Source organism: Nocardiopsis sp. N85 (assembly GCF_028882275.1).
Taxonomy (GTDB): Bacteria; Actinomycetota; Actinomycetes; order Streptosporangiales; family Streptosporangiaceae; genus Nocardiopsis; species Nocardiopsis lambiniae.
The window spans coordinates 1-115,343 of sequence record NZ_JARBUT010000003.1 but is presented as its reverse complement, the minus strand read 5'-3'; the positions used below and the strand labels follow the sequence as shown (position 1 = coordinate 115,343).

The window sequence follows — 115,343 nt, the reverse complement described above, 5'->3', positions numbered from 1 at the left end:
TTCCCGTGTACCTGGCACCGCGACAGGGGGTAGCGGGCCGGTGTGTGAGGCAGGACCTCATCTCGGGGGAGATCCTGCCGGTTCCAACGGTCGGCCCGACCCTGCCGACCGGCCCCCGCGGGTGAGCGTAGACCACTCTAGAGTCCGCCCCGCGGGGGTTTCTCCCTGTTCGGGAAGACATCGCCCCGGACGGGAATTCACGTGGACCCGATCGCGTTGAACCGGTAGAGTGGCGAACACGCGAGTGGTCCGCCGCTCGTTGCGGGCGACACCGGTCACGGCCGGAGGAGCCTTGACAACTTCACAGGGGGTGATCGGTTTCGACTTCGGTCGGCGTTCCAGGGGAAGCGGGTCGAGGGTTGTGTTTGTGACCTCGTTAATCCTGCATTCACGATAAACACAAGTGCCAATTCCAAGCGCACTGAGTTCGCTCTCGCTGCCTAAGCGATAGCGACTCTGTCGGTCCGGGCTCGTCATCGGCCCGGGGTCCGGCATCAGCCAGATGACTTACCGCTCGGATCAGGCCACGGGGCCCGAGTGGGACATTTTCGTGGCTGGGCCCGTCAGCGATGTGTCTGTACAAGCGCTGGGGCCGAGTAGAGCGATACTACAGACTGCACCCGGAGAAGCTCTGGCCCGTCATCGAAGGACGCGGGTTCGATTCCCGCCACCTCCACTCGACTCGGGGCGACTCTGCTCGGGGGCCTACGGCCGCCTCGCGGGAGTCGCCCTTCGTCATGCCTGCCGGGGGGAGACCCCCCGAACCCCCCGGGGTGACCCCCTGGGGTCGCGGTGGTGGGTATCGGGGCCCTGTGCGGTAGGCGCTGTTGTGTCGCGGTGCGGGCTGTGCCCGTGTGGGGCGATTCTGTTCGGGGGCCTGTGGCCGCCTCGCGGGAGTCGCCCTTCGTCATGCCTGCCGGGGGGAGACCCCCCGAACCCCCCGGGGTGACCCCCTGGGGTCGCGGTGGTGGGTATCGGGGCCCTGTGCGGTAGGCGCTGTTGTGTCGCAGTGCGGGCTGTGCCCGTGTGGGGCGATTCTGTTCGGGGGCCTACGGCCGCCTCGCAGGAGTCGCCCTTCGTCATGCCTGCCGGGGGGAGACCCCCCGAACCCCCCGCATTCGAGGGATCGGAAGCGGACACCCCCTGTCGTTCGGGGGAGCGGGTGGGTACCCTCGGGAGGCTCTCCGCCCCTCACGATGGGACCCCCGCATGACCGCCGCTCCCTTGGACCGCAACCGCGCCTCTCTCCTGCACAAGGTCCGCTACGCGCTGCGCAACCCCGGAAAAGTGGCGCCCTACCTGCGCCGGTCGGCCCGTGACCTGGGATTGCGTCTGCGCCACCGTGATCACGTCTCCTACTACCGCGCGGTGATGGCCGACGACACCGCTCGGGACCCCAAGGCGGCGGTGGGCAGTCGCAACGAGGAACGGTGGCTGGAACTGGGCCGGATGCAGTTCGACTACCTGGTGGGGCACGGGCTGCGACCGGAGCACCGGTTGTTGGAGATCGGCTGTGGCAACCTGCGTGCCGGGTGGCGGTTCATCGATCACCTGAACGCGGGCGGCTACTACGGGATCGACATCTCCCCCGACATCCTCATCGCCGCGAAGGGGACGCTCAGCGAGCGGCGACTCCAGGCCAAACTGCCCCATCTGACGTTGGTCCGGGACCTGACCTTCGACTTCCTGCCGGAGGGGCGCTTCGACGTGGTACACGCCCACAGCGTGTTCTCCCACTCCCCGATCGAGGTCATCGACGAGTGTCTGGCCCACGTGGGAAGGGTGCTGGCCCCTGGTGGGTTCTTCGACTTCACCTTCGACCGGACCGAGGGCGCCGAGCACCACGTGCTGCGGGAGGACTTCTACTACCGCACCGAGACGCTCGTCGCCCTGGCCGAGAAGCACGGGCTGAGCGCCCGTTTCATGGCGGACTGGGAGGAACTGCCGCACGGACAGTCCAAGATCCGCGTCACCGTGCCAGAGCGGCGGTGAGGTGCTCCCTGGCGGTGATCATCGCCGGGCCGTACCAGGTGAGGTCGCGGCCCTCGATACAGATCGACGGTGTTCCGGGGAACGCCTCCGGGCCGTCGTCCGGGCCGAACCGGTAGGGCTCGTCGGGCAGGAGCACCAGGTCGGCGTCGATCTCCTCGGGGGAAGCCCGAGGGTAGCGTGCGTGGTCCGCGCACACGTTGATCGCGCCCAACCGGGTCAGGACGTCGTCGGCGTAGGTGTCGGCGCCCACGAACATCCACGGATCCCGCCAGATCGGCACCGCCACCCGGAGGCCGATCGCGGGCGCGGGGGCCGCCCAGACCCGTTCGGCCTCGGCGAGCCAGCCCGGGTCGGCGAGTGAGCAGGCCCAGAGCAGACGCCGCAGGGAGGCCAGCGCTCCCGGGACGGTGCGCATGTCGGTCACCCACACGGGGACGCCGGCCGCGCGCAGCTCTCGTACGTGCCGTTCCCTGTTCTCCTCCTTGTTGGCGACGACCAGGTCGGGTGCCAGCTCGATGATCCGCCGCAGGTGCGGGTTCTTGGTGCCGCGCAGCCGTTCCACGGCCGGGTCGGCCGGGCACCAGACGGTGACGCCCACCAGGATCCCGGGGTCGGTGGCGGCCAGCGCCTCGGTCAGCGACGGGACGAGGGACACCACCCGGCGCACCCGGTCCGGGAGGGGGACCGGGTGGCCGAGGTCGTCGACGGGGTTCAGGAGCGCCGTCCCGGGTGTTCGGCCGGGCGGCCGGTGCGCCGACGGAACCGCGAGGGGCCCGGGGGCCTCATCTCCGGTCCACCGTTCCACGAAGATCCCCGGTGCGACATCAGTGGCCGGCGATCGGGCGCGGGGTGTAGTGACGCTCCAGCTCCGCGACCTCGTCGTCGGTCAGCTCCAGGGACAGGGCGGCGATCGCGTCCTCCAGGTGGTGGGGTCGGGTGGCCCCGACGATCGGCGAGGTGACCACCGGGTTGTGCGCCACCCAGGCCAGGGCGACCCGGGCCCGGGGCACGTCCCGTTCCTTCGCGATCGCCCCGACCGCGTCGACGATCCGGTGGTCCTCGTCGCGGTAGAGGGTGCCGCCGAAGACGTCGCCTCGGCTGCGGGCGGTCTGGGTGCCCCATTCGCGCGTGAGCAGACCGCGCGCCAGCGGACTCCACGGCAGGACGGCGATGCCCTCGTCCGCGCACAGCGGCAGCATCTCCCGTTCCTCTTCGCGGTAGAGCAGGTTGTAGTGGTTCTGCATGCTGACGAACCGGGTCCAGCCGTTCAGCTCGGCGACCTTCAGGGCCTTGGCGAACTGCCAGGCGTACATCGAGGAGGCGCCCACGTAACGGGCCTTGCCCGCCTTGACCACGTCGTGCAGCGCCTCGACCGTCTCCTCGACGGGCGTCCTCGGGTCCCAGCGGTGGATCTGGTAGAGGTCGACGTGGTCGGTGTCCAGGCGGCGCAGGCTGTGGTCGATCTCGGTCATGATCGCCTTGCGCGAGAGCCCGCCGCCGTTGGGACCCGGGCGCATGCGCCCGAACACTTTGGTGGCCAGGACGATCTCGTCGCGGTTCGCGTACTCCTTGAGCAGACGGCCGACGATCTCCTCGCTGGTGCCGTCGGAGTACACGTTGGCGGTGTCGAAGAAGTTGATGCCGGCCTCGACGGCCCGACGGACGAACGGGCGCGCGGCCTCCTCATCGAGGCTCCAGTCGTGGGCGCCCCGGTCGGGCACCCCGTAGCTCATGCAGCCCAGGGTGATGGGGGAGACCTGTAGTCCGGTCCGGCCGAGCGTGACGTGCTCCATGGGGCTGCCCTTCTCATCGGCGTGGCGTCCGTGCCGCACCCTAGACCGCCGATCGGTGCGAGGGAAGGGGCCGGCGTCACCACGGACCGACTCGCCGACCCCGTTCGGCGTCGGCGGGCCGGAGCCGCGACCCGTCCGGGTACCGCTCGCGACGGATCACCCGCGAACAGCGTCGTCTACCGGGTGACCGAGGACGAGGTGCGGATCGTCCATGCCCGATACCACTACGGGGGACGGTGCCCCCGGACAGGTCGGGCATATGTGGGCGAGTGGTGCAAATCGGAATCTACATCGTAAGGGACCTGCCGGGAAGGCCCGGGAGCACGGTGGGGCGGTGCCGACACGGCACCGCCCCACCGTCGACCCTTCAGGCCTCGGTCGCTCCCACCAGCCAGGCGATCTTGTGGGCCGCGACACCGAGGCTGCCGCTACTGCCCAGGTGGACGCCGAAGGAGGCGATGAAGGCGAAGTCGTGTTCCCGGCGCTCACAGATCACGTCCTCGACCGCGAGGGCGGACGCCGGGTTGCTCACCCGCAGACAGGGGCCGTGTTCGTCCACGACGTCCGCGCGGACGTCGTAACGGGACAGCTCATCGGCTAGTTTGTCCAAGTGCTCGTGCTCTTCGGACGACACACGGGCCGACTCTTCCTGTCTGGGTCGGGTCATGGTGGTGATCCTTTCGTGTCGGGCGCGGAGCCCTTCCCGTCATTCTCACCCAGCGTTGAACAACCAGTTCGAAACGTTGGGGCGACACGCCGTCAGGTCACCCATGAGCCCTGGTACATCACGTCCGCGACCGTGAGGTCGTCGGACAGCACCACGAGATCGGCGGTCCCGCCCACCTCGATCCGACCCGCATCGGTCAGCCCCAGCGACGCCGCCGGCACCGACGACGCGGAACGCACCGCCGCCGGGACGTCCACGCCCAGGCCCTCCACCGCGTTGCGCACCGCCTGCGGCAGCACGATCGTGCTGGAGGCGATGGCGCCCGTCTCCACCAGGCGCGCCTCCCCGGAACTCACCCGCACCCGCAGATCGCCCAGCGTGTACTCGCCGTCGCCCAGTCCCGTCGCGGACATCGCGTCGGTGACCAGCGACACCCGTCCCGCGCCCACCGCCGCGAAGACCAGCCGTGCCGCGCCCGGGTGGACGTGCACGTTGTCCATGATCAGCTCCACGGTCACCCGCTCGTCGCCGAGCAGCGCCGCGATCGGACCCGGGTCGCGGTGTCCCAGCGGGCGCATCGCGTTGTAGAGATGGGTGGCCACCGTCGCGCCGGCGTCCACCGCCGCCAACGTCGTCTCGTAGGAGGCGTCGGTGTGCCCGACCGCCGCCACCACGCCGGAGGAGGCGGCCGCGCGGATCAGGTCCAGCGCGCCCGGCAGCTCCGGCGCCACCGTGATCATGCGGACGTGTCCCCGACCGGCCTTCAACCAGGCGTCGAACTCGGAGGTGTCGGGGTCCCGCAGCAGGTCGGGATCGTGCGCGCCGCACCTGGACCGGGCGATGAAGGGGCCCTCCAGATAGATGCCCGCCAGCTCGCCGGTGTCGCACAGCTCGGCCAGCGCCGACACCTGGCGGACCGTGTCCTCCGGGGTCGCGGCCACCAGGCCGCCCACCATCGCGGTCACCCCGCGGGCCCGGTTGAACCGGATCGTGGCCAGGGCGCCCTCCGGATCGGCGTCGGGGAAGGCGTGTCCCGCGCCGCCGTGCACGTGGACGTCGACCAGGCCCGGGACGACCCAGGCCCCGCCCAGGTCGCGGACCTCACCGGTCGCGGGGGAGGAATCCGGCTCCAGGGCGGCGATCCGGCCGTTCTCGATCCGGATCCGGCCCCGGTGAACGCCGTCGGGCGTCACCACCCGCGCGTCGGTGAGCGTGACGGGGTCGTGCACCATGTTCGTGGCTCTCTCTCGCTTCGTCACCCCGTGCGGAGGGTTCGTGTGTCGCACATTACATTTGCGTGACCGGGCCTTCGGGAGACGGGCGTGCGCGCCCCTCTCCGGCCCGCACACCCCCTGCGGAGCTGGGAAATCCCGATCCTCGGGACGCCTGTCCGAAGGGTGGACCGTCCGATCCGGGGCGGAGCGGATCCAAGGCGGGTCGCCGGTACGCATTGACGATAGCGGCCACGTCGCCCCATCATGGAGGCATGTCCGCCGGTGAGCTGCTTGTCCAGCGCCTGCACGTCGACCTCAGACAGCAGGCGAGCGCGCTCTGTCGTAGCTGCGCCTAGCGGGGCCAGCGCCCCGCGCCACGGGTGTACCCCGTGCCCCGCCCTTCGCAGACACCGGACGCTCATCTTCTCCCAGTTCTGGGTCCCGGACCGTATCCCGGTCCGAGGAGCAGCCTTGCCAGACCCGACACGCCACGTCCTGGACGACGAGGTCCGCGCACCGTGTCGGTAAGAGGAACGACGGTCCTCTCCGGTGTCACCGCATCGCAATCCCCACTGCCGGGGATGGTTTCGATTCCGATGACCACCCCGACGGTTCCTCCGGTCGATCCCGGCTCGCTCTGACCGAACCCAGGAGTCTCGCATGACCCGCTTCACCGTGCTCGTCGCCGCCCCCCGCTCCCGCGCCTCCGTCCGCTCCACCGCACTCGCGGCCGCCGCCGAGGTGGCCGCCCGCGCCGGCGTCACCGAGGCCCCCGAGGTCATCGACCTCGGCGACCTGGGACCCGAACTGCTCTCCGAGACCTCCGCCGCCGTCGAGGGCGCGCTGGACCGTGTGCGTGAGAGCGACGTCCTCCTGGTCGCCTCCCCGCAGGCGCACGGCACCTACACCGGACTGCTCAAGGTCTTCCTCGACCGCCTGCCCGAGCTGGGGCTGGGCCACACCGTCGCGGTGCCCCTCGCGATCGTCGACGACCTGCGCAACAGCCACGGCATCGAGGAGGACCTGCGCATCCTCCTCGCCGACCTGGGCGCCTGGGTCGCCGAGCCCGGTCTGATCCTGTCCGAGGACGAGACCGGCCGTCCCGAGAGCGTCGTGCGCGCCTGGGCCGACGTCGCCGCCCCCGGCCTGCGCCAGGCCGTCTCCGTCGCGGCCTGATCCGCGCACGCGCCGTCGGGGTCCCCTGGTCGGGGCCCCGACGGCGTGCTCCGTGCTCAGTCCCCGGCCAGGGCGGCCGCGCGCTTGCGGCTGGTGTCGGCCTCGGCCCGGGCCACGTTGCCGCGCACCAGGACCACCACGACCAGGGTCAACGCGAAGCCGCCCACCCGCAGTCCCAGCAGTAGCGGGTCCTCGGGCAGGCTCTCCCCGAACACCAGCGTGCCGACCACGACCATGAACACGTTGCCCACGACGTTGGACACCGGTGCGGTGATCGAGGCGCGGGCACGCTGCATCGAGGTCTGGAACAGCACGATCCCCACCGCCCAGCCCAGGGCGTACAGGTAGGGGAACGGGGAGAGCAGCGCGGGGACGATCGCCTCCCACAGCCCGTTGTCGGCGAGCAGGCCGCCGAGCCCCTTGCCCTGGAGTCCGGCGCTGCCCTGGGCCAGGCCCGCGGCGGCGCCCATCGCCGCGGCCGACACGTATCGGCCCCGACCGCCGACGGCGGCCATCACCACGACGCAGGCGACCACGGTGACCAGGCTGACGGTGACCAGGAGCGGAGTGTGCGCGGTCGTTCCGGTCTCGCCTCCGTCGGCGGTGGACAGGCTCAGCAGGCCGAGCGCGACCGGCATCAGCCCCAGGGCGACGTACTCCCCGCGGGTGATGCGCTCGCCCAGGACCAGGGTCATGACGAGCAGGCCGCAGGCCACGCCCGCGGCGAAGGCGGGCTGGACGATCGACACCGGGGCCAGACCCAGGGAGACGATGAGCCCGACGCTGCCCAGGGCGGCGAACACGCAGCCGAGCACCCAGCGGGGGTTGCCGAGCAGGACGCGGGCGAGGTGGAGGGGCCGGTTGATCGAGATCGACTCCGAGCCGTGCAGTGCCCGTTGTTCCACGGTCAGGCCGACGGTGTAGACCACGGCGGACAACAGGGCGACCACGAGTCCGATCACGGGGGCGCCTTTCGGCTCGGGGGACGGCCGCCCGGGACGGTGAGGAGAGGGGCGGGTCGCCGTCCGGTACGGGGTACCGCTAACGTCGTGCTCTACGGCACTCCCATCGCCCCAATGGGGCGTGCGCGGGTTGACGGCTTCCATATAACCAGTTCTAGTCTGGTGTGGCCAGCCGCACTCGCGATGTACGGTGAGCGTCGATGGTGCGGCGTTTGTTGATGTAGAACACGTTCCGATACCGTCTGCGGCGCGACGGTGGGAATGGGGCACGGTGCGGGACCCACGTGAGCCCGAAGAGGACACCTCCGCGTCCTCCTCCGAGGAGGGCGGTGCCGCCCCGCGTGCTGCGCGGGGCCGGTTCCGGACCGTTCCCGCGCGATGGTGGGGCGCCCTGCGCGCGCGGACCGCCGATGCCCTCGCCCCCCTGCGCGACCTCACCTGGCAGGACCTGAGCTGGCGCACCCTCACCTGGCGCTGGCTGGCCTCCTGGCGCCATCGGAGCCGCCCCTCCCGTTTCGAACCCGGACCCCTGGGCCTGCTCGGCATCATGCTCTCGGCCATGGCCGTCACCCTGTTGTTCATCCAGGCCGCTTCCCCGGGGTTCGGCGGGAGCGACGGCGAATCCGTCGGGGAGCCCGTCCCGGTGCCCGGTCCGCCCTCGGGCGAACTGCGGATGATGATCGTCGGGGACGCCCTCACCCAGGGCAGCAGCGGCGACCACACCTGGCGTTACCACCTGTGGCGGCACCTCACCGAGAACCGGGTCGAGTTCGACTTCGTCGGTCCCTACGACGACATGTACGACCTGGAGGAGGAGGGGTTCGGCGACGAGACCTACGCCGATCCCGCGTTCGACCGGGACCACGCCGCCCGCTGGGGGCACTCGGCCGGGGAGCTCTCCGACGAGGTCTCCCGTCAGGCCGCCGAGCACGAGCCCCACTACCTGCTGCTGCTCGCCGGGTTCGAGGGCATCATGGCGGGCGGGAGCGCCGACCACGCGCTCGCGGGGGTCGGCGAGACCGTCTCCACGGTGCGCGTGGTGCGGGGGGAGACACGGTTCGTCGTGGGGGAGCTGCCCCCCGTCGAGGGGAGCCCCGACGACGACCGGATCAACTCCGAGATCGCCCGTTTCAACATGGGCGTGGTCGACCTTGCCGGCCGCCTCACCTCCGCGGCCTCGCCGGTCGTCATCGCCCGGGTCGCCGACGGGTACGCGCCCGCCCATGACAACTGGGACGGGGCGTACCCCAACGGGCGGGGCCAACTGCGCATCGCCGCGGCGTTCGCCGACGCGCTCTCGAACCCTCTCGGGGTGGGCCCGGCCCACCCGCGTCCGTTGCCCGACGCGGAGGTCGGGCCGCGGGTCGCCCCCGAACCGGAGCCTGAGGAGACCGATGAGGGGCTGCTGCTCGCCTGGGAGACGGTGCCGGGAGCGACCGACTACCGGGTGACGCAGCGTCGGGTGACCCCCGACCCGGACGAGGAGACCGTGCTCCCGCTGGAGGTCGTCTCGGACGGCCGGGACCGATCCGCTCTGGTGGAGGGCCTGTTCAGCGGGGCCCGGTACGAGTTCACGGTGATCCCCTTCAAGGGTGGGGACGCCGGGGTCGCCTCCGAGCCGATTCAGCTGGTGTGGTCCGACGATCCGCCGCCGGGGCCCGCGGGGATCCGTCTTGAGGACGACGGGACGACCCTGGCGTGGGACCGGGTGGACGACGCCACCCACTACGAGGTGTGGGTGCGACCGCTGGACTGCGTGATCGCCGACGACCGCCGCCCTCCGTACGAGACGGTCGACGGGGGGTCCCGGGGTCCCGATGACGGGGTGCCGGAACCACCGCCGGGCGGGGGACGCGACCCCGACCCCTCGCCGCCCGTCCCCGAGCCGCCCCCGACGTCCCGGCCGGAACCCGGGCCCGAACCGACGCCGCCGACCGTCCCGCCGGCCTCGGACGGCGTCCTGTGCGAGCGACGCGACGCGCGCGGACCCGAGCACGGGGACGGGTGGCGGACGCTGGGGACCACGGGGGAGGGCCCGCGCTGGTCGCTGACGGTGTCGGGCGATTACGAGGTCGTCGTGCGGTCCTACCGTGATTACGTCGAGGGCGGGTTCTCCGACTCGATCCTGACGACCCGGCCGTAGGGGGACGCGCATGGCCCGATGGCTGCCGTGGGCGGTGGGCGCGGTGACGGCGCTGTTCGCCCTGGGACCCGCGCTGGGGCGCGGATACGTGCTGCGCTACGACATGGTCTTCGTTCCCGACCTCTCGCTGCCCACCGTGCTGCGCGGAGCGGACGGGTTCCCACGGGCGATGCCCAGCGACGCCGTGGTGGCGGCGTTGTCGACGGTGGTGCCGGGGGACCTGGTGCAGTCCCTGGCGCTGGCGGCGGTGTTCGTCGTCGGCGCGGCCGGGGCGGCGCGGCTGATGGCGGACGCCCTGGGCTCGTCCCGGGCGGGGGCGCTGGTCGCCGCGTCCGCCGCGGGTCTGGCGTACGTGTGGAACCCGTTCGTGGCCGAGCGTCTGCTGCTCGGCCAGTGGGCGATGCTGCTGGGGTACGCGGGGTTGCCGTGGGCGGTGGCGGCGACGGCGCGCCGTGCACGCCCCGTCGTGTACTCGGCGGGTGTGCTGCGGGCCCTGGTCCCGGCGGCGGTGGGCGGGTTCTCCTCGGTGCTCCTGACCGCGCTGACGGCCGGTCCGGTCGCCCTCTGGGGCCGCGGCGGAATGCGCCGGGCCGGGTTGTTCGCGGGGGCGCTGGCCGTGGTGTCGCTGCCCTGGCTGGTGCCGTCGTTGGCGGCGGGGGCCGCGGGGGCGGCGACCGACCCCGCCGGTGTCGAGGCGTTCGCGCCCCGGGCCGACACCCCCTTGGGGACCGTGGGGTCGTTGTTCCTCCTGGGCGGTGTGTGGAACGCCAACGCCGTGCCGACGCACCATGGGGACCCGGGGCTCGTCGCGCTGCGCCTGGCCCTGTGCCTGGCCGCCGTGGCGGGCTGGCTGTGGTGGCTGTACCGGGAGCGGCCGTCCTTCGGCGCGGGGCTGTCGGTGGCGGCCGTGCTCGGTTTCGCCGTCGCCCTCCTGGGCGTCACCGCCCCGGGGCGCGAGTTCACGGCGGCGCTCATCGACCTGTGGCCGGGCTTCGGCCCGTTGCGCGACGGCCAGCTCTACGTCGCCCCGCTCGCGCTCCTCCAGGCCCTGGGGCTGGGCGCCGTCGTGCACTGGCTCACCCTTCCCTCCGCCCGGTCCGAGACCGATGGGGGCGGCGGGGGTGCCGGGGCGGCGGTCGGACTCGGGGCGGGCGCCGGGGTGGCGGCGCTGCCGGTGCTGCTGTCCTTCGGCCTGTGGTGGGGGGCGCAGGGCGCGCTGGCACCGGTGGAGTACCCGGACGCGTGGCGGGAGGCGCAGGCGGCGGTGGCCGCCGACGAGCGCCCCGGGGCGGTTCTGGTGCTCCCCTGGAACGCCTACCGGGGGATCGACTGGTCGGGGGAGCCCGGTGTGGTGCTCGATCCCGCCACCAAGCTCTTCGACCGACGCGCCATCTGGAACGACGATCTGGTGGTGGGCACCCCCGACGGCGGGGTCGTGGTGGTGGAGGGCGAGGACGCGCGGGCGCGTGAGGTGGCCCGGGTCCTGGATCCCGATCCCGTGACGGGGATGCCCGAGCGGTTGGACGGGGCGGAGCTGGCGGCTCTGGGCGTGCGCCACGTGGCCGTCTCCGCCCCGGTCGATAACCGGTTCTGGTCTGGGGTGGACGGGTTCTCGGTGGTGGTCGAAGGGGCTGATATGACCCTTTTGGAGGTGCTGGAATCCCCGGTTGACGCCGAAGAATCCGACATTTCGGGGTTGGAAGTTACCGGGGGGTTAGTTACAGTTGGGGCAATCATCTGGTCTATTGCTAGATCAGGTTCTAGTCTCGGTTCCCAGCGCACCGGCTCCGAACGGGGTCCGGGCGCGCGGAAGGAGATCCCCTAGTGATCAAGGTAATCGCCGCCTGCGTGATCGGTGTGGCTCTGGCGGGCGGGTCGGCCATGGTGGTCACCAACATCGCCACCGAGTCCACCGCCACCGCGGAACCGGTGAACGAAACCCTCTACAACTACGGCGACCGCTAGGCCGCCCGCGTTCTACGAGGTCCTTCGGGCGCCTCGCCTCCAGCGGGGCGCCCACCCGTCCCCTCGTTTCCGGCGGTCCCCTGCCCCGACCGCCCCCGTCCCCACCAACGTCCGGCCGATGGGTCCGCTCGGCGTGCGCACCGTTCTTCCCGCACGCCATTGCTCTCCGTGTTCGCTTCGATCCGGAGGGTGTGGGCGCGCCGGGTTCCGGACACCCCGCGGAAGGAGAGCGCGTGGTCTTCTCGAAGGCCCACCACCGAGTGGTGGGCGGCCCGCCCACGGTCCCCGCGAACCCCGCCCCGATCCCGGCGGCCGTCGAGGAGGACCCCATCGACCTCGGTCCCCGACTCGACGGCGTCCGCCTGGTCATGATCAACTGGCGCGACCCCTGGCAGGCCACCGCCGGCGGGGCCGAGGAGTACGCCTGGCGGATCAGCCGTCACCTGGCCGAACGCGGCGCCATCGTCACCTTCCTCACCAGCCGCGAACCCCACCAGGCCCGCGTCGAGACCAAGGACGGCATCGTCATCCGCCGCATGGGCGGCCGGTTCACCGTCTATCCGCGGGTCATGGCCTGGCTGGCCCTGTGGCGTCGCGAGTACCGGCTCGCCTTCGACTGCATGAACGGCATCCCCTTCCTGTCCCGCCTGGTGCTGCGCCGCCGGACCCGGGTGGTCAGCATCGTGCACCACGTCCACGACCTCCAGTTCAACGCCTACTTCTCGGCGCCCCTGGCCTGGCTGGGCCGCTTCATCGAGTCCACCGTCGCCTCGTGGGTCTACCGCGACTGCACCACGGTCACCGTCTCGGAGTCCTCGCGTCGCGCCCTGCGCGAGAAGCTGGGCTGGCGCGCCCCCATCGAGATCATCCACAACGGCGGCGTCCAGGGGCCCCTCAAGCCACTGGACGACGCCCCCGACGACATGGGCGATCCGGCCATCGTCAGCCTGGGGCGCCTCGTGGTGCAGAAACGCGTCTCGCAGGTCGCCGACCTGGCCCGTTCCCTCGCCGACGAGCACCCCCGCCTGCGGGTGCACATCGTCGGCCGCGGCCCCGAGGGCGACCACCTGGCCGAACAGATCTCCCGGGACGGCACCGCCGACCGCGTCCGCCTCCACGGTTTCCTGCCGGAGGAGGACAAGAACAGCGTGCTGGCCTCCTGCCACCTGCACGTCACCGCCTCCGAGTTCGAGGGCTGGGGCCTGACCGTCATCGAGGCCGCACGCATGGGCGTGCCCACCGTGGCCTACGATGTGGACGGACTTCGCGATTCGGTCCGCGACGGCGAGACCGGATGGCTGGTGCGCGAGGGTGAGGACCTGGCCGACGTGGTCTCCCGGGCGTTGAAGGAGCTCTCCGACCCCCACCGCAGGGCCGCCGTCCGTCGAGCCTGCCGGGCCTGGGCCGCACGCTTCACCTGGGAGGCCGGCGGCGCGGAGATGACCCGCCTGGTCGCCCGCGAACTCGATCTCCCCGGCGGCGCGGACGCCCCCGACACGACGGCAGGCAGGAAAACAGAGAAGTGACTTCGGCGGAATCCACCGCCAGGCGCGAACCGGAGGATTCCAGGGCACCGTCCGCCTTCGGCGGAGAGCCGGACGAGAGGCTGCTGCGGCGGCTCAAGGTCCTCGCGGTGTGTCTTCTCCTGGGCGCGCTGGCGGCCAGCATCGATCCCGGTCGGATCGTCAGCGACACCAAACTCGACCTGACGATCAACCCCCTGGGGTTCATGGAGCGCGCCCTGCACCTGTGGGACGCCTCCTATTTCGGGCAGATCCAGAACCAGGCCTACGGGTACCTCTTCCCCAACGGCCCCTTCCACCTGCTGCTCGTACAACTCGGCATGCCCGAGTGGCTCGTCCAGCGGTCGTGGATGGCCGTGCTGCTCATCGCCGCGTTCCTGGGGGTCTACAAGGTCGCCGGCGCATTGGGCATCGGCACCGTCAACACCCGCATCCTGGCCGGTGTCGCCTACGCGCTGGCCCCCCGGGTGCTGACCCTGCTGTCGTACAACTCGGCCGAGCTACAGCCCATGCTGCTCATGCCGTGGGTGCTGCTGCCGCTCATCCTGGGCGCACGGCACGGGTACCCGCCGGCCCGCATGGCCCTGCTGTCGGGGCTGGCGTTCCTCCTGTGCGGCGGCACCAACGCGGCCTCGGAACTGGCCGTCCTCATCGTCCCGGGGCTGTACCTGATCACCCGGGCCGGCGGGCCGCGCAAACGTCGGCTCATGCTCTGGTGGTCGGTGGCCCTGATCGCCGCCACGTTCTGGTACATCGTCCCGCTGCTGCTCATGTCGCGGTACGTGTACTCGTTCATGCCCTACACCGAGGACGCCGCCGTCACCACCGGCGTCACCTCACTGCTCAACGCGCTGCGCGGCACCTCCAACTGGATGGGCTTCCTCCCCGACCAGGGCAACACGGCGCTGCCCTCGGGCGCCGCCCTGTCGCTCACCCCCTGGCTGATCGCGGTCACCGCGCTGGTCGCCGGGTTGGGACTGGCCGGCCTCATCAACCGGCGCACCCCCGAACGCCTCTTCCTCATCACCAGTCTGCTCACCGGCACCGCGATCATCGTCGCGGGCTTCACCGGCGACCTCACCGGCCCCTTCGCCGGGACCATGCGCGAACTCCTCGACGGAGCGCTGTCCCCCTTCCGCAACGTCCACAAGTTCGACGCGCTCATCCGGCTGCCCCTGGTCCTGGGCCTGGCCCACCTGCCCGTCGTCGTGGCCCGGGACCGGGCCGACCGGCGCGGCGAGCCCGTCTCGGGGCGGGTGCGGCGTACCGTCGCCGCCGCCTGCGCGGCCGCGTTCCTCGTCACGCTCGTTCCGATCGCCACCGTGGGCGTGGCCCCGGCGGGCGGGTTCGTCGCCATCCCGGCGTACTGGCGCGAGGCCGTCGACTGGCTCAACGACCGTTCCGACGAACGCGGCATGACCATGGCGCTCCCCGGTTCGGCGCGCGGCGAGTACGAGTGGGGTCGTCCCCTGGACGAACCCCTGCAACCGCTGCTCACGGGCGCCTGGACCAACCACCAGATCATCCCGTGGGGATCGTCGGGCGTCTCGCGCCTCACCCACGAGATCGACCAGCGGGTGTCCTCCGGGCGCGGTTCCGAGGGACTGGCCGACACCCTGGCCCGCATGGGCGTCACGCACCTGCTCGTCCGCAACGATCTGCAACGCGTCGGCAACCACGGCGGCTGGCCCGCCCGTGTGCACCAGGCGTTGCGCTCCTCTCCCGGCATCACCGAGGCCGCCGAGTTCGGTCCCCCCATCGGCTCCCTGGACCACCGGTCCGCCTCCCAGTGGTTCGACCAGCCCTACGCGGCGCTGACGATCTACGAGGTGGAGAACGCCGCGCCGACGGTGGGCGTGGTGCCCGCCGACGAGGTCGTCCGGGTCACCGGCGGCCCCGAGTCCCTGCTCCACCTCGCCGAGCAGGGGTTGGTCACCGACGACCGGCCGGTGCTGCTGGGCGACGACCCCGGGGCCGACCTGGTGCCCGCCGAGGACACGATCGTCACCGACACCGCCCGACGTCGCGAGGTCGTCTACCCCGATGTGCGCCGCAACGTGTCGGCCACCCTCACCGAGGACGAGGAACTCGAACGCGACGTCCCCGCCCCCGACATCGTGGACCCGACCTGGGAGGACTACACCGCCCACGCCGAGGACATCGACATCGTGTCGGTGCGGGCCTCCTCCTCCGAGAGCGGAGCGGGGGCCCGCGCCTCCGACCGCGACCCCGGGCACGCCCCGCACGCCGCGCTCGACGACGACCTGACCACCTCGTGGCGGTCCAGCGCGTTCACCGGCGCGATCGGCGAGTGGATCGAGGTCGAGTTCGCCGAGCCCCAGGACCTCACCGGGCTGACGATCGCGTTCGAGCAGTTCGCCGACGATCCGCCGCCCTCGCGGATCAGCGTCATCACCGACACCGGAGAGGTGGAGGCCCCGGTCGCCCAGACCGACGACCCGCAGGAGGTGATGGCCCCTCCGGGGCTCACCACCGTCCTGCGGCTGCGGGTGGACGAACTCGCGTGGGAACCGGAGTACCGGTTCGGCACCCGGGTGGGCGTCTCCTCCATCTCCGTGCCCGGCCTGGAGCCGGCCCGCACCCTGCGCGTTCCCGGCCCCGCCGACGCCGGGACGCTGCTGTTCACCGGTTCCACGGGCACCGCGCCGGGATGCATGGAGGGCTCCCACGTGTGGGTGTGCAACACCGGCCTCCAGGTCCAGGGCGAGGACGCCCGCCGGCTCGACCGCACCTTCGAACTGTCGGCCGCCTCCGCGTCGGCACCGCACTCGGTGTCGGGCGAGGTCGTCCTGACCGATCCGCGCGAGGCCGAGAACGCCGCCAACCGCGCCGGTTCGTACCCGTACGTCAACGCCTCCTCCACCGCCGTCCAGCACCCGGCGGCGATGGGACGCGGGGCGTTCGACGACGACGAGAGCACGGTCTGGTACCCCGACCCCGAGGAGAAGCGCCCCTGGCTCGACATCGAGCTGGGCAGGCCGGTCGAACTCGGCCACCTGACGGTGGACCTGCCCCGGGCCGACAGCGTCCTGCGCCCCATCAAGGTCATCGTCGAGGGCGGCGGCACCGTACGCGAGGGGTGGCTGGACGGCAGCGGCCGCGTCGACTTCGCGCCGTTCACCGCCGAGACCCTGCGGGTGACGTTCGAACGCCCCGAGGGGCAGGCGCTGGAGATCGGCACGATCGCCCTGCCGGGCGTGGACCCGGTGGACCCGTCGCCCGAGGGCGACGCCTCCACCGCCTGCGGTCTGGGCCCGATCCTGCGGGTCAACGGGCAGCGGGTGGAGACGCGGATCAGCGCGGGGACCCTCGCCGACCAGCTCACCGGACGGCCGTTGCGGTACGAGAGCTGCACCGACCTGGAGCTGGTGGAGGGGGAGAACCGGATCGTGGTCGACCCGGGCAACCGCTACGAGGTCCGCTCCGCCGTGGTGGAGTCGGGCTCCTCGATCGCCGAACGCCCCGAGGTCTCCCTGACCGCCCCCGCCGCCGTGCACGAGTGGGGCCCCGGCGAGCGCCGTTTCGACGTCGACACCGTCTCCACCGACTCCTTCCTGGTGGTCAACGAGAACTTCAACGAGGGCTGGGAGGCCCGTCCTGCGGGCGGTGAGGCCCTGGAACCGATCCGGTTGGAGGGGTGGAAACAGGCCTGGCTGCTGCCCGCGGGCAGCTCGGGCACCGTCACCCTCACCTACACCCCCGACGCCGCCTATCACCGGGCCCTGGCCGTGGGCGCGGGGCTGGTCGCCCTCCTGGCCGTCCTCACCCTGTGGCCGCGCCGGCTGCTGCCGGGCGGCCGTGCCGCCCTCGCCGGGCCGCCGCGAGGGCCGCGCGCCCTGCCCGACGCCGGGTCGGCGTGGCCGTCGCGGTGGATCGTCCTGCCCGCGGGGCTGGCCTACGGGGTGTGGGTCGCCGGTTGGGCGGGCGCCGCACTGGTCGGCGTCATCGTGCTCTGCGTGTGGTGGTTGGGCCGCCGGGCGCCCGGCCGGCTCCGACACGCCAAGCCGGGACGTCCGTCCATGGGCGGACGGGCCCTGCCCCACCTGGCCGGACCGTGGCCGGTGGCGCTGTCCCTGGCCGCGGCCGGTTCGTCGATGGCGGTGGGCACGTACCTGGCGATCCACATGCCCTTCCACGACGTCACCGAGCTGATGGGCGGGCCGCTGCGCGGTTGGGCGGCCCAGCTGCTGTGCCTGCCCGCGCTGGCCCGACTGGTGCTGGCTCTGGGGCAGGACCCGGACCCGACCCCGGCCGACGGGCATCCGCCGTCCGCGGTGTCCGTGGCGCCACCCCTCGCCGAGGTCTCCGAGCGGCCCTCCGACGGTCCGTCCGTCGGGGCACCCCCCGCGACGGTCCCCGCCGAGGACGACGGCACCCGGGAGAGCGACCACGAGGAGGCGCGCACATGAGCGCGAACGACACCGCCGGGCGCGGCTTCCTGCCCCGGGGCACCGTCATCGCCGCGATCGGCGCCTTCCTGTTGACGTTGGCGGCGATGCTGCCGCTCTACGTCCACGAACGGGTGGCCCTGCTGCCCGCCGAGGCGCGGTTCGACGCGACCATGGTCGCCGACGGCGCCGGGTACATGGACACCTCCACGTGGACGTGGGTGAGCGGGGTGCGGATCGTCCGCACCACCTCGGTGGGCTCCCAGGCCCACGGCCCGGACTGGTCGGCGTGGGAGATGTCGGTGGACACCGTCGCCGAGGGCGCGATGATCGACCACTGGAGCCGCCGCGTCATCGTGGACCGCCACACCGGCCGCGCCGTCAACTGCTGCGGCGAACACGTCAACGGCGACCGGGCGGTCCGCCAGGCCGGGCTGGTGTTCTCCTGGCCCCCCGGGGCGGGGGAGGCGGATCACCCCTTCTACGACGCGGAGGTGCGTTCGGCGCCCCTCATGGAGTTCCAGGGGATGGACGAGATCGCCGGGCTGACGGTGCGCCGCTACACCCAGGCGATCGCCGCCACCCAGGTGCCCGAGTCGGCCCGCGAGGTCCCGGCGTGGCTGTTCACCCCGGGCGCGGAGGGCACGGTCACGGCCACCCGCTGGTTGCAGGTGATGCGCACCCACTGGGTGGAACCGACCTCCGGAACGGTGGTCAACACCCACGAGGCGCGGCTGGAGACGTTGCGCCCGCAGAACGCCCCGGGCGAGGTCCGACTGCTGCACGCGGAGCTGGGCCTGCGGGAGAACCAGATCGCCGCCCGCGCCGAGCAGGCCCGGGTCCGCTCGCTCACGTTGAGCGCCATGGACGTGTGGGCGCCCTGGACCCTGGGACCGGCGGGCGGGCTGCTGCTGGTCGCGGGCGGTGTCCTGGCCTGGATCGGTCGGCTCCGCGGCGCGGACCCGTCGGAGCCCGACGGACCGGAGCCGGGCGACCCGGGGGACGGCGACACGGAAGTGCCCACGGATCCGCCGTTCACGGGTGGGGAGCGGGTGCCGACGGCGTAGGATCGGACACATGTGCGGTCGTTATGCCCAGTCCAGGAACGTACAGCAGCTCCGGCTCGACTTCGACCTCCCCGAAGCGGCCCTGCCCGGCGACGACGTCGACACGCGCGCCTGGCCGCCTCTGGAGGAACTGGAGCCCGACTACAACATCTCTCCCGGTCGCCCGGTCTACGCCGTGCTCGGCCCGCCCCCGCAGGGGACCGAGCAGAGCGCGCGGGGGCCGTCCTCCCTGCACACCCTGCGCTGGGGACTGATCCCCTCCTGGGCCAAGGACCGCAACATCGGCTATCGGATGATCAACGCCCGCAGCGAGACGGTGGCCGACAAACCGGCCTTCCGCACGGCGTTCCGCCGCCGCCGCTGCCTGCTCCCCGCCAACGCCTACTACGAGTGGCAGCTCATCGGCAAGGACGGCACGGTGCGGGCCAGCACCTCGCCCGCCACCGACCCCGAGCACAAGAAGCGCAAGGCCAAGGCGGACAAGAAGCCCTACTCCATCCACTACCGCGACGACGAGCCGCTGGCGATGGCCGGGATCTTCGAACGCTGGCGCGATCCCGACGTGGCCGAGGACGACCCGGCCGCCTGGGTGTGGAGCTGTGCCGTCATCACCACCGAGGCCGCCCCCGCCCTCGCCCACATCCACGAACGCATGCCCGTCATCGTGCCCCGGGACGACTGGGACACCTGGCTCGACCCGGACACCGGCGCCGAGGAGCTGACGCACCTGATGGCCGACACCCCCGTGGACCGGTTCGCGGTGGACGAGGTCTCCACCGACGTCAACAGCATCAAGAACAACCGTCCCGACCTGCTCGAACCCCTGGCGGCGGGGGACGAGGGCGGATCGGACACCCTTTTCTGACCGTTCGGGCCCCTGGACGCGACCCGGGGGGCTCTGTGTACAGTGTCCGGGGCCGCCCGGAGTCGCGGGCGGGCCCGGACACGGCACCACCGTGTCCGACAACTGGATCACGCAACGCGGGAGCTCGCGCCATGGCGGGCTGAGAGGGCGACTCAACGGTGTCGCCGACCGCAGAACCTGTTCGGGTAATTCCGACGTAGGGAGGCATGCCATGACGGCTTCGACGAGCCGTGACACCGGTTCCACCATCGGGGATCACCGGGTGACCACCGGTCCCATCATGGGATCATCCAAGGTCTACCGGGAGATCTCGACCCCCGAGGGCCTCACCCTCCGGGTCCCCCGACGCCGGGTGGGACTGACCGACGGCGGCCATTTCGATCTGTACGACACCTCCGGCCCCTACACCGACGACACCGCGCACATCGACGTCCACGCCGGGCTCCCCGGGGTGCGCCTGCCCTGGATCGACGCCCGCGCCCCCATCGGCGGCGCCGACACCCAGCTCGCCCACGCCAAGGCCGGGACCGTCACCCCCGAGATGCGGTTCGTGGCCGAACGCGAGGGCCTCGACCCCGAGTTCGTCCGCGCGGAGGTGGCCATCGGCCGGGCGGTCATCCCCGCCAACCGCCGCCACCCCGAGTCCGAGCCGATGATCATCGGCAAGAACTTCCTGGTCAAGATCAACGCCAACATCGGCAACTCGGCCGTCACCTCCTCGGTGGAGGAGGAGGTCGAGAAGATGGTGTGGGCCACCCGCTGGGGCGCCGACACGATCATGGACCTGTCCACCGGCAAGCGCATCCACGAGACCCGCGAACGCATCCTGCGCAACTCCCCGGTCCCGGTCGGCACGGTGCCGATCTACCAGGCGCTGGAGAAGGTCGACGGCGACCCCGCCGCCCTCACCTGGGAGATCTACCGGGACACGGTGATCGAGCAGTGCGAGCAGGGCGTGGACTACATGACCGTGCACGCGGGCGTCCTGCTGCGGTACGTACCGCTCACCGCCCGCCGGGTCACCGGCATCGTCTCGCGCGGCGGCTCCATCATGGCCGCCTGGTGCCTGGCCCACCACAAGGAGAGCTTCCTGTACACCCACTTCGAGGAGCTGTGCGAGATCCTCCGGGAGTACGACGTGACGTTCTCGCTCGGAGATGGGCTGCGCCCCGGCTCCATCGCCGACGCCAACGACGATGCCCAGTTCGCGGAGCTGCGCACGCTCGGCGAGCTCACCCACATCGCCCGCGCCCACGACGTGCAGGTGATGATCGAGGGCCCGGGGCACGTGCCCATGCACAAGATCGCGGAGAACGTGCGCCTGGAGGAGGAGCTGTGCGGCGAGGCGCCGTTCTACACGCTCGGCCCCCTGGCCACCGACATCGCCCCCGGGTACGACCACATCACCTCGGCGATCGGCGCCGCCCAGATCGGGTGGTACGGCACGGCCATGCTCTGCTACGTCACCCCCAAGGAACATCTGGGGCTGCCCGACAGGGACGACGTCAAGACCGGCGTCATCACCTACAAGCTCGCCGCCCACGCCGCCGACCTGGCCAAGGGGCACCCCCGGGCCCAGGAGTGGGACGACGCCCTGTCCAAGGCCCGGTTCGAGTTCCGCTGGCGGGACCAGTTCCACCTGTCGCTGGACCCCGAGACCGCGACGGCGTTCCACGATGAGACGCTGCCCGCCGAACCCGCCAAGACCGCGCACTTCTGTTCGATGTGCGGGCCCAAGTTCTGTTCCATGAAGATCACGCAGGACGTGCGCCGCTACGCCGAGGAGAACGGGCTGGACACGGTCGAGGCCGTCCAGCGCGGTATGGCCGACAAGTCCGCCGAGTTCGAGGCGCACGGCAACCGGGTCTACCTGCCCCTCACCGAACGTCCCTGACCCGACCCGGACGTTCACCCGCCGACCGTGGGTGAACCGGCGGTATCGCTACCGCCGGTTCACCCTTCCGGGTTTCGTGGGAACCGTTCGACCCCCTCCTCGCGGACGGGACCGTCGCCGATCACCGCCCTGCGCCCGGACGACTTCGGCCACCCGTTCTCCAACGGCGTCCCCTCGCCGGTCACCGTTCGTCTCCGCGCCGGCCGATCGGAACGGCGCTCCGCAGCCGGGCCCTCGCATGGCGGGCCGGCGCTGGAATGTGGAAGTCTGTCCCCGTAGCATCCCCCGATCGATGAGGCCTGATGGACATCCTCTTCCGCGACGCCACCATGACCATGGCGATCTTCGGATTCTTCGCCGCGGCCTGGTTCGGGTGGGCCCGGGAACGCCCTCCCGCCGGGAACGCCAGGTGGTGGCTGGCCGGCGGCTCCGTCCTGGGCCTTCTCCTGGCGGTGGCCGGGGGTGTGCTCTCCTGGCTGCACTGGGACTCCGGGTCGGTGCCGGCCGCCGAGCGCGCCATGACCCTGTGCCTGGTCATCCTCGGCGTCGAGTTCGCGGTGGCCCTGCTCGGCGTCCTGGTGCTGTTGGCGATGGACCGCCGCGAGTACTTCGCCCCGTGGATCTGCCTGGTGGTGGGCGTGCACTTCGTCCCGCTCGCCGGAGTGCTGGACAACGTGCTGCTGTACCCGCTCGCGGTGTGGCTGACCCTGTGGCCGTTCCTCGCGGTGCGCTGGGCGAATCGGCGGGACCTGGCCTACGGCTTCACGACCGGCGTCGGAGCCGGACCGGCCCTGCTGCTGGTCGCCCTGTCGGGCATGCTGATCGCGCTCCTCGCCCGCTGACCGGTCGGGCGGGCCCCGCTATCCCGGTTTGCGGGCACCCGCGATCAGGTGCACCCCCACGTAGTCGTCGGACTCGGTGGCGTGCAGCTCCATCTCGACCAACCGCGCCATCGACCGGGGGTCGCGGGCCAGCATCATCTCCACCGTGGAGGCGGACAGCACCGTGCGCGGCTTGATCCACTCCAGCTCCAGTCCCGCCTCGGTGACGGTGTCGGTGAGCTGTTCGGCGGTGAAGCAGCGGGTGATGGATCCGTCCGGCCAGGGCACCAGGAGCACGTCGGCGCTGGGCGCGTGGCTCAGCTCCGGCCAGCGGTCCTGTTCGGCGAGCAGGGCCATGCCCAGGACCACGGAGTCCACGCACAGCAGGACCCGGCCGCCCGGGCGCAGCACCCGGGCGATCTCCGCGATGGACTCCTCGGTGGCCAACTGGCGGGACAGGACCCGGTCGTCGGCGATGACCCCGTCGAAACTCTCCGCCGCCAGGAAACGCGGGAACGCCGCGTCCCCGACGATCTGGCGCAGTCGTCCGCGCCGGGCCGGGGCGGGCACCATGGCGCGCCCGTTGATCAGGCGCAGGGGGCGGCGCACCGCCATGTCCGGCGAGGGCAACAGGGTCACCACGTCGTGTCCGGCGGCCACGGCGCGAGGGGTACCCGGATAGTCCGGGCTGGACAGATCCAGCAGCCGGGAGGGGGTCTCCGGGAGCCACCGGGCGATCTGCGCCTCGGCGACGGCCCAGTAGAACCGCCAGTAATCGGACAGCCGATCGGGGGTGGCGAACTGTGCCGCCGGTGACCGCGGGCGGTCGGAGGCCGGAGTCGAGGACGGTCGCACGTGCACTCCTCTCCCATCCTTCAAAAGGTCTTACCCGCACTCTGTCATGCCTCACCTCCCATGACGTGCCCGATCGGTGAAGTTCGGGGGTGGAAGGGACCTTCGGCCCATGCCGGCGCGGAATCAGGGCGTCGAGGCGGTTGTTGTCACCGACACCGCGACCGGGGGGATCCCCGGTACCGCGGCCACCAGGGAGTCCCCGAGGAGGGCCACCAGACCATGCCGACCGCCGGTGCGTGCCTCGAACGCGAAGAGGCGTCGACGACGCCACGTGGTGCCGATGCCCGGCTCCGTGCCGTGGAACCGTATCGTGGGGATACGGATTTCCCAGCCGGAACCAGTGCGAGGAGGCCGACGGGCTTGGACCAGGGCCAGGAGACAGCCGAGGAGCGGGAAGAGCGCTTCGAGAGGGACGTGCTCCCCTTTCTCGACCAGCTCTACTCCGCGGCGCTGCGCATGACCCGCAACCCCGCCGACGCGGAGGATCTCGTTCAGGAGACCTTCGCCAAGGCGTTCGGTTCGTTCCATCAGTTCAAAGAGGGAACGAACCTCAAGGCGTGGCTGTACCGCATCCTCACCAACACCTTCATCAACTCCTACCGCAAGAAGCAACGCGAGCCGAAACAGGCCGGGACCGAGGACGTCGAGGACTGGCAGTTGGCTCAGGCCGCCTCGCACACCGCGGCGGGTCTGAAGTCCGCCGAGGCCGAGGCCTTGGAGCACCTCCCCGACAGTGACGTCAAGCGGGCGCTCCAGGAACTGCCCGAGGACTTCCGGATCGCGGTCTACCTCGCCGACGTCGAGGGCTTCGCGTACAAGGAGGTCGCCGAGATCATGGGGACGCCGATCGGGACGGTCATGTCCCGACTGCACCGGGGGCGCCGTCAGCTCCGGTCCCTGTTGGAGGAGTACGCGGTGGATCGCGGTTTCCTCGCCGCCACGCGCGCCACGGCGGGTGCGGCCGCCTCGGGGACGTCCGCGGGCGGGCGGGGTCAGGACGGGTCGGATCGAGGAGATCGACGATGAGCGGCCATGACCGACACGGGGACACCCCGTGCAGTGAGGTACTCGACAAGCTCTACACCTATATCGACGGTGAGCTCGAAGAGAACAACTGCGAGCTGATCAGGCGACATCTGGACGAGTGCGAGCCCTGCCTGGAGGAGTACGGCCTGGACGAGGCGGTGAAGAAGCTCGTCGCCAAGCACTGCGGTTGCGATCCGGTCCCCCTGGACCTGCGGGACAAGGTATTGGGCCGGTTGGCCCTGGCCAGGACCGAACAGTCCGTCCGCGAGGCGGTGGAGCGGGCGCCCGGAACGTTCACCTGATCCGGGGCCGCGGACGCGGTCCCCACGCGGACCCGGTTCTTTTTCCGGGGTCGACCGCTCTCACGGCGGAAGCTGGAATTCCAGCTTCCGCCTTTTTGTCATATTGGGCCGGCTTCTTTTATTCTTGTCATCTTATGTGGCGTTAAGGTGGTTTTCGGGTTATTTGTGTGCGCACGGAGGGCGATTCCCTTTCTCCGTCGGGGTTTTGGTCATCCGGCCACTCGGGTGCCGTCTTCGCTCACTCCTGCGACACGCCCGAAGCCCTTGGGGTGGCACGCCCGTGATCGACTCGGAATGATTTTTCCGGCGACCCTGCGGCGCGCCCATGTCTGGTTACTTTGAGTAGTCGAACCTGGTGGGCTCGGTTCACCGGGTGGCGAAGAGGTCGCTTGAGCATCGGACTTCCGTGAGCACGCCCCTCGCGGCGTCGGTCACTGAGGGTAGTCTCTTGAGATTGCTAATTGAATTAGTAATTCCATACTTCGGAACTTCGTATCATCTTCGGAGTCCGGGGCGGCGGTGGTTCGGGTTGTGGGGAATCCGGGTGCCTTCCGGGCCCGTTAAACTGGACGTCATATCCAACGAATGGGGTAATTTACGCGGCGTGCCCGGGGAAAAGGCGGCATGCCGCTCAGGCGAGAGGGGACAATGATGTTCATGGCATTGCTTCACGTCGCGGCCGCGTCGATCTTGGCGGCTTCCTCCTTCACGGGATGGTCCTGGTGGTAAAACAGAACCGGTGAAACCATGACAGTCCGGTCGTCGTCGGTGGGGGGTGAACGAGGGTGCGGGCTCTTCCCGGGGGCGCGCGTGTCTACGTCGGGATCATCGTTGTCAGTGCTGTCACCATCGTGCTCATGGGGCCCTATGCGGGTATCGATCTGCGAACGCTGGTCCTGGTGGCGCTCCTGTTCGTGGTCGCGGAGTCGATCAGCACGAGCGTCCCGTCGGGCGGCAAGGCGGGGATCTCGCCGAGCTCGGCCGTCTCCCTGGCCGCGGTCGTCCTGGTCGGTCCGGTCGGGGCCGCGGTGGTCGGTTTCGCCTCCTGCTTCGCCGTGCGCAGGCAGAACCTGGTCAAACGGGCCTTCAACGGGGCGCAGTTCGCACTGGCGGCGTACGCCGCGGGACACGTCTACCTTCTGTGCGGCGGCGTGGTCGGGGAACTCGGCCGGGAGGACTTCCCGGCCGTGGTCCTGCCCTACGTCATCGCGGTCCTGACCCACTCCGCGGTCAACTCCCTCCTGATCGCCGTCCTGCTGTGGACGCTCGGCCAGGTGCGCCCCCGCGGGCGCGGCAGGTTCAACTGGCGCCCCCTGGTGGCCGTCGAGCTGTCCTCGATGGGCTACCAGATGCTCGGGCTGGCGATCGCGGCGGTCTGGGGCGGCGTGGGGATCATCGCGCCGCTCCTGGTCCTGCTGCCGCTGTTCATCGCCCGGTGGGCGTTCGCCCAACAGGCCGACGAGGAACGCGCGCACGAGGCCACCCTGGCCACGCTCTGCCAGGCGGTGGAGACCAAGGACTACTACACGCGCGGGCACTGCATGCGCGTCGCCGAGGGCGCCGCCATGATCGCCCGGGAACTGGGCATGACCGCCGAGCGGGTGCAGAAGATCCGCTACGCGGGCATGCTCCACGACATCGGCAAGCTCGGGGTGCCCACCAAGGTGTTGCAGAAGACCGGCAAGCTCACCGACGAGGAGTACGCCGCCATCAAGCTGCACCCGACCAGGGGGTACGAGATCGTCCGGGAGATCGGCTTCCTGGACGAGGCCCTGGCCGGGATCCGGCACCACCACGAACGCCTCGACGGTCGCGGTTACCCGATGGGGCTGGTGGGGATGGAGATCCCCGAGTCCGCCCGCGTCATCAGCGTCGCCGACGTCTTCGACTGCCTCACCTCCACCCGCTCCTACCGCAAGGCGTGGTCGGTGGAGGAGGCCATCACCGAACTGCGCGCCTGTGCCGGCACGCAGTTCGACCCGCGCATGGTGGAGGCCCTGGTCAGGGCGGTCGAGCGCGAAGGCTGGGAGACCCCCGACATCGCCGAGCCGCCCGGTGGCTGCTACGGATCGGTCGCGGCCGACGAGGCGGACGAGGAGGCGAAGGCGTCCGAGGGGACGGACGAGGACGGCGAGGAGACGGTGGCCGTGCCCGCCGAGACCTCCGACCCGACCACGGCGCTGTCCGGCGGGACCGCGGCGGGCGGTCGGGAACGGTGATGACGCAGAGGCAGACGGAGGGGCCCCGCCCCTCCGACGGACGACCGATCGGCCCCGAGGGCGGCGCGCTCAGCCACCAGCGCCCCCGCGGCCCGATCTGGCGGACCTCACGGCCGGTGCGCGCGATCCTGGTCGCGGCCGTGGGCGCCATCTCCCTGGCCGCCCTGGTGTGGACGTCGGCCACCGGGTTCGTCGAACCCTACGTGGCGCTGTCCTTCTGCCTGGTCATCGCGGTCGGCGAGCTGGTCAGGATCACCCTCCCCGGGCACCGGGAGGTCGCGCCGATCGCTTCGGCCGGAGCGGTCGGCTACGCCTTCCTGCTGAGCCTGGGGGAGGGGCCCTCACTCCACTCGCCCTGGCAGGTGGTGGCGGTGGTCGCCTGCGGTGTGGCGGTGGGCGAACTGCCGCACATCGCCGTGGGCCGCGCCCCCCGGGTGGAGGACGTCGCCCGGCGGGTGCTCTCCGCCGGCCTGTTGGCCATCGGGTTCCGCCCCTTGGCCGAACGACTGGACTTCTCGGGCCCGTCGGTGACGGCGACGCTGCTCATGTTCACGCTGGTGCTGGCGGTGTGGGGGATCGACGGGCTGCTGGCCGCGCTACTGCGCGCCGAACGGCTGCGCACCCGGTTGTGGGTGGCCGTCCGCGACGAGATGCGCGCCCAGTTCGCCTCGGGCGTGGCCATCGGTTCCAGCGGTGTGCTCATCGCCCTGTCCTGCACGGTCACGGGCCTGGCCGGACTGCTGGTGTTCAGCGCCCCGCTGCTGGTCGCCCAGGTGGCCTTCCGACGCCACGCCGAGGTACGGCGCACCTACCTGGAGACCGTGCGCGCCCTGTCCCGGGTCACCGAGGTCGGCGGGTACGTGGAGAACGGGCACTCGCGCCGGGTCAGCCGACTGTCCCACCTGATCGCGTGCGAGCTGGGGCTGGCCGAGGCCGACCTGCTGGAGCTGGAGTACGCGGCACTGATGCACGACATCGGACAGCTGTCCCTGCGCGAGCCCATCGCGGGCGGGGCGACGGTGCTGGCCTCGCCCCGGGAACAGCGGCGCATCGCCGAGCTGGGCGCCGGGATCATCCGCGAGACCGGGGTGCTGGACAGCGTCGCCGAGGTGGTGCGCCGTCAGTGCGAACCGGTCGCGGGCGACGGCGACGAGGGCGTCCCGCCGCTGGGCAGCCGGATCATCAAGGTGGCCAACGCCTTCGACGACCTGGTCGGGGAGAACGGCGACGCCGAGCGCCGGTCGGCGGTACTGGAACGGCTGCGCATGGACGCGGGCAGCGAGTACGACCCCGGGGTGGTGGACGCCCTGGCCGCCGTGCTCGAACGCGAGTGAGGTCCCTCCCGCCGGGGTCGGCGGGGCCGGGGCACCGCGCGCCGCGCGGTGCCCCGGTCAGTCGGTCGGCGGCCGCAGCCGGGTGACGAACTTGTAGCGGTCGCCCCGGTACAGCGAACGGACCCATTCGACCGGGTGCCCCTCCCGGTCGAAACTGTGCTGGCAGTGCAGCACCAGCGGCAGTCCCACGTCCACCCCGAGCAGCCGGGCCTCGTTGGGGGTCGCCAGCACCGTCTCGATGGACGCCTCCGCCTCGGAGAGGGAGACGTCGTAGGCGCTCGACAGCGCCTCGTAGAGCGAGGCGTAGCGGTCCAGCTGCCGTCGTAGCCCCGGGAAGCGACGAGCCGCCAGATGGGCGGTCTCCACCGCCATCGGCTCCCCGTTGGCCAGCCGCAGCCGTTCGATGCGCAGCACGCGCCCGCCCGAGCGGATCGCCAGGAGCTCGGCGAGCTGGTCGTCGGCGTTGATGTAGCTCACATCGAGGATGCGCGTGGCGGGGTGCAGGCCGTGTGAGCGCATCTCCTGGGTGTAACTGGTGAGCTGGAGCACCTGGGCGACCTTGGGCTTGGCGACGAACGTCCCCTTGCCCTGGATGCGCAGCAGGCGCCCCTCCACGACCATCTCCGTGAGGGCTTGGCGCACGGTGGTGCGCGAGGTCCCGAACTGGGTGGCCAGAGCCCGTTCCGGAGGCACCGGATTGCCCGCGGGCATCGCCTCGATGAGTTCCAAGAGCTGCTTTTTCACCTGGTAGTACTTCGGCACCCGGGGGTTGCCGTCCAGTGTGCCCTGCCCGGTCATCGGTCTCCTCCGCGTTCGAGCGCGCCCTGAGAATTGGTGTGGACCACTGGTCGAGCGCGTACCTCTTGAGTATGCACGCCTTCATGGGATGATTTGTGAGTGCCTCACCTCAGTGATCTCATCAGGCGTCACACGTCCCTCGAACAGGCGGATCTGGAGTGGATCCACGCCCTGGTCTCCGACTGGCAGTTGCTGGCGGACCTCTCCTTCGCGGATCTGGTCCTGTGGGTACGGTTGCGCGAGGACGACGGTTGGGTGTCCATCGCCCAGATGCGCCCCACGACCGGGCCCACGGCGTTCCAGGACGACCTGGTCGAGGCCGTCCTCTACGACGACATGACGGACGTCACCTCCCGTTCGGCCCCCCGGGTGGTGGGCCGCAGGGCGCTCATCGACCGCGCCTGGCGCGAGGGTCGCATCTGTCGGGACGGGGACCCGGACTGGTCGGGCGGGGTACCGGTGCGGGAGGAGACCATTCCGGTGCGCCGCGAGGGCAACCTCATAGCGGTGATCCAGCGCAGTACCAATCTGAGTTCGGCGCGCACGCCCAGCCGGTTGGAGCTCACCTATCTCCAGAGCGCCGGCGACCTGGCGCAGATGATCGCCGAGGGCGTGTTCCCCTTCATCGACCAGGGGCCGCTCATGGTGCGCTCCCCCCGGGTGGGGGACGGCCTGCTGCGCCTGGACCAGAACGGCGAGGTGGTCTACGCCAGCCCCAACGCCCTGTCCGCCTACCGGCGTCTGGGCCTGACCGCCGACCTGGTGGGGGCCCGGCTGGACCGCATCACCCTGGAGTTGGCGGTGCAGGGTGAGGCCCGCGACGAGAACCTGACCTACACCGCCGGCGGCCGGGCTCCGCAGGAGGCGGAGGTGGACGCCCGCGGGGTCACCGTGCAGTTGCGCGCGATCCCGCTCATCATCGACGAGGTGCGCATCGGCGCGCTGGTGATGGTCCGGGACGTCACCGAACTGCGGCGGCGTGAACGCGAGTTGATGACCAAGGACGCCACCATCCGGGAGATCCACCACCGGGTGAAGAACAACCTCCAGACCGTGGCGGCCCTGCTGCGGTTGCAGGCGCGGCGGCTGGACGTGCCCGAGGCGCGGGCGGCCTTGGACGAGGCGGTGGGCCGGGTCGGCTCCATCGCGATCGTCCACGAGATGCTGTCCCACACCCCCGACGAGGTCGTCGATTTCGACGACATCGCCGACCGGGTCATCCAGATGGCGGCGGAGGTCTCCTCCACCTCATCGGGCAGCACCGTGATCCCGCGCCGGGTGGGTGGGTTCGGCCGGCTCAACGCCCTGGTGGCGACACCGTTGTCGATGGTGCTGGCGGAACTGGTGCAGAACGCGGTGGAGCACGGACTGGGGCAGGGGCCGGGATCGATCGAGGTGCGGGTCCGCCGCTTCGAGGGCGTCCCGGGGTACGTGGGCGCGGGGAGCCTGGAACTGGCGGTGTCCGACGACGGCGGCGGGCTGCCGGAGGACTTCGACCTGGAGGGGACCACGAGCCTGGGGTTGCAGATCGTGCGGACCCTGATCGTGGGAGAACTCGGCGGGACCCTGGCGATCAAGCCCAAGGAGAGCGGTGGGACCGAGGTGGCGATCACCCTGCCGCTGGACCGCGAGGAGGCGTCGCTGCCCTAGGGTGTGCTCTTCGGGTTCGGGCCGAAGGGCCCGGATTCCGTCGAGGGGAGCGAGGGCGTCCACGGGATACGGCCTGGCGGCCGCCCCGGGATCGGGTACGAGGGGCGTCCCCGCTGCGCCGGGCGGGGACCCTCGTGGCCGCACCCCGTCGTTGACAGGGGGGCGGTGCGGGAACGTCGGATCAGCTGCGTACCATCGGACGATGAGGGATGCCGCGCCGCTTCTTGAGCAGCCGGCGTTCGTCCTCGCTGGTGCCTCCCCAGACGCCGCCGTCCTGGCCGCTCTCCAACGCCCAGGTCAGACAGGCGGAGCTGACGGGGCAGCGGCGGCACACGGCCTTGGCCTCTTCGATCTGCAACAGGGCGGGGCCGAAGTTGCCGATGGGAAAGAAGAGTTCGGGGTCTTCGTCACGGCAGGCTGCGTCATGGCGCCAGTCCATGCGGTCCACTCCTCATGTCGAGGTCCGGGGCTTGTGAAGATTTTCACGAACAGTGCGCGGCGGGCGCCCGGTGGATGGGTCCCACCGGAGGGGTCCTGGTCACGGGTTCACCCCGTGGCCACATGGGAAACGCCCGAATTAACTCGCCCGTAACTCGCGGCGATATCTTGAGCGTGGCAGGCTTGAACCTGCCGTGCAAGGGGGCTCGGGGTCAAAGGTCCCGTAAGCCGTGTCGCATGCGTCACAGTGCCGTTGAATGGCGCCTTACCCGACAATTAACAGACGATTCGTAATGCCTTCGGTACGGAATGGAAGTTGACCTCTTCGCGCTCCCCGAGGTACTCCCCATCGATTTGGAACGCCCGCGGATGAGGTGACGTGATCCGTAGCGACTCCTGGTCGTGCCAGGTCAGGTACCCGTCGCCGCGTGCCGGGAGCCCTTTGGGGAAGCACATCTGCGAAAGGATCCAGCCGGTCAGCGGGTGCGAGGCCTGGGTGAGCGCGAAAGCGTCCAAGCCCAGCTCGAAACGCGACGCCGGGGTCGGCTGGATCGGGAGGGCTCCCGCGTAAGTCCACGGTGTGGCGTTGGTGACGAGAGCGAAATACACATCGCGAACGGCGCCTCCGCGGGTCCGCACGCTCAGTGACGGATCGCGGATATCGCCGCCGAAGAACAGCTTGAAGGCGACCTCCGCGTACAGCGCCGGCGTCGCCTTCCGCCCGTTCGCGCGTTCGTGCTCCACCCGCTGGACCACGTCCGCGTCCCAGCCGAAGCCGGCACAGAAGGTGAAGTGGCGGTCGTCCCTGTCACTGGTGATCCGACCCAGGTTGATCTCGCGCTCCCGGCCCGCCCGTAGCGCCTCCATGATGGTCCCGGTGGCCTCCACCGGGTCGCCCGACACCCCCAGGGCGCGGATGAAGACGTTGGCGCTGCCGCCGGGGATCACCGCGTAGCGCGGTCGTTTCAACTCCGGGGGGGCCGCGAGGAGGCCGTTGACGACCTCGTTGACGGTGCCGTCACCGCCCAGACTCACCACCAGCTCGTATCCGTCCGCCGCGGACGCGCGGGCCAGCTCGCTCGCGTGTTCGCGGTACTCGGTCTCGGCGACGGTGACGTCCAGCTCCGACGACAGGGCGCCCATGATCACCTCGCGGGTCCGCGATGTGGTCGTGGTCGCCTGGGGGTTCACGATGAAAAGGGCGCGCACACGGTCAGTCTAGGGGTAAGGATCCGGCTCGGCGCCGTGAGAGGGCGGGGCGGGACACGGGGGAGTCGGTGCGGGGATAACCTCGTGAGGTGTCTTCCGAGGTCTCTTCCCGCCCGTACACCGTCGTCATCGCCGCAGCGCTGGAGGCGCTGATCGGGGTGGCCGCGGTCGTCGGCGGCGTCTACAGCATGTTCATCGCGATCACCGGCCGCACCGGCGAGCTGAGCAGCGCGATCCCCCTCACCGCGATCGGCCTGGGCGTGGGCGCGCTGCTGATCTTCGTCGCCCGCGGCCTGTGGCGGCTGAACGACTGGGCGCGCACACCGGTCTTCGTGACGCAGATCTTCCTCGGCGTGGTGGCGTACTACATGTTCACCAGCGGCCAGGTCGTCATCGGTGCCGGGCTCGCCGCCGTGGCCGTGGCCGCCTCGGCGGCGGTGCTCTCGCCGCCGACGACCGCGGCGCTCTTCCCAGGTGAGTGGGGGGAGCGGAACCGTTAGTCCGCGGTCGTCGGCGGGGCGTCAATCGTCGGTGGTCAGGGCCTGACGCAGTTGGGCCAGGGTCCGCGCCAGCAGACGGGACACGTGCATCTGGGAGATGCCGAGTTCCTGGGCGATCTGTGACTGGGTCATGTTCCCGAAGAACCTCAGGAGCAGGATCCGCTTCTCGCGGGGCGGCAACTGCTCCAAGAGCGGTTTGAGGGACTCCCGGTACTCCACGCCCTCCAGGGACTCGTCCACGATCCCCAGGGAGTCGGCCACCGCGGGGGCGTCCTCGTCCCCGCTGTCGGGCGCGTCCAGCGACACCGTCGAGTAGGCGTTGGCGGACTCCAGGCCCTCCAGCACCTCCTCCTCGGTCATCTGGAGATAGGTGGCCAGTTCGGCGACCGTCGGCGAGCGACCCTCGCGCTGCGACAGGTCACTGACCGCCTTGGTCAGCGAGAGCTTCAGTTCCTGGAGACGCCGGGGGACCCGGACGGCCCACCCCTTGTCCCGGAAGTGACGCTTGATCTCACCGACGATCGTCGGTGTGGCGTAGGTCGAGAACTCCACCCCGCGTTCCAGATCGAACCGGTCGATGGACTTGATCAGCCCGATCGTGGCGACCTGGGTGAGGTCGTCGAGCCATTCCCCCCTGTTGCGGAACCGGCGGGCCAGGTACTCCACCAAGGGCAGGTGGAGTTCCACGAGCTCGTCACGGATCCTGCGCCGTTCCTCGGAATCGGCTTCGAGTTCGTTGAGGCGTTCGAACAGCGCTCTCGCGCGCGCCCGGTCGGGCACCGCGTGCTCGGTCTTCGCGGTCAGAGCGGGCCCCCTTTCGCTCACGCCGGCTCCAAGGCGCCACGGCGTTTGTACAGGACGATGGAGACACGGTCGTCGGGTCCGACCTCGGCGTCGACCTCTCCGGCCAGGGCGGACAGCACCGTCCAGGCGAAGGTGTCGCGGGCCGGCAGTCGGCCGTCGGCGGTGATCACCGAGACGGAGATGCGCATTCCGTCCGGAGTGAGTTCGAATTCGGTGGTCAGCTCCGTGCCGGGCAGTGCCTGGGAGAGGAGCATCGCGCAGGCCTCGTCGACCCCGATCCTCAGGTCCTCGATCTCGTCGAGGGTGAAGTCGAGCCTGGCCGCCAGGCCGGCCGTCGCCGTGCGCAGGACGGACAGATAAGCGCTGTCCGCGGGCATGTTGACGGTGACGGCGTCGCGTACACCGGTGGCGTCGGCCATGGGTACAGCGGTTTCTTCGGTCACGTCCCTCCTTCGGGGGGCGAGGTTGCCGCTTGAATGCAATGTATCTCGTTTCACCCTGCCACTGGCGCAGGGAGAATGGATCGTGTCCGCGCGATCGCATCGAACGCGAGACGAACGGTCGTGGTCAGGGGGTCCGGGAGCCCAGTACGGCCAGCGCCTCCCCGTCCAGTCGGCGGACCGTCCAGTCGCTCATGGGACGCGATCCCAGCGCCTCGTAGAAGCGGATGGCCGGTTCGTTCCAGTCCAGCACCGACCACTCCAGCCGGGTGTATCCGCGCTCCGCGCAGATCCCGGCCAGGGCCCGCAGGAGCGCGAACCCGTGACCGCCGCCGCGCGCCCGCGGGCGCACGTAGAGGTCCTCCAGGTACACGCCGTGCTTTCCGGTCCACGTGGAGAAGTTGAGGAACCACACCGAGAAACCGACGGGAACGGGTTCCCCGTCCGGTCCGGGCTCCTCGGCGATGTGCGAGAAGACCCGGGGGTCGGGGCCGAAGAGCGCCGCGTGGAGATCCTCCTGGGTGGCGACCGCCGACTCCGGCTCCTTCTCGTACTCGGCGAGCTCCCGGATCATCCGGTGGATCTCCGGAAGGTCGGCGGGCTCGGCGGGACGGATCATGGATCACCTCGGTCGTGTGCGGGGAGGACGGGCCGCGTTCCAGCCTATGCGCACGACGGCGGACGTCAGGGCCGTGGAACGGGGACGTGGCGGTCCTCTCAGGGACGATGGGCGACCATGCGCTCGATCAGGCCGAAGAAGAGCCGATCGTGGTGGCCCACCTGGAAACCCGCCTCGACGGCCACGTCCCGCGGCAACCGCCGGGGGTGCTCCCTGCGCCGCTCCCACAACCGCGCGGGGAAACGGGTGTGATCGATGCGGTCCGCGGTGAGCAGCCGGCCGCCCGGGACCAGGACCCGGTGCATCTCCCGCAGCGCCGCCTCCTGGTCGTCGATCACACCCAGGGTCATGGTGCACACCACGGTCTCGAAGCTCTCGTCGGGGAAGTCCAGGGCCGCGGCGTCCCCTTCCAGGAAACGGCCGGGGACGCCCAGCTCCTCGGCGCGCTCACGGGCCAGGGAGACCATCCCCGGGTCCCGGTCGATCGCGGTCAACCGCACCTGGGGAGGGTAATGGCGCAGGTTGGCGCCGGTCCCCACGCCCACCTCCAGGGTGCGCTCGCGCGCGCCCGCGCACAGGATCTCCCGGGTGCGTCGCAGCGCGACACCGTCCCAGAGCTCCCCGCGCCCCCGGCCCGTCCGGACGCTCTCCGTGTACGCGTTCATGTTCTCGCCCGCTGTGCTCACCGAACCGACTCTGGGTCCCGATCGGTCCCCGGTCAAGGGGCGGAGGCGCGTTTCTCCGCGAGAGCCCGCCAAAAGCGGGCGGCCCGCCTCCCCGGAAGGGACGCGGGCCGCCCGAAGGGCCCCGGGTCAGAGCACCTTGGACAGGAACGCCCGGGTCCGCTCGTGCTGCGGGTTCCCCAGCACCGCGGCGGGTTCACCGGCCTCCACGACCACGCCGTCGTCCATGAACACCAGGGAGTCGCCGACCTCGCGGGCGAACCCCATCTCGTGCGTGACGACCATCATGGTCATGCCGTTCTCGGCCAGGTCGCGCATGACGTCGAGCACCTCGCCGACCAGCTCTGGGTCCAGCGCGCTGGTGGGTTCGTCGAACAGCATCAGGGACGGTTCCATCGCCAGCGCGCGGGCGATGGCCACGCGCTGTTGCTGGCCGCCGGAGAGCTGTTCCGGGTAGGCGCCGGCCTTGTCGGGCAGGCCCACGCGCTCCAGCAGTTCCAGGGCCTTGGCCGTGGCCTGGGCCCTGGGAACGCGCTTGACCTGGACCGGAGCCTCGATGATGTTGCCCACCACGCTCAGGTGGGGGAACAGGTTGAAGCGCTGGAACACCATGCCGATGTCGCTGCGCTGGGCCGCGATCTCGGTCTCGCGCAGCTCGTACAGTTTGCCGCGCTTCTGCCGGTACCCCATGAGTTCGCCGTTGACCCACAGTCGCCCGGCGCTGAGCTTCTCCAGGTGGTTGACGCACCGCAGGAAGGTCGACTTGCCCGACCCGGAGGGGCCGATGATGCACATGACCTCGCCGCGCTTGACCTGGAGGTCGATGCCCTTGAGCACCTCCAGCCGCCCGAAGCTCTTGTGGACGTTCTCGGCGACCACGAGGGCGTCGGAGGGCAGTTCGGCGCCCTCGGCGGTCTCGATGACCGTTGTGTCCTGCTCGCTCATCAGTGCGCCCCTCCGACGATGCGGTTGCGGATGCCGCCGTACCGGCCCGGGTCGAAACGGCGCTCGATGAAGTACTGGCCCACCATCAGCACGCTGGTGATGGCCAGGTACCACAGGCACGCCGCCACCAGCATCGGGAAGATCTGGTAGGTCCGGGAGCCGATCGCCTGGAGTTGGTAGAACAACTCGATGGTCACCGGGACGTAGGCGAGCAGGGCGGTGTCCTTGAGCATGGCGATGGTCTCGTTGCCGGTCGGCGGGATGACCACCCGCATCGCCTGCGGCAGGGTGATGCGGCGCAGCACCCTGGCGCGGCTCATGCCCAGGGCCTGGCCGGCCTCGGTCTGGCCCTTGTCGACCGATTGCAGGCCGGCTCGGATGATCTCGGCCATGTAGGCGCCCTCGGACAGCGACAGCGCCATGAGCCCGGCGACGTAGCCGCTCAGCAGGGTGCGGGTGTCGATCTCGAAGAACCGGGCGTCACCCTCCATCCCCAGCCAGGCCATCCAGTAGTTGTCGAAGGGCAGGCCCAGCTCGATGGTCTGGTAGAGGATCGCCAGGTTGCCGAAGAGCACGGCCAGGACCAGGCGGGGCACACCCCGGAAGAACCAGGTGTAGAGCCAGGAGACGGTGCTCAGGACGGGGTTGCCGGACAGGCGCATCACGGCCAGGAGGATGCCCAGCACGATGCCGATGATCATGGACAGCACGGTGGCGCTGATCGTGATCCACACGCCTCGGACGACGGGGTCCGAGAACATGTGCTCCATCATGAACGGCCAGTTGAAGGCGTCGTTCGTGAAGAGCATGTGCACGAACATCGCCGCGAGGAGCAGGACGAGGCCGGCGGCCACCCACCGTTCGGGGTAGCGAACGGGGACGGCGGTGATGGGTTCGGCCGATCGGCCCGGAGCCTTCTTCTCGGGCTCCGGGCCGTCCACCGGTGCGGTCGGTGAGGACACAGGTCGGACTTTCGCTCGGTGACGGACGGGGGAGGTCTTCCCTTATCCCTCGGTGGCCGGGTTCACCTCGGCGGACTCCAGACCGCCGGCCTCGACACCCCACTCGCCGAGCACCTGCTCGTAGGTGCCGTCCTCGATCATGGCGTTGAAGGCGGCGGCGATGGCGTCGGCCAGCTCGGTGCCCTCCTTGTGGGTGAGGATGCCGTAGGGAGCGGCGTCGTACTGCTCGCCGATGAACTCCAGCACGCCTTCGCCGGTCTGCTCCAGGGCGTAGGCCGAGGTGGGCATGTCGGCGAGGGAGGCGTCGTTGACACCGGACACGACGGTCTCGGTGGCCAGCGGCTGGCTCTCGAACTTCTGGATGGTGATCGGGTCCTCGCCGGCGTCGACACAGGCCTGGCTGCGGGCCTCGATGTCCTCGTCGTGCGTGGTGTCGGACTGGACCGCGACGCGCATGCCGCAGGCGTTGTCGGGGTCGACGCTCTGCGGGTTGCCGTCCTGGGCGAACCACTGGGTGCCGGAGGAGAAGTAGGAGATCATGTTGACCTGCTCCATGCGCTCCTCGGTGATGGTGAAGGAGGAGGAGCCCAGGTCGTAGGTGCCGGTGTCGACGCCGATGATGATGGAGTCGAACGTGGTGGGCTGCCAGTCGGCTTCGAGGTCCAGCTTGCCGAGGGCGGCTTCGAGCAGGTCGACGTTGAAGCCGAGGACGGTCTCGCCGTCGGGGTCCAGGTACTCACCGGGCGGGTAGGAGGCCTCCACACCGATCGCGACCGTACCCGCCTCGGCGATGTCGGCGGGCACCAGGGCCGCCAGTTCCTCGTCCACCTCGACGGCGGGCTTCTCGGGCGTCGCGGTGTCCTCACCGGGTTCGTCGGAACCACCGCAGGCGCTCAGTGCGAGGACGCCGGCCAGGGCGAGGGCGCCGACGGAGAAGGGCGTGGACAGGGGCTTGTGCAGGTCCATCGTGGATCTCCTTCTGGAGCACGAAGTGCCTGGTCGGAGTCGGGTTCGTGGCCCCTTCCCCCGAACCAGAGCGACATACGGTGCGATGTGTGACGAATGTTGATATGCCGGTGCCGTCCTATGTTGCCGACCCGCGATTTTCCTGTGGTCACCGTTGTGAGAGGATTGCGTAACGGGTCATCCCCGTGAGAGAGGCGTCCGCGCAGAACTCGCATAAGAGTCAGGCGAAGCACGACCCTCCCCGGCGACATCACCGGTCATGGCCGACCGGCGTCGTGGAGGTCACCCCTAGCACAGATCCGGCTTCGCGCGCGGTACGCACCCACCCATTCGCCCCGTCATGGCCGACGGCGGCGTACCGAAAGACCTTGAAGGGTTTTCGATGACCAGCGAGTCCTCTTCGCGTACCCGGAATCAGCATCTCGACGACGATCCCGCTTTCGCCCTGCACCGCGGCGGCAAGCTCCAGGTGACCTCCACCGTCGACGTCCACGACCAGGAGGGCCTGTCCCTCGCCTACACCCCCGGCGTCGCCCGTGTCTGCGACGGCATCGCCGACACGCCCGAACTGGTGGAGGACTACACCTGGCGGAGCAACCTGGTCGCCGTCGTCACCGACGGCACCGCGGTCCTCGGCCTGGGCGACATCGGCCCCGAGGCCTCCCTGCCGGTCATGGAGGGCAAGTCGCTGCTGTTCAAGCAGTTCGGCGACGTCGACTCCGTGCCGATCGCGCTGGCCTGCACCGACGTCGACGAGATCGTCGAGACGGTCGTGCGGATGTCCCCGTCCTTCGGCGGCATCAACCTTGAGGACATCTCCGCTCCGCGCTGCTTCGAGATCGAGAAGCGCCTGCGCGAGCGGCTGGACATCCCCGTCTTCCACGACGACCAGCACGGCACCGCCATCGTCACCGTGGCCGCCCTGCACAACGCCGCCCGCTTCACCGGGCGCACCCTCGGTGACCTGCGCGCCGTGGTCTCGGGCGCGGGCGCGGCCGGGATCGCCGTCACCAAGATGCTCATCGACGGCGGCATCGGCGACATCGCCGTCGCCGACTCCAAGGGCATGATCTACGACGGCCGCGAGGGCCTGACCCCGGTCAAGCGAGAGCTGGCCGCCATCAGCAACAAGGCGGGCCTGCGCGGCTCCATCGAGAGCGCCCTGGCCGGCGCCGACGTGTTCATCGGCCTGTCCGCCGGTGAGGTCCCGGAGAACGTCGTCGCCACCATGGCCGAGAACTCGATCGTCTTCGCCATGGCCAACCCCAACCCGGAGATCCACCCGGACGTCGCCCGCAGGTACGCGAGCGTCGTCGCCACCGGGCGCAGCGACTTCCCCAACCAGATCAACAACGTGCTGGCCTTCCCGGGTGTGTTCCGAGGCGCCTTCGACGCCCGGGCCACCGCCATCACCGAGAACATGAAGCTGGCCGCCGCCACGGCGCTGGCCGCCCTCGTCGGTGACGACCTGTCCGCGGACTACGTCATTCCGAGCCCCTTCGACGAGCGGGTGGTCCCGGCGGTCGCCGCCGCGGTCGCCGCCCAGGCCCGCGAGGACGGCGTCGCCCGCCGCTAAGGCGTGTTCCGTGGATGCCGCCCGTCGCGAGCGCCGTCCCGGTGCGGCTCTCGCAAGGCCGAAGAAGGAGTCATCCCGGTGTGGCTGTCGACTGATGAGAACGCGGCGAGAGCTGTGCCGGGGCGTCGCGCAGCAGGGTGAGTATCCGCGGAACACGCCTTAGGGCGTGTTCCGCGGACGGCGGGGCCGGTGTTCCCACACCGGCCCCGCCGTTCGTCCTCGGGGCGGGGCGGTCCCCCGCCGCCGACGCCTCGGCCCCGGCGGGAAAGGGCCCGGAGGGCGTGCCCCCGCGGCGCCCCTCCGGACCCTTCGTCGTCCTGCGGCTACTTCTCGTCGGACCTGTCGGCGGGGTCGTCGACCACCTGGCTCCAGGGGTCGCCGCCGGCCTGTGGCATGGGCCGGGCGGCCTTGGGCTCCTCCGCCTCGGATTCCTTCGCCTCGGGCTTCTCGGCGGCGGGCGCCTCGGGCCCGGCGGCCTTCGGCTCCGACCGCCCGGTCCCGGATCCCGGTTCCGGGGCCTTCGTCCCGGTGGACCCGGGCTCCGGGGTGTCGGGCCCGTCGCCCGACCCCTCGGTGCCCTCCTCGTGAGGCGGGCCCCAGTGGCGCACGTCCCGGCGGATCACCTCGACGGTGTCGTCCAGGATGCGGCGCAGGTCGTGCACCGCGGCCTCGCCGACCGTGCCTGCCTCCCGGGCCACGTCGCGCACCCGGTCGCTGAAGTCGTGCAGGGCCTGCTCGAACTCCGAGGAGCGCTCGGCGCCGCCTCGGCCCCAGACGGCACCGAAGGCGCCGAAGCCCTGGGCGAACCGTTCCCACTCGCGCGACCAGCGGGTGCCGTCGTCACAGGAGCGGTCCCGCTCGCGCTCCTCCCGGGTCTCCTCGCCGGACCGGGCCTTCTCGCCTCCGGGGGACTCCTTCCGTTCGGCGGTCGGGGTCTCCTCGGCGGGGGCCTTCGGAGCCGTCCGCTCGGAGGACGCGCGTTCGGAGTCGGCGCGCCGGGCGCCGCCCGCCGCGAACTTCAACTCCTCGCGCAGCGAGCCGATGGTCTCGCGCACGTCCTTTTTGACCGCCCGCGCGATGTCGCGCACCGAGTCGGTGATCTCCCGCTCCAGGTCGTGCAGATCCCCTTCGCGCGCCCTCAACTCCTCACGTCCCTTGTCGGTGAGGCTGTAGACCTTGCGGCCCCCCTCCTCGGTGTGGGTGACCAGGCCCTCCTCCTCCAGGCGGGCCAGCCGTGGGTAGATGGTGCCGGGGGAGGGCGAGTACACGCCCAGGAACCGGTCCCGGAGCAGGCTGATGATCTCGTAGCCGTGCCGGGGACTCTCGTCCAGCAGCTTGAGCAGGTAGAGCCGCAGCCTGCCGTGGCCGAAGAAGGTGCTCATTCATGCCCCCTCGGGGATCGCGGCCGGGGTCTCGGGCGCGCGGCGCAGCAGCGCGGTCCGGCCTGAGGCGGAGTTGATGGTGATGGTCGCGGGATCGACGCCGCCGCCGATGCGTCCGCTCAGGACGGTGCGGGCGCGCCCACCGCTCCGCTCCAGACCGAAGTCGGAGTCCACGGTGGCGGTGGCGGTGCGGATCTCCACCGAGGCGGAGGTGTCCGCGGGCACCCGCAGCGCGATCTCGCCGGAGACCGTGTTGAGCCGGACCCGACCGGCCGGGGCCACGTCGGTGTCGGCCAGCACGGAACCGGACACGGTCTTGGCGCTCAGCGAGGCGACGCGTCCGCCCGCAACGGCCAGTTGTCCGCTGACGCTGTTGAAGGTCAGCCCGCCCTCGACCCCCCGCAGGGAGGCGTTGCCCGAGACGGTGTTGACGTCGGTCTCGCCGCCCGTCCCGTCCAGGGTGATCTCGCCCGAGGCGGTCTTGAGGCGGGTTCGAGAGCCCACGCCCGCCACCACGATCGGTGCGCTCATGGTGGCCACCTCGACCGGGCAGTCCCGGGGGACGCGCAGGTTCACGGTGGCGCTGCGCCGCCGCATCTGCTTGTATCCGCCCAGTTGGACCGGGCGCAGCCGTTCCAGCAGCCCCGATCCGGTCAGGTCCTCGTAGTGGATGGTGAGGATCCCCGCCTCCTGGACCGCCAGGAGGGGTTCGCCGACGATGTCGGTGACCTCGAAGGTGACCGGATCGTCGGTGGGGATGATGTTGACCTGACCGCCGAGGATCCGGACCCGCAGGGCCACGATCCCGTCGATGGTCTGGGTCGTCGGCCTGTCGATGGTCCAACGTGCCATCGTGTGCACCCCTTCGCTCGCTCTGTTGCCTTCACGATATGTCGCGAGTCCGGCGAACTCAAGATATGTCGCGGATTCTCGGGGACACGTCCGGGTTCTCCCCGAGACCGGACCCGGGAACGCCGAAGGGGCCCGGGATCTCTCCCGGGCCCCTTCGAAGGCGGTCCCTACTCCTCGTCCTCGTCGTCCAGCCGGGCCAACCAGGTGGCCAACCGGTCGATCGGGGTCTCGAACTCGGGGTTCACGTCGGTGAACGTCCGCAGCTGCTCGGCGAGCCAGGCGAAGCTGACCTCCTCCTCGCCGCGGCGCCGTTCCAACTCCTCGATTCCGCGATCCGTGTAGTACACGAGGCGTCCCTAGTCCGCGGGCGGGAAGACCGTGTCCACCAGGGCGCGCTGCTCCGCCTCGTGCCGCTTGGCCGAACCGGCCGCGGGGGAGGAGGAGGCCGGACGCGAGATCCGGGTGAACGGGCGGTCGAGCTGCTCGGAGAAGACCAGGGCGACGAACGGCCAGGGGCCCATGTTCGCCGGCTCCTCCTGGACCCACAGGACCTCGCCGGCGTCCGGGTAGGACCTGAGCTGCTCGCGGATCTCCTCGATCGGCAGCGGGTAGAGCCGCTCCGTGCGGATGATCGCGGTGTGCTTGTCACCGCTCTTGCGACGCGCGGCGTCCAGATCGTAGTAGATCTTGCCCGAGCACAGCACCACGCGGCGGACCTTCTCCGGGGTGATCGAGTCGTCCGTGATGAGCGGCCGGAAGTGCCCCGAGGTGAACTCCTCGGTCGCCGAGGTCGCGGCCTTCAGGCGCAGCAGCGACTTGGGCGTGAAGATGACCAGCGGGCGCTCGAACGGCGACTTCGCCTGCCAGCGCAGCAGGTGGAAGTAGCTCGCCGGGGTGCTCGGCATCGCGACGGTCATGTTCTCCTGCGCGCACTGCTGGAGGAACCGCTCGATCCGGGCCGAGGAGTGGTCCGGGCCCTGGCCCTCGTAGCCGTGCGGCAGCAGCAGGGTGACGCTGGAGCGCTGGCCCCACTTCTGCTCGCCGGAGCTGATGTACTCGTCGATGATGGTCTGGGCGCCGTTGACGAAGTCGCCGAACTGCGCCTCCCACATCACCAGCGCCTCGGGGCGGGTGAGCGAGTAGCCGTACTCGAAGCCCAGCGCCGCGTACTCGCTCAGCAGCGAGTCGTGGACGTGGAACTTCACGGTGCCGTTGTCGAACTGCTTGAGCGGCGTGTAGGGCTCGCCGGTCTCGCGGTCCACCAGGGCGGCGTGTCGCTGACCGAAGGTACCGCGGCGGCTGTCCTGGCCGATCAGGCGGATCGGGTGCTCGTCCAGCAGCAGTCCGCCGAAGGCCAGCAGCTCGCCGGTCGCCCAGTCCACCGCGTCGTTCTCGACCATCGTCGCCCGGCGGGTCAGCTGCGGGGCCAACCGCGGGTGCGGGGTGAAGCCCTCGGGCATGTTCACCTGGGTGTCGATGATCCGCTTGACCGCCTCCGCGCTGATCGCGGTCTCCACGGAGGAGTGGTCCAGGCGGCCCTCGGTGAACACCTCGGGCTTGACCACGGCACCCGGCTCGATCGGCTTCCTGTCGGCCTCACGGGTCTCCGTGAAGGCGCGCTCCAGTTCGGTCTGGTAGTCGCGCAGCGCCGACTCGGCCTCCTCCACCGTGATGTCGCCGCGGCCGATGAGGGCCTCGGTGTACAGCTTGCGGGTGGAGCGCTTGGCGTCGATGACGTTGTACATCAGCGGCTGGGTGAACTCGGGGTTGTCCCCCTCGTTGTGGCCGCGGCGCCGGTAGCAGACGAGGTCGATGACGACGTCCTTGTTGAACGCCTGGCGGTAGGAGAAGGCCAGGTGCGCGACCCGGACCACGGCCTCGGGGTCGTCCCCGTTGACGTGGAAGATCGGCGCCTGCACCATCCGCGCCACGTCGGTGGCGTAGACGCTGGAACGGCTGTCGGACGGCGAGGTGGTGAAGCCGACCTGGTTGTTCACGATGATGTGGACCGTGCCGCCCGTGCGGTAACCCCGCAGCTGGGACAGGTTGAGGGTCTCGGCGACCACGCCCTGCCCGGCGAACGCCGCGTCACCGTGGATGAGGATCGGCAGCACCGTGAAGCCGTGCGGGCCCTTGTCGAGCAGGTCCTGCTTGGCGCGGACGATGCCCTCCAGGACCGGGTCGACGGTCTCCAGGTGGGACGGGTTCGCGGCCAGGGAGATCTGGATCTTCTCGCCCTCGCGGGTCTGGAAGACGCCCTCGGTGCCCAGGTGGTACTTGACGTCACCGGAGCCGTGCGCGCTGCGCGGGTCGAGGTTGCCCTCGAACTCACCGAAGATCTGCCCGTAGGACTTGTCGCAGATGTTGGCCAGCACGTTGAGGCGACCGCGGTGGGCCATACCGATCATGGCCTCGTCCAGCCCGCCCTTGGCGGCCTTGGAGATCACACCGTCGAGCAGCGGGATGAGGGACTCGCCGCCCTCCAGGGAGAAGCGCTTCTGACCCACGTACTTGGTCTGTAGGAAGGTCTCGAACGCCTCGGCGCTGTTGAGCCGGTGCAGGATGTGGAGCTGCTCGTCACGTTCGAGCTTCTCGTGCTCGCGCTCGACGTGCGCCTGGATCCACTCCCGCTCCTCCGGGCTCTGGATGTGCATGTACTCGATACCCACCGTGCGGCAGTAGGTGTCGCGCAGCACGCCCAGGATGTCGCGCAGCTTCATGACCTGCTTGCCGCCGAAGCCCCCGGTCGGGAACTCGCGGTCCAGGTCCCACAGGGTCAGGCCGTGCTGGAGCACGTCCAGGTCCGGGTGCTTGCGCTGCTCGTGGTCGAGCGGGTTGGTGTCGGCCATGAGGTGGCCGCGCACGCGGTAGGCGTGGATCAGCTCCTGGACCCGGGTGGTCTTGTCGAGCTGGGTGGCCGTGTTGACGTGGATGTCCTGCACCCAGCGGACCGGCTCGTACGGGATCCGCAGCGAGTTGAAGATCTCGTCGTAGAAACCGTTCTCGCCCAGCAGCAGCTGGTGGATGCGGCGCAGGAACTCACCCGACTGCGCACCCTGGATGATGCGGTGGTCGTAGGTGGAGGTCAGCGTCATGACCTTGCTGATGCCCAGCTCGGCCAGCGTGTCGGCGGACGCGCCCTGGAACTCGGCCGGGTACTCCATCGCGCCGACGCCCAGGATGGTGCCCTGGCCCGGCATGAGGCGCGGGACCGAGTGCACGGTGCCGATGCCGCCGGGGTTGGTGAGGCTGATGGTGGTGCCCTGGAAGTCGGGCACGCCCAGCTTGTTGGTGCGGGCCTTGCGGACCAGGTCCTCGTAGCCGCTCCAGAACTCCATGAAGTCCATCTCGTCGGACTTCTTGATGGAGGGCACGACCAGCTGACGGGAACCGTCCGGCTTCTGGAGGTCGATCGCCAGGCCGAAGTTCACGTGCTTGGGCTTGGCGACACCGGGCTTGCCATCGATCTCCGTGTAGGAGTGGTTCATCTCGGGCATGGCCTCCAGGGCCTTGACCATGGCGTAGCCGATGAGGTGGGTGAAGGAGACCTTCCCACCGCGGCCGCGCCGGAGATGGTTGTTGATGACGATCCGGTTGTCGAAGAGGAGCTTGACCGGCACCGCGCGCACACTCGTCGCGGTGGGCATGGTCAGGCTCGACTCCATGTTGGTCGCGGTGCGCGCGGTTGCTCCGCGCAGTCGCTCCTCGTCGACCCGAAGGGCCTCGTCCGCGTTCTCGGCCGCCTTGGCGGGGGCCGGCGCGGCGGGCTTCTTCTTCTCGGGTGCGGCGGTGGCGGTGGTGGCGGCGGGGGTCGTGCCACTCTGCGCCTTGGCGGTGGCACCCCCGCCCTTCGCACCGGCCGCCTCCGCGGTCTTGTAGTCCGCGAAGAAGTTCCACCAGGCCTTGTCGACCGCGTTCGGGTCGTTCAAGTACTTCTGATAAAGCTCCTCGACCAACCACTCGTTGGGACCGAAGTCTGTCAGGGGTTGAGACGCCTCAGACGACACGGCGGAGATCGCCCACTTCCGCAGCTCGCTTGTCAATGTGTAGGAAGACGGGTGGCTGCCGGCTGGCGGGCTCAACGAACGAACAAGGGGCTCTCCGCATGGCGGAAGGCCAGTCTGACCAGGCCGGCACTCGTCGGGTACCAGGCTACTTGTACCGGCATCCTCTCGGGGAACACGAGCCTTGTTGAAACTAGGAGATAGCTAACATTTTTTCACAATCCCCTTGCCACTACGTGCCGGTAACTATGCGTAACGTGCTCGACCTGTCTGGTTTATGGGTGTTTGTGGGCTTTCTGAAGTGTGAACCCGTTGTCCGCCATCGGCCGGCGTCGATGTGTTCTGTACCACTCTCGATGTCGAGATTCCCCGGGAACCCGATCCCGCGTCGCCCCGTCGGAGTGGGTGCAAGCGACCGGGCAGGACGGCCGGGTCCCATCGCCGACGTTCCCAGCGGGAGCGATGGGACCCGGGCCCGGTCGTCGCACTCTTCCACCGTCCCCACCACCTTTCCCTCCTGTAACGGTCGGCCGCGCTCGTGAAACGCCGGTGAACCGCGCCGAGGATGTACGGATCTGTGCGCTCTTCGGAGTTCTCCCACGCCGGAGCGCCTCCCGTGCCAAGATCGCGATACGCGCACAGAGGATCACGGCAGGGGTGGGAGAAGCCCATGAAGGGCCTGGGGGAACTGGAAGCCGCCATCATGGACGCGCTGTGGCGCTCCGACGAACCGCTGCCGGTGCGGCTCATCCACGAGACGATGGTCTACGACCGCGAGATCGCCTACACGACGGTCATGACGGTCGCCGGGATCCTCTTCAACAAGGGCCTGCTGGACCGGGAGAAGCGCGGTCGCGCCTGGGTGTACTGGCCGCGCGAGTCCCACGCCGAGTACACCGCGCGGGTCATGGACGAGATCCTCGACACCGGCCCCGGGCCCGAGGCGACCCTGCGCAGCTTCGTCGAACGCTTCAGCGACGAGGAGATGGCCCACTTCCACCGGGTGCTCAGCCAGGTCCGCCTCAACCGGGGCGTCGCCAGCTAGGGACCCCGGGCCGGGTCACGGGAGTCGGCGCAGGCGGCGCACGCCCGGAACGGCCAGCGCCATCAGGGCGGCCGCCACGGTCAGCGCGGCCGTCAGCTTCAGCGCCGGGCCCGGTCCCACCGCGGCCGCCACCGGGCCGATCGCGATCTGCCCGATCGGCAGCGCCGCGAACGATCCCAGGGCGTCGTAGGAGTACACCCGGGACAGCCGGTCCGCCGGCACGTTCTCCTGCACCGAGACGTTCCAGGCCACCTCGAACTGCTCCATGGCCATCCCCGAGACGAACATGGCCGCGAGCAGCGGCAGCGGCGAGGCCGGTAGGGACAGGGCGTACAGCGGCACCGCCTGGACCGCGACCAGCGACACCCCGAACACGAGGGCGCGGCGCGGCAGCCACCGGGCCGCCAGGAACCCGCCCGCCAGCATCCCGGCGCTCTGCGCGGCCAGGATCAGCCCCCACGTGGCCCGGCCGAAGGTCTCGTCGGCGATCGCCGGCCCCAGCACCGCCACCGACGCCGACCAGGCCGCGTTGGTCACCGTGAACTGCGCGACGACGATCCACACCCAGGACCGGGCGGTGAACTCGCGCCAGCCCTCCACCAGGTCGCGCAGCACGTTCGCGCGTTCCGCGCCGCGTTCGCCCGCCGGGATCCGCAGCGTCAGGAACGCCGCTCCGGCCAGCGCGTACAGGACGGCGTCGAAGGTGATCGACCACCCCGGGCCGACGAACGCCACCGCCGCTCCGCCCAGGGACAACCCCATGACCGTCCCGCCGTTGCCCGCCAGCCGGATGACCGCGTTGGCCTGCTGGAGCAGGGAACGGGGCACCGTCTGCGAGGTCAGCGCGGCGGCCGCGGGCAGGTTCACCGCCGCCGCGGCCCCGTTCACCAGGCTCAGGACCACCATGAGCGGCAGCGACGCCGCCCCCGTCAGCAGGGCGGCGCCCAGCACCCCCTGGGAGAGGGCGGCCAGCGCGCACCCGCCGCGCAACACCAGGGAACGGGGGAGCCGGTCCGCGATGATCCCGCCCACCAGCAGCAGGACGATGTTCGCGATCGAACGCGCGCCGACCACCAGACCGACGTGGAGCGGGGAACCGGTCACGTCCAGTACGGCGAACGCCAGCGCGACGTTGGCCAGCCCGTTGCCCAGGGACATCAGCAGTCGACCCGTGGCCAGGGCCCGGAAGGGGCCGTACCGCAGCGGCGCACCCATCCCGGTCGCGCGCCCGGTCTCCTCGATGCCCGTCATGCCCGCCCCGTGCCCGTGATCCGCTCCCGGGCGATCATCCCGGGTCACGGAGCGGGTGTCGAAGCCTTTACGACAGCACCCAGCTGCGGCCCTCCGCGGCGAGCTTCTCCACCAGGGTCGCGCTGTCGTGCTCCTTGGCGAACAGGTGCTCGGGCCGGGTGATCGGCACGATCCACAGCCACCGCACCGGGTCGCCCTGGAAGGACAGCCCCGACGTGTCGGGCGGCACGTGGTCGGCGCGGGTGACCAGGGAGGAGGGGTCCTCCAACAACAACACGGCGCCCGCGCCCCGACGCATCGCCCGGTCCTCGGGGTTGTCCAGCCACTTCACCGTGTGCCCGGTACCGAACCAGGTCACCGCCCGCCAGGGGAAGGCCCCGATCCAGCGGAAGATCCGCGCGGCGTGATGCGCGGGCATGGTCGTGGCCAGGGCCAGTTCCACCCGCGCGTAGCGGGAGGTGTCGGCCATGTACCGGTCCAGGGTGGGCATCCTCTGCCCGCACATGCCCACGGTCGACAGGATCGTGAACGGCCGGTGCTCGGTGGGCGGGCGTTCCGAGACCCGCAACAGCGGCGGGTGGCCGTCGGACACGTCCCAGTAGTGGCCCGCCTCGCCCACGGTCCGGTTGAGGTGGCCCAGCACGGTGCGCTGCACGCTGCGCCACGCCCCAGAGGCCCGCCGCCAGTCCCAGTAGGCCTCGGCGTGCACCACGCGCGGCCACAACTGTCCCTTGAACGGGTCCAGCTCCCAGGCGTAGGCGCTGCGACCGATCGCCTCGCGCGCGTAGCCGGGCAGCCCGCTGTCCGCCTCGGCCCACCCGGGGATGACCGCGAGCAGACCCTCCTCGTCGACCAGGGCGACCCCGTCGCCCTCCTCGAACCACACGGCCCGCAGGCACGAGGGGTCGAACCGGGGGCGTCCCTGTGGATGCTTGGTGTGCCCCTCGGGCATGAGCGGCGCCCGGCCCTCGAACAGGCCGCCGCCCTCACTCGTGCGCGGGGCGATCTCGTGGTTGGCCAGCCATACCGGGACCCGGATGCGCCCACGGGCGTCCAACAGGTAGGCGGCCGTGGTCCGAGAGTCGCATTCGACGACGACACGGCGGCTCTGATAAGGGCTGATCTCGTCGAGCAGGACCTCGATCCCTGTCACCGGCCCTCCCGCGTGCCGATCGACGCCATCGGGCCCGAACCGACCCGTCCGCACAGTGCGTAGAATCGACGGTAGTGCCCTGACAGGCGGAGCCGCACCGCAGCCGCGTATAGGTCGTATAACGACACGAGCCGCCGCCTTCCGCACCGGGCCGAGACCATCGACTCCATCCCTTACGGACTCTCTATGCCCGCCGAGCTCACCTTTGTCGCCCCCCGCCGTGCCAAACCGCCCCGGCACCTGGCGGACCTCAGCCCCGAAGAGCGGGCGCGGGTCGTCGCGGAACTGGGGGAGAAGCCCTTCCGGGCCAAGCAGATCGCCAAGCACTACTTCGGCGGCCTGGAGTCGGACACCTCGGCCATGACCGACCTGCCCGCCGAGTCCCGCGAGAAGCTGGGCGAGGCGCTGCTGCCCCGACTCCTCACCCCGGTCAAGCACATCACCTGTGACAAGGGGATGACCCGCAAGACCCTGTGGAAGGCGTTCGACGGGGTGCTGTTCGAGTCGGTGCTGATGCGCTACCCGGACCGCGTCACCCTGTGCATCTCCTCACAGGCCGGCTGCGGCATGAACTGCCCCTTCTGCGCCACCGGACAGGCGGGTCTCACCCGCAACCTGTCCACCGGCGAGATCGTGGAGCAGGTCGTCGCCAGCGCCCGCGACCTGGCCCGCGGCGAGGTCGCCGGCGGTCCGGGGCGGATCAGCAACATCGTGTTCATGGGCATGGGCGAGCCCATGGCCAACTACAAGCGGGTCCTGGAGACGGTGCGCCGCATCACCGACCCGGTCCCCAACGGGCTGGGCATCTCCCAGCGCGGCGTCACCGTGTCCACGGTCGGTCTGGTCCCGGCGATCGACAAGCTCATCGCCGAGAGGATGCAGGTGCGCCTGGCGATCTCGCTGCACGCCCCCGACGACGAGCTGCGCGACGAGCTGGTGCCGATCAACACCCGCTGGAAGGTCGCCGAGGTGCTCGACTCCGCCTGGCGCTACGCCGGCACGACCGGCCGCCGGGTGTCCATCGAGTACGCGCTCATCAAGGACATCAACGACCAGGCGTGGCGGGCCGACCTGCTCGGGAAGCTGCTCAGGGGTCACCTGGTGCACGTCAACCTCATCCCGCTCAACCCCACGCCGGGGTCGAAGTGGACGGCGTCCCGACCGGAGGACGAGCGCGAGTTCGTCCGTCGCCTCCAGGCGCACGGCGTCTCGGTGACCGTGCGCGACACGCGCGGCCAGGAGATCGACGGGGCCTGCGGCCAGCTCGCGGCCACCGAGAGCTGACCCGGCCGGGTCCACGGTGGTCGAGACCGGGCTGGCCTTCGTCGTCGCCCTCGCGGCCGGGCTGGTCCCGGTCCTCAGCATCGAGGTCTACCTGTTGGGCGCCGTCGCCTTGACCGACGACGGGGCCCTGGTCGCCATGGCGGTCGCCGCCGGGCTGGGGCAGACCCTGGGCAAACTGCCCTACTACTACGCGGGCCGGGGAACCCTCTCGGCGCCGTGGCTGCGGCGCAGGACCGAGACCCCGGGCAAGTGGACCGAGCGGGCCGCCCGATGGCGTCGCCGCGCCGAGGAGCGCCCGCTGTGGGGCGTGGGCCTGCTGGCCCTCAGCTCCTTCGCCAGCATCCCGCCGTTCATGGTGGTCTCCGTGCTGGCGGGTGTGGTGCGGATGAACGTCGTCCTGTTCTCGGTGGTCACCCTCGCCACCCGCACCGCCCGTTTCCTCGTCATCGTCCTCGCCCCCGCCTGGGGGCTGTCCTTCCTCCCCTGAACCGCGCGCGGTCCCCGGGACGAGGGTCCCGGGGACGGCGCGGATCAGGCGGTGGTCAGGTCACGGCGGCGGAAGCCCGCCAGCGCGGCCGCGAAGGCGGCGACGACCACGGCCGACGCGATCGCCACCGGGACGACGTCGAAGTCGTCCAGCGGCGGTCGAGGCAGGATCCCGAACGCGCTCAGCTCCAGCGCCCAGTCCGGCATGCCCAGGAGCGCGCCGAGCATGGTGGCGAAGACGCTGTAACCCAGCCACACCCACACCAGCGAGGTCAACCGCGGCGCCACCCCCACGACCAGGGCGGACAGCGCGCCGAACGCCAGGGCCATCGGCAGCTGCGACAGCACCGCCTCCAGCATGGTGCCGATCCACGAGGAGTCGTCGGTGACGGCGAACGCGCCGATGCCGATGCCCAGGCCGCCCAGGACCACGATGAGGGTCGCCGACAGCACGCTCACCGCCAGCGCGGCGCCGTACCAGCGGATCCGGCCGACCGCGGTGGCCAGCACCACCTCGGCCCGCCCGGCCGTCTCCTCGGACCGGGCGCGCAGGACCGACAGTGCCGCGTAGGCCCCCGCCGCCATGATCACGTAGCCCGACATGACGCTCAGGAAGCCCGCGGTGGCGTCGTCGGAGGCGTCACCCAGGAGCGCGACGATGTCGGGGTTCTGTTCGAGCATCCCCTCGACCTCGGTGGCGAGCGTGCCGAAGGAGATGGCGAACAGGAAGACCGCCACGCTCCAGGCGATGATCGCCCCGCGCTGCTGACGCAGGTGGAGCGCGAGGACCCCGTTCAGCAGGGGTCCGGCCTCGGCCGGCCCCGGGCGGCCCGGGATCAGCCCGGCGCCCAGGTCCCGGCGTCGGGCCAGCGCGTAGGCGACACCGAACAGGAGGGCGATGGCCAGCGGGTACAGGGCCATGGGCCACCAGCGAGGGTCGTCGAAGATCCGTGTCTGCTGTACCCAGGCGAACGGGGACGCCCAGGACAGGGCGTTGCCGCCCTCCTCCGCCAGGTCGCCGACCACCCGGGCCATGAACAGGACGCCGACGGCCAGGAACGCCAGTCCGGAGGCGGCCCTTCCGTGTTCGGTGAGCTGGGCGCACACCGCGGTGATCGCCCCGAAGGTGAGTCCGGCCAGCCCCAGGCCCAGGCCGTAGACCAGCGAGTCGACGGTCTCCAGGCCGTAGCCGGCCATGACGGCACCGGTCAGTCCGCCGATGAGCAGGTTGATCGAGGCGATGGTGACCAGCGCCGCCGTCATCTGGGCGCCGGAGCCCAGGACCCCGGCCCGCAGCAGCTCGGCCCGTCCGCTCTCCTCCTCCGCCCGGGTGTGGCGGATCACGTGCAGGATGCTCATCACGGCCAGGGCGATGAGCAGGCTCATGGTCATCTCGTTGACCATCATCGGACCGAGCGTGTAGTCGTCCAGCCCGTAACCCGGACCGCCGAAGACGACACCGGTGGGCGTCTCCATGAGAGCCGCCCGCGCCTGGCGCTGGGCGGGGGTCGAGAACGTCTCGTCGAGGGTGGGGACGGTCATGGCGGTGACGCCGACCAGGGAGAGCGTCCATACCGACAGGCGGACGCGGTCGCGACGCAGAATGAACCGGGTGAGCGTCCCGGTGCCGGTGAGGGCGCTCATTTCGCGTTTCCCCCGTCACCGTCGAGGACGGCCGTCTCGTCGCCGTAGTGGCGCATGAACAGCTCTTCGAGCGAGGGCGGATTGCTCACCAGGGAGCGCACGCCCAGCGCGGTGAGCGCGCGCATGACGGTGTCGACGTGTTCGTTGTCCACGTCGAAGGAGACCCGGTCGCCGTCGGCGGCGAGATCGTGCACGCCGGTCAGCGCCCCCAGGGCGCGGGGGTCGCCGATGACCGTGGCCCGGACCGAGGACCGGGTGAGGTGTCGCAGGTCCTCCAGGGTCCCCGATTCCACGGTCCGGCCCTGGCGGATGATCGTGACGGTGTCGCAGAGCTTCTCGACCTCGGACAGGATGTGGCTGGACAGCAGTACGGTCCGCCCCCGTTCCTTGAGTTCCAGGACGCACCGCGTGAACACGGCCTCCATGAGCGGGTCCAGGCCGGAGGTGGGTTCGTCGAGGATGAACAGCTCGGCGTCGGAGGCCAGCGCCGCGACCAGCGCGACCTTCTGCCGGTTGCCCTTGGAGTAGGTGCGCGCCTTCTTGGTGGGATCCAGCTCGAAGCGGGCCAGCAGGTCCTCCTTGCGCGCCTTGTCGAGCCCGCCGCGCAGCCGCCCGAGCAGGTCGATGGCCTGGCCGCCGGTCAGGTTGGGCCACAGGGCGACGTCGCCGGGGACGTAGGCCAGCCGCCGGTGCAGGGTGACGGCGTCCTTCCAGGGGTCTCCGTCGAGCAGGCGAACGGTTCCCCCGTCCGCCTTGAGCAGGCCGAGCAGGACACGGATGGTGGTGGACTTGCCGGAGCCGTTGGGGCCGAGGAAACCGGCGATCCTGCCGGTCTCGACGGTCAGGTCCAGCCCGTCCAAGGCCTGGAACCGGCCGAAGTACTTGTCGACGCCGCGCGCGTCGATGGCGGGTGATGCCATGGTGGGGATCTCTTCTCTCTTCCGGTGGGGGGACGCCCGAGGGCCTGGTGGGTCAGCGGGACTCCTCGGGCGGGTCGCTGACGTACATCAGGTAGGCGTCGAGCATCTTCCGGTCGGTGAAGAGGCCTTCGCAGTAGAGCTCCAGCGCGGGAAGCATGTACTCCTCCGTCCACTCCTGGAGGAAGCGCGAGAAGTCGACCCGTTCCTCCCCCGGCCGCTCGGCGAGGGCCATCAGAAGCGATCCGCTGATCATGTTCGCCAGGAACCGGGCCCGCTTGCGCGGGTCCCGGCTGGGGCGGATGTTCCCGGCCCCCTCCCCGGCGGCGAGGTACTCCTCGACGTCCCGGACCATCCGTTCGTGCAGGGCCAGGCCGAGGGGGCCGCCCTCCTGGAGGGAACGGATGATGTAGGCCATCAGAGGGGCGAACTCCTCCAGATGGGACAGATGACGGAAGGAGCGCATGGGGTCGGGGGAGGTCACCGATTCCATTTTGGCCTCGTGGATGATCGCGAAGACGTGATCGTCGCAGGCCTTGCGCAAACCCGCCTTGGAACCGAAGTGGTGGATGACCAGGCCGGGGGACACCCCCGCCTTTTCCGCGATGGTCCGCACGGTCACCTTGAACCCGTGCTCGCCGAAGCACACGACCGCGGCGTCGCGGATCCGGGCGCGCGCGGTGAGGTCGGTCGAGTCGGTTGAACCCATGTTCAATAGATTAAACAGGCGTTCAGTCGGATGGCAAGGGGGTCGTCGTACACTCGTGGCACGGCGCCTCCGGGCGTCCCGTGTCGACGAGGAGAGGTCCGATGGTGCAGGTCGCGGTCGCCCAGTTCGCCCCCGGTCAGGACAAGGCCGAGAATCTGCGCTCGGTGGCGCGGCTGGCCGCGCGGGGCGCGGCGCTCGGTGCCCGGGTGGTACTGCTGCCCGAGTACACGATGTTCACCGCGTCCCGTACCGACCACCGCTACGTCGAGGCGGCCGAGCCCCTGGACGGGGCGTTCGTCTCGGCCGCCGCCGACACCGCCCGCCGCGAGGGCGTCCACCTGGTGTTGGGCGTCAACGAACGCACCGGGGACGGAACGCACTTCACCAACACGCTCGTCGCGCTCTCCCCGGCCGGGGAGAGGGTCGCGCTCTACCGCAAGATCCACCTGTACGACGCGTTCGGTGTCAGGGAGTCGGACGTGGTCGCCGCCGGACCCGTGGAGAAGCCGGAGACCTTCACCGTCGACGACGTGACGTTCGGCCTTCAGACCTGTTACGACCTGCGCTTCCCCGAGATCACCCGGCGGATCGTCGATGCCGGGGCGCACGTGGTGCTGCTGGCCGCACAGTGGGTGCCCGGTCCGCTCAAGGAGGAGCACTGGCGGACCCTGGCGCGCGCCCGGGCGGTGGAGAACACCGTCTACGTCGCCGCGGCCGGTCAGTCGGCGCCCACGGGCGCGGGCAACAGCATGGTCATCGACCCCATGGGAACGCCGATCGCGGCGTTGGGGGAGCAGACCTTCGAGGTCGCCGTAGCCGAGGTTTCGGCCGTTCGGGTGGAGGAGGTGCGGATGGTCAATCCCGCACTGGAGATGCGCCGTTTCTCGGTGATCGCGCGCGACCGGTCCCTGTAGGGCTCTCGGGAGATCCTTCCCGTATACCGGACAAAGTGGGTGAAGACGCCGAACGAAGAAGGGGTCTTCCCAGGCTTAGTTACTTAGGGTTATGATCTCCCTGCACGGAGTGATTTAGATTGGTCCGGACCCTTCCAGGTGCCTAGCGCCTCTGATTGAATAAAGAGCCGGTAACTATCGGCCCGCCAGACTGTCCTAAACCACGGGGGGAGCAAGGACATTGCGCGGAACGAGCACGATGTGCGCATCGGAAGCGGTGTCCGACGCCGCGTCCGACGGGTACGTGTACGACCCGGAATCGCTGAGCGCGGAGCAGTGCACGGGGGATGCCTGCGTCGCCTGCCACACGCGATGGCCCCGACCGAGGATCGCCCTCGGCCTTCTGCCGGACGGGGCGCCGGTGTTCGGTTGTGGTGACTGCGCGGCGCTCATCGGCGCCGGCCCGTTGGTCGCCGCCGACAGCCGGGTCTTCGCCGCCCGCTGAGGAAGAGCATGGTCGCGCTCCGGGTCCAAGGGGGAGAGGCGGACCCGGAGCGCTCCCGTCGGCGCACCCGCTTCCATGGGGAGGAGGGGAATTGAGCGCGCCTTTCCCGGAATGGTCCCGAACCGACGATCGCGCCGCCGGTCACGCCCCGTGAGGGGCGGACGACATCCACGATACTCCGTGTCGTCCGTCGCCGACCGTTGGTGAGACGCATCCGTCCGGTATTTCCTTGAACTACGAACAGTCCCGAATGTCCGTTATCCGTTGGTGGGGAAACCCAGGTCCACGCCCCCGGCCGGCCGCGTCCCCGGGTCGATCCACCGGGCGGTGACCGCCTTGGTCCGGGTGTAGAAGTGCACACCCTCGGTCCCGTGCGCGTGCGAGTCGCCGAACAGCGACTGCTTCCAACCGCCGAACGAGTAGTAGGCCATCGGCACCGGGATCGGCACGTTGATCCCGACCATCCCCACCTCGACCTCGTTCTGGAACCGTCGGGCCGCGCCACCGTCGTTGGTGAAGATCGCCGTCCCGTTGCCGTACGGGTTGTCGTTGATCAGCTTCACCGCGGCGTCGTAGTCGTCCACCCGCAGCACGCTCAGCACCGGACCGAAGATCTCGTCCCGGTAGCAGGACATCTCCGGGCCCACGTGGTCGAGCACCGTCGGGCCCAACCAGAACCCGTCGCCGCCACCGCCCAGGATCGGGTGCACCCGGCCGTCCACGGCCAGCGTCGCACCCTCGCGCACCCCCGACTCCAGGTAGGAGGCCACCTTGTCCCGGTGCTCGCGCGTGACCAGCGGGCCCATCTCGCTGCGGTCGTCGTCGCCGGGGCCCACCAGCAGCCGGGACACCCGCTCCTTGATCTTCGCCACGAGCTCGTCGGCGACCGAGTCCACCGCGACCACGGCGGAGATGGCCATGCAACGCTCGCCCGCCGAACCGAAACCGGCCGACACCGCCTGGTCGGCGGCCAGGTCCAGGTCGGCGTCGGGCAGCACCACCATGTGGTTCTTGGCCCCGCCCAGCGCCTGCACCCGCTTACCGTGCTCGGCCGCCGTCCGGTAGATGTAACGGGCGATCGGGGTCGAACCCACGAAGCTGACCGCCGCGACGTCCGGGTGCTCCAGCAGCGCGTCCACGGCCTCCTTGTCGCCCTGGACCACGCTGAACACGCCCTCGGGCAGCCCGGCCCGCTCCCACAGCTCGGCGATCAGCGACGACGCCGACGGGTCCTTCTCGCTCGGCTTGAGCACGAACGCGTTGCCGCAGGCGATCGCCACCGGGAACATCCACATCGGCACCATCGCCGGGAAGTTGAACGGCGTGATGCCGACGACCACGCCCAGCGGTTGCAGAATGGAGTAGGAGTCCACACCCGTGGACACGTTCTCGGAGTAGCCGCCCTTGAGCAGGTGCGGGATGCCGCAGGCGAAGTCCACGACCTCCAGTCCGCGCGCCACCTCGCCCTGGGCGTCGGAGAACACCTTGCCGTGCTCGGCGCTGATCGCCTCGGCCAGGCGGTCGCGCTCGGCGTTGAGCAGTTCCCGGAACCGGAACAGGATCTGCACCCGTCGCGACAGCGACGTGTCGCGCCAGGCCGGGAAGGCGGCGCGGGCCGCGGCCACCGCCGCGTCGACCTCCTTCTGTCCCGCGAGGTCCACGGTGCCGGTGACCAGGCCCGAGGCCGGGTTGTGGATGTCCCCTTGGCGCTCGGCCGGGCCCTCGTACCGGCGCCCGCCGATCCAGTGGGTGACGTGCTTGCCCATCTTCGTCGTCTCCTTCGGTCCTCTAGGCTTCGGCGTCGACCGCGCGCACGGCGTCGATCAGCAGGTCGCGGCCCTCGGCCGCGTCCTCGGCGGACAGGGTCAGCGGCGGGGCCATCCGCAGCACGTTGCCGTGCACGCCGCCCTTACCGACCAGCAGGCCGCGCTCACGGGCGGCCTCCAGCACCTTCCCGGCCAGCGGGGAGGAGGGGGCGCCGGTGCGCGGGTCGACCATCTCCACGGCGAACATCAGGCCCTTGCCGCGCACGTCGGCCACCGACGGCAGCCCGGTCAGTGGGCGCAGACCCTCGATGATGAGAGAGCCCTGGCGCAGCGCGTTCCCCTGGAGGTCGTGCTCCAGGACGTGGTCGAGGGTGGCGCCGGCCGCCGCCATCGACACCGGGTTGCCGCCGAACGTCGCCACGCCCAGCGCCGACAGCCCGTCCATGAGGTCACCGCGCGCCACGACGCCGCCGACCGCGAAGCCGTTGCCCAGACCCTTGGCGAAGGTCATCGCGTCCGGCGTCACGCCGTGGGCGCCGATGCCGAAGAAGCTCGTGCCGGTGCGCCCCCAGCCCGTCTGCACCTCGTCGGAGACGAACAGGATGCCCTGCTCGTCCAGCACCTCCTTGTAGGCGGCGTACAGGCCGTCCGGCGGCATGGCGAACCCGCCCACGCCCTGGATCGGCTCGGCGATGAGGCAGGCGACGTTGGGGGAGGCGGTGTCCAGGACGTCGCGCAGGTCGGCGACGCAGGCCTCGATGTACTCCTTCTCCGACATGCCCCGGAAGACCGGTGAGGCGTGGTCGGTGCCGTGCAGGTAGTGCACGTTGAGCGGGGACAGGGAGGAGTTCTTCCAGCCCCGGTTGCCGGTCACCGCGATGGTGCCGTACGAACGGCCGTGGTAGCTGCCGCGCATGGCCAGCACCTCGTCGCTGCCGCGCGCGCAGGTGGCGAGCAGCAGGGCGGTCTCGTTGGCCTCGGTGCCGGAGTTGGTGAAGAACACCTTGGCGTCCGGGATGCCCGAGAGTCGGGCGATCTTCTCGGCCAGTTCGACCTGGGAGCGGATCAGGTACAGCGTGGAGGTGTGCACGACCCCCTTGGCGATCTGCCGTTCCACGGCCTCGCGGACCTCGGCCACGTCGTAGCCGAGCATGTTGGTCACGATGCCGGTGAAGAAGTCCAGGTAGGTGCGACCGTCCGCGTCGGTGACACGGGAGCCGCTCCCGGAGACGATCTCCAGCGGGGACTCGTAGTACAGGGGCAACCAGGAGGGCATGACCGCGCGGTGGCGCGAGAGAAGTTCCGACATGGACCCAGTCTCTCCGGGGGCCGCGCCCTTGACCAGAACCACCATGTTGACAACGTGCAGGTCGAACTTACGCTCTGTAAGAGCCCACGGAAGGCCCTCCCACCAGGGGATCGGCGCGGAGCACGGACGAACGTCCGTGCAGAGTGTCAATGGTGGCCGGATCCCGTCTGACACTGTGTCCTAGAATGCGAACGTGCTTCCCACCCTTGCCGAGGTCCTCCGCCTTCCCGCGCTCCAACGGGCCCGCCCCCGCGTCGTGGTCGGTTCCGAACACCTGGACGTGGCCGTGCGCTGGGTCCACATCGCCGAGGTCACCGATCTGGCCCACCTGCTGCGCGGAGGCGAACTGGTGCTCAGCACCGGCATCGCCATGCCCGACGATCCCGAGGCCCTCAAGCGCTACATCGACGACCTGGCGGCCGTCGGGGTCAGCGGTATCGCCGTCGAACTCGGCCGCAAGTACCACGCCGAACTCCCCAAGGCCTTCCTCGACGCCGCACGCGAGGCCCGCGTCCCGGTGATCCTCCTGGACCGGGAGGCGCGGTTCGTGGAGATCACCGAGGCCGTGCACATCCGGGTGGTCAACGAACAGCTGGAGGAGCTGCGCGAGTCCGAGAAACTCCACTCGGTCTTCACCCGGCTCTCGGTGGAGGGCGCCGACACCGACCGCATCCTCCACGAGGTCGCCCAGCTGTCCGGTTGCCCGGTGGTCCTGGAGAACCTCTCCCACCAGGTCCTGGCCTGCGATCTCAACGGTGAGGACCCCGGCACCCTCCTCACCTCGTGGGAGAACCGATCGCGCGCCGTGCGCTCGGGCACCCGCACCGTCCACGCCCCGGCCACCGGCTGGCTGGTCACCACGGTCGGTGCCCGAGGGCAGGACTGGGGGCGGCTGATCCTCATCGCCGGGGCCAAACCCACCCCGCGCCAGAGCATGCTCATCGAACGCGCCGCCACCACGCTGGCCCTGGGCCGCCTGCTCGAACGCCACCAGGAGAGCCTGGAACGCCAGACCCACCGCACGATCATCGCCGGCATCATCGACCGCGCCTACTCCGACCCGGAGGAGGCACTGGTCCGGGCCCGGGCGGTGGGCGTGCCGCTCAACAACCGCGAACTGGTGGGGTTGGTGCTGCGCCTGCGCGAGAACGGGACCGGGCTGGCCGCCCAGGCCCGTCTGTCCGACACCGCCGAGGGCGCCGCCCGGGCCTGCCGCGACCTGCGTCTGCCCGCGCTGGTGGGATCGCTCGACGACCTGCGGGTGGGGGTGCTGCTGGCGCTGCCGCCCCGACGACGGGTCGACGCCACCCTGCACATGCTCGCCGACCGGTTGGCCGGCTCCGTCGGCGACGCCGCGGTGCTGGCGGTCGGTTCGTCCACCGACGACATCCGCGACGTGCGGCGTTCCTTCCTGGAAGCGCGCCAGGTGGGGGACGTGGCGGTCCGCCAGAGCGATCGCCGCCCCTTCTATCGGCTGCCCGACCTGCACCTGCGCGGCCTGCTGCACCTGTTCCGCGACGACGAGCGGCTCCAGACCTACGTGGAACGCGAACTCGGGCCGCTGCTCGACCACGACGCCCGGCACGGGTCCGATCTCACCGATATGCTGCGGCACTACCTGGCGGCCGGCCGCAACAAGGCGCTGGCGGCCACCAACGCGCACCTGTCCCGGCCGGCGTTCTACGATCGGTTGCGCAGGATCGGCAACGTCCTCGACGCCGACCTGGACGCCGTCGAGACCTGTCTGTCGTTGCACGTGGCGCTGCTGTCACTGGACTCGGTGCGCGACGAGCAACGCTGACCACGTCCGGTCTTCACCCCGGGGTCGACTGTCCAGTAGCCTTGGAATCCGTTGTGATGGCAGTGGTGACTGATGAAATCCGCTGTTCATCCGCGCAAAATACATCGGATTCACGGAGGGCCATGTGAGCGGCCAGTCGGACCCCACCCCTCAGCGCAGGGGCAACGGCATCGTCCTCGACGAGACCGCCAAACGCATCATCGAGGTGCTCCAAGAGGACGGTCGCCGCTCCTACGCCGCCATCGGCAAGGCGGTCGGCCTCTCCGAGGCGGCCGTGCGCCAACGCGTCCAACGCCTCCTGGAGTCCGGTGTGGTCCAGGTCGTCGGTGTCACCGACCCCATGATGCTCGGCTTCCACCGCCAGGCCATGATCGGCGTGCGCACCGACGGCGACCTCAACACCGCGGCCGACGCCGTCTCGGAGGTCCCCGGAGTGGAGTACGTGGTCATCACCGCGGGCTCCTTCGACCTCCTGGTCGAGGTCGTCGCCGAGAACGACGCCCGCCTCCTGGAGATCCTGGCGGCCATGCGCGCCATCGACACGGTGCTCAGCACCGAGACGTTCCTCTACCTCAAGCTGCGCAAGCAGACCTACGCCTGGGGGACCCGATAGGGGGCGATGCCCACCGGATCCCCCGGGCGCCCTCGCGCGGACCGGAACGGAGCGGAGGTTCGGGAGGACGCGCCTACAGGCGGGCGAAGGCGTCGGCGAGGATGTCCAGGCCCTCGTTGAGCAGGTCGTCACCGATGACCAGCGGCGGCAGCATGCGGATCACGTTGCCGTAGGTGCCGGCGCTCAGCAGGACCAGACCCTGGGAGTGGCAGTACGACAGCACCTCGGCCAGCACCTTCGGGGCCGGGGTCCGGTCCTCCTCGACCAGCTCGATCGCGATCATCGCGCCGCGCCCGCGCACGTCGCCGATGACCGGGTGCTCCTCGGCCAGCTTGCGCAGCCGTCCCAGCATCAGGTCGCCGATCTCCCGGGCGCGCCCGACCAGGTCGTCGGACTCGATGGCCTCCAGCGAGGCCGACGCCGCCGCGCACGCGGTCGGGTTGCCGCCGTAGGTGCCGCCCAGACCGCCGCCGTGCACGGCGTCCATCAGCTCGGCGCGACCGGTCACCGCGGCCAGCGGCAGTCCGCCGGCGATGCCCTTGGCGGTGGTGATCAGGTCGGGGACGACGCCCTCGTGGTCACAGGCGAACATGTCGCCGGTGCGGGCGAAACCGGTCTGCACCTCGTCGGCGACGAACACGATCCCGTTGGCGCGGCAGAACTCCACGATCGCGGGCAGGAAGCCCGGGGCCGGCTCGATGAAGCCGCCCTCGCCCTGGATCGGCTCGATCACCACGGCGGCGACGTTGTCCGCGCCGATCTGCTTGGTGATCTGGTCGATGACCATGGCCGCGGCCTCCGGGCCGCAGTTCTCCGGGCCCGTGGGCCAGCGGTAGGGGTAGGCCATGGGCATGCGGTGGACCTCGCCCGCGAACGGCCCGAAGCCCTGCTTGTAGGGCATGTTCTTGGCGGTCAGCGCCATGGTGAGGTTGGTGCGACCGTGGTAGGCGTGGTCGAAGACCACGACGGCCTGGCGGCCGGTGGCGCTGCGGGCGATCTTCACCGCGTTCTCGACGGCCTCGGCACCGGAGTTGAGCAGGATCGAACGCTTCTCGTGGTCGCCCGGGGTGATCCGGTTGAGGGCCTCACAGACCTCCACGTACGCCTCGTACGGGTTGACCATGAAACAGGTGTGGGTGAAGCGGCCCAGCTGCTCGGCCGAACGCTCCACCACGCGCGGGTCGGCGTTGCCCACGTTGGTCACCGCGATGCCCGAGCCGAAGTCGATCAGGGCGTTGCCGTCAACGTCCTCGATGATCCCGCCACCGGCCCGGGTCACGTAGACGGGCAGCACGCTGCCGACACCCTTGGCGACGGCGGCGACGCGGCGCTCCTGGAGTTCGCGGGACTTGGGGCCGGGGATCTCGGTGACGACCCGGCGGGACTGGGCGACCTCGGTCACTGCCATGCGTCTGCCTCCTTCAGTGCGATACGGGGGTGCGGAACGGGTCCGGGACCCGAACGGCCCCGACCCGGACGACATTAGGGTGAGCCGGAGCCGGCGGACATGGACACGGTGGATAATCGACGCAGGTCCCTGCGCCAATGCGGCAGGGTCATCGACCACGACGAGTGGAGGACCGATGCCACCGACCCTGGGCGGCCTGGTGCGGACACCCTCCCTGGGGCTGCGCCCGCTCACCGGCGACGAGGGGCTCGACCGCCGCGTGGAGTGGGTCGCGGTCAGCGAACTCACCGACCCCACCCCCTACCTGGCGGGCGGCGAACTGCTGCTCACCACCGGGGTGCGCTGGGTCGACTCCCCGCCGGACCTGCGCGCGTACGTGCGAAGGCTGGCCCGGCGCGACATCGCCGGTCTGGGGTTCGGCGTGGGCGTGGCCCTGGAACGGACCCCCGACGAACTGCGGGAGGCCGCCGCCGAATTCGGCGTCGTCCTGCTGGAGGTGGAGCGGGCGACCCCCTTCATCGCGGTCGGCAAGGAGGTCTCCCGGCTGTTGGCCAAGGAGGAGTACGAAGGGCTCAGCCGGGCCTTCACGGCCCAGCGCGACCTCACCCGCGCCGCCCTTTCGGGGGCCGGGGCCATCGTCGATCGGCTGGCCCGCGACCTGGGCGCCCGGGTGCTCCTCCTGTCCGCCGACGGTTCCCTCGATCACGCCGCCCCCGTCGGGGCCGACCGGCACCCCACCGATCTGACCGAGGGGCTCGACCGGCTCAAGACCGCGGGCCCGCGCGCCAGCATGGCGATCACCGTGGGGGACGAGCACGTCTGGGCCCAGCCCCTGGCGACGGGCCGCCGGGTGCGGGGGTTCCTGGTCGTGGGCGCCGGCGGCCGCCTGGGTCCCGAGCAGCGCACCCTGGTCAACGCCGCCGTGTCCCTGTTGTCCCTGGAACTGGAGCGCGACGCCCACGGGGACATCGCGCGCCTGGGCGAGGGGGTGCTCATCGCGCTCCTCACCGGGGCCCTGGACCCGACCCGGCCCGGCGCCGAACGCCTCGCCGCGGCGTTGCCGCCCGCCCCGGTCGTGGTCGCCGTCGCCGACGAGGTGGGCGCGCCCCACCCGCCGCACGGGATCCTCACGGCCGGGCACGAGGGCCGCGCCCTGTTGCTCGCCGGCGCGGACACACCCGTGCCGACCATCACCGATCTGCTCGACGGCCCCATCGGGGTGAGCGACCCGGTCGACCACACAGGGCTTCCGGTCGCCCTGGCCCAGGCCGAACGGGCCCGGGAGGCGGCACGGGCCCAGGGGGGCGGCGCGGTGCGGGCCGCCGAGCTGCCCGGTGGCCTGCTCGGCCTGACCGACACCCCGGCCGGGGTCGGACTGGCCGAGGATCTGCTGGCGCCGTTGCTGGCCGAACGCTCCCACGGGGAACTGATCGCCTCGCTGCGCGCCTACCTGGCGGCGTCCGGCCGCTGGGACGCCGCCGCCGACGCCCTGGGCGTGCACCGCCACACGCTGCGCTACCGCATGCGCCGCATCCGCGACCTGCTCCCGGTCGACCTCGACGACCCGGACGCGCGCGCCGAACTGTGGATCGCCCTGCGGCTGCACGCCGCCCACGGGTGAAAGTCGGTACCGGTTCCCGCGTTCGGGGGATGTCGACTCGCGTCATCCACGACAATGGTCGCTGACAGCGCTGAGTAACCGAATGATCACCCGATCGACGCCGGGGGCGGACGTGAGATCACTACAGGACGACGAACAGGGGATCGAGGAGGGTCACGGGGCGCGGACGGCGGGCACGGCGCCGCCGACCATCCGGATCACCCGCGTGGGGGCGGAGGGCGTCTCTTTGCGGTGGAGGCCACCCGACGACCGGACCGACCCCCGTGCCCTGTTGGCCTATCTGCGGGCCTGTCTGCGGCGCGAGGCCGTGCACACCCACACGATCCGGACCGACCGGCTCGGCGGCGACACCTGCGCCTGCCTGCCCGGCGGCATCGAGACACTGTTCACCGGGGCGGGCGACCGGATACCCCTGGGCCCCGATGCGGCCCGTGTCGTGCGCCTGGCCGCACGACACGGGCAGGCGCTGCGCTACGGCTACCCGCTCGTCCTGCTCGGAGAGGACGACGACCCGGTGGCCCTGCCCCTGCTCACCGTGGACGTCCAGGTCGTCGACGACCCCGACACCCCCGAGATCCCCCGGATCCGCGCGATCGGTCCGCCCGACGTCAACGCCGCGCTCCTGCGCCGCCTGGACACGACCGACCCCGATGACCTCTTCGAACTGCGGACCCGGCTGCGCGCCGGCGCCCCCGACCCGATCGGGCGCCCCGCCGCCGTCGCCGACCTGGCCGTCAAGGTGCGGACCCTGCTCACCCGGCTGGAGATCGAACGCGTCGACGACATCGACCCGATGTCCACCCGGAGCACCCCCCGCGCGTTCGTCGACGGCGCCCACAACGTCGCGGTCCTGTTCCGCGCGGGGCCGGGCGGCCACCCCGACGGCGAACCCGAACCGGGCACCGTGGAGGCGATCCTGGCCGACCTCGACCCCACCGAACACGACGGCGTCGACCCGACCGCCCTCGGTGGCACCGCCTTGGAGGCACTGCTCGGCGCACCCGAGCGGACCGTCGAACCGGAGGAACCGCGTGGTCGCAGGGCCCGTCGGTCCCGGGGCGGGGAGGACGCCGCCGACGCCCCCGTCGAGGCCCCCGTCCCCCTGTGCGCGACCCCTCTCGATCAGTCCCAGTACGAGGCCCTGTGCGCGGCCCTGACCGAGCGGCTCACCACCGTGGCGACCCCCTCGGGGACCGGTGCGCACGACCTCGTCGACGCCGTGGTGCGCACGGCGGTCGGCGAGGGGTTGCGGGTCCTGGTGTGCGGTCGCACCGAGCACGACGTGCGGGAGGTCGTCCGGCGGTCCGAGACGGGCCCGGCCCACCCGGTGGTGCGGGTCGGCGGCAGGGAACACCGCGTCGACGAGATCGGGCTCATCGGCCGCCTGCTCGCCGAGCGCTCCGGCCCCCCGCCCGTCGAGGAGGCGACCCCCCCGTCAGGGGAGGAACCGTCCCACCACTGGTCCCGGGTCCTCACCGCGTGGGCGGACATGGACGCCATGGCCGCCGGCGGCCACGAACTCGCCCACCTGGCCGAGGAACGCGAGCGCGGTATCAAGGCCGGCTGGGATCCGGACCGGCTGTTCAGCCCCGAACGGGGCGGCCCCGAGTACTGGCTGCCCCGGGCCGAGCGCGCCTTCGCCGGAGGGTTGGGCGCCTTCCAGCACCGCGGCGCGATCCGCCGCGAACTGGGTCTGGAGACCGACCCCGAGACCCTGGCCCGGCTGTGCGCGGTCGCCCGCCTGGAGAGCCGGTGGCGCGCGGCCCTGGACCGCCGCGTCCGGCACGATCCCCTGGACGCACTGGTCGCCCGCCTCGACGAGGCCGTGGAGGGTCACCGCCGGATCGGCGCCGAGCGACTCGGCGCGGCCGTCGAGTCCCGTCTGCGGCGCGGCCGACCCGCCCTGGAGAACCGGCTGGAGACCCTCAACTGGCACCACGGCATCGGCTGGCCGGGCATGACCGGCCTCATCGAGGTGCTGCCCACCTGGGCCTGCCGGACCGACCAGGTCCGCGCCCTGCCGCCGCAGGCGGGCCTGTTCGACCTCGTCATCGTGATCGGCGCCGAACGCACCCGGGTGGCCGAACTGCTCCCCGCCCTTCACCGCGCCGAACGGGCCCTGGTGCTCGGCGACCCGGCGTACCCCGGCCCGGCGAGCGTCCTCGAAACCGACGAGGAGCGCCGCGCGCTGGCCTTCGCCGGGCTCGCCGCGGACCGCCTGGACGAACGGGGCCTGCGCCACGGGTCGGGATCGGCCCTGCACGCCGCCCAACGGGCGGCCGAGCGGACACTGTGGCTGAACGAGCACCTCGGGGCACCGCCCCTGCTCGCCGAGACCGCCTCGCGTCACTGCTACGAGGGGCGCGTGTCGGTGCGCACGGCCCCCGACCCCGGCGGCGGACCGGCCTTCGAGTGGCGCGACGTCGTCGGGGTCTGCGAGGCCGCCCCCGGCATGTCCTACATCAACCGGGAGGAGGCCTACCGGGTGGCGGTGGTCGTCGACGAGATCGACGAACACCTGCCGCGCGGACGCGTCATCGCGGTGGTCGCCCCGACCCGGCCGCAGGTGGCCCTGCTGCGTCGGCTGCTCGGATCGCGGACCTTCCGCCACCGGGTCCTGGTCGGCGGTCCCGAACTGTTCGACGCACCCGGCCGCGTCGACATCACCGTGCTGTCCCCCCTGCTCGCCCGGGGCGCCCCCGCCATCGTGGAGCGTCGGATCCGTCGTATGGGTCACCTGTGGTCATCGGTGCTCACCCGGACCGGACAGCGCCTCGTGGTGGTGGGCGACCGGGCCCACTGGGAGGCCGGTGACGGTCCGCTCTCCGCGTTGCTCGCGGCCCCCGAGAACGATCCGGGCCGGGCCTGCCGGGCCCTGGTCGACCGATTGCGGGCGGCGGGCACCCGGGTCGTGCTCCAGGAGGCGGTGGAGGGCTGGACCGCCGACATGGTGGTCCGCTTCGGCGCCCGGCGCCTGCTCATCCTCGTGGACCGGGAACCGGACGGGCGCCGGCTGCGCCGCCTGATGGCCCGCGGCGACGCCCTCAACCGACTCACCGGGGACCCCGTCGTGGTCGTTCCGGCCTGGCGCTGTCTGGCCGATCCGGAACGGCTGGTCCGGGAGATCCTCGCGGCCCACTGAACCCGTCGGCCGGTCCCGCCGCAGGGACCGGCCGACGACGGAGTCGCACCGGTCCGTGCTCGGGCGCCCGGAGAACGGGGACCTTCGGCCGCTGCGTCGATCCCCTCGTCCCTCGGACGTCTCCCGCGCCGGCCTCCAGAACCCCGTGGGCGCCCGTGCCTCCTGCGGACCTCCGTTTCGCTTCGGTCCGTGCGAGGGCGCGGAAGAGCACTCGGGAACAGGCCCTAACCTGAGTGCGGCAACGGCGCGTATCGGCTGAGACGAGGGGGAAACGGGTGCCCGAGGGTCACACTCTGCACCGGTTGGCGGCGCACTTCGACAAGACCTTCGGCGGCGGTGCCGTGCGGGCCTCCAGCCCGCAGGGACGGTTCGCCGAGGGCGCCGCCCGCATCGACGGCCGCGTCCTGACCACCGGCGAGGCGCACGGCAAGCACCTGTTCCTCGGGTTCGACTCGGGGGAGTGGCTGCGGGTCCACCTGGGCCTGTACGGCGCCTGGAGCTTCGGCGACGCCGACGGCGAACGCCATCTGGGCGCGCCCCGGGCCGAGGGGGCCGTCCGGACCGCCCTGACCCACGACGGGGACGGGTTCGTCGTGCCGCCCGCGCCGGTGGGGGCCGTGCGCGCCCGCCTGATCACCACGTCGGGCTGGGCCGACCTGCGCGGCCCCTCCGCCTGCGAGGTGATCACCGAGGAGGAGAAACTGGCGGTCCAGGGGCGTCTGGGGCCGGACCCGCTGCGTCCCGACGCCGACCCCGAACGCGCCTGGCGGGTCGTCTCGCGCTCCCGCACGAGCATCGCCGCCCTGCTCATGCGGCAGGAGGTCATCGCCGGGATCGGGAACATCTACCGTGCCGAGTCCCTGTTCCGCGCGGGCCTGGACCCCATGACCCCCGGCCGCGACCTCACCCGGGAACGGTGGGACGCCCTGTGGGCGGACCTGACCGGGCTGCTCCGGGACGGTGTGCGCGACGGGTACATCATCACCACCCGCCCCGAGCACCGGCCCGATCCCGAGGCCCGCCCGGTGCCCCGGCCGGACACGCTCTACGTGTGCTACCGGACCGGTGAGCCCTGCCGTGTGTGCGGCTCCCCGATCGTCGCCGGCGAACTGGCGGGACGCACCCTCTACCACTGTCCGGGCTGCCAGTCCGGTCGAGCCCCCGCCCGTCCGTGAGGGTGACGGCCCAACGTCGTACAGTACAATCCCACATCGCCGCTTAACCGGTTCAGCAACTGAGGCCAGGGGGACGAATGGGGGGTTTGATGCGACGCCCGACCATCATGGACATCGCCAAGGCCGCGGGGGTGTCCAAGGGGGCGGTGTCCTATGCCCTCAACGGTCGGCCCGGGGTCTCGGAGGAGACGCGTAAGCGCATCCTGGGGATCGCCCGTGATCTGGGGTGGGCACCCAGCAGTACGGCCCGCGCCCTCTCACCCGGCGGCCGGGTCGGCGCCATCGGTCTGATCATCGATCGGCCCGCGCACTCCCTGGGCGTCGAACCGTTCTTCATGCAGTTGGTGTCGGGGATCGAGATGGAGCTGGCGATCACCGGAAGCGACCTGTTGTTGCAGGTCACGGAGGATCACGAGGCGGAGATCGGGGCTTATCGGCGCTGGTTCGCCGAACGCCGGGTGGACGGGGTGATCATGGTCGACCTGCGGGTCGACGACCCCCGGGTCGCCTTGGCCGAGGCCCTGCCCCTGCCCGCCGTGGTCCTCGGCGGCCCGCACGGCGCGGGCCCCCTGCCGTGCCTGTACACCGATGACGCCGCCTCCATCAGGGAGGTCGTGCACTACCTCGCCGCCCTGGGTCACCAGCGCATCGTCCGGGTCGCCGGCCCGCACGGGTTCGTGCACACCCGTGATCGGACCCGGGCCTTCGAGGCGGCCTCCGCCGAGGTGGGCCTGGCCGACGCCGTCACCGTCCACGCCGACTACACGGGGGAGGCGGGCGCCCGCACCACCCGCCGCTTGTTGGCCCGCACCGAACGCCCCACCGCCCTGGTCTACGACAACGACGTCATGGCGGTGGCCGGGCTGGGCGTGGCCCGCGAGATGGGCGTGGACGTTCCCGGCCAGTTGTCCATCGTGGCCTGGGACGATTCGACACTGTGCCGGTTGGTGCATCCTCCGTTGACCGCGGTCGCCCGTGACGTTGCCGCCTGTGGTCGAGAGGCCGCGCGCATGCTCGCCGAGGCCATCGGCGGCCGGGCGGTGCGCAGCCGCGAGACGGCCCGGGGAGAGCTCCAGCCGCGCGGCAGCACGGGGCCCCTGGCGGGGTAGCCCCGCCCGCTCCCGATCACCGACACGCCTCATGTGAACGCGGGCTCCGCCCGTCCGCCGGGGCTACCGTGGGGGCGCCACCGAAACGCCGTGCGCCGTGGAGGACCACCGCGCACGACGCGCCCTTCACCGTCCCGTCGGAGGGGAGTCGACGACCCGTGCGGAACCGGTTCAGCGACACCCGCGCAAGCGGCTTTCCCACATCTGTGCTGTTACAAGCGAATAACAGCGGAGTGACGCCCATTGACGCCCTTCCTGTCGGCGTGTTGTTGTTAACGTCACTTACCCGGTTCAGCAACGGCCGTTTCAGCGCCCCCGATTGGGAGCGCTCCCACCTCTCCGATCCCCGGAGAGGTGGCTCCCCCCCAACGAGCGGCCGACCGGGTGGAAGAAGGAGGAGTCGACATGAGATCTCTTCGACTTCCGGCGGCACTCGCAGCACTGGCCCTCGCGGTCACGGCGTGCTCGGGTGACGGCGGCGGCAACGAAGGAGGTTCCGGGGAGTACCCCCGGAACGAGACCCTGTACACCACCGGTACGGCCTGGGGGCCGCCCGCGAACTGGAACCCCTACATGCAGGGGCAGTACGCGGTCGGCACGGTGGGGTTGGCTTACGAGCCGCTCTTCCTCTTCGACCCGAACACGAACGAGTACGTTCCCTGGCTGGCCGAGAGCGACAGTTGGCCCGAGGAGAACGTCCACGAGATCGTTCTGCGCGAGGGCATCACCTGGACCGACGGCGAGGCCTTCGACTCCGCCGACGTGGTCTCCACACTGGAGATCGGCCGGTTCGGCTCGGTGCCCTTCAGCAACCTGTGGAACTTCATCGAGAACGTCGAGGCCGTCGACGGGCAGACCGTCCGCGTCACGTTCAGTGAGAGCCGGCCGCAGGAGTGGATGAACTGGGCCTACTCGCACCCCATCGCCCCGGAGCACATCTGGTCCGGTAAGACCGAAGAAGAGGTCATGAGCGATGTCAACGAGAATCCGGTCGGCACCGGTCCTTACTCCTACGAGTCGCACACCGACGACCGTCTGGTCTGGGAGCGCAACGACGACTGGTGGGGCACCGGTCCCCTCGACCTGGAGATGAAGCCCCGCTACATCGTCGACCTCGTCAACGCCTCCAACGACATCACCCTGGGCATGCTCCAGCAGGGACAGGTCGACCTGTCGAACAACTTCCTGCCCGGCATCGACCAGATCATCAACGGCAACGAGGCGATCACCAGCTACTACGACGGCCCGCCCTACATGCCGGCCGCCAACACCGCCTGGCTGGTGCCCAACACCACCAAGGCCCCGCTGGACGACCCCGAGTTCCGCCGGGCGCTGGCCCACTCGATCAACATGGAACAGATCGTCACGGGCCCCTACGCCAACCTGGTCGAGCAGGCCAGTCCCACCGGTCTGCTCCCGATCTGGGACGACTACATCGACCAGGAACTGGTCGAGGAGAACGGCTTCTCCTACAACGCCGACGAGGCGGTGGGTCTCCTGGAGGAGGCCGGCTACCAGGACCAGGACGGCGACGGCTTCGTCGAGACCCCCGACGGTGAGCCCATCACCCTCACCCTGGAGGTCCCCGCCGGCTGGACCGACTGGATGGAGTCCGCCAACGTCATCGCGGCCAACGCCCAGGCCGTCGGCATCAACGTCGAGGCGCAGACCCCCGAGTTCGACCTGCTGGTGGACAACCGCAACTCCGGTGAGTTCGACCTGCTCATCAACAACGAGCGCCAGGCCAGCAACACCCCCTGGACGTACTACGACTACCTCTTCCAGCTGCCGGTCAACGACCAGCAGACCACGGTGAACTTCCACCGTTACGAGAACGAGGAGGCGTGGGACCTCGTCGAGCAGCTCGCGACCGTCCCCACGGACGACGTCGAGGCCGCCGCCGAGATCACCTCGCAGCTCCAGGAGATCCAGCTGGAGGAGCTCCCGGCCATCCCGCTCTGGTACAACGGCATGTGGTCGCAGGCCAGCAACACGTACTGGACGAACTGGCCGAGTGAGGCCGAGGGCGCGCCCAAGAGCGCCGCCACCCTGTGGCACGGCTGGTGGCAGCTCGGGGCGATCAAGACCCTGGCCACCATCGAGCCGGTCGGCGAGTAGCCGCATCCCCGGTCGGCGGGCACGGGCCATTCCCCTCCCACCCGAGTCCCACCGACCCCACCCCGGGCGGGCACGGCGCGAAAGCCCGCCCGGGGTGCCCCCCGACGCCTTGCCGGGCGGGACACCGGAACACCCGAGGACCCCGGAACATCCGGGACGACCGGGCCGGGTCCCGCCCTCCGTCGGGGCTCGTCGTCCGTCCGCCACCATCACCTGGAGGAACGTGTGTGGCGCTACATCGGCCGTAAGCTCTTCGTCTACCTGCTTACGTTCGTCATCGCGGTCACCATCAACTGGATGATCCCGCGCTTCATGCCGGGCGACCCCGTCCGGAGCATGCTCTCCCGCGCCTCGGTCGGCAACCCCGAGGCCCTACAGCGCATGAACGACTACTACACCGGGGTGTTCGGGTTCGACACCCCCCTGCACGAGCAGTACCTCGCCTTCTGGGGCGGCCTGCTCCGAGGGGACCTGGGCGTCAGCGTCATGCTGTACCCCCAGCCCGTGCTGGACATCATCCTGAGGTCGGTGCCCTACACGCTGGCACTGCTCCTCCCCGCCATCATCCTGAGCTGGATCGTCGGCAACCGGATCGGCGCCTTCGCGGCCCGCAAGAAGCTCCTCGACAACACGGTCCTACCGGTCGGGTACGTCCTCACCGCCATGCCGTACATGTGGCTGGCCCTGCTGCTGGCCTGGAGCCTGGGCATCGTCGCGGGAGTCCTCCCGACCTCGGGCGGCTACTCGCCGACGCTGCGGCCCGAGTTCAGCTGGCTGTTCATCTCCAGCCTGATCACCCACTGGATCCTGCCCTTCCTGTCCATGTTCATCGTGGCGCTGGGCGGCTGGGCGATCGGCATGCGGAACATGATCATCTACGAGCTGGAGGCGGACTACTCCAACTACCTCCAGGCCCTGGGCGCCCCGAGCCGGCTGATCCGCCGCTACGCGTTCCGCAACGCGATGCTGCCGCAGATCACCGGCCTGGCCGTGCAGCTCGGCACCGTGCTCTCCGGCGCGCTGCTCACCGAGATCGTGTTCAACTACCCCGGCCTGGGCACCCTGATCCTTCAGGCCCTCAACAACCGCGACTTCTTCGTGTTGCAGGGGACCTTCCTGTTCGTGGTCGTCGGCGTGCTCATCGCCAACTTCATCATCGACATCGTCTACGTGCTGGTCGACCCGCGTACCCGGGTCCAGATGACGGGAGGCGCGGCGTGAGCGAGATCGCCGGAGCCCCGGGCACCGCGGACGCCGCGGACGCGCCCGAACCCACGGCCGAGCGCAAGACCTCCGAGGTCCTGCACTTCGCCGTGCGCAACCCCAAGCTGCTCATCGGCCTGGGCATCGTGCTCACCCTGTTGCTGACGGGGATCATCGGGCCGTTCTTCATCGACCACGATCCCAACGAGTACGTCGGCCCCCAGAGCCAGCCGCCCAACGGCGAGTACTGGTTGGGCACCACCTCGTTCGGACAGGACATCTGGGCCCAGTTCGTCTACGGGCTGCGCTCGACCTTCCTCATCGGCGCGTTCGGCGGCGGTGTCGCGTTCGTCATCGGTACCACGGTCGGGTTCGTCGCCGGGTACAAGGGCGGGATCATCGACGAGATCCTCAACATGCTCACCAACGTCGTGCTGGTGCTGCCCGCCCTGGTCGTCCTCATCGTCGCCACCGCCTACCTGGACGTGCGCGGCATCTTCGTCCAAGGCGTGTTCATCGGCCTGACCTCCTGGCCGTGGGCCGCGCGCGCGGTCCGTTCCCAGGCGCTGTCGCTGTCCACCCGCGACTACGTCGACCTGGCACGGCTCAGCGGACGCCGCACCTGGCGGATCATCACCACCGAGATCGCGCCCAACATGAGCTCCTACCTGGTGATGTCGTTCATCCTGCTGTTCGGCGGTTCCATCCTCATCGCCGCCGGCCTGGACTTCATCGGCCTGGGGCCCTCCAACGGCGTCTCGCTCGGTCTCATGCTGGAGAGCGCCATGAAGTGGAGCTCCCTGTACCTGGGCATGTGGTGGTGGTTCATCCCGCCGGGCCTCGGCATCACGACGATCGTGGGCTCGCTGTACATCCTGAATGTCGGGCTGGACGAGGTGTTCAACCCCAAGCTGCGGGAGCTGTGATGACTCTGCGAGTCAATGACCTCAAGGTCTACTACCAGACCCTGCGCGGGGACGTCCACGCCCTCGACGGTGTGACCTTCGACCTGGCCGACGGCGAGATCATGGGTCTGGCCGGCGAGTCCGGCTGCGGTAAGACCACCCTGGGCAAGAGCCTGATCCGCCTCGACACGCGCATGCGCCACGTCGGCGGCACGATCGAGCTGGACGGCAAGGACGTGCCCATCGCCGACGACAAGGCGATGGTCCCCCTGCGGTACCACGAGATCTCGCTCATCCCCCAGTACGCGATGAGCGCCCTCAACCCGACCCGCAAGATCGGGCGGATGATCAACGAGCTGCTGCGGGCGCGGGGAGTGCGCCCGGTCGACATCGCCGACGAACTCCGGCGCCGGCTCGAACTGGTGGGCCTGGACCCCGACGTGCTGAACCGGTTCCCGATCGAGCTGTCGGGCGGCATGAAGCAGCGCGTCGTCATGGTGATGTCCACCCTGCTCAACCCGTCGCTGCTCATCGCCGACGAGGTCACCTCCGCCCTGGACGTGTCCACCCAGCGCGCGGTCGCCGAGTCCCTGGTGGAGTTCCGCGACCGCGAGTACGTCAAGAGCATGGTGTTCGTGACCCACGACATCTCGCTCGTGTACCAGATGGCCGACACCATCATGGTGATGTACGCGGGGCACATCGTGGAGAAGGCGTCCGCGTCCACCATCGTCAACGCGCCCCGGCACCCGTACACGCAGATGCTCATCTCGGCCCTGCCCGAGGTGGGGACCACCACCGACCAGGGTCGGTTGGAGGGCATCCCCGGTACACCGCCCGGGTTGTTGAACCCGCCGACCGGGTGCCGGTTCAAGGACCGTTGCCCGTTGGCGTTCTCGAAGTGCTCGGAGCGGCCTCCGCTGGTCGAGATCGAACCCGGCCACTGGGCCGCCTGCTGGAAGACGGGGTGAGACGGACGTGCTGGAACTCAGCCACGTGCACAAGGTGTACCGGGTGGGCGCGTTCGGCGGCGGCCGACTGCGCGCCGTCCGGGATGTCAGCCTGAAGGTGGAGCCCGGCGAGGTCGTCTCCCTCATCGGGGAGAGCGGCAGCGGCAAGAGCACCATCGGCAAGATGGTGCTGGGGCTGTTCAAGCCCAGCTCCGGGAGCATCACCTTCGACGGCACCGACATCACCACGATCCGGGGCCACACCGCCCGCAAGGCCTACTACCGGCGGGTGCAGGGGGTCTTCCAGGACCCGTTCAGCTCCTTCAACCCGATCTTCAAGGCCGACCGGGTGTTCGAGATGATCCGGAGCTCCTACTTCCCCGGCGTCTCGGACGCCGACTGGCGGGAGCGGGTGCTCAAGGCGATCGGCACGGTGCGCCTGGACCCGGACAACGTCCTGGGCAAGTACCCGCACCAGCTCAGCGGCGGCCAGATGCAGCGTCTGCTCATCGCGCGGGCGCTGCTGCTGGACGTGGACCTGCTGGTCGCCGACGAGGTGATCAGCATGCTGGACGCCTCCACCCGCATCGACGTGCTCAACCTGCTCGCCGACCTGAAGGAGCGGGGCCTGGGCATCCTGTTCGTCACCCACGACCTGTCGCTGGGCAACTACGTCAGCGACCGGTCGGTGATCCTGCGCAAGGGCGCCATCGCCGAGATGGGGCCCACGGCCAGGGTGTTCGAGAACCCGCTGCACCCCTACAGCCGCCACCTGCTCTCGTGCGTGCCCCAGCTGCACCGCACCTGGGCGGAGGTGGACGCCGAGCTGGCGGCGAACCCGCCGGACCACTTCGAGCTTCCGGTGGCCCCCGACGACGAGTCGGCGCCCCTGGTGGAGGCGGAGCGGGGTCACTTCGTCGGGATCGACCAGGGCTGAGATCGAGGACCGTCCCGGGGGAGGGACGCGGCATCCCCGTGCCCACGGGCGATGTCGCGCTTCTTCCCCTGGCGTACCTCGGATATTCCCCCGAGGTTCGTGCGTGTTGCCACACCGAAAACCCTCGCGATCCCAGAGGGCTGTGGTACGTTCGAGGTGATTGTTAGTCGTTGAATTTCGCAGTTGGTGTCTTGCCCGCGGAGTTTGTGACCGGCGGGCGGTTTCCCTGGGAAGTCGGCTCGCGGCAATTCTCGGGCGTGAGTCTGCGCCCGTTGTACACCGAGCTGAAGGAGACAATATGGCTCAGGGAACTGTGAAGTGGTTCAACGGCGAGAAGGGCTTCGGCTTCATCTCCCCCGACGACGGCGGCCCCGACGCTTTCGTTCACTACAGCGCGATCCAGGGTTCCGGCTTCCGTAACCTGGAAGAGAACCAGCGCGTGGAGTTCGACATCGTCACCGGCACCCGCGGCCCGCAGGCCGAGAACGTCGTCGCGATCTAAGTAGTATGACCTCCCGCTCCTCGGAGTGGGACCACATACCGCGGAGCCCCCGGAAGGTACGCCTTCCGGGGGCTTTTCCGTGTCCGGGGCCGGACCCGCGCGGTGCCGGCCACCCGGTGGCCGGCACCGCGCGGCCGTGCGCTCAGCCCGCCAGGAGCCGCTGCGTCCGGGCGCGGACCTCCGGTGTCTCCAGCCCCCGCACCGTCACCGTGGTGCGGCGTCGCAGCACGTCGTCGACGGTGACCGCCCACTCCCGATCGCGGGCGAACACCACCTGCGCCCACACGTCCGGTCCGTCCGGGTGGATGCGCTCACCGAGTGCGGGGTCCTCACGGATCATCGTGGCGATGTCCATGGCCAGGCTCCCGTAGTGGGAGGCCAGGTGGCGGGCCACCCGAGGATCCAACCGGGCCCCCGGCTCGCGGTCGATGATGATCCGCTGGGCGACCGCGTCGGGGCTGGCGAGCCCCGGGAGCGGGACGGTCCGCAGCGGGTCGGCCATCTCCTCGGCCAGCGGTACCGAGCGGACCTTGCGCAGTTCGGCCAGGACCGTCCGGCCGATGTGCCGGTAGGTCGTCCACTTGCCGCCGGCCACCGACAGCATGCCGCCCCGGCCCTGCGTCACCACGGTCTCGCGCTTGGCCGAACTCGTGTCGCCCGGCCCGCCCGGCAGCACCCGCAGCCCGGCGAACGAGTAGTCGATGTGCGCGGCGTCCAGGTAGGGGGCGTCGATGCCCAGTTCCGCCTCGCCCAGGATCTGCTCCACGTCGGAGGGCAGCACGGACACCTCGGCCGGGTCCCCGGTGTACTCCTCGTCGGTGGTGCCGAGCAGCAGCCGGCCCTCCCACGGGATGGCGAACGACACCCGGTGCCGGTCCACGGGGATGGTCAGCGCGGCCCGCCAGGGCTCCGGGGTGCGCAGTACCAGGTGCGCGCCCTTGGACAGGCGCACGCTCGGCGCGGCGTCGGGGTCCTCCATGGCGCGCAACCGGTCCACCCAGGGGCCGGTGGCGTTGAGGACCAGGCGCGCGTCGACGCCGAACTCCGTGCCGTCGGCCCGGTCGCGCAGTTCGGCCCCCGTGACCCGGCCGCGGACGCTGCGCAACCCCATGACCTCGGCGTGGTTGAGCACGACGGTCCCGGCGTCGACGGCGGCGCGCACGGTCATGATCGCCATGCGGCTGTCGTTCATCTGGTGATCGCCGTAGGCGGCGACCGACTTCAGACCCTCGGTGCGCAGCCCCGGGGCCAGGCGTGCGGCCTGGACGGGGGAGAGCAGCCGACCCATGCCGTCCCCGAACGCCGACAGCGCCGAGTACAGGAACACGCCCGCGCCCATCTTGGCGGCGCCGTGGGGGCCGCCCTCGTAGACGGGGACCAGGAACGGCAGCGGGTTGACCAGGTGCGGGGCCACGGTGGTGGCGAGGGAGCGGCGCTCGCGGTGGTTCTCGGCGACCAGCTTCAGGTTGCCGGTCTGGAGGTAGCGCAGTCCGCCGTGCACGAGCTTGGAGGAGGCGCTGGAGGTGGCCCCGGCGAAGTCCCCCGCGTCGACCATGGCGACCCGCAGCCCGGCCTGGGTGGCGGTCCACGCCACGGAGGTGCCGAGGATGCCGCCGCCGATGACGAGGAGGTCGAAGGTGCCGCGGGTGAGTTCCTCGCGGGTGCGCGCCCGGTCCGGGCGGCGCGGGTCGGTGTGCTCCGGCACCACGGAGGTGGTGTCGGGAGGTCCGGGGGTGATCGTCATGGCCGGGGACTCCGTCCGTTCGGAGGAATGGCTGTGCGACTGCCGGAACGGACTCCGCGTTCCGAACGTGTGTCGAACAGATCATACGACAATGCCGAACGCTGGTGAAGGCCAAGGGTGGATCCGCGCTGTTCGTCGGGCTCCTCGGGGTCCGCCCATGGTGCTGGTGTGCGCCGTCGTGACCGTTGGTACCCACGGGGTTTCACAGTGCTCTCGGTGTGCGTCATTGTCGAACATCGACGGATGTAGGGCGTCCGGCGGCGCTCCGCACGCGGGGCTCGGGGGGCGGGCCTCCCGGAGCGGGTCCGGAGCGCTGCGGGGAAGAGGGGGAGCGGCGGGGGAGTCTGAATTCCAGGAGCGTGGAAACGTCCATCTCGGTTTTCGTCGCGAGGTATGTGCCCGAACCTCGGATTCCTCGGATTGTCCCACTTGAGGGCCATCACCGGTCCTAGCATGAGGGCATCATGGCCACCAGGTACTCACCCACGATCCGTCGCCGACGCCTGTCCGTCGAGCTTCGCAGGATCCGGCTCACCGCCGGAAAGACCGGCGAGGAGGTCGCCCTCGCCGCCGGTCTGTCCAAGTCCACCTATTCCAACATCGAATCGGGGGTGAAGAAACGACCGAGGATCCGTGAGGTCCGGGCCGTCCTCGACGCCTGCGGGGTCCCCCCGGGCAAGGAGTACGACGAGATCCTCAACCTGTGCCGGCAGGCCCTCGACCGGGGCTGGTGGAGCCGCTACCGGGACGTGCTGGCCGGACGGTACGTCGGGTTCGAGACCGAGGCCCGCGTCATCAGCACCTGGCAGCCCCTCGTCCTGCCCGGGCTGCTCCAGACCCGCGGGTACATGCGGGTCACCGCCCAGTCCTGCCTGTCCGGGCCCCAGGACATCCGCCGCTTCACCGACGCGCGCCTGACCCGTCAACGGATCCTGGACGAGGAGGACCCTCCGCGCCTGTGGGCCGTCTTCGACGAGGGCGCCCTGCTGCGGTTGCGCGATCACCCCGAGGTCCTGGAGGAACAGGTCCGGCACATCGTGGAGATGGCCGCGCGACCCAACATCACCGTGCAGATGACGCTGGCCGACAGGCTCAACCCGGGTTCCGGCGGGCCCTTCGTGATCATGGACTTCCCCGACACCATCGACCCCACGGTGGTCTACCTGGAGACCGCCACCGACGGGATCTATCTGGAGGAGCCCGACGAGGTCGCCCGTTACCGCAACCTCGCCGAACACCTGCGCCTGGTCGCGCTGCGCCCCGGCGAGACCATCGACCATCTGCGAGAGAACCACCTGGAGGGGCGGAGTGTCCGATGCGGTCGACCCTGAACCGTCGTACCGGAAGTCCTCGCGCAGCCAGCCGAACCAGGGAGAGTGTGTGGAGGTCGCCGGGATCGCCGGCGGCCACGCGGTCCGGGACAGCGGACGCAGGGAGGGCCCGGTGCTCGTCTTCGGGACCCCCGCCTGGCACGCCCTCCTCACCGTTCTGAGGCGGGAATCGCGCGCCCCCCGCCCCCGGATCGGTGTACCGCGTCGGCCGGTTCCGGCCTCGTGCCGGCCGACGGCCGGTGAACGCGGTCGATGCGACGGGCGCCTCATCCCATGAGGGGGAGGGGGAACGGGGGGACGCGACGATGGGGGACCGTCGCACCGAGGGGAGGGATCGCCCACGCGGCGGAGGGTGAGGGACCACGCCCCGCCGCGGCGACGACTTCCACGGGATCGACCGGGCGACACCGCCGGGACGACGTCCGTCGGGTTCGCCCCGGACCGGGGCGGCGGATCCGACCCGCCGCCCCGCGGGAGAGCGCGGCGGGGGTTATCCGCCGAAACCGGTCAGTTTCCAGATCCAGGCACCCATGACACCGCCCACGAGCGGGGCCACCACGGGGATCCAGGCGTAACCCCAGTCCGAGGAGCCCTTGCCCGGGATGGGCAGCACCGCGTGCGCCAGCCGCGGGCCCAGGTCACGGGCCGGGTTGATGGCGTACCCGGTCGGGCCGCCCAGGGACAGACCGATGGCCAGCACCAGCAGACCCACCAGCAGCGGTGCGATACCGGTGGAGAACAGCGCCGACAGGTCGGCGTCGCCCTGCGTCACGTGCCCGGAGTTGGCGCCGATGCCCAGCACGCCCAGGACCAGCATCGCGGTGCCGACGACCTCGGTGACGATGTTGGCGATCGGGTTGCGCACACCGGGGGAGGTGCTGAACACGGCGAGCTTGGCCCCCGGGTCGTCGGTCTCCTTCCAGTGCGCGAAGTAGACCAGGTACACCAGCACGGCGCCGACGAACGCGCCGGCCAGCTGGGCCGCCATGTAGCCCGGGACCAGGCCCCAGTCGAACTCGCCGATGGAGGCCAGGCCCAGCGTCACGGCCGGGTTGATGTGCGCGCCACTGACGGTGCCGACCGTGTAGACGGCGACGGCGACCGCCATGCCCCAGCCGAGGGTGACGACGATCCAGCCCCCGCCGAGGGCCTTGGACTTGGAGAGGGAGACACCGGCGACGACACCGCCGCCGAGGAGGATGAGTATCGCCGTACCGACGAACTCCGCGAGATAAACCGTCATGATGACCTCCGCCCGCGTGGGGCAGTCGGGTCACGGGGGGTCGGTTCCGCCCAAGGGCACGGGCATAATCGAACACACCCGTCACAGGGAATGGGATGGGGTGGGGCCGCCCGGCAAGGCGGCCTCGGCCGCGCCCAGGGGCCGTGAGGTTCTCAGCCGATGCCCCTGGGTCGCGGTCGTCATGGGGTGGACGGGGGTGCCGCCCGGATCACTTCTCGTCGTGCTCCACCCAGTCGAGCGTGCGCTTCACGGCCTTGTTCCAGTTGTGGTACTCCCGCTCGCGCACGGCGGGCTCCATCTCGGGGGTCCACTCGGCGGCCTTGTGCCAGTTGGCGCGCAGCGTCTCCACGTCGGGCCAGTAGCCCACGGCCAGACCGGCGGCGTAGGCGGCGCCCAGGCAGGTGGTCTCGGCGACCATCGGGCGCACCACCTCGGCGTCCAGCACATCGGACAGGATCTGCATGAGCAGGTTGTCCGCGGTCATGCCGCCGTCCACCTTCAGGGAGGTCAGTTCGATCTTGGAGTCGGCGTTCATGGCGTCGACCACCTCGCGGGTCTGCCAGGCGGTCGCCTCCAGGACGGCGCGGGCGATGTGCCCCTTGTTGACGTAGCCGGTCAGACCGGTGATGACACCTCGGGCGTCGCTGCGCCAGTGCGGCGCGAACAGACCGGAGAAGGCGGGCACGAAGTAGCAGCCGCCGTTGTCCTCCACCGTGCGGGCCAGCGTCTCGATCTCCGGCGCGGTGGAGATCAGGCCCAGGTTGTCGCGCAGCCACTGCACGAGCGAACCGGTGACCGCGATGGACCCCTCCAGGGCGTAGACGGCGGGTTCGTCGCCGAGCTTGTAGCCGAGGGTGGTGAGCAGGCCGTTCTCCGAGGTCACCGGCTCGGTTCCGGTGTTCATCACCAGGAAGGTGCCGGTGCCGTAGGTGCCCTTGACGTCGCCCGGGTCGAAACAGGTCTGACCGAACAGGGCCGCGTGCTGATCGCCCAGGGAGGAGGCGACCGGGGTGCCCGCGAGGTGACCGCGGGCCTCACCGTAGACCTCCGAGGAGGACCGGATCTCCGGCAGTACGTTGGCCGGGACACCCATGGCGTCGAGGATCTCGGGGTCCCACTCCAGGGTGGACAGGTTCATCAGCATGGTGCGGCTGGCGTTGGTCACGTCCGTGACGTGGCGTCCGGTCAGCTTCCAGATGATCCAGGTGTCCATGGTGCCGAAGAGCACCTCGCCGCGTTCGGCGCGTTCGCGCAGGCCGTCGACGTTGTCCAGCAGCCAGCGGAGCTTGGGGCCGGAGAAGTAGGTGGCCAGCGGCAGGCCGGAGGCGGCGCGGAACCGGTCCTGGCCCCCGTCCGCGGCGAGCTCACGGACGAGGTCGTCGGTGCGGGTGTCCTGCCAGACGATGGCGTTGTGGACCGGCTCTCCGGTCTCCTTGTCCCAGACGACCGTGGTCTCGCGTTGGTTGGTGATGCCGATGGCGGCGATCTGGTCGGGCGTGATGTCGCTTTTTTCCAGGGCGTTCTTGACGACGACCTCGACGTTGGTCCAGATCTCTGCGGCGTCGTGCTCGACCCAGCCGGGTCGGGGGAAGATCTGCCGGTGCTCGCGCTGATCGACCGAGACGATACGTCCGTCCCGGTCGAAGAGGATGCAGCGACTCGATGTGGTGCCCTGGTCGATCGCGGCGACGTACTGCTGACTCATCGGATGCTCTCGCCTTCAGTGGAGGGCTCGGGAACGGGAACGGACACGCGCTGACAACGGGCTATAACCGCACGTTGTACGACATTGACGTATGAGTAGGCGCTAGTTTCATCCGCGTTTCCCACCCATGTCAAGACGGCGTGACGCAATCGTGTCGCGTGGGTCACGTACCCCCGCGGTCGCCGCGGCAACACGCCGGGGCATGGCGAAACGACCGCGCCGGAGTACCGGGGCGGTGAAGGCGCGGGGATCGCGCGTGATCAGTACGGGGTGGCGCCCAGCTCCCGGGATATGGCCCTGGCCGCGTCGCGCACGTAGGAGACCTGCTCCATGTCGGGCCGGCCGTCGGTGCCGCGCAGGCGCTCGACCGCGCCGCGCACCCCGATCGCCCCGACCGTCGTGCCCCGTCGATCGCGGATGGGGGCGGCGATGGAGACCTCGCCGTCCACCAGCTCCTCGACCTCCCACGCCCAACCGTTGTCGCGGACCTCCTCCAACTGCTTCTCCAGCTCGCCCGGGGAGGTGATGGTGTACCGGGTGAAGGAGGGCAGGACGATCGGACCGTCCTCGACGCTCGGGTCCTCCACCGGAGTGACCAGCGGGTCGAAGGCCATGAGGACCTTGCCGATCGCGGTGGCGTGAAGGGGCAGCAGCGTGCCCACGTCCAGGGTCTGCTGGGAGGCGTCCGGGCGGAACACGTGGTGCACCACGAGCACCTGGCCCTGATGCGGGGTGCCGATCCGCACGCTCTCACCGCTGCGCGAGGCCAGGCTGTCCGCCCAGTTCAGTGCCCGGGTGCGCAGCTCGTTGCCGTCGAGGTAACGGGTGCCCAGACTGAGCATCCCCCCGCCCAGGCGGTAACGGGCGGACTCGGGGTCCTGCTCGACGAAGCCCACGTGCTGCAGGGTGCGCAGGATGCCCAGGACGGTGCCCTTGGGCAGTTCCAGAGAACGGGAGATCTCCGCCAGACTCAGCCCGCGTGCGCCACCTGCCAGGAGTCGCAGGATGGCGGCCGCGCGTTCGATCGACTGGATTCTTCCCGGCATGGGGGTGCTACCACTCTCTATACGACAATGTCATACGCGAATGTTACTACGCGATGTGACGCCCACCACGGTGCGAGTATCGTCAGGCCGAGCGGGGGTGGCTCGACGGGTCGGATCAGTGTAGTCGCGGGGTGTACGGGGCCCGTGCCCGCCGTCCGCGCACGGCGGGCACCGGCGGGCCGCCCACCGTTCAGAGTTCGGTGGCCGCCTTGGCGATCGCCGTCGCCGCCTCCTCGACATCACGGTCGGTGATCTCCAGGTGCACCACCAGCCGGATCGTCTCCTCCCCGATGGCCAGGGCGCGCACCCCGTGCCGGGCGAACGCCTCGGCGTACGGGGTGGCCCGGCCCTCCGGGGTCGCCACCAGGACCATGTTCGTCCTCGCCCGCGCGCTCAGTCCGCGCACCCGGTCGATCCGCTCCGCCAGGGTCGCCGCCCGTGCGTGGTCCTCCACCATCCGCTCACGGTGCTCGCGCAGCGCGTACAGGGCACCGGCGGCGATGATGCCCGCCTGGCGCATCCCCGCGCCGAGCAGTTTCCGGGCCCGCCGGGCCCGGGCGATGGTGGCCGCGTCACCGGCCAGGGCCGAGCCCACGGGGGCGCCGAGCCCCTTGGAGAAGCACACCGACACCGAGTCGAACCCCTCGGCGACCTCGGCGGGGGAGACCTCCAGGGCCGCGGCGGCGTTCCACAGCCGGGCCCCGTCCAGGTGGGCGCGCAGCCCGTGCCGGTGCGCGAAGTCGGTCACCCGGCGCTGCTCCGCCAGGGGGACCACCCGCCCGGTGAAGGTGTTCTCCAGCCACACCAGCGCCGGTTCGGCCCGGTGGACGTCGCCGCGACCGGAGATCCACCGTTCCAACAGCGCCTCGGAGGGAACGTCGCCGTCGGAGTACAGCCGCGGCAGGGCCCGGGCCAGCACCGCCGTGGCGCCCTGCTCGTCCCCGATGAGGTGGTGGTGCTCGTGCGCCCACACCTCGTCACCGCTGCGGGTGGACACGTACAGGCCCAGCTGGTTGGCCATGTGCCCGGAGGTCACGTAGAGGGCGGCCTCCTTGCCGAGCAGCGCGGCGGTCTCCTCCTCCAGGGCGCGCACCGTGGGGTCCTCGCCGAACACGTCGTCGCCGACCTCCGCCTCGGCCATCGCCCGGCGCATGGCGTCGGTGGGTCGGGTGACGGTGTCCGAGCGCAGATCGATCATGGGGCTTCCTCGCGTGGGGCGGGTGGGATCCGTGCTCGACGATACTGCGCACCCCACCGGGCTCAGCCTCGGGATTCGATCCTTTCCAAGGCCTCCGTCAACAGGCGGAGGTGGGCCAGGGACTCCGCGAGGCCCTCCTCCCCGAGTTCGTCGACCAGGGTCCGGGCGAACCGGCGACGACCGGGGTCGATCGCGCGCAGGGCCGCCAGCCCCTCCTCGGTGGGCGCCAGCAGTTTGGCCCTGGCGTGAGCCGGGTTGGGCCGGTACTCGGCCGACCCCTGGGCCACCAACACGTCCGCGATGCGCTGGACGCTCTGCCGGGTGCTGCCGAGCCCACGGGCGATGGTCGACACCGGCAGCGGTTCGTTGATGACCGCGCCGAGCACCTGCCAGCGCGCGGCCGTCAGGCCCGCCGGTCCGGCCAGTTCCTCGGCCACCGAAAGGAAGAGGCCGTTGAGCCGAAAGACGGTGAGGGCGGCTCCGGTGAGCATTTCGGCGCTGGGATCGTCGGGCCGCGTCATGCTCAGGCCCCTTCCATGAGCGAGAAGTAGGCGCCGGCGTCGTGCTGGGCGTGCAGGCGGTACCAGGCGTCCAGGGTCCGGGGGGTGAACAGGTCCAGGGCCGCGAAGATCTCGCGGGCGAACTCGATCGGGGCGGTGGGGCCCGCGGTGATGAGGCCGTCGTCGGTGACCGCGAGGGAGTTCCGGTAGCGGTCGGCGCCCGCGTACCCCGTGGCCAGCAGGTACTCGGGGGCCGCGCTGGTGTGGTCGCGGTAGTCGAGCAGGCCCTCGCGGGCGAGCCCGGCGGTGGCCCCGCAGATCGCCGCCACGGGGACCCCCGCGTCGAGGAAGATCCCGGCGGCGGAGGCGAAGGGGGTCATGGCCTCGGGGTCCATGTCCCAGCTGCTCGCGCCGGGAAGGATCATCATCGAGCTGGTGGACGGCTTGAGCTGGTGCAGCGCGAGGTCGGGCAGAACGGTGAGGCCGCCCATGGTGGTCACGGGGGAGCCGGTCGGACCGACGGCCAGTACCTCGTAGCGACCGGGGGATCGCTGCCACTCGCCGCTGCGGATGGTGGAGACGGCATGGCCGATCTCCCAGTCGGCGAGCCCGTCGTAGACGGCGAGGTGGATGGTCTGCGTGCTCTCATCGTTCATGACAACATCCTGTCATCTTGACAGCATACTGTCAAGAGTGTGGAGCGAACGGGACTGAATGCGCGTCGACGTGCCGAAAGGCGCCATCTCATAATCTTCGGGCGATACGTCCCGAGGGCGTGTCGGCGCTTGAAGGGCATAGTGAACCATCCGAGCCCTCTTCTGCTTTTCCGGGCGGTGGGGAAAATCGGATAAACCCTGATCCCAAATTGGAGATCCTGGCTTCCTCGCAGGTCAGGTCGGGTTTGGTCGGCGCTTCGTCGTTCTGTTCGGAAGCGCTCCGTGCGGTCTTCGGAAGCGTTCCCGGATTTCCGAGTGCGGAAGATTCGGGCGAATGCGAGCGGAATGCGACCGGAGTGGGAGGCGGCGCCGGGAGGCGTGGGGCGTGTCGTAGATCACATCAGGGTGGGAACGCCCGTGTCGCCGGGGGTGGGAGTGGCCCAGGTCTCGCCCGGGTCACAGGGGTCGGCGCCGCGGTTCACAGATGCTCACAAATGGTATTACCATTTCGTCCACTCGGTCCGAGACCGGGTCGAGGTCGTGTCCTCCGACGACCCCGTCGCACCCTCGTCCGCCCATCGGAAGGCTCCGCTGTGGAGAACTTCACGCCCGTCTACGGCGCGGGTCCCCTCCTCGGGATCGCGGCCGGGGCCATCGCCCTGCTGCTGTTCCTGATCATCCGCCTGAGACTGCACGCGTTCATCGCCCTGGTCCTGGTCAGCGTGCTGACCGCGATCGCGGCGGGCATCCCCCTCTCCGGGATCATGCCGACCCTCCTCGGCGGGTTCGGCGGCACACTCGCCAACGTCGCGCTCCTGGTCGGCCTCGGCGTGATGCTCGGCCGCATGCTGGAGGTCACCGGCGGCGCCGCCGTGCTGGCCGGTTCGCTCATCAAGGCCTTCGGCGAGAAGCGGGCGCCGCTCGCCCTGGGTGTGACCTCGCTGCTCTTCGGCTTCCCGCTGTTCTTCGACGTCGGCCTCGTCGTCATGCTGCCGATCGTCTTCAGCGTGGCCCGCCGGGTCGGCGGCTCGGTGCTCACCTACACCCTGCCCACGGCCGGCGCCTTCGCGGTCATGCACGCCTTCGTGCCCCCGCACCCCGGGCCGGTCACCGCCGCCGTCGAGATCGGCGCGGACATGGGCCTGGTCCTGCTCATCGGCCTCCTCGTGGCCATCCCCACCTGGTACCTGGCCAGCTACCTGTTCGGTCTGTGGGTGGGCGGACGCATCGAGATCCCCGTGCCCGACGACGTCCTGTCCGACGGCACCGTCGTCCACGAGAACCCGCCGCGCCTGGGCACCGTCATCGGCCTGCTGCTCCTGCCGATGCTCCTGATCTTCTCCAACACCGGCGTCAGCACCCTCGTCGCCACCGGAGCAGCGCCCGAGGAGGCCCTGTGGGTGCAGGCCGCCGTGCTCGTCGGCCAGACGCCGATCGCCCTGCTCGTGACGGTGCTGGTCGCCATGGTCGTGCTGAGCCGGGGCCGGTTCACGCGCCAGGGTCTGGAGAAGCTCGTCGGCGAGGCCCTCGGGCCCGTCTGCGGCATCATCCTCATCACCGGTGCGGGCGGCATGTTCGGCATGGTGCTGCGCACCAGCGGCATCGGGGACGCGCTCGCCGCGAGCCTGGAGTCCACCGGAATGCCGGTCATCCTGGCCGCGTTCGTGATCGCGCTGGCGCTGCGGGTCGCCCAGGGTTCGGCCACCGTGGCCATCACGACGGCCGCCGGGCTCATCGCCCCGGCCGTCCACGCCACCTCCGGACTGTCGTCGATCGACCTGGCCCTGATCGTCATCGCCATCGCCTCCGGCGCCACCGCCCTGTCGCACGTCAACGACTCCGGATTCTGGCTGGTGGGCCGGTTCCTGGGCATGGACGTCAAGACCACGCTGAAGACCTGGACGGTGATGGAGACCCTCATCGGCTTCATCGGGTTCGGTCTGGCGTTCGGCCTCAGCCTGGTGCTGTAGTGCGCGGGGGACGGCCCGGCTCAGACGGGGACGTCGTCCTCGTCGGACTTGGTCGGGTCGTCCTCCAAGGCCTCGACGACCTCGGTGACGATGGCGCGCATCCCCGCCTCGGCCACGTCGGGCAGCCCGTCGCGGATGGCCTGGGCGACCGCCTTGTGCAACCGCAGCGCCTCCGGGCGCGGGTGGCGGGGCATGAGATCGTAGGAGGTCCGCCCGACGAGGACCTCCGACACCACCTGGGACAGGCCCACGAGCATCTCGTTGCCCGACAGCTCCAGGATGCGGCGGTGGAAGGCGATGTCGAGTTCGAGGAAGGTCTCCAGGTCGCCGGCGCGTCCGGCGCGGGCCATCTCGTCGGCCACGATCACCAGGCGGGACCGCTCTGCGGCGGGGCCCCGCACGGCGGCCAGGGCGGCCGCGCCGGGTTCGACGGCGGACCGGAGTTCGTTGAGGGAGCGCAGCTGCTCCATGCGGCCCGAACCGGCCAGCCGCCAGCGGATCAGCTGCGGGTCGAAGATGTTCCAGTCCCGCAGGGGGCGCACCCGGATCCCCGTCCGGGGCCTGCTGATCACCAGCCGCATCGACTCCAGCACCCGCACCGCCTCCCGGGCCACGGTCCGGGAGACCCCGAAGTCCTCCTCCAGCCCCTGAAGGGTGAACGTGTGCCCGGTGGCGTACTCGCCCGCGGCGATGGCGGGCCCGAGGACCGCCAGCACCCGGTTGTGCAGTGTGCGGTGATCAGTGGCCATCGTTCTCCCTGTTTCGGCCGGGGGTCAGGCTGAAGCCTAGCCGGATTGATTGATATCACTATTAGTGGTGGCACTTGCGGTCGCGCAGGTCCCCACGACACGGAGAAACCATGCACTTTGTCTTCATGGGCGTCTCGGGCAGTGGCAAGACCACCGTCGCCGAGCGTGTGGCGCACGAACTCGAACTCCCCTTCGCCGAGGCGGACGTCTTCCATCCCCGGGCCAACATCGAGAAGATGGCGGCGGGTGTCCCGTTGACCGACGAGGATCGGTGGCCCTGGCTGCGCCGACTCTCGGAGTGGGTCGCCGCGCACGAGGCCCTGGGCGAGTCCACGGTGATGGCCTGCTCCGCGCTCAAGCGCTCCTATCGGGACGTGCTGCGCGAAGGTGCGCCGGGAGTGCGCTTCCTGCACATGCACGGGCCGTCCGAGGTCATCTGGAATCGGATCGCCGCGCGGGCCGACCACTTCATGCCGCCCGCGCTGCTGCGCTCCCAGTTGGAGACCCTGCAACCACTGGACCCGGACGAGGCGGGACGCGAGTTCGACGTGCGCCTGGACGCGGACGCCCTCACGCGGGAGTCGCTGGCCTGGGTCGAGGCGGCGTTGGCTGCGGCGGACACCATCTGACCTGCCATCTTGCGCGGGGGATGACGGCACGGGACCCTTTCGTCATGCAAGATTCCGTTTCGTCCCCCGCGACCTCTCCTGTGCGGCCCCCGCTGGACGTGCGGCAGACGTGTGTCCTGATGTTCGTCGCCGCCCCTGTGTACGGCCTGCTGGGCTACCTGACCTGGTCGTTGTTCGCGGCCGACGTGCCCGAGGGGGTGGTGGGCGACCTGTGGATCCTCCTCGCCCTCACGATCCTGGCGGGCGCCGCCTCGGCCGCTCTGGCGGTGCCGGTCCGTCGCGGTGACCACGCCCTGTGGCGCGTGTCCCAGGCGATCGCCCTGTGCGCGCTCGGCGTCGCCCTGTTCGCGCTGTACATCTCCTCGAAGCTCGCGGTGACGCCGCTGCTCATGGGGGCGCTGCTCGCGGCGGTCACGGCCATCATGATCAACATCGCCCTGTGGAGCACCGAGGTCCGTCGTTGGTGCGTCGGGGCACCGAAGGCCTCCACCGCACCCCGCCCCGCCCCGATCCCCGTTCGGACCACCACCCCTGCGGTCGAGCCCGGTTCCTCGACCGCCCAGGTCACCTCCGCCGCCTGGAGCGGTGCCTCCGACCCGGACACCCCGGTCGGTCCCGAGGCCTTCGTGAAGGAGGCCGCCTCCGGAACCTCCGCCGACGTGTCCGAGTCCTCCGCCGAGGTCACCTCCGCCACCTGGGGTGATGGCCCCGAGTCGGACACCCCGGTCGGTCCCGCGTCCTCCGCCTCCACCCGGACCGCCGCCCCGGACGTGTCCGCCGAGCCGGAGAACCCCGCCGAGGTCACCTCCGCCGCCTGGAGCGGGGCCCCCGACACGGACGCGCCCGTCCCCTTCGTCCCGGACCCGAAGGACGAGGGCACCACGGGGTTCGTGTGGAACGTGGATCCGGTCGAGGACGTCGCGCCCTCCACGGTCGCCGTGCCTCCCACCACCGAGAAGAAGCCCGAGGAGGCGGGGTTCGTGTGGAACATGGACCCGGTCGAAGGGATCGACGCGTCCTCGGGCACCGAGCCCGACGACGCCGTTCTCGCCGCCGCGGTCGTCGCCGAACCGACGGAATCCTCCGAGAGGGACCTCACCGGAGGTTCCGAGTCCGCCGCGTCCCCCGTCGGCATTGCCACGGGTGATGCTGCCGAGGAGGATGCGACCTCAGAGGCCACTGTGATCATTGATGAGCCTGTGATGTCCGGTGCCGATGGTGCCACCGAGACGGACGCCTTCGCCGAGAAGCCGTCCGCCGCCGACAACGCCACCGACCTCACCGGCGCCCCCGGACCCACTGAGGAGCCCGGACCGGTCGAGGCGCCCTCCGCTCACGCGGCCGGCTCCGCCGCCGAGGAGGCCGAGGGGTCCCCGACGACCGACACCGACGCCTCCGCCGAGGAGCCGTCCGAGAACGAGGCCGCGTCCGCCGACGCGACCGAGGACACGACCGTTGGGAGCACCGGGCCCGCTGCCGCGGATGAGCGCTCCGAAGTCGGTGCCTCGGGCGCCGTCGAGACGGCCGATGGGTCCCTGGCGACCGGCGCCGACGGGGCCGCGAAGGCCACTGTCCCCGCTGGAGGAGGCGCGTCCACCGAGGCCTCCCGCACCGCTGGCACGGCGCCGGAAGCCGACGCGAAGGAGGGGGCCGAGTCTGTCGGGGCCGAGGTGGCCTCTGCGGCCGCCGATGGTCCGACCTGGTCCGACGCCTCCGCCGAGAAGGGCGAGGCCACGGCCCCCGCGACCGCCGATGACGAGGGGTCCGCGACGGATGAGGCCGCCGCCACCCCCGAGCCGGCGAGCGACCCGGACGGGTCCGATGGTGCGGCCGGGGCCGAGGCCGGGAAACCCTCGGCGAAGAAGAAGTAGAAGCCGACGTCCATGACCGAGGGGCCGACGACGTCGGCCCCTCGGTGCGTTCGGATGATGGGCCGGAGCGGATGGAGCGCCCCGGGGATGGTCAGTCCTCGCCGTCGGCGAGGGAGTGCAGACGCGCCAGGTGGTCGCCGTCGTCGTCGCCGTGGCGGTCCACGTAGGCGTCGCGTGCCTCGTCGGCGATGTCGGTGCTCTCGTCCTCGAACCCGTAGTCGACGAGGTCGTCGAGCAGGTCGATGGCCCGGTGCAGCGCGTCGTCGTCATCGGGCGCCTCCTCGGGGAGGTGCTGCACGATGGCGGCGAAAAGGAGCGCGCGGGCCTCGTCCACGGCGCTCTCCGAGCCGGCGGCGGCCGTCAACCGGATCCGTGTGATGGGGTCGTCGTCAGCGGCCAACATGAGCTGTTCGGCCAGCCAGGCGCTGTCCTGGCCTTCGAGGAACGCGGTCAGCGCCGCGTCGTCAAGGGGAGTGGTCACCCCGAGATCATAGGCCCGGGGCGAGGCCCCCCGATCCCGTCGACCGAGGGCCCGAGAAGGACAAAAAGGTCATTCATCCCATGATCCAATATTGCGTCTCGTTATTGTTCCCGAAACATCGAAAAAGATGGCGGGCGTGTTACCCCATGCCTCCCATGCGCCTCCGCATGCCCCTTCGGATACGCGGGTATCGGACTTTTGGTCCTCGTTGAACAGCACGGTCAACAAAACGCGCCTATGGATCACGCCACAGATCTGAAACGGTTGTATTAATACCCGGACGTCTATCTTCCCAGTTGGTGGGAGCCGGGACTAGGGTCCACTCAATCGACCCCCGGGCACATCAGCCCACCCCCCACAGAGGTGGACATGTTCACGAAGACTTCCAGGAAACCGCTGGCCCTGCTGGCCTCAGCGGCGTCCGTCGCGCTGTTGGCCACAGCGTGCGCGGAGAGCGAGCGCGACCCCGACGCCGACACTTCGGCACCGTTCGTATTCGGTTCCGCCGGCGACATCAAATCCCTCGACCCGTTCCTCGCGAGCGATGGCGAGACCTTCCGCTACAGCCGCCAGGTCTTCGAAACCCTCCTCGAACACGAATCCGGCGGCAGCGACATCGTCGGCGGCCTGGCCGAGGACTGGGAGCAGTCCGAAGACGGCACCGTGTGGACCTTCCACCTGCGCGACGGCGTCACCTTCCACGACGGCGACGCCATGAACGCCGAGGCCGTCTGCGCCAACTTCGACCGCTGGCACAACCTCAGCGGCCCGTGGCAGAGCTCCAACAACTCCTATTACTGGCAGGCCATCTTCGGCGGCTTCGCCGACAACGAGGACGAGGGCCTGCCCGACTCCCGGTTCGTCTCCTGTGAGGCCACCGACGAGCTCACCTCCGTCATCACCATCTCGCAGTACTCCTCCATCTTCCCGGGCGGCTTCAGCCTCGCCGCGTTCGGCATCATGAGCCCCACCACCCTGGAGGCCATCGCCGACGCCGAGATCACCGGTGAGGAGGGCGACTACAGCCTGCCCGAGTACACCAGCGTCCCGGGCACGGTCGCCGGCACCGGACCCTTCACCATCGGTGAGTGGAACCGGGACCAGGCCGAGATCACCCTCGATCGCTTCGACGACTACTGGGGCGACCCCGCCGGCTTCGACACCCTGATCCTGCGGGCCATCCCCGACGAGACCGCCCGCCGCCAGGCGCTGGAGGCCGGCGACATCCACGGTTACGACCTGGTCGCCCCCGCGGACGTCGAGCCCCTCGTCGAGGCCGGTTTCCAGGTCCCGACCCGTGACGTGTTCAACGTCCTCTACCTCGCCTTCCAGCAGGAGACCAACGAGGATCTGGGCGACATCGAGGTCCGCCAGGCCCTCGCCCACGCGGTCAACCGCCAGCGCATCGTCGACACCATCCTCCCGGCCGGCGGCGAGGTGGCCACGCAGTTCCACCCCGACACCCTCGACGGCTGGTCGGAGAACGTGACCACCTACGACTACGACCCCGACCGCGCCCGGGAACTGCTGGCCGACGCCGACCAGGAGGACCTGACCCTCGACTTCTGCTACCCGACCGAGGTCACCCGCCCCTACATGCCCGCTCCGCGTGACATCTTCGACGTCATCACCGCGGACCTGGAGGACGTCGGCATCACCGTCGAGGCCAAGTCCTACGAGTGGACCGAGTACATCGGCCGGACCAACAGCGGCGAGTGCTCGCTGTACCTGCTGGGCTGGACCGGCGACTACAACGACGCCTACAACTTCCTCGGCACCTGGTTCTCCGTGAAGAACGACGCCTGGGGCATGGACGAGCCCGAGCTGTTCGAGGCCATGGCCGACGCCAGCGGCAACCCGGACGCCGAGGAGCGCATCGAGGCCTACAAGGGCCTGAACGAGCAGATCATGGAGGTCCTTCCGGGTCTGCCGATCTCCAGCTCCCCGCCCTCCATCGCGTTCGCCCCGAACGTCAACCCCCCGAACGTCAGCCCGCTGACCCAGGAGAACTTCTCCGAGGGCTCCTGGCAGGAGGACTAGGCACCCACCGGCCCCGTACCCCGGGGCCCGGGAACCCCCCTCCCGCACCGCGGGAGGGGGAGGGCCCGGCCGATCCGTCCCCCGGTCGGCCGGGCCCGACGATGTCACCCCCGCCCCACCCCGCGGGGAACCATCCCCACTCCACTGGCGAAAGGCGGCGAAGGTGCTGCGATTCCTCGTCAGGCGTACCCTCCAACTGATCCCGACCCTCGGCGGTCTGTCGATCCTGTTGTTCATCTGGCTCCAACGCCTACCCGGCGGGCCGGAGTACGCCCTCCTCCCCGACGACGCGACAGCCGAACAGCGAGCCCAACTGCGGCGCTCCCTCGGACTGGACGAACCCCTCACGGTCCAGTACCTGGCGTTCCTGCGCAACATCCTCCAGGGCGACCTGGGCACCTCCATCCAGACCGGACGCCCGGTCGTGGAGGAGTTCTTCACCCGCTTCCCGGCCACGTTCGAACTGGCGATCACCGCGATGCTCATGGCGATCGCCGTGGGCATCCCCCTCGGTTACCTCGCCGCCCGCCGACGCGGCGGTGTCCTGGACTTCGCCGCCGTCGGCGGCTCCCTTCTCGGCATCTGCACGCCGGTGTTCTTCCTCGCCTTCATCCTCAAGGTGATCTTCGCCGAGCGCCTGGGCCTGTTCCCGTCGGCCTTCCGGCTCTCCCCGGGACTGAACCGCACCGACCTGAGCGGCTTCGTCGTCCTCGACGGCCTGCGCACCGGTGAACTCGACGTCGTGTGGGACGCCCTGATGCACCTGGCGCTCCCCGGCCTGGCCCTGGCCTCCATCCCCCTCGCCGTCATCGTCCGCATGACACGCGCCAGCGTCCTGGAGGTCCTCGAAGAGGACTACGTGCGCACCGCCGACGCCAAGGGCCTGCACCGCCGGACCGTGCGCGGCCGACACGTGCTGCGCAACGCGATGCTGCCGGTCGTCACCGCCATCGGTCTGCTCACCGGAAGCCTGTTCGCGGGCGCGGTCCTCACCGAGAGCGTGTTCGCGTTCCCCGGCGTCGGCTCGTTCGTGTACGGGGCCACCCAGACCCGTGACTACCCGGTCCTCACCGGGTTCATCCTGCTCATCGCCACCATGTACGTGTTCATCAACCTGCTGGTGGACATCTCCTACAGCCTCCTCGACCCGAGAGTGCGGGCCCAGTGATGCCGACGACACCGAGTGCGCACAACCCGGAGGGGTCACCCGTCCCGGACGCCGAGTCCGCCGGCACGGGCGGCACCGCCCTGCTGGGCCGCAAGGCCGCCAAGATCGACCGGCTCGCCGAACTCATGGGACCGCGCGACGAGGGGACCCACGGCGCCGGCATCTGGCGCACCGCGTTCTCCCGGCTGCGCCGCAGCCCCATGGCGATCACCGGCGCGATCATCGTCGCCGGGTTCGTCGTCGTCGCCCTGTTCGCCCCGCTCCTCGCCCCCTACGCCCCCACCGCGCAGACCTGGGGCGACGAGGTCTTCCCCAACCAGAACATCTTCGTGGGCCCGCGCGCCGAGAACTGGCTGGGCCTGGACAACCTGGGCCGCGACCAGTTCTCCCGCATGGTCATCGGCGCCCGCCAGACCCTCCTGGTCGGTGTCGTGGCCACCCTCGTCGGCTTCGGCGTGGGCGCCCTGCTCGGCGGCACCGCCGGTGCCGCGGCCACCCTCGGCGGTCGTTGGGGCCGGACGATCGACAACGCCATCATGCGCGTCATCGACATGATGCTGGCGCTGCCCACCCTGCTGCTCGCCGTCACCGTCGCGGCCCTGATCGGCCCCAGCCTCACCACGGTCATGCTCGCGGTCGGCATCGCCCAGGTGCCGATCTTCGCCCGCCTGCTGCGCGGCGCGATGATCTCCCAGGGCAACCGCGACTACGTCCTCGCCGCCCGGGCGCTGGGGGTCCGCAAGCACAAGATCGCCCTCACGCACATCCTGCCCAACTCCCTGGGGCCGGTGATCGTGCAGTCCACCCTCACCCTGGCCACCGCCATCATCGACGCGGCCGCCCTGTCCTACCTGGGCCTGGGCAACCCCGATCCCTCCTTCCCCGAGTGGGGGACGATGCTCGCCGACGCGCAACGGTTCCTCTCCAGCGCGCCCCAGCTGGCCGTCTACCCGGCCCTGGCCATCATCGTCACCGCCCTGGGCTTCACCCTGCTCGGTGAGGCGATGCGCGAGGCCCTCGACCCGAAGCTGAGGAAATGACCATGGGTTCCAGCACACCGCTGCTCGCGGTCGAAGAACTGTCCGTCGTGTTCGGCGGACGCGGCTCCGACGAGGTCCGGGCCGTGGACGGGGTCTCGTTCACCCTCGAAGAGGGCAAGGTCACCGGCCTGGTCGGGGAGTCCGGCTGCGGTAAGAGCGTCACCTCCCTGGCCCTCATGGGCCTGCTCCCCCCGCGCGGGGTGCGGGTGGGCGGTTCCGCCCTCCTGAACCTGCCCGAGGGCGAGGTCGACCTGCTGAAGCTGTCGCCCAAGCGGATGCGCGACCTGCGCGGATCCCGGCTGGCGATGATCTTCCAGGATCCGCTCAGTTCCCTGAACCCGGTGGTCCCCATCGGCCGCCAGGTCACCGAGATCCTCAACCGCCACCGGGGCATGCGGGGATCGGCCGCGGAGAAGGAGGCCGCCGACCTGCTCCAACGGGTGGGCATCCCCGACCCCGAACGGCGCCTCAAGGAGTACCCGCACCAGCTCTCCGGCGGCATGCGCCAACGCGCCCTCATCGCGATGGCGGTGGCCTGTCGTCCCCGGGTGATGATCGCCGACGAACCCACCACCGCCCTCGACGTGACCATCCAGGCGCAGATCCTCGAACTCCTCAAGGACCTGGTGACCGAGGAGGGCACCGCGCTGCTCATGATCACCCACGACCTCGGCGTGGTGGCCGGGCTGTGCGACGACATCAACGTCCTGTACGCGGGGCGCGCGGTGGAGACCGCTCCGCGCGCCCCGCTGTTCGCCGGTCCCACCCATCCCTACACGGTCGGGCTGCTCGGGTCGATCCCCCGACTCGACGCGCCCCGAGGGGAACCGCTCACCCCGATCCGCGGGTCGGTCAACGACAACATCGCCTGGCACGACGGGTGCGCGTTCGCGCCCCGCTGCGATCACTACACCCTGGAATGCCTGGAGGGGCCGCCCGCCCTGGTCCACACGGACGACGGCGTCCACGCGTACCGGTGCGTCAACCCCGTCCGGCACGCCGACGTGGCGGACCGGGCCGTTCTGGAGAGCCCGTCCGTGGTGGGCGACGAGGAGGAGTCGGCATGAGCCTGTTGCGGATCGAGGACCTCAAGGTCCACTTCCCGATCAGACGGGGCGTCGTGTTCGACCGCACCGTCGGCCACGTCTACGCGGTGGACGGGGTGAGCCTGAGCATCGAACGCGGCACCACCTACGGTCTCGTGGGGGAGTCCGGCTGCGGCAAGACCACCCTGGGCCGGGCGGTGCTGCGCCTGGTCGACATCACCTCCGGCGCGGTCGTCCACGAGGGCCGCGACCTGGCCTCGCTGAGCGACGAGGAGATGCGACGGGAGCGCCGCAACCTCCAGATGGTCTTCCAGGACCCGTTGGGCAGCCTCAACCCCCGGCAGAACATCGGCTCCATCCTCATGGAGGGCTTGCAGACCCACGGGATCGGCGGCCCCACCGACGAGGAGGCCGCCTCGATGAGCGGGCGGGAGCGCCGGGCGGCCGTCCTCGCCGACCGGCGGCGACGGGTGACCGGGGCGTTGGAGCGGGTCGGGCTGTCCGCCAAGGCGCTCACCCGCTACCCGCACGAGTTCTCCGGCGGCCAGCGCCAGCGCATCGGGATCGCCCGCGCCCTGGTCCTGGAACCCGACCTCATCATCTGCGACGAACCCGTCTCGGCACTGGACGTGTCCATCCAGGCGCAGGTGCTCAACCTGCTGGAGGAACTCCAGGGGGAACTGGGGCTGACCTACCTCGTCATCGCCCACGACCTGGCGGTGGTCCGCCACGTCAGCGACACGGTGGGCGTCATGTACCTGGGGTCGCTGGTGGAGGAGGCGCCCAGCGACATGCTCTACGAGACGCCGCTGCACCCCTACACCCGGTCGCTGATGTCGGCGGTCCCGGTACCGGACCCGAAGGTGGAGGACACCCGCGAGCGCATCCTCCTGGCCGGGGACCTGCCCTCGCCGGCGAATCCGCCGACCGGCTGCCGGTTCCACACCCGGTGCCCGTGGCGGCAGGAGGAGCTCTGCGACACCGACCGCCCCGAGCTGCGGCCGATCAACGGCGACGGGCACCGGGTGGCCTGCCACCACGCCGAGCGGATCCTGGCCGGGGAGATCCACCCGAGCGAGGAACGCGCCGCCCGCATCGTGCACGGCGCGGCGGGCTGACCCGCGCCGGTGGCGGGCGGGAAGAGCGCGCCCGCCACCGGTTCTCCGTCTCAGGGCCTCGAAGCCCGCTCCCTGGCCTCCATGCCCGCCATGAGCCGATTCCGGTGGTGCCGCTGCCAGAACAGCCCTCCGACGAACAGCGCGATCGCCGTCAGACCCCAGGGCGGGGGCGGCAGGGCCGCGACGAACACGCACGACGGCGACACGGCCGTGCCCACCGCCCACCCGACGAACCCGGGCTGTCGGCTCAGGTGTCGACGCATGGCCGACGACAGCGTCGCGATGCGCGCCGCCGACCACAGGGCCGGCGCCGCGAACACCAGGACGCCGAGGACGAACACCGCGGCCGACAGGCCCCCGGTGTGGAAGACGTTCCCCCAGAGCACGGCGGGCAGGAGGGCCACCCCGGCGCACAGGTTCGCCAGGAGGGAGAGCCGGAGGGCGCCCGTGTACACGAGTCGGGGGATGTCCGCCTGTCCCGGGTCCAGGGCCAGCACCTGCTCGCCGCGCCGCCCGGCCCGGCGCATCCGACCGCGGTGGGCGTCGATGACGGCCAGCCCCCGGATCGCCTGATCCTCCCGTGGGTCCAGCGACAGCGCGGTGCGGAAGGCCTCCTCGGCGCTGTGCGGCGCCCCGATCCGGAGGAACACGTAACCGGCCATGGAGTGCGTCCACGGGTCGAGTCCGTTCAGCCCCCGCGCGGTCCGGGCGGCCAGGGCCGCGTTGCGGCTCCACTCGGTGAGGGCGGGATGTCCCGCACGATGGATCTCCGCCATGGCACGGCCGGCCAGCAGGTGGTGGGAGGCGACCTGCGGTTCCGCCCGCAGGAGTTCGTTGGCGATCTCCAGCGCCTCCTCCGGCCTGCCCACCCGGGACAGGGCGGTGGAGGTCATCGTCAACAGCCCCGTCGACCGGTCGCCCAGCCCCAGGGCACGGGACAGCGCGGCCAGGGCCTCCTCGTTCTCATCCAGATGAAGGTGACAGCGGCCCTTGAGGGCCCAGCACAGGTCCGACCCCGGGTCCCGGCCCAGTTCCTCCTCCACGGCCTCCAGGGCCTGCCGGGGGCGGTTCGCCTCCAACAGGCCCACGGCCCGTCGCAGCGGCGCGGGCGGGGTGCCGGCGCCGGACATCACCGTCTCCCGAACCGGCGGCGCCTGCCGAGGTACTCGGACAGTTCCCGGTAGTCGTCGTCGTGGCCGGCGAACTCCACCGCCGTGCGGGCGCTCTCGAACCAGTCACCGGTGGAGGGGCGTACCTCCGTCAGGGCGTGTTCGACGTCGGGCTGCCCGATGGGGCGGACCCGGCCCAGCCGGGCCGAGGCGAGCAGCGCCCGCTCGGCGGCGCTGTCGCACAGGTGGGACAGGTCGGCCCCGGACAATCCCTCCGTGCGGCGGGCCACCCCGGCGATGTCCACACCCTCCACGGGGCGGTCGCGCAGCCCCGACGCGAGGATCGCGACCCGGGCGGCCTCGTCGGGCGGCGGCACGAACAGCATGCGGTCCAACCGGCCGGGCCGGCGCAGCGCCGGGTCGATGTCCCAGGGGTGGTTGGTGGCGGCGAGCAGGAACACGCCCTCGTTGTCCCCGACCACCGAGTCGAGTTCGGTGAGCAGCTGGGTGACGACGTTGCGCATGTGCGGGCCGACCTTCGTGCGGCGGCCGCCCAGCGCGTCGAGTTCGTCCAGGAAGAGCACGCAGGGGCTGTACTCGCGGGCACGCCGGAAGAGCGCGTGGATGTTGCGCTCGCTGTTGCCCATCCACCGGTCGAGGATGTCGGCCAGCGAGACGGTGAGGAAGTCGGCGCCCATCTCCCCGGCCACACCCCGGGCCAGGAAGGTCTTGCCGCAGCCGGGCGGGCCGTAGAGCAACAGGCCGCCGCGCAGACTCTTGCCGAACGCCTCGCGCAGCTCGGCGTTGCGCAGGGGCGCCAGGAACGCGGCCTCCAGCCTCTCCTTGACGCCGTGCATTCCGGCGACGTCATCGAGGGTGATGTCGGAGGAGGTGAAGCCGTAGTCCTCGGGGCGCATGGGTCCGGCGTCGTCGTGCCCGTCGCGCGACCCGGGGAACTCGTCCCGCGACGGGGTCCCACCGGGACGTCCGCGCCCGTCGCCCCCCGACGCCGCGTCCGGGGTCCCGTCCCCCGCCGTTCCGGAAACGGGCGCGGCCCGGTCCGCCCGCGTCCCGGGCACGGTCGGAGCGTCCTGCGGGCCCGACGGGGTGCGCGGCGCGGACGGGGACACCGGGGCCCCGGTGTCCGGGCGGCGGTCCCGAGGGGGCGTCCCCGTGACCGCCCCCGGAGGGGAGTCCGGACCCGTGGGAGGGTCCGGGTTCGCCGCCGGTACGGGCGCCCCCAGGGCGCGGGCCATCAGCGCGCCCGCCGTCGGCGAGGAGGGGTCCTGCTGGAGGGCGGCCGCCACGTGGGAGATCGCCGCCGGCCGGTCGCCCGCCTCCAGCAGCAGTTCCGCCAGGTGCAGCCGCAGCACCGGGTCGTCGGGGGAGGCGGTCACGGCCGCGTTCATGCTGGCGACCAGCCGCGGGTCGGGGGTGGACATCACCACTCCTCGAAGAGTCGTCGGGGGTACGGGGGCCACGATGTGGCGCGGTCCGGAGTGTAGCGGCCGACACCGTCCCCTCCCGAGGGGAGCATCGGGCATGACGATCGTCATGTCGCGGACCCCCGAATCTCCCACCTTTCCCATGACAGCGGTGACTACCCGGTCGCGTCCGGCGCCGGGACCCTGGAGGTATGACCCCCCACATCGCCAAGACGTCCATACCGCGCCGGGTCCTGTACGCCGCCACGATCACGGGCCTGGCGGCCGGCCTGGCCGCCTGGTCGGCGGCACCGTACGCTCCGCCGCCGCCGCCCGTGTTCGACGGGGACGAGGCCTTCGTCGACGAGGTGACCGAGCTCATCGACCCCCGCGGGGTCCAAGGGCTGAGCGCCGTCCGCTTCCCCGCCGGGGACCCCTCCGCCCTCGAACACGTCCACGGAGGCACCACCGACGGCGAGACACCCGTGACCGGGGACACCCTCTTCGAGACCGGTTCCCTCTTCAAGCTCTTCACCGCCATGACCTTGGCCGACATGGTCGAGACCGGTGAGACCTCCGTGGACCGCACCGTCGCCGAGGTCTTCCCCGACGCCGAGATCCTCGACCCGCGGGTCGCCGACGCGACCCTGGAGGACCTGGCCACCCACCACTCCGGCCTGCCCACGGCACCCGCGGACGACCTGTTCCGGCACTACGTCCTCCCCTCGCTGGTCTTCTCCGACGTCTACGGGCACTCCCGCGACCCGCTGTCGGCGCTGGCCGTGACCTCGGCCGCGACCCCGGGCGAGCACGGGTACTCCAACCTCGGGTTCTCGCTCCTGGGTCGGGCCCTGGCGGCCGAGGCGGGCGCCGAATCCTATGAGGAGACGGTCCGGGAACGGGTGCTCGACCCCCTCGGCATGGACGACACGGTCATCGTCTCCGGCGTCCCGGAGGGCGGGGCTCCGCCCCACATCGCCCCGGGGCACCCGACCGAGCCCTGGCACAACACCGACTACGCGCCCGCGGGGGTGGCCACCTGGAGCACCCCGGACGACCTCGCCCGCTTCCTGGCCGCCGTCATCGACGGGACCGCTCCGGGCATGAGCGCCCTGGAACCGGTGTACCGGGACGTCTCCTTCGCGGCGGAGGGCACCGAGGTCCCGGCACCGGAGGAGGACGACCGCGGTCTGCACTCCTCCTCGTTCGACCAGGGGTTGGGCTGGATCATCGTCGAGGACCCCGAGCTGGGCGCGGTCCGCCTGCACACCGGCGGCACCCTGGGCAGCAACACCATCGCGGCCTTCACCGACACCGAGGCGGTCGTCGTGATGTCGGGCAGCCTGACCCTGGACGCGGTCACCCTGGGCGTGGAACTGCTGCGGGACGACCCCCGGCCGCTGGAGGGCCCGCCCTCGGTCATGGTGGCCCTCTCGGCGGCCCTCACCTGCGTGATGGCCCTGGTCCCGCCGCTGCTCCTGCTCTCCCTCGTGCTGCGCCGCCGCACCCTGATCACCGGGCGGCCCATCGACCGGCTGCGGATCGTCTCCCTGTCCCTGGGCGCGGTCGCCTGGGCGGCCACCGCCCAGACCCAGGGGGATTGGGTCACCGTCCCCATGACGGTGTGGGCCGTGGGCGTCGGCACGGTCGCCGCCGCCCTGGTCGTGGGCGCCCGGCACCTGCGCCGGGTCCCGGTGGAAGCGGGACGGTGGCGGTGGCTGCACGTCCCGGTGTTCGTCCTGTCGGTCCTCTTCTCCGCGGCTCTGGGCGCCCTGGCCCTGTGGAGCCTGGCCATCACCCTGTGAGCCCCCTCCGAGGACACCGACGGACGCGCACTCGCCCGCGGGACGCCCGAGCGTCCGTCCCGTCCGGCCCGTCGACGCGCTCCTTCACCGGTGTCCGGCGCCTCCCCTCCGGTGTTCCCGGGCCACCCCGACCGTCCGCGGCCACCGGCGGGCGGACGCTCCGAGCCCTGCGCCGCAAGGCTTCCCGGGCCCCGCGCCCCCGTGAGGCGATGAACGGGGACGACCGAAAAAGTTTCGGCTCGCTCTTATGGTGCAACTTTGTGACCTGCGCAAAGAGGTTTCCAACAGCGTGAAAAGCTATATTTGGCATGTCCTGCATCTCCGGTATCCCCGCTTACCGGAGGACCTCCATGTCCTCAGGAGCGACTCTTGTCCCCCGAATATCGCGTAGGTGCCCTGGGCACCCGCATCATCGCCGCCTCCGTGCTCACCGCCGGACTCGCACTCGGAGCCGCGGCGCCCGCCTTCGCGGCCCTGCCCTTCGCCCCTCCCGGCGACAACGGCACCGTGAAGATCCACTCCCCGGAGACCCCGGAAGAGGACAATCGCAACGAGCCCAAGGTCTGCGAGTTCCAGGTCGTCGGCTCCGGGTTCGACCCGGCCCAGGAAGTGACCTGGCAGATCCTCACCCAGGGCGGCTCCCCCTCCTCCCGTGAACTCGTCCTGGAGGGCGAACTCGACCTGGACGGGGAAGGCGCCGGCAGCACGGACCTGCTCAGGATCGACAACGGTCACTACCGCCTGGAGTGGACCTTCGAGGGCCAGAAGGGCAACGCCGCCAAGCACAAGGTGTTCAAGGTCGTCTGCGAGAAGACCGAGGCTCCGGAGCCCACCCCGGAGCCCTCCACCCCGCCCGTCGGCGAGCCCACCGAGGAGCCCACCGGCGAGCCCACCGGTGAGCCCACGGCACCTCCCGAGACCGAGGAGCCGACCGTGCCGCCCACGGACGACCCCTCCGCCCCGGAGACCGAGGAGCCGACCGTTCCGGCGACCCCCACCGCCCCCGAGGGTGAGAAGCCGGGCGAGTCCCCGGCCCCCTCCGAGAACGGGCCGAGCCTGGCCCTGACCGGTTCGGCCATCGCCGGCCTCGTCGCGGCCGGCCTCGCCGCCGCCGGTGGCGGCGGAGCCGCCCTCTACTTCAGCCGCAAGCGCAAGGCCGAGTAGGGGTCCGTTCCCGAGGGGTGCGCCACGACAGTGGCGCACCCCTCTCGCGTATCCCGCTTGACCGCTCCCGTCCCGGGTAGGCCCGCGGTATGGGAACGTTCTTGTACGACGACGACTGCGGCTTCTGCAAACGGGCCGTCGCCTTCGCCCGGGACCGCCTGCGCTCGCGTACGGAGTTCGTCGCCTGGCAGGACTTCGACCTCGACTCGGTGGGGCTCACCCCCGAGCAGACCGACGAGGCCGCCTGGGTGGTCTACCCGGACGGTCGCCGGTTCCGCGGTGGCGACGCCGTCGCCGAGGTCCTCCTGCACGCCCGTCCGCTGGTGCGTCCCGTGGGCCGGCTCATGCGGCTGCCGCTGCTGCGCGCGATCAACCGCCGCGCCTACCACTGGGTGGCCGCCAACCGGTACCGCCTGCCCGGCGGAAGCGCTTCCTGCGCCCTACCGTCCTGACGTCGCGTTCTCCCGCAACAGCCGGCACACCCCGAGCAGCCGCTCCCGCAACACGGCGCCGCGCCCGGCGAACCCCTCCTGGGCGCTCATGTACGCGGCCTTGCCCTCGGCGGTCTCGATGCGCACCGGCTCGTACCCCCACGCCCGCAGGTCGTAGGGCGAGGCCCGCATGTCCAGCTCCCTGATCTCCCGGGCCAGCTCGAAGCAGTCCACCACCAGCTCCGAGGGCACCGCCGGGGACAGTTTGTACGCCCACTTGTACAGGTCCATGCCCGCGTGCAGGCACCCCGGCTGGTCCAGGTCGACCTGTGCCTCCCTGGTCGGCCGCAACGTGTTGAGCGGTCGCGCGTCCTCGGTGAAGAACCGGAACGCGTCGAAGTGCGAGCACCGGATCCGGTGCGACTCCACGACCCGGTCGGTCCCCTCGTGTCCGAGCCGCAACGGCACCTGCCCGTGGCGCACCTCACCGGCCCGGTACACCATCGCCCACTCGTGCAACCCGAAACAGCCCAGGTGGGCGGGCCGGTCGGCGACCGCCGACAACAACCGCTCCACGAAGTCGACCACGGGTCGGGCCGCCAGGAACGCCTCGACGTCCAGGCCGACCCCCTCGGGGGTCTCGACCGTGAACCGCTCCGACAGCAGCTCCCGGGCGCCCTCGCCGGCCAGGACCGTGCCCGCGCCCGGGTGCCAGCGCCGCAACCGGGCCGGCTTGAAGTTGTAGTAGGTGAACAGGAAGTCCTCGACGGGATGGCGCACGCCCTCACGGCGACGCCGGAGGTGGTCGGCGGTCAACGCGTCCACCCGCTCCTCGTGGCGGCGCGCCCGCGCGCGCCATTCCCGCTCCGCCGACACCTCGACGGCCCCGATGCTCGTTCCCATCACGGCCCCAGGGTACGCGCGGTCAGTTGGACTGCTGCACCGGCAGATGACGGCCCAGGTAACCGACGTACACCCGGTTGGTGGTCCCCGGACCCAGGTGGGGGTAGAAGTACAACCGCGGACAGATGCCGTACTCGATGTCCAGCTTGATGTGCGCGTACATGGGCACCCGCCCGTGGGGGTCGACGTCCTCGGGCACCCGGAAGATCCGTTTCTCGTTGAGCTTGCCCCTGTTGCGGACGTGGTCGGACTCCTGCGACGCCAGCCGTTTGACCGGGATGACCTGGTAGCCGTCCGGGTTCTCCTTCAGGTACGAGTGGAACCCGAGTCCTCGGTCGGGGTTGTCGAACTGGTAGCGGGCGTAGTCGTTGAGGGCGAGCAGGGCCTCCCAGGCCCGGGTGACCCACAGCGACTCCTTGCGGCTGTCGGAGAGCTCGTAGACCGTCTGGTCCTCGATGGTGAAGAACAGGTGCGGCAGCGCGGTGTCGTCGGTGATCCGCTCCAGCAGCTCGGACACGCTCCGGGGCGGACGGTGCGCCGGATCCCGGGGAGCGGGCGCGGCGGCCAGCCGGAACTGTCCGGCCACGCGCGCCTGTTCGCGCAGCCACCGGACCTCGTAACGGGCGGCGCGCACCTGCCCGTGGGTCTCGTCGAGTTCCTCGGTGAGGTCGGTGGTCTCGGCGAGCAGTTCCCTTCGTTCCTCGGAGAGTTCGCCGATCCGGTCGTTCAAGCGGGTGATCTCGTCCCTCAACCGCTGCATCTGGAGTTCGAGGGCCTCGCGCTCCTGGAGGGCGGCGAGCCCGGCGGCCGACGAGGGGTCGGGGCCGGAGGTCGGAGGGCGCGTGCTCACGCCCGGGGAGACGGCGGTCTGCGGGCTCGGAGCCGTGCGCAGGTCCTCGGTCTCCTCCGAGAGCAGGGCGTCCACCGCAGGGAGCGGGTCGGGCAGCGCGATCTCCAGGGCGTTCTCCCGGACCCGACGGGACAGCGCGGCCCCCACCCAGTTGCGGATGCGCTCCCCTTCGCGGGCGGTGTCCAGGGTGGTCGAGCTCATCCTCGGATGCCGGGACGGATCGCCCTCGATCCCCGGTAAGAAGGTGCGCACCCCGCCCGCGGGGATGTCCATGCCCGACGGGAGCAGGTCCACGACCCGGTCCTGGGCGGCGGAGTCCAGTACGTACACCGTGCACATCCCGGTGCATCGGGACAGGGTCGCGGCCATGGCGGTGCGCCAGTCGGCGACGGTGACGTCCCCGGGGGATCCGGTGGCCAGGACGGCGAGCCGGCGTTCGGGGTCGCGGATCGCGGAGACCAGCACGTCCATGAGGGCGTCGTCACGGCCGCGCACGATGACCGGGCCCGAGGGGACCCGGTGGGTCCCGTCGTGCGCGGGCAGCGCGTCCAGCAGCATGCGGGCCGCCTCGGGCGGCATGATGTCGAGCCGGGGCTGCTCGGTGGCGCCCCCGGCGTCGACCGTCATGTCCAGCCACAGGTACCGCCAGGGCGACAGCTCGGGGTCGACGACCACGGTGACGGCCGTCCGCCATACCCCGTCGGGCTTGTCGGATTCGGTGGTCAGCCGGAGGAAGGACAGTCCCTCCTCGGGGTTGTCGTGCCGCACCACCAGGGCCCGTGACCGGTTGCTCAGCTCGTACCGACCGGAGGAGCCGAAGTCCACCCGCGCTCCCGAGTTCCCCCGCTTGCTCAACCATCGGGACAGGACGGTCGACGCGGTGGCGATGGGATCCCCATGATCCTCCGGGACTGCGATGAGCGTGCGGTAGACGAGCGGCAATGGGCACTCCCGGGCTTCCGTCGGCGGCGGCGGACCCGAGGACCCGGCTCGAACGCGCCGGTGGTGGGGTCCTCACCACCACTGTGTACGAAGGAACACTTCAGCGCCAGTCGGTCGACCGAAAGTGGTCTTCACGGGGACAGGTTGCCCAGGGTGTACCCGTCATCCGTCCGGGGAATCTCGGTGTCCTCCGCCCGTGTGCGCGAGCGCGCGTCGGGCGGGACGCGGCGCGTCCGGGTCGGCGCCGTCGGGTGGTGCCGCGGCCGAGCCGGCGGGGGCCCGGACCGGCGGGCGGCGGGTGACATCCGGCCCGACCCGGACGGTACCTCCCCGTCACCCGCCGGACGGTCCGGATGGAGGAGGACTCCCACGGGACGGCCTCCCGTACGGGAGGGGCGGGGCGTGCGGCCGATGGTGGAGAGCCCCGTCGGCATGCTCCATTGCGGCCAATCCGGTACGGCGACCTGGCAATTACGGACAAGGCGAACACGGGGTGCGGGCACTAGCGTCCCTCACATGTCCACGCTCCCGTTCTGGCTGGCCGGCACCGCCGCGACCGGCGACAGCGAACTCACCGTCGTCAACCCCTACACCGGCGAGGTCGCGGGCCGGGTCTCCGTACCCTCCGCCGACCAGGTCGAGCAGGCCGTCGACGCGGCCCGCGCGGTCGCCGCCGAGGCCGCCGCCCTGCCCGCGCACGCCAAGGCCGCCGCCCTCGACCACATCTCCCGCCGGATCGGCGAACGCGCCGAGGAGATCGCGCGGACGATCACCGCCGAGAGCGGCAAACCCATCAAGTGGGCCCGTGTCGAGGCCGCCCGCGCCGTGTCCGTGTTCCGCTGGGCCGCCGAGGAGGCCCGCCGCGACAGCGGTGAGCTCCAGCGCCTGGACACCGACCCCGGAGCCACCGGTCGGATCGCCCTGATCCGACGGGTCCCGCACGGTCCCGTGCTCGGCATCTCCCCGTTCAACTTCCCGCTGAACCTGGTCGCCCACAAGATCGCCCCGGCGATCGCGGTCGGCGCCCCCATCATCCTCAAGCCGGCCCCGGCCACGCCGATGACCGCGCTGCTGCTGGGCGAGATCATCGCCGAGACCGACCTGCCCGCCGGTCTGGTGTCGGTGCTGCCGATGCCCAACGACCTGGCCGGCCGCCTCATCGACGACGAGCGCGTCCCGGTCATCTCCTTCACCGGCGGCGCGTTCGGCTGGGAGATCCGCGAGCGGGTCCCGCACAAGCACGTCACCCTCGAACTGGGCGGCAACGCCGCGGCCGTGGTGCTCGACGACGCCGACCTGGAGTGGGCGGCCGGGCGCATCGCCCTGTTCGGCAACAACCAGGCCGGTCAGGTGTGCATCGGCGTGCAGCGGGTCGTCGTCACCGACGCCGTCCACGACGAGTTCGTGGCGCGCCTGGTCGAGAAGGTGGAGGCGCTGGGCACCGGCGACCCCGCCGACGCGGGCACCGACGTGGGTCCCCTGGTGAACGAGGCGGCCGCGATCCGCGTGCAGGAGTGGGTGGAGGAGGCCGTCGCCGACGGGGCCGAGGTGCTCACCGGCGGGACGCGCGACGGGGTCACCGTGGCCCCGACGGTGATCGTCGACGCCCCCGCCGACAGCCGGGTGGTGCGTCAGGAGGTGTTCGGCCCGGTGCTGGTGATCCAGCGGGTCGCCGACACCGACGCCGCCTTCGCCGCGGTCAACGACAGCGACTTCGGTCTCCAGGCGGGCGTGTTCACCCGCGACCTGCCCACCGCGTTCCGGGCCCAGCGCGAACTGGAGGTGGGCGGCGTGATCATCGGCGACGTGCCCACGTTCCGCGCCGACCAGATGCCCTACGGCGGGGTCAAGGGTTCGGGCGTGGGCCGTGAGGGCGTACGCGCCGCGATGACCGACCTGACCTACGAGCGGGTCATGGTGCTCACCGGCATCACCCTGTGATCGCTCCGGTCCGGGGCGAGGCCGGGCCGGGGTGAAGGGGAGGAGGACCGTCGACCGTGTGCCGCCCGGCGAGAACGGTGGGGGTCGACGGGGCGGGCGCGGCCGTCGGCCGCGCGTCCGTCGGGGGCCTTCTGTGGGACGGGCGGTGGCGCCCCGGGGGACGGGGCGCCACCGCCCTTCTCGTGCGGGGCGACGGGGAAAAGGGCCCGTGGCCCCGGGGCGAGGTCGGACGACGGGCTAGAGCTCGGCGGCGCGGTCGTAGACGTTGCGCGCCTCCGCGCCGAACCGGGGACCGTACTGGGTCCGGCGGTCATTGGCGTACTTGAAGCTCACCACCGACGCGACCGTGCCCCGGCCGGTCGTGGAGTCGAAGCCGACCAGCCACGGACCGCCGCTGGACCCCTGGGTCATGCGGCAGGCCATCCCGTTGGCCGTGGTGCCGCCGGTGTCCGGGCGGGTGCGGCCCGAACAGTAGTGCAGTTCGCGGCCGTCGTACGGGGAGGCCGCCGGGTAGCCGAACGAGTAGATCTGCACCCCCTCGCGGACCCCGGCCTCGGTCCAGGCGCCGAAGGAGATCCGCTGCGAGCCCACCCGGTCCTGCACGGTCCGGCCGCTCTCGGTGTTGAGCACCACCATCGCGAAGTCGTAGCTGTCGTCGGCCCGCCTGGACCACTCGGGGGACACCAGCAGGTCGCGGGCGGTGTAGCGGCCGTGCGGGGCGGACCCGTCGGTGGCTCCGGGGACGAACGTCCAGTTGCGCGCCCACGATCCCCTGCCGTCCTTGGCGCAGTGCCCGGCGGTGACCACGGTGCTGCGGTTGGTGGAGTCCACCACCGACGCCGAACAGGTGAAGTCGCGGCCGTCCATGGTCAGGAACACCTTGCCGGTGGTGCGCACGACCTGGCCGCCGGCGGTCCACCGCGCTCCGGTGCTGTCGTCGCGGGGTGCCGCCTGGTGCTCGGCCCCGATCTCGGGGAGCACCTCCTCCGCGTTCGGGAGGTCGGTCAGGTGCCCGAGCAGGTCGGTGATGGGCCGGGCGGCGGCCATGCGCTCGGCGGTCCAGTAGGACAGGACGGCCCGGTGTTGTTCCTCGGTGACCGCGGCGCTCTGCCGGACGACCCCGTCCGTTTCGGTCGGCTCCGCGTGCGCCTCGTGGAGGCGTTCGGGGACGGTCTCGGCCCGGGCTGATTCGGGCAGCCGGTCGAGGACGGCGAGCCCCCCGAGGGCGATGGCGGCCGCGGCCAGGGGGGCGAGGAGTTTGTGCGCGGTGGACGAGCTCATGGCCCGATCCTTGCACACTCCGGGTAACTTCATGACTACTTTGAGTTTGTGTCGAGAACTTTTCGGGAAGACGGGGCCGGCCGCCTCCGACGTGGGGTTCACATCGGAGGCGGCCGAGGCGATCGCGCCGCGTCGCGGGAGTGACGCGGCGCGCCGCCGGTCTCGGTCGCCGGGTTCCGGACCGGCTCCCGGCGGGCTTCCGTCCGTGCTCTTTTCGCACTTCCGGGGCTTCGTCGGCAGCCTCCACCGGTTCCGACCGATCGGATTCGCGTCCGTGCCCTCTTCGTGCTCCGGCGGCTCCGCCGGAAGGTTCCACCGGTCCCGACCGATCGGAACCGGCATCGGATCCCAGAGGGCCGGCGGCCAACGTCAGGCGATCGGGATGACCACCCTGCTCGGCTCCGCCTCGGGAGAGGTCACCGTCACCCGGTTCCCGACCGTGCTCTCACTGCCGTAGCGCAGGTCCCGGGTGTCCACCACGACGGCCAGCCGGTGCCCGGCCGGCACGTCCCACACCACGGGCCACAGCTCGGTCGTCACGGTCACGGGAGAGCCCGGGGTGGCGTCGCGCAGCGTGTAGGGGGCGTGCGAGAGCAGCGCGCCCTTTCCGTAGGAGTCGACCGCGTACAGGTACACGTACACCGACTGCTTCTTCGCCGTGGGGGTGAACGTGAAGGTCGCCTCCGGCGTACCGGCCACCCGCACCCCGTTCGGATGGGCCGGGCTCGTCCACACGGCCGCGCGGTAGCGGTCGATGGTGGGCAGCAGGACGCCGGTGGGCACGTCGAAGAACTGCTGGAGGGCACCGCTCAACAACACGGTCCCGCTCTGGGCGGTGGTCCCGATCCCGGTGCGCATCCCGTAGCTCCACCCGGTGGAGGGCTCGGTCCCCATCGCGCCGCTGCTCTGCCAGCGCAGCCAGTCGGTGCTCGGCCTGCCCAGGTGGTAGGTCCGCCTGTCGCCCGTCACCGACTCCCAGTCCTGGTGCGAGGTCCAGGCTCCGCGACCGTTGTTGGGCTTGACCATGACCGGGTCGGCGGTGTCCACGCCGTTGTCCTCGCCCTTGAGGTGGTGGTCGAACCAGTCGCCGACCCCCGCCCAGACCTCGTCGGGAAGGCCGGCCGCGCCGAAGAGCTCCTGGGTGGCGTGGTCGCCCGGAGCGAGCATGAGCCGCTTGGGGCCGGTCAGCTCACCGTAGAAGTCGGTGATGTGCCCGACCGGGAACATGCCGTCGTTCCATCCGTGGGCCATCATCACCGCGGTGCCGTTGGCGTTGATCCGGTCCACCTTGGTCGCCGCCGACCGGTCCGGGGCCATGTCCAGGGCGGGCTGGATGTCCCCGCGCCGGTAGGCCCGCTCCACGGCGGTGAGGGTCTCGCCCTTGCGGCCGGTCAGGGCGGCCGCGCCCAGCAGCAGCTCGGCGGACTGCACGTCGACGGTGTGGCCGGGGTACAGGGACTCGGCCAGGTCGGCCCAGCCGCTGAGGGAGGCCACCGCCTTGACCCGGTCGTCCTCGGCGGCGGTGAGCAGGCTGATGCCGCCGCCGTAGGAGATGCCCGCCATGCCGATGCGGTCGGGGTCGGCGTCGGTGTTCTCCAGCGCCCAGTCGATCACCGCGCTCGCGTCGGCCCGGTCCTGTGGGCCGGCGACCTCGATGCCGCCGCCGGAGTCCCAGAAGCCGCGCGAGCTGTAGGTGACGACCTGGTAGCCGGACTCGTGGGCCAGCCGGGCGCCGGCTCCGACGTAGAGCAGGTGCGGGGTGGCCCAGGCGGAGGGCATGACCAGGAGGGGGTGCGGGCCCTCGACCCCGGTGGGGGTGATGACCTTGGCCTTCAATGTCGTGCCGTCGTGACTGGTGATGGTCACGTACCGGATGTCGGCGCCGATCGCCGCGGACGCCGGGGCGGGGGTCAGCAGGACGGCGGCGAGCACGGTCGCCACCAGAGCCGCGAGCAGCCGGAAGGGCGCCGTTCGACGCCGGGAGGGGGGAGCGGAACGGGGGATCTCTCTGACAGGGCGCATGTGTCGGGAACCTCGGGGAGGAGGGGCGGGGTAGGCTCCGATGGGTCGTCGCGCCGTCGAGTCCATCGGGGTGGGGCGCCGGCGACGCTTCGGTCGATCCGGCGGTGAACGGGGGATCCGGGCGGGGCGGGCCTCATCCGGGTGGGCATCGGGTGATGGGGGTCTCACGTGACTGTGAGGTAACTTACCCACGAGTTAAGTTAAGTCAGGGGCGCTCTCTTGTAAAGCCCCCGTGAACCCGTGATCTCGCGTCCCGCCCGTCTCCGCCCCACGTCCGCCCGTCGCGGGGTGTCGGTCACCCGCCCTGGTCCCCGGTCCGGTCGTGGTCCGCCCAGGGGCCGTCCGCCGGCCTCGGCGTCGGTCGGCTCCCGTCCGCCGACCCGGGCCGTTCGCCGCCCCGGACCGTGCCCGCCGGTCGTTTCCGGGCGCGGCCGTCCGCCGCCCCGGACGCGGCCGTCCACAGCCCCCGGCGGGAACACGCCGATTGCGCGAGAATGGGCGGGTGCGAGAAGAACAGCAGCGAACCGTGATCCTCCTCGGGTCCACCGGCTCGATCGGAACCCAGGCCCTGGACATCGTCCACCGCAACCCCGAGCGCTTCCGCGTCGTCGGGCTGGCCGCCGGCGGCGGCCGGTTGGACCTGCTCGCCAAGCAGGTCACCGAATTCGACGTCCCACGAGTGGCCGTCGCCGACCCGGCCAAGGCCGCCGAACTCCGCCGTGCCCTGGCCGAACACGACTCCCACGCCACCGTGCTGGTCGGCCCCGAGGGCGTCGCCGAACTCGCCTCGGACCCCTGCGACGTCGTCCTCAACGGCATCACGGGGGCCCTGGGCCTGGAATCCACCCTCGCCGCGCTGCGCGCCGGCACCACCCTGGCCCTGGCCAACAAGGAGTCCCTCATCATCGGCGGGCCCCTGGTCCGCGACCTGGCCCGCCCCGGCCAGATCGTCCCCGTCGACTCCGAGCACTTCGCCATCGCCCAGTGCTTCCCCCACCTGCCCGAGGACGAACTGCGCAGCCTCGCCCAAGGGCACGTGGTCGCCCGTCGAGACGAGGTGCGCCGCCTCGTCGTCACCGCCAGCGGCGGTCCCTTCCGCGGCCGCCGACGCGAGGACCTGGAGCGCGTCACCCCCGCCGACGCGCTCGACCACCCCACCTGGAGCATGGGCCCGGTCATCACCGTCAACTCCGCGACCCTGGTCAACAAGGGCCTGGAGGTGATCGAGGCCAACCTGCTGTTCGACATCCCCTTCGACCGCATCGACGTCGTCGTGCACCCGCAGTCGATCGTGCACTCGATGGTCGAGTACGTGGACGGTTCCACCATCGCCAAGGCCAGCCCGCCCAGCATGATGATCCCCATCGCCTACGGCATGAGCGCCCCCGACCGGATCCCCGACGCGGCCCCCGGCATGGACTGGACCAAGGCGCAGAGCTGGACCTTCGAGCCACTGGACCACGAGGCCTTCCCGGCCGTCCGGTTGGCCTGCGAGGTCGGCGAGGCGGGTGGGACCGCCCCCGCCGTGTACAACGCGGCCAACGAGGAGGCCGTCGACGCCTTCCTCAAGGGGAACCTCGCGTTTCCGGCGATCCTGGACACCGTGGCGCGGGTAGTCTCGGAGCATCAGCGAACGGAGCACCCCGGTGCGGCGTCCCACGGATCGAGGGGGCTCACCCTGGACGACGTGTACGCCGCTGACGGCTGGGCCCGTACCCGAGCGCGCGAGCTGGTCGCACGCCGGGCCTGACATCGGTGTAGGGAGAGATGCATGGTCCTGCTGCTGACCGTGGTCGGGATCGTCCTGTTCGTACTGGGACTGCTGTTCTCGATCGCCTGGCACGAGCTCGGTCACCTCGGCACCGCCAAGATGTTCGGCATCAAGTGCACCGAGTACATGGTCGGGTTCGGGAAGACCCTGTGGTCCTTCCGCCGCGGTGAGACCGAGTACGGGCTCAAGGCCGTCCCCCTGGGCGGCTACGTCCGCATGGTCGGGATGATGCCGCCCGCCCGTGCGTCCGCGGACGGCTCCACCCGCAGGATGTCCCGCTGGCGGGCCATGGCCGAGGACGCCCGTGAGGCCTCCTACGTCGAACTCGCCCCCGAGGACCGGGACCGCCAGTTCTACCAGCGTGCCCCCTGGAAGCGCCTCATCGTCATGTTCGCCGGACCCGGCATGAACGTGATCCTGGCGGCGATCCTGCTCGGTGTGCTCTTCATGGGCATCGGAGTCCCCCAGCAGACCACCCAGATCGGGGTGGTCAACGAGTGCGTCGTCTCGGCCGAGATCGAGAGCGAGGTGGACTCCTGCGAAGGGCTGCCGCCCACACCGGCCGCCGAGGCCGGGCTGCGCCCCGGTGACGTCATCGTCGAGATCGACGGTGAGCCCACCCCCGGGTGGAACGACGCCAACCAGCTCATCCGCTCCTCGCTCGGCTCCACCGAGATCGTCGTGGAGCGCGACGGCGAACGCGTCGCCCACACCGTCGTCATCATCGAGAACGAGCTGCCGGCCCGCACCGCCGACGGCGACTTCATCTACGAGACCGACGCCGACGGCGACGAGATCATCGACGACCGGGGCTTCCCCGTCTACCGCATGGAGACGGTCGGTTTCCTGGGCATCATGTTCGCCACCGAGCGCGCCCCGCTCACCCTCGCCGAGTCGGCGGGGGAGATGGGCGCGATGATGCTCGGCGTCGGCGAGGCGCTCATCGCCCTGCCGTCGAAGGTTCCCGGAGTGTTCGCCGCCGCGTTCCTGGGGGAGGAGCGCACCGCCGACTCCCCGGTCGGCATCGTCGGCATCTCCCGCATCGGCGGCGAGATCATGGCCCAGGGCCTGCCCATCGCCGACACCGTCTCGATCATGCTCCAGATCCTGGCCGGGGTGAACCTCTTCCTGTTCGCCTTCAACCTGCTGCCGATCCTGCCGCTGGACGGCGGGCACATGGCCGGGGCGCTCTGGGAGTGGATCAAACGCGGCTGGGCCAAGCTCACCCGCAGACCCGAACCCGCTCCGGTGGACGTGGCCATGCTGACCCCGGTCGCCTACATCGTTGTGGCCTGTTTCCTGGCGTTCAGCGTGCTCTTGCTCATCGCCGACCTGTTCAACCCGGTTCGTCTGTTCGGCTGACCGCGCACCCGGCGGGGGCGCTCCGTGTGATGCGGGGCACCCCCCGGGGTGCGGGTAATCTGGGTGCGCGATCCGGGAACGGCGGTACGTCCCGCACGACCGCCCCGAACAGGCGTCTAACCCGGTCGCGGCTCCGCGCACCGCGTCCACGCATCGCGCCGGGCGCCTTTCCGAAACCGGACGAAATTCCAAGTGCCGCCCCTCCCTCCGGCGGCAGACGAGGTGAATCAAGCGTGACGACCGTCGATCTCGGCATTCCCGCCACTCCGCCGCGCCCGCTGGCGACGCGGCGCAAGACCCGG

The 115,343-nt window shown here is 70.9% G+C and carries 94 protein-coding genes and 1 other RNA gene; 52 read left to right on the top strand and 43 right to left on the bottom strand.

Translation table 11 applies throughout. The features are described from left to right. Positions 1 to 306: 306 nt before the first annotated feature. Together ssrA and PWG71_RS06275 are read left to right on the top strand one after the other, a co-directional pair. Positions 307 to 679: a transfer-messenger RNA gene (gene ssrA / locus PWG71_RS06280) on the top strand. 530 nt (positions 680 to 1,209) lie between these two features. Further along, complete coding sequence (locus PWG71_RS06275) at positions 1,210 to 1,992, top strand: class I SAM-dependent methyltransferase (RefSeq protein WP_274808578.1); 783 nt, start codon at positions 1,210 to 1,212, stop codon at positions 1,990 to 1,992. Here PWG71_RS06275 and PWG71_RS06270 read toward each other — a convergent pair. From PWG71_RS06270 to nagA, 4 genes are all read right to left on the bottom strand, one after another. Beyond that, positions 1,970 to 2,707, bottom strand: coding sequence for a helical backbone metal receptor (locus tag PWG71_RS06270; protein WP_274808788.1), 738 nt, complete (start codon positions 2,705 to 2,707; stop codon positions 1,970 to 1,972). The two genes, PWG71_RS06275 and PWG71_RS06270, sit on opposite strands and share 23 nt — an antisense overlap. Positions 2,708 to 2,816: 109 nt before the next feature. Then, on the bottom strand, positions 2,817 to 3,785 hold the full coding sequence (locus PWG71_RS06265; protein ID WP_274808577.1) for an aldo/keto reductase: 969 nt from the start codon (positions 3,783 to 3,785) through the stop codon (positions 2,817 to 2,819). Between the two features lie 367 nt (positions 3,786 to 4,152). Continuing rightward, positions 4,153 to 4,452: a hypothetical protein gene (locus tag PWG71_RS06260; protein WP_274808576.1), complete on the bottom strand. Its 300-nt coding sequence runs from the start codon at positions 4,450 to 4,452 to the stop codon at positions 4,153 to 4,155. Between the two features lie 92 nt (positions 4,453 to 4,544). After that, positions 4,545 to 5,684 (bottom strand): N-acetylglucosamine-6-phosphate deacetylase, encoded by a 1,140-nt coding sequence (nagA, locus tag PWG71_RS06255; RefSeq protein ID WP_274808575.1) that lies wholly within the window; start codon positions 5,682 to 5,684, stop codon positions 4,545 to 4,547. A gap of 642 nt (positions 5,685 to 6,326) precedes the next feature. Between nagA and PWG71_RS06250 the strand changes: the two genes are divergently transcribed. Then, a complete protein-coding gene (locus tag PWG71_RS06250) occupies positions 6,327 to 6,842 on the top strand; it encodes an NADPH-dependent FMN reductase (RefSeq protein WP_274808574.1) in 516 nt (171 codons plus the stop codon). A gap of 56 nt (positions 6,843 to 6,898) precedes the next feature. On the opposite strand, the gene PWG71_RS06245 is transcribed toward PWG71_RS06250, so the two are convergent. Further along, positions 6,899 to 7,804: a hypothetical protein gene (locus tag PWG71_RS06245; RefSeq protein WP_274808573.1), complete on the bottom strand. Its 906-nt coding sequence runs from the start codon at positions 7,802 to 7,804 to the stop codon at positions 6,899 to 6,901. 547 nt (positions 7,805 to 8,351) lie between these two features. On the opposite strand from PWG71_RS06245, the gene PWG71_RS06240 reads away from it, so the two are divergent. The 9 genes from PWG71_RS06240 to PWG71_RS06200 all read left to right on the top strand — a co-directional run bounded on the left by PWG71_RS06240 (position 8,352) and on the right by PWG71_RS06200 (position 22,512). After that, positions 8,352 to 9,947 (top strand): GDSL family lipase, encoded by a 1,596-nt coding sequence (locus PWG71_RS06240; protein WP_274808787.1) that lies wholly within the window; start codon positions 8,352 to 8,354, stop codon positions 9,945 to 9,947. Positions 9,948 to 9,957: 10 nt separating this feature from the next. Then, positions 9,958 to 11,772, top strand: a complete 1,815-nt coding sequence (locus tag PWG71_RS06235) for a hypothetical protein (RefSeq protein ID WP_274808572.1) — start codon at positions 9,958 to 9,960, stop codon at positions 11,770 to 11,772. Beyond that, entirely contained in the window at positions 11,772 to 11,912 is a 141-nt protein-coding gene (locus PWG71_RS06230) for a hypothetical protein (RefSeq protein WP_274808570.1), read from the top strand. Before PWG71_RS06235 ends, PWG71_RS06230 begins: the two co-directional genes overlap by 1 nt. Positions 11,913 to 12,145: 233 nt before the next feature. After that, on the top strand, positions 12,146 to 13,438 hold the full coding sequence (locus PWG71_RS06225) for a glycosyltransferase family 4 protein (RefSeq protein ID WP_446724983.1): 1,293 nt from the start codon (positions 12,146 to 12,148) through the stop codon (positions 13,436 to 13,438). After that, the gene (locus PWG71_RS06220; RefSeq protein WP_274808569.1) at positions 13,435 to 17,865 is read left to right on the top strand and encodes an alpha-(1->3)-arabinofuranosyltransferase; all 4,431 of its coding nucleotides are present in this window, start codon (positions 13,435 to 13,437) and stop codon (positions 17,863 to 17,865) included. Before PWG71_RS06225 ends, PWG71_RS06220 begins: the two co-directional genes overlap by 4 nt. Then, entirely contained in the window at positions 17,862 to 18,911 is a 1,050-nt protein-coding gene (locus tag PWG71_RS06215) for a DUF3068 domain-containing protein (RefSeq protein WP_274808568.1), read from the top strand. The genes PWG71_RS06220 and PWG71_RS06215 overlap by 4 nt, the downstream gene beginning before the upstream one ends. Positions 18,912 to 18,921: 10 nt before the next feature. Beyond that, the gene (locus PWG71_RS06210) at positions 18,922 to 19,776 is read left to right on the top strand and encodes an SOS response-associated peptidase (protein WP_274808567.1); all 855 of its coding nucleotides are present in this window, start codon (positions 18,922 to 18,924) and stop codon (positions 19,774 to 19,776) included. A 211-nt stretch (positions 19,777 to 19,987) separates the two neighbouring features. After that, entirely contained in the window at positions 19,988 to 21,670 is a 1,683-nt protein-coding gene (gene thiC / locus PWG71_RS06205; protein WP_274808566.1) for a phosphomethylpyrimidine synthase ThiC, read from the top strand. A gap of 302 nt (positions 21,671 to 21,972) precedes the next feature. Then, positions 21,973 to 22,512 carry a hypothetical protein gene (locus tag PWG71_RS06200; protein ID WP_274808565.1) on the top strand — a complete coding sequence of 180 codons (540 nt, stop codon included), beginning with the start codon at positions 21,973 to 21,975 and terminating at the stop codon, positions 22,510 to 22,512. 18 nt (positions 22,513 to 22,530) lie between these two features. Here the strand turns inward: PWG71_RS06200 and PWG71_RS06195 are convergent, their stop codons facing one another. Continuing rightward, positions 22,531 to 23,352 (bottom strand): class I SAM-dependent methyltransferase, encoded by an 822-nt coding sequence (locus PWG71_RS06195; protein ID WP_274808564.1) that lies wholly within the window; start codon positions 23,350 to 23,352, stop codon positions 22,531 to 22,533. Between the two features lie 354 nt (positions 23,353 to 23,706). Between PWG71_RS06195 and PWG71_RS06190 the strand changes: the two genes are divergently transcribed. From PWG71_RS06190 to PWG71_RS06175, 4 genes are all read left to right on the top strand, one after another. Beyond that, entirely contained in the window at positions 23,707 to 24,372 is a 666-nt protein-coding gene (locus PWG71_RS06190; protein WP_274808563.1) for a sigma-70 family RNA polymerase sigma factor, read from the top strand. Further along, complete coding sequence (gene rsrA, locus PWG71_RS06185) at positions 24,369 to 24,674, top strand: mycothiol system anti-sigma-R factor (RefSeq protein ID WP_274808562.1); 306 nt, start codon at positions 24,369 to 24,371, stop codon at positions 24,672 to 24,674. Before PWG71_RS06190 ends, rsrA begins: the two co-directional genes overlap by 4 nt. Before the next feature lie 851 nt (positions 24,675 to 25,525). Continuing rightward, positions 25,526 to 26,893 carry an HD-GYP domain-containing protein gene (locus tag PWG71_RS06180; RefSeq protein ID WP_274808785.1) on the top strand — a complete coding sequence of 456 codons (1,368 nt, stop codon included), beginning with the start codon at positions 25,526 to 25,528 and terminating at the stop codon, positions 26,891 to 26,893. Then, positions 26,893 to 28,227 carry an HD-GYP domain-containing protein gene (locus PWG71_RS06175; RefSeq protein ID WP_274808561.1) on the top strand — a complete coding sequence of 445 codons (1,335 nt, stop codon included), beginning with the start codon at positions 26,893 to 26,895 and terminating at the stop codon, positions 28,225 to 28,227. The genes PWG71_RS06180 and PWG71_RS06175 overlap by 1 nt, the downstream gene beginning before the upstream one ends. Before the next feature lie 57 nt (positions 28,228 to 28,284). Here the strand turns inward: PWG71_RS06175 and PWG71_RS06170 are convergent, their stop codons facing one another. Then, entirely contained in the window at positions 28,285 to 29,025 is a 741-nt protein-coding gene (locus tag PWG71_RS06170) for a GntR family transcriptional regulator (protein WP_274808559.1), read from the bottom strand. A gap of 99 nt (positions 29,026 to 29,124) precedes the next feature. Between PWG71_RS06170 and PWG71_RS06165 the strand changes: the two genes are divergently transcribed. Next, on the top strand, positions 29,125 to 30,675 hold the full coding sequence (locus PWG71_RS06165) for a sensor histidine kinase (RefSeq protein WP_274808558.1): 1,551 nt from the start codon (positions 29,125 to 29,127) through the stop codon (positions 30,673 to 30,675). A gap of 181 nt (positions 30,676 to 30,856) precedes the next feature. On the opposite strand, the gene PWG71_RS06160 is transcribed toward PWG71_RS06165, so the two are convergent. After that, the gene (locus PWG71_RS06160) at positions 30,857 to 31,114 is read right to left on the bottom strand and encodes a WhiB family transcriptional regulator (RefSeq protein WP_274808556.1); all 258 of its coding nucleotides are present in this window, start codon (positions 31,112 to 31,114) and stop codon (positions 30,857 to 30,859) included. A gap of 275 nt (positions 31,115 to 31,389) precedes the next feature. Then, positions 31,390 to 32,322, bottom strand: a complete 933-nt coding sequence (locus PWG71_RS06155; RefSeq protein ID WP_274808555.1) for a diacylglycerol/lipid kinase family protein — start codon at positions 32,320 to 32,322, stop codon at positions 31,390 to 31,392. Between the two features lie 89 nt (positions 32,323 to 32,411). Between PWG71_RS06155 and PWG71_RS06150 the strand changes: the two genes are divergently transcribed. Continuing rightward, complete coding sequence (locus PWG71_RS06150) at positions 32,412 to 32,822, top strand: hypothetical protein (protein ID WP_274808554.1); 411 nt, start codon at positions 32,412 to 32,414, stop codon at positions 32,820 to 32,822. Positions 32,823 to 32,843: 21 nt separating this feature from the next. Here the strand turns inward: PWG71_RS06150 and PWG71_RS06145 are convergent, their stop codons facing one another. From PWG71_RS06145 to PWG71_RS06115, 7 genes are all read right to left on the bottom strand, one after another. After that, the gene (locus PWG71_RS06145; RefSeq protein WP_274808784.1) at positions 32,844 to 33,602 is read right to left on the bottom strand and encodes an RNA polymerase sigma factor SigF; all 759 of its coding nucleotides are present in this window, start codon (positions 33,600 to 33,602) and stop codon (positions 32,844 to 32,846) included. 41 nt (positions 33,603 to 33,643) lie between these two features. Then, positions 33,644 to 34,069, bottom strand: coding sequence for an anti-sigma factor (locus tag PWG71_RS06140; RefSeq protein ID WP_274808553.1), 426 nt, complete (start codon positions 34,067 to 34,069; stop codon positions 33,644 to 33,646). Positions 34,070 to 34,193: 124 nt separating this feature from the next. After that, on the bottom strand, positions 34,194 to 34,685 hold the full coding sequence (locus PWG71_RS06135; RefSeq protein WP_274808552.1) for a GNAT family N-acetyltransferase: 492 nt from the start codon (positions 34,683 to 34,685) through the stop codon (positions 34,194 to 34,196). Between the two features lie 98 nt (positions 34,686 to 34,783). Continuing rightward, complete coding sequence (locus PWG71_RS06130; protein WP_274808783.1) at positions 34,784 to 35,350, bottom strand: class I SAM-dependent methyltransferase; 567 nt, start codon at positions 35,348 to 35,350, stop codon at positions 34,784 to 34,786. 147 nt (positions 35,351 to 35,497) lie between these two features. Beyond that, the gene (locus PWG71_RS06125; RefSeq protein WP_274808551.1) at positions 35,498 to 36,313 is read right to left on the bottom strand and encodes an amino acid ABC transporter ATP-binding protein; all 816 of its coding nucleotides are present in this window, start codon (positions 36,311 to 36,313) and stop codon (positions 35,498 to 35,500) included. Then, a complete protein-coding gene (locus PWG71_RS06120; RefSeq protein ID WP_274808550.1) occupies positions 36,313 to 37,275 on the bottom strand; it encodes an amino acid ABC transporter permease in 963 nt (320 codons plus the stop codon). The genes PWG71_RS06125 and PWG71_RS06120 overlap by 1 nt, the downstream gene beginning before the upstream one ends. 42 nt (positions 37,276 to 37,317) lie before the next feature. Further along, the gene (locus tag PWG71_RS06115) at positions 37,318 to 38,241 is read right to left on the bottom strand and encodes an ABC transporter substrate-binding protein (RefSeq protein ID WP_274808549.1); all 924 of its coding nucleotides are present in this window, start codon (positions 38,239 to 38,241) and stop codon (positions 37,318 to 37,320) included. 382 nt (positions 38,242 to 38,623) lie between these two features. Between PWG71_RS06115 and PWG71_RS06110 the strand changes: the two genes are divergently transcribed. Then, entirely contained in the window at positions 38,624 to 39,817 is a 1,194-nt protein-coding gene (locus PWG71_RS06110; RefSeq protein WP_274808548.1) for an NAD(P)-dependent malic enzyme, read from the top strand. Between the two features lie 323 nt (positions 39,818 to 40,140). Here the strand turns inward: PWG71_RS06110 and PWG71_RS06105 are convergent, their stop codons facing one another. The 4 genes from PWG71_RS06105 to PWG71_RS06090 all read right to left on the bottom strand — a co-directional run bounded on the left by PWG71_RS06105 (position 40,141) and on the right by PWG71_RS06090 (position 46,058). Beyond that, complete coding sequence (locus PWG71_RS06105; RefSeq protein WP_274808547.1) at positions 40,141 to 41,199, bottom strand: PadR family transcriptional regulator; 1,059 nt, start codon at positions 41,197 to 41,199, stop codon at positions 40,141 to 40,143. Then, positions 41,200 to 42,051: a DUF4097 family beta strand repeat-containing protein gene (locus PWG71_RS06100; RefSeq protein ID WP_274808546.1), complete on the bottom strand. Its 852-nt coding sequence runs from the start codon at positions 42,049 to 42,051 to the stop codon at positions 41,200 to 41,202. A 167-nt stretch (positions 42,052 to 42,218) separates the two neighbouring features. After that, positions 42,219 to 42,398, bottom strand: a complete 180-nt coding sequence (locus PWG71_RS06095; protein WP_274808545.1) for a DUF6104 family protein — start codon at positions 42,396 to 42,398, stop codon at positions 42,219 to 42,221. A 9-nt stretch (positions 42,399 to 42,407) separates the two neighbouring features. After that, entirely contained in the window at positions 42,408 to 46,058 is a 3,651-nt protein-coding gene (locus PWG71_RS06090; RefSeq protein WP_274808544.1) for a multifunctional oxoglutarate decarboxylase/oxoglutarate dehydrogenase thiamine pyrophosphate-binding subunit/dihydrolipoyllysine-residue succinyltransferase subunit, read from the bottom strand. A gap of 667 nt (positions 46,059 to 46,725) precedes the next feature. On the opposite strand from PWG71_RS06090, the gene PWG71_RS06085 reads away from it, so the two are divergent. Next, on the top strand, positions 46,726 to 47,100 hold the full coding sequence (locus tag PWG71_RS06085) for a BlaI/MecI/CopY family transcriptional regulator (RefSeq protein WP_274808543.1): 375 nt from the start codon (positions 46,726 to 46,728) through the stop codon (positions 47,098 to 47,100). A gap of 15 nt (positions 47,101 to 47,115) precedes the next feature. Here PWG71_RS06085 and PWG71_RS06080 read toward each other — a convergent pair whose 3' ends face one another. Together PWG71_RS06080 and PWG71_RS06075 are read right to left on the bottom strand one after the other, a co-directional pair. Continuing rightward, on the bottom strand, positions 47,116 to 48,351 hold the full coding sequence (locus tag PWG71_RS06080) for an MFS transporter (RefSeq protein ID WP_274808542.1): 1,236 nt from the start codon (positions 48,349 to 48,351) through the stop codon (positions 47,116 to 47,118). Between the two features lie 67 nt (positions 48,352 to 48,418). Next, positions 48,419 to 49,504 carry a suppressor of fused domain protein gene (locus PWG71_RS06075; RefSeq protein ID WP_274808541.1) on the bottom strand — a complete coding sequence of 362 codons (1,086 nt, stop codon included), beginning with the start codon at positions 49,502 to 49,504 and terminating at the stop codon, positions 48,419 to 48,421. A 186-nt stretch (positions 49,505 to 49,690) separates the two neighbouring features. On the opposite strand from PWG71_RS06075, the gene rlmN reads away from it, so the two are divergent. After that, the gene (gene rlmN, locus PWG71_RS06070; protein ID WP_274808540.1) at positions 49,691 to 50,788 is read left to right on the top strand and encodes a 23S rRNA (adenine(2503)-C(2))-methyltransferase RlmN; all 1,098 of its coding nucleotides are present in this window, start codon (positions 49,691 to 49,693) and stop codon (positions 50,786 to 50,788) included. Positions 50,789 to 50,804: 16 nt separating this feature from the next. Continuing rightward, the gene (locus PWG71_RS06065) at positions 50,805 to 51,275 is read left to right on the top strand and encodes a hypothetical protein (RefSeq protein WP_274808539.1); all 471 of its coding nucleotides are present in this window, start codon (positions 50,805 to 50,807) and stop codon (positions 51,273 to 51,275) included. A 44-nt stretch (positions 51,276 to 51,319) separates the two neighbouring features. Here PWG71_RS06065 and PWG71_RS06060 read toward each other — a convergent pair whose 3' ends face one another. Genes PWG71_RS06060 through PWG71_RS06050 form a run of 3 tightly spaced genes read right to left on the bottom strand, consistent with a single transcriptional unit; the run spans position 51,320 to position 54,544 of the window. Continuing rightward, positions 51,320 to 52,918 carry an ABC transporter permease gene (locus PWG71_RS06060; protein ID WP_274808538.1) on the bottom strand — a complete coding sequence of 533 codons (1,599 nt, stop codon included), beginning with the start codon at positions 52,916 to 52,918 and terminating at the stop codon, positions 51,320 to 51,322. Then, positions 52,915 to 53,838, bottom strand: a complete 924-nt coding sequence (locus PWG71_RS06055) for an ABC transporter ATP-binding protein (RefSeq protein ID WP_274808537.1) — start codon at positions 53,836 to 53,838, stop codon at positions 52,915 to 52,917. Before PWG71_RS06055 ends, PWG71_RS06060 begins: the two co-directional genes overlap by 4 nt. Before the next feature lie 52 nt (positions 53,839 to 53,890). Continuing rightward, positions 53,891 to 54,544 carry a TetR/AcrR family transcriptional regulator gene (locus tag PWG71_RS06050; protein WP_274808536.1) on the bottom strand — a complete coding sequence of 218 codons (654 nt, stop codon included), beginning with the start codon at positions 54,542 to 54,544 and terminating at the stop codon, positions 53,891 to 53,893. A gap of 101 nt (positions 54,545 to 54,645) precedes the next feature. Between PWG71_RS06050 and PWG71_RS06045 the strand changes: the two genes are divergently transcribed. Together PWG71_RS06045 and PWG71_RS06040 are read left to right on the top strand one after the other, a co-directional pair. Beyond that, on the top strand, positions 54,646 to 55,458 hold the full coding sequence (locus tag PWG71_RS06045; protein WP_274808535.1) for a carbon-nitrogen hydrolase family protein: 813 nt from the start codon (positions 54,646 to 54,648) through the stop codon (positions 55,456 to 55,458). A gap of 238 nt (positions 55,459 to 55,696) precedes the next feature. Next, positions 55,697 to 55,942 (top strand): hypothetical protein, encoded by a 246-nt coding sequence (locus PWG71_RS06040; protein ID WP_274808534.1) that lies wholly within the window; start codon positions 55,697 to 55,699, stop codon positions 55,940 to 55,942. Between the two features lie 257 nt (positions 55,943 to 56,199). Here the strand turns inward: PWG71_RS06040 and PWG71_RS06035 are convergent, their stop codons facing one another. Continuing rightward, entirely contained in the window at positions 56,200 to 57,708 is a 1,509-nt protein-coding gene (locus PWG71_RS06035; protein WP_274808533.1) for a CoA-acylating methylmalonate-semialdehyde dehydrogenase, read from the bottom strand. A 22-nt stretch (positions 57,709 to 57,730) separates the two neighbouring features. After that, the gene (locus PWG71_RS06030; protein ID WP_274808532.1) at positions 57,731 to 59,017 is read right to left on the bottom strand and encodes an aspartate aminotransferase family protein; all 1,287 of its coding nucleotides are present in this window, start codon (positions 59,015 to 59,017) and stop codon (positions 57,731 to 57,733) included. 193 nt (positions 59,018 to 59,210) lie between these two features. Between PWG71_RS06030 and PWG71_RS06025 the strand changes: the two genes are divergently transcribed. Both PWG71_RS06025 and PWG71_RS06020 read left to right on the top strand, forming a co-directional pair. Beyond that, positions 59,211 to 60,818, top strand: a complete 1,608-nt coding sequence (locus tag PWG71_RS06025; RefSeq protein WP_274808531.1) for a PucR family transcriptional regulator — start codon at positions 59,211 to 59,213, stop codon at positions 60,816 to 60,818. A 124-nt stretch (positions 60,819 to 60,942) separates the two neighbouring features. Further along, entirely contained in the window at positions 60,943 to 61,431 is a 489-nt protein-coding gene (locus tag PWG71_RS06020; RefSeq protein WP_274808530.1) for an Lrp/AsnC family transcriptional regulator, read from the top strand. A gap of 73 nt (positions 61,432 to 61,504) precedes the next feature. Here the strand turns inward: PWG71_RS06020 and gabT are convergent, their stop codons facing one another. Beyond that, a complete protein-coding gene (gene gabT, locus PWG71_RS06015) occupies positions 61,505 to 62,839 on the bottom strand; it encodes a 4-aminobutyrate--2-oxoglutarate transaminase (protein WP_274808529.1) in 1,335 nt (444 codons plus the stop codon). 175 nt (positions 62,840 to 63,014) lie between these two features. Here gabT and PWG71_RS06010 point away from each other — a divergent pair, with 175 nt between their 5' ends. The 10 genes from PWG71_RS06010 (at position 63,015) to PWG71_RS05965 (ending at position 76,501) form a co-directional block, all read left to right on the top strand. Continuing rightward, a complete protein-coding gene (locus tag PWG71_RS06010; RefSeq protein ID WP_274808528.1) occupies positions 63,015 to 64,460 on the top strand; it encodes a PucR family transcriptional regulator in 1,446 nt (481 codons plus the stop codon). A 112-nt stretch (positions 64,461 to 64,572) separates the two neighbouring features. Then, positions 64,573 to 67,602, top strand: a complete 3,030-nt coding sequence (locus tag PWG71_RS06005; RefSeq protein ID WP_446724982.1) for a DNA helicase — start codon at positions 64,573 to 64,575, stop codon at positions 67,600 to 67,602. 275 nt (positions 67,603 to 67,877) lie between these two features. After that, complete coding sequence (locus PWG71_RS06000; RefSeq protein WP_274808527.1) at positions 67,878 to 68,777, top strand: Fpg/Nei family DNA glycosylase; 900 nt, start codon at positions 67,878 to 67,880, stop codon at positions 68,775 to 68,777. An 89-nt stretch (positions 68,778 to 68,866) separates the two neighbouring features. Then, positions 68,867 to 69,886, top strand: coding sequence for a LacI family DNA-binding transcriptional regulator (locus PWG71_RS05995; RefSeq protein WP_274808526.1), 1,020 nt, complete (start codon positions 68,867 to 68,869; stop codon positions 69,884 to 69,886). Between the two features lie 405 nt (positions 69,887 to 70,291). Further along, positions 70,292 to 72,004, top strand: a complete 1,713-nt coding sequence (locus tag PWG71_RS05990) for an ABC transporter substrate-binding protein (protein ID WP_274808525.1) — start codon at positions 70,292 to 70,294, stop codon at positions 72,002 to 72,004. A 225-nt stretch (positions 72,005 to 72,229) separates the two neighbouring features. Further along, a complete protein-coding gene (locus PWG71_RS05985; protein ID WP_274808524.1) occupies positions 72,230 to 73,225 on the top strand; it encodes an ABC transporter permease in 996 nt (331 codons plus the stop codon). Next, positions 73,222 to 74,133 (top strand): ABC transporter permease, encoded by a 912-nt coding sequence (locus PWG71_RS05980; RefSeq protein ID WP_274808523.1) that lies wholly within the window; start codon positions 73,222 to 73,224, stop codon positions 74,131 to 74,133. Before PWG71_RS05985 ends, PWG71_RS05980 begins: the two co-directional genes overlap by 4 nt. Next, positions 74,133 to 75,083, top strand: a complete 951-nt coding sequence (locus PWG71_RS05975) for an ABC transporter ATP-binding protein (RefSeq protein ID WP_274808522.1) — start codon at positions 74,133 to 74,135, stop codon at positions 75,081 to 75,083. The genes PWG71_RS05980 and PWG71_RS05975 overlap by 1 nt, the downstream gene beginning before the upstream one ends. A 7-nt stretch (positions 75,084 to 75,090) precedes the next feature. Next, on the top strand, positions 75,091 to 75,999 hold the full coding sequence (locus PWG71_RS05970; protein ID WP_274808521.1) for an ATP-binding cassette domain-containing protein: 909 nt from the start codon (positions 75,091 to 75,093) through the stop codon (positions 75,997 to 75,999). Between the two features lie 298 nt (positions 76,000 to 76,297). Then, complete coding sequence (locus PWG71_RS05965) at positions 76,298 to 76,501, top strand: cold-shock protein (protein ID WP_274808520.1); 204 nt, start codon at positions 76,298 to 76,300, stop codon at positions 76,499 to 76,501. 142 nt (positions 76,502 to 76,643) lie between these two features. Here PWG71_RS05965 and PWG71_RS05960 read toward each other — a convergent pair whose 3' ends face one another. After that, complete coding sequence (locus PWG71_RS05960; protein WP_274808519.1) at positions 76,644 to 78,245, bottom strand: glycerol-3-phosphate dehydrogenase/oxidase; 1,602 nt, start codon at positions 78,243 to 78,245, stop codon at positions 76,644 to 76,646. Between the two features lie 464 nt (positions 78,246 to 78,709). Here PWG71_RS05960 and PWG71_RS05955 point away from each other — a divergent pair, with 464 nt between their 5' ends. Both PWG71_RS05955 and PWG71_RS05950 read left to right on the top strand, forming a co-directional pair. Continuing rightward, positions 78,710 to 79,576, top strand: a complete 867-nt coding sequence (locus PWG71_RS05955) for a helix-turn-helix domain-containing protein (RefSeq protein WP_274808518.1) — start codon at positions 78,710 to 78,712, stop codon at positions 79,574 to 79,576. Beyond that, positions 79,554 to 79,853 (top strand): DUF397 domain-containing protein, encoded by a 300-nt coding sequence (locus tag PWG71_RS05950; protein ID WP_274808517.1) that lies wholly within the window; start codon positions 79,554 to 79,556, stop codon positions 79,851 to 79,853. Before PWG71_RS05955 ends, PWG71_RS05950 begins: the two co-directional genes overlap by 23 nt. Positions 79,854 to 80,066: 213 nt before the next feature. Here PWG71_RS05950 and PWG71_RS05945 read toward each other — a convergent pair whose 3' ends face one another. The 6 genes from PWG71_RS05945 to PWG71_RS05920 all read right to left on the bottom strand — a co-directional run bounded on the left by PWG71_RS05945 (position 80,067) and on the right by PWG71_RS05920 (position 85,924). Continuing rightward, a complete protein-coding gene (locus tag PWG71_RS05945; RefSeq protein ID WP_274808516.1) occupies positions 80,067 to 80,819 on the bottom strand; it encodes an MIP/aquaporin family protein in 753 nt (250 codons plus the stop codon). A 208-nt stretch (positions 80,820 to 81,027) separates the two neighbouring features. After that, positions 81,028 to 82,524, bottom strand: a complete 1,497-nt coding sequence (gene glpK, locus PWG71_RS05940; protein ID WP_274808515.1) for a glycerol kinase GlpK — start codon at positions 82,522 to 82,524, stop codon at positions 81,028 to 81,030. A gap of 260 nt (positions 82,525 to 82,784) precedes the next feature. Then, on the bottom strand, positions 82,785 to 83,570 hold the full coding sequence (locus PWG71_RS05935; RefSeq protein ID WP_274808514.1) for an IclR family transcriptional regulator: 786 nt from the start codon (positions 83,568 to 83,570) through the stop codon (positions 82,785 to 82,787). Between the two features lie 190 nt (positions 83,571 to 83,760). Next, entirely contained in the window at positions 83,761 to 84,768 is a 1,008-nt protein-coding gene (locus PWG71_RS05930; protein WP_274808513.1) for a threonine aldolase family protein, read from the bottom strand. Positions 84,769 to 84,830: 62 nt separating this feature from the next. Beyond that, a complete protein-coding gene (locus PWG71_RS05925) occupies positions 84,831 to 85,289 on the bottom strand; it encodes a MarR family winged helix-turn-helix transcriptional regulator (protein WP_274808512.1) in 459 nt (152 codons plus the stop codon). A gap of 2 nt (positions 85,290 to 85,291) precedes the next feature. Continuing rightward, complete coding sequence (locus tag PWG71_RS05920) at positions 85,292 to 85,924, bottom strand: DJ-1/PfpI family protein (RefSeq protein WP_274808511.1); 633 nt, start codon at positions 85,922 to 85,924, stop codon at positions 85,292 to 85,294. A gap of 593 nt (positions 85,925 to 86,517) precedes the next feature. On the opposite strand from PWG71_RS05920, the gene PWG71_RS05915 reads away from it, so the two are divergent. Continuing rightward, complete coding sequence (locus tag PWG71_RS05915) at positions 86,518 to 87,894, top strand: GntP family permease (protein WP_274808510.1); 1,377 nt, start codon at positions 86,518 to 86,520, stop codon at positions 87,892 to 87,894. A 20-nt stretch (positions 87,895 to 87,914) separates the two neighbouring features. Here PWG71_RS05915 and PWG71_RS05910 read toward each other — a convergent pair whose 3' ends face one another. Continuing rightward, on the bottom strand, positions 87,915 to 88,643 hold the full coding sequence (locus PWG71_RS05910; protein WP_274808509.1) for a FadR/GntR family transcriptional regulator: 729 nt from the start codon (positions 88,641 to 88,643) through the stop codon (positions 87,915 to 87,917). A 110-nt stretch (positions 88,644 to 88,753) separates the two neighbouring features. Here PWG71_RS05910 and PWG71_RS05905 point away from each other — a divergent pair, with 110 nt between their 5' ends. Together PWG71_RS05905 and PWG71_RS05900 are read left to right on the top strand one after the other, a co-directional pair. Beyond that, positions 88,754 to 89,272, top strand: a complete 519-nt coding sequence (locus PWG71_RS05905; protein WP_274808508.1) for a gluconokinase — start codon at positions 88,754 to 88,756, stop codon at positions 89,270 to 89,272. A 44-nt stretch (positions 89,273 to 89,316) separates the two neighbouring features. Continuing rightward, positions 89,317 to 91,143 (top strand): hypothetical protein, encoded by a 1,827-nt coding sequence (locus PWG71_RS05900; protein WP_274808507.1) that lies wholly within the window; start codon positions 89,317 to 89,319, stop codon positions 91,141 to 91,143. A gap of 91 nt (positions 91,144 to 91,234) precedes the next feature. Here PWG71_RS05900 and PWG71_RS05895 read toward each other — a convergent pair whose 3' ends face one another. Further along, positions 91,235 to 91,624, bottom strand: a complete 390-nt coding sequence (locus PWG71_RS05895) for a hypothetical protein (RefSeq protein WP_274808506.1) — start codon at positions 91,622 to 91,624, stop codon at positions 91,235 to 91,237. Between the two features lie 369 nt (positions 91,625 to 91,993). Here PWG71_RS05895 and PWG71_RS05890 point away from each other — a divergent pair, with 369 nt between their 5' ends. The 5 genes from PWG71_RS05890 (at position 91,994) to PWG71_RS05870 (ending at position 98,036) form a co-directional block, all read left to right on the top strand. Next, positions 91,994 to 93,664 carry an ABC transporter substrate-binding protein gene (locus PWG71_RS05890; RefSeq protein ID WP_274808505.1) on the top strand — a complete coding sequence of 557 codons (1,671 nt, stop codon included), beginning with the start codon at positions 91,994 to 91,996 and terminating at the stop codon, positions 93,662 to 93,664. Positions 93,665 to 93,827: 163 nt separating this feature from the next. Continuing rightward, positions 93,828 to 94,832: an ABC transporter permease gene (locus tag PWG71_RS05885; RefSeq protein ID WP_274808504.1), complete on the top strand. Its 1,005-nt coding sequence runs from the start codon at positions 93,828 to 93,830 to the stop codon at positions 94,830 to 94,832. After that, positions 94,832 to 95,872: an ABC transporter permease gene (locus PWG71_RS05880; RefSeq protein WP_274808503.1), complete on the top strand. Its 1,041-nt coding sequence runs from the start codon at positions 94,832 to 94,834 to the stop codon at positions 95,870 to 95,872. Before PWG71_RS05885 ends, PWG71_RS05880 begins: the two co-directional genes overlap by 1 nt. 2 nt (positions 95,873 to 95,874) lie before the next feature. Then, a complete protein-coding gene (locus tag PWG71_RS05875) occupies positions 95,875 to 96,939 on the top strand; it encodes an ABC transporter ATP-binding protein (protein ID WP_274808502.1) in 1,065 nt (354 codons plus the stop codon). After that, positions 96,936 to 98,036, top strand: coding sequence for an ABC transporter ATP-binding protein (locus tag PWG71_RS05870; protein ID WP_274808501.1), 1,101 nt, complete (start codon positions 96,936 to 96,938; stop codon positions 98,034 to 98,036). The genes PWG71_RS05875 and PWG71_RS05870 overlap by 4 nt, the downstream gene beginning before the upstream one ends. A gap of 50 nt (positions 98,037 to 98,086) precedes the next feature. Here PWG71_RS05870 and PWG71_RS05865 read toward each other — a convergent pair whose 3' ends face one another. Then, positions 98,087 to 99,166 (bottom strand): tetratricopeptide repeat protein, encoded by a 1,080-nt coding sequence (locus PWG71_RS05865; RefSeq protein ID WP_274808500.1) that lies wholly within the window; start codon positions 99,164 to 99,166, stop codon positions 98,087 to 98,089. Further along, positions 99,166 to 100,587 carry an ATP-binding protein gene (locus PWG71_RS05860; protein WP_274808499.1) on the bottom strand — a complete coding sequence of 474 codons (1,422 nt, stop codon included), beginning with the start codon at positions 100,585 to 100,587 and terminating at the stop codon, positions 99,166 to 99,168. The genes PWG71_RS05865 and PWG71_RS05860 overlap by 1 nt, the downstream gene beginning before the upstream one ends. A gap of 194 nt (positions 100,588 to 100,781) precedes the next feature. Between PWG71_RS05860 and PWG71_RS05855 the strand changes: the two genes are divergently transcribed. The 3 genes from PWG71_RS05855 (at position 100,782) to PWG71_RS05845 (ending at position 103,990) form a co-directional block, all read left to right on the top strand. Beyond that, positions 100,782 to 102,374: a serine hydrolase domain-containing protein gene (locus tag PWG71_RS05855; RefSeq protein WP_274808498.1), complete on the top strand. Its 1,593-nt coding sequence runs from the start codon at positions 100,782 to 100,784 to the stop codon at positions 102,372 to 102,374. Between the two features lie 369 nt (positions 102,375 to 102,743). Then, positions 102,744 to 103,538, top strand: coding sequence for a hypothetical protein (locus tag PWG71_RS05850; RefSeq protein WP_274808497.1), 795 nt, complete (start codon positions 102,744 to 102,746; stop codon positions 103,536 to 103,538). 89 nt (positions 103,539 to 103,627) lie between these two features. Further along, positions 103,628 to 103,990 (top strand): thiol-disulfide oxidoreductase DCC family protein, encoded by a 363-nt coding sequence (locus tag PWG71_RS05845; RefSeq protein ID WP_274808496.1) that lies wholly within the window; start codon positions 103,628 to 103,630, stop codon positions 103,988 to 103,990. Here the strand turns inward: PWG71_RS05845 and PWG71_RS05840 are convergent. Both PWG71_RS05840 and PWG71_RS05835 read right to left on the bottom strand, forming a co-directional pair. Further along, positions 103,979 to 104,872 (bottom strand): 3-methyladenine DNA glycosylase, encoded by an 894-nt coding sequence (locus tag PWG71_RS05840; RefSeq protein WP_274808781.1) that lies wholly within the window; start codon positions 104,870 to 104,872, stop codon positions 103,979 to 103,981. The two genes, PWG71_RS05845 and PWG71_RS05840, sit on opposite strands and share 12 nt — an antisense overlap. Positions 104,873 to 104,894: 22 nt before the next feature. Further along, entirely contained in the window at positions 104,895 to 106,664 is a 1,770-nt protein-coding gene (locus tag PWG71_RS05835; protein ID WP_274808495.1) for a hypothetical protein, read from the bottom strand. Positions 106,665 to 107,180: 516 nt separating this feature from the next. Here PWG71_RS05835 and PWG71_RS05830 point away from each other — a divergent pair. Continuing rightward, on the top strand, positions 107,181 to 108,605 hold the full coding sequence (locus PWG71_RS05830) for an aldehyde dehydrogenase family protein (protein ID WP_274808494.1): 1,425 nt from the start codon (positions 107,181 to 107,183) through the stop codon (positions 108,603 to 108,605). 237 nt (positions 108,606 to 108,842) lie between these two features. On the opposite strand, the gene PWG71_RS05825 is transcribed toward PWG71_RS05830, so the two are convergent. Both PWG71_RS05825 and PWG71_RS05820 read right to left on the bottom strand, forming a co-directional pair. After that, positions 108,843 to 109,886, bottom strand: a complete 1,044-nt coding sequence (locus PWG71_RS05825) for a trypsin-like serine peptidase (RefSeq protein ID WP_274808493.1) — start codon at positions 109,884 to 109,886, stop codon at positions 108,843 to 108,845. A gap of 369 nt (positions 109,887 to 110,255) precedes the next feature. Further along, complete coding sequence (locus PWG71_RS05820; RefSeq protein WP_274808492.1) at positions 110,256 to 111,908, bottom strand: alpha/beta fold hydrolase; 1,653 nt, start codon at positions 111,906 to 111,908, stop codon at positions 110,256 to 110,258. A 529-nt stretch (positions 111,909 to 112,437) separates the two neighbouring features. Between PWG71_RS05820 and dxr the strand changes: the two genes are divergently transcribed. Both dxr and PWG71_RS05810 read left to right on the top strand, forming a co-directional pair. Beyond that, complete coding sequence (gene dxr, locus PWG71_RS05815; RefSeq protein ID WP_274808780.1) at positions 112,438 to 113,658, top strand: 1-deoxy-D-xylulose-5-phosphate reductoisomerase; 1,221 nt, start codon at positions 112,438 to 112,440, stop codon at positions 113,656 to 113,658. A gap of 21 nt (positions 113,659 to 113,679) precedes the next feature. Continuing rightward, complete coding sequence (locus tag PWG71_RS05810) at positions 113,680 to 115,041, top strand: M50 family metallopeptidase (protein ID WP_274808491.1); 1,362 nt, start codon at positions 113,680 to 113,682, stop codon at positions 115,039 to 115,041. The last annotated feature ends 302 nt before the right edge of the window (positions 115,042 to 115,343 follow it).

Excerpts from the sequence above, each read along its gene's own strand:
- PWG71_RS06275 (WP_274808578.1), top strand. The coding sequence starts at position 1,210 with ATGACCGCCGCTCCCTTGGACCGCAACCGCGCCTCTCTCCTGCACAAG.
- PWG71_RS06265 (WP_274808577.1), bottom strand. The coding sequence starts at position 3,785 with ATGGAGCACGTCACGCTCGGCCGGACCGGACTACAGGTCTCCCCCATC.
- PWG71_RS06260 (WP_274808576.1), bottom strand. The coding sequence starts at position 4,452 with ATGACCCGACCCAGACAGGAAGAGTCGGCCCGTGTGTCGTCCGAAGAG.
- nagA (WP_274808575.1), bottom strand. The coding sequence starts at position 5,684 with ATGGTGCACGACCCCGTCACGCTCACCGACGCGCGGGTGGTGACGCCC.
- PWG71_RS06250 (WP_274808574.1), top strand. The coding sequence starts at position 6,327 with ATGACCCGCTTCACCGTGCTCGTCGCCGCCCCCCGCTCCCGCGCCTCC.
- PWG71_RS06240 (WP_274808787.1), top strand. The coding sequence starts at position 8,352 with ATGCTCTCGGCCATGGCCGTCACCCTGTTGTTCATCCAGGCCGCTTCC.
- PWG71_RS06235 (WP_274808572.1), top strand. The coding sequence starts at position 9,958 with ATGGCCCGATGGCTGCCGTGGGCGGTGGGCGCGGTGACGGCGCTGTTC.
- PWG71_RS06215 (WP_274808568.1), top strand. The coding sequence starts at position 17,862 with ATGAGCGCGAACGACACCGCCGGGCGCGGCTTCCTGCCCCGGGGCACC.
- PWG71_RS06210 (WP_274808567.1), top strand. The coding sequence starts at position 18,922 with ATGTGCGGTCGTTATGCCCAGTCCAGGAACGTACAGCAGCTCCGGCTC.
- thiC (WP_274808566.1), top strand. The coding sequence starts at position 19,988 with ATGACGGCTTCGACGAGCCGTGACACCGGTTCCACCATCGGGGATCAC.
- PWG71_RS06200 (WP_274808565.1), top strand. The coding sequence starts at position 21,973 with ATGGACATCCTCTTCCGCGACGCCACCATGACCATGGCGATCTTCGGA.
- rsrA (WP_274808562.1), top strand. The coding sequence starts at position 24,369 with ATGAGCGGCCATGACCGACACGGGGACACCCCGTGCAGTGAGGTACTC.
- PWG71_RS06175 (WP_274808561.1), top strand. The coding sequence starts at position 26,893 with ATGACGCAGAGGCAGACGGAGGGGCCCCGCCCCTCCGACGGACGACCG.
- PWG71_RS06170 (WP_274808559.1), bottom strand. The coding sequence starts at position 29,025 with ATGACCGGGCAGGGCACACTGGACGGCAACCCCCGGGTGCCGAAGTAC.
- PWG71_RS06160 (WP_274808556.1), bottom strand. The coding sequence starts at position 31,114 with ATGGACTGGCGCCATGACGCAGCCTGCCGTGACGAAGACCCCGAACTC.
- PWG71_RS06135 (WP_274808552.1), bottom strand. The coding sequence starts at position 34,685 with ATGATCCGTCCCGCCGAGCCCGCCGACCTTCCGGAGATCCACCGGATG.
- PWG71_RS06130 (WP_274808783.1), bottom strand. The coding sequence starts at position 35,350 with ATGAACGCGTACACGGAGAGCGTCCGGACGGGCCGGGGGCGCGGGGAG.
- PWG71_RS06125 (WP_274808551.1), bottom strand. The coding sequence starts at position 36,313 with ATGAGCGAGCAGGACACAACGGTCATCGAGACCGCCGAGGGCGCCGAA.
- PWG71_RS06115 (WP_274808549.1), bottom strand. The coding sequence starts at position 38,241 with ATGGACCTGCACAAGCCCCTGTCCACGCCCTTCTCCGTCGGCGCCCTC.
- PWG71_RS06110 (WP_274808548.1), top strand. The coding sequence starts at position 38,624 with ATGACCAGCGAGTCCTCTTCGCGTACCCGGAATCAGCATCTCGACGAC.
- PWG71_RS06105 (WP_274808547.1), bottom strand. The coding sequence starts at position 41,199 with ATGAGCACCTTCTTCGGCCACGGCAGGCTGCGGCTCTACCTGCTCAAG.
- PWG71_RS06100 (WP_274808546.1), bottom strand. The coding sequence starts at position 42,051 with ATGGCACGTTGGACCATCGACAGGCCGACGACCCAGACCATCGACGGG.
- PWG71_RS06085 (WP_274808543.1), top strand. The coding sequence starts at position 46,726 with ATGAAGGGCCTGGGGGAACTGGAAGCCGCCATCATGGACGCGCTGTGG.
- PWG71_RS06080 (WP_274808542.1), bottom strand. The coding sequence starts at position 48,351 with ATGACGGGCATCGAGGAGACCGGGCGCGCGACCGGGATGGGTGCGCCG.
- rlmN (WP_274808540.1), top strand. The coding sequence starts at position 49,691 with ATGCCCGCCGAGCTCACCTTTGTCGCCCCCCGCCGTGCCAAACCGCCC.
- PWG71_RS06060 (WP_274808538.1), bottom strand. The coding sequence starts at position 52,918 with ATGAGCGCCCTCACCGGCACCGGGACGCTCACCCGGTTCATTCTGCGT.
- PWG71_RS06055 (WP_274808537.1), bottom strand. The coding sequence starts at position 53,838 with ATGGCATCACCCGCCATCGACGCGCGCGGCGTCGACAAGTACTTCGGC.
- PWG71_RS06050 (WP_274808536.1), bottom strand. The coding sequence starts at position 54,544 with ATGGGTTCAACCGACTCGACCGACCTCACCGCGCGCGCCCGGATCCGC.
- PWG71_RS06045 (WP_274808535.1), top strand. The coding sequence starts at position 54,646 with ATGGTGCAGGTCGCGGTCGCCCAGTTCGCCCCCGGTCAGGACAAGGCC.
- PWG71_RS06040 (WP_274808534.1), top strand. The coding sequence starts at position 55,697 with ATGTGCGCATCGGAAGCGGTGTCCGACGCCGCGTCCGACGGGTACGTG.
- PWG71_RS06035 (WP_274808533.1), bottom strand. The coding sequence starts at position 57,708 with ATGGGCAAGCACGTCACCCACTGGATCGGCGGGCGCCGGTACGAGGGC.
- PWG71_RS06030 (WP_274808532.1), bottom strand. The coding sequence starts at position 59,017 with ATGTCGGAACTTCTCTCGCGCCACCGCGCGGTCATGCCCTCCTGGTTG.
- gabT (WP_274808529.1), bottom strand. The coding sequence starts at position 62,839 with ATGGCAGTGACCGAGGTCGCCCAGTCCCGCCGGGTCGTCACCGAGATC.
- PWG71_RS06010 (WP_274808528.1), top strand. The coding sequence starts at position 63,015 with ATGCCACCGACCCTGGGCGGCCTGGTGCGGACACCCTCCCTGGGGCTG.
- PWG71_RS05995 (WP_274808526.1), top strand. The coding sequence starts at position 68,867 with ATGCGACGCCCGACCATCATGGACATCGCCAAGGCCGCGGGGGTGTCC.
- PWG71_RS05990 (WP_274808525.1), top strand. The coding sequence starts at position 70,292 with ATGAGATCTCTTCGACTTCCGGCGGCACTCGCAGCACTGGCCCTCGCG.
- PWG71_RS05975 (WP_274808522.1), top strand. The coding sequence starts at position 74,133 with ATGACTCTGCGAGTCAATGACCTCAAGGTCTACTACCAGACCCTGCGC.
- PWG71_RS05965 (WP_274808520.1), top strand. The coding sequence starts at position 76,298 with ATGGCTCAGGGAACTGTGAAGTGGTTCAACGGCGAGAAGGGCTTCGGC.
- PWG71_RS05960 (WP_274808519.1), bottom strand. The coding sequence starts at position 78,245 with ATGACGATCACCCCCGGACCTCCCGACACCACCTCCGTGGTGCCGGAG.
- PWG71_RS05955 (WP_274808518.1), top strand. The coding sequence starts at position 78,710 with ATGGCCACCAGGTACTCACCCACGATCCGTCGCCGACGCCTGTCCGTC.
- PWG71_RS05945 (WP_274808516.1), bottom strand. The coding sequence starts at position 80,819 with ATGACGGTTTATCTCGCGGAGTTCGTCGGTACGGCGATACTCATCCTC.
- glpK (WP_274808515.1), bottom strand. The coding sequence starts at position 82,524 with ATGAGTCAGCAGTACGTCGCCGCGATCGACCAGGGCACCACATCGAGT.
- PWG71_RS05935 (WP_274808514.1), bottom strand. The coding sequence starts at position 83,570 with ATGCCGGGAAGAATCCAGTCGATCGAACGCGCGGCCGCCATCCTGCGA.
- PWG71_RS05930 (WP_274808513.1), bottom strand. The coding sequence starts at position 84,768 with ATGATCGATCTGCGCTCGGACACCGTCACCCGACCCACCGACGCCATG.
- PWG71_RS05925 (WP_274808512.1), bottom strand. The coding sequence starts at position 85,289 with ATGACGCGGCCCGACGATCCCAGCGCCGAAATGCTCACCGGAGCCGCC.
- PWG71_RS05920 (WP_274808511.1), bottom strand. The coding sequence starts at position 85,924 with ATGAACGATGAGAGCACGCAGACCATCCACCTCGCCGTCTACGACGGG.
- PWG71_RS05910 (WP_274808509.1), bottom strand. The coding sequence starts at position 88,643 with ATGGCCACTGATCACCGCACACTGCACAACCGGGTGCTGGCGGTCCTC.
- PWG71_RS05905 (WP_274808508.1), top strand. The coding sequence starts at position 88,754 with ATGCACTTTGTCTTCATGGGCGTCTCGGGCAGTGGCAAGACCACCGTC.
- PWG71_RS05900 (WP_274808507.1), top strand. The coding sequence starts at position 89,317 with ATGCAAGATTCCGTTTCGTCCCCCGCGACCTCTCCTGTGCGGCCCCCG.
- PWG71_RS05890 (WP_274808505.1), top strand. The coding sequence starts at position 91,994 with ATGTTCACGAAGACTTCCAGGAAACCGCTGGCCCTGCTGGCCTCAGCG.
- PWG71_RS05880 (WP_274808503.1), top strand. The coding sequence starts at position 94,832 with ATGCCGACGACACCGAGTGCGCACAACCCGGAGGGGTCACCCGTCCCG.
- PWG71_RS05875 (WP_274808502.1), top strand. The coding sequence starts at position 95,875 with ATGGGTTCCAGCACACCGCTGCTCGCGGTCGAAGAACTGTCCGTCGTG.
- PWG71_RS05870 (WP_274808501.1), top strand. The coding sequence starts at position 96,936 with ATGAGCCTGTTGCGGATCGAGGACCTCAAGGTCCACTTCCCGATCAGA.
- PWG71_RS05865 (WP_274808500.1), bottom strand. The coding sequence starts at position 99,166 with ATGTCCGGCGCCGGCACCCCGCCCGCGCCGCTGCGACGGGCCGTGGGC.
- PWG71_RS05860 (WP_274808499.1), bottom strand. The coding sequence starts at position 100,587 with ATGTCCACCCCCGACCCGCGGCTGGTCGCCAGCATGAACGCGGCCGTG.
- PWG71_RS05855 (WP_274808498.1), top strand. The coding sequence starts at position 100,782 with ATGACCCCCCACATCGCCAAGACGTCCATACCGCGCCGGGTCCTGTAC.
- PWG71_RS05845 (WP_274808496.1), top strand. The coding sequence starts at position 103,628 with ATGGGAACGTTCTTGTACGACGACGACTGCGGCTTCTGCAAACGGGCC.
- PWG71_RS05840 (WP_274808781.1), bottom strand. The coding sequence starts at position 104,872 with ATGGGAACGAGCATCGGGGCCGTCGAGGTGTCGGCGGAGCGGGAATGG.
- PWG71_RS05830 (WP_274808494.1), top strand. The coding sequence starts at position 107,181 with ATGTCCACGCTCCCGTTCTGGCTGGCCGGCACCGCCGCGACCGGCGAC.
- PWG71_RS05825 (WP_274808493.1), bottom strand. The coding sequence starts at position 109,886 with ATGAGCTCGTCCACCGCGCACAAACTCCTCGCCCCCCTGGCCGCGGCC.
- PWG71_RS05820 (WP_274808492.1), bottom strand. The coding sequence starts at position 111,908 with ATGCGCCCTGTCAGAGAGATCCCCCGTTCCGCTCCCCCCTCCCGGCGT.
- PWG71_RS05810 (WP_274808491.1), top strand. The coding sequence starts at position 113,680 with ATGGTCCTGCTGCTGACCGTGGTCGGGATCGTCCTGTTCGTACTGGGA.